95 protein-coding genes, 4 tRNA genes, 2 rRNA genes and 8 pseudogenes (1 of these 109 cut by a window edge) are annotated in these 115343 nt (G+C 57.8%); 54 read left to right on the top strand and 55 right to left on the bottom strand.

Annotation, left to right across the window (positions count from 1 at the left end):
* From AC4ANE_RS04080 to AC4ANE_RS04005, 16 genes are all read left to right on the top strand, one after another.
* A protein-coding gene (locus AC4ANE_RS04080; protein WP_002553202.1) for a chemotaxis protein CheW crosses the window boundary here: on the top strand, positions 1-118 show its final stretch. The gene continues 422 nt to the left of window position 1, outside the view; 118 of the gene's 540 nt are visible here — the last part of the coding sequence; its start codon lies off the left edge, out of view; it ends in the stop codon at positions 116-118.
* Between the two features lie 9 nt (positions 119-127).
* Positions 128-937, top strand: a complete 810-nt coding sequence (locus AC4ANE_RS04075) for a CheR family methyltransferase (RefSeq protein ID WP_031596285.1) — start codon at positions 128-130, stop codon at positions 935-937.
* Positions 934-1467 (top strand): chemoreceptor glutamine deamidase CheD, encoded by a 534-nt coding sequence (gene cheD, locus AC4ANE_RS04070; protein WP_002553200.1) that lies wholly within the window; start codon positions 934-936, stop codon positions 1465-1467. Before AC4ANE_RS04075 ends, cheD begins: the two co-directional genes overlap by 4 nt.
* The gene (locus AC4ANE_RS04065; protein ID WP_005732319.1) at positions 1430-2506 is read left to right on the top strand and encodes a protein-glutamate methylesterase/protein-glutamine glutaminase; all 1077 of its coding nucleotides are present in this window, start codon (positions 1430-1432) and stop codon (positions 2504-2506) included. Before cheD ends, AC4ANE_RS04065 begins: the two co-directional genes overlap by 38 nt.
* A 199-nt stretch (positions 2507-2705) precedes the next feature.
* The gene (locus tag AC4ANE_RS04060; RefSeq protein WP_002553198.1) at positions 2706-4439 is read left to right on the top strand and encodes a DEAD/DEAH box helicase; all 1734 of its coding nucleotides are present in this window, start codon (positions 2706-2708) and stop codon (positions 4437-4439) included.
* The gene (locus AC4ANE_RS04055) at positions 4436-6418 is read left to right on the top strand and encodes a 3'-5' exonuclease (RefSeq protein ID WP_002553197.1); all 1983 of its coding nucleotides are present in this window, start codon (positions 4436-4438) and stop codon (positions 6416-6418) included. The genes AC4ANE_RS04060 and AC4ANE_RS04055 overlap by 4 nt, the downstream gene beginning before the upstream one ends.
* Positions 6419-6475: 57 nt before the next feature.
* Entirely contained in the window at positions 6476-7489 is a 1014-nt protein-coding gene (locus AC4ANE_RS04050; RefSeq protein WP_002553196.1) for a LacI family DNA-binding transcriptional regulator, read from the top strand.
* A 258-nt stretch (positions 7490-7747) separates the two neighbouring features.
* The gene (locus AC4ANE_RS04045; protein ID WP_002553195.1) at positions 7748-8692 is read left to right on the top strand and encodes a substrate-binding domain-containing protein; all 945 of its coding nucleotides are present in this window, start codon (positions 7748-7750) and stop codon (positions 8690-8692) included.
* Positions 8693-8703: 11 nt separating this feature from the next.
* A complete protein-coding gene (locus AC4ANE_RS04040; RefSeq protein ID WP_460408714.1) occupies positions 8704-9480 on the top strand; it encodes an ATP-binding cassette domain-containing protein in 777 nt (258 codons plus the stop codon).
* Positions 9481-9494: 14 nt separating this feature from the next.
* Positions 9495-10514, top strand: coding sequence for an ABC transporter permease (locus tag AC4ANE_RS04035; protein ID WP_460408712.1), 1020 nt, complete (start codon positions 9495-9497; stop codon positions 10512-10514).
* Entirely contained in the window at positions 10511-11626 is a 1116-nt protein-coding gene (locus AC4ANE_RS04030; RefSeq protein ID WP_002553192.1) for a phosphotriesterase family protein, read from the top strand. The genes AC4ANE_RS04035 and AC4ANE_RS04030 overlap by 4 nt, the downstream gene beginning before the upstream one ends.
* On the top strand, positions 11623-12378 hold the full coding sequence (locus tag AC4ANE_RS04025; protein ID WP_460408711.1) for a glutamine amidotransferase: 756 nt from the start codon (positions 11623-11625) through the stop codon (positions 12376-12378). Before AC4ANE_RS04030 ends, AC4ANE_RS04025 begins: the two co-directional genes overlap by 4 nt.
* Positions 12379-12390: 12 nt before the next feature.
* Positions 12391-13554: a M20 family metallopeptidase gene (locus AC4ANE_RS04020; protein WP_002553190.1), complete on the top strand. Its 1164-nt coding sequence runs from the start codon at positions 12391-12393 to the stop codon at positions 13552-13554.
* Between the two features lie 178 nt (positions 13555-13732).
* On the top strand, positions 13733-13948 hold the full coding sequence (locus tag AC4ANE_RS04015; protein WP_002553189.1) for a hypothetical protein: 216 nt from the start codon (positions 13733-13735) through the stop codon (positions 13946-13948).
* A 64-nt stretch (positions 13949-14012) separates the two neighbouring features.
* Positions 14013-14189, top strand: coding sequence for a hypothetical protein (locus AC4ANE_RS04010; RefSeq protein WP_005732307.1), 177 nt, complete (start codon positions 14013-14015; stop codon positions 14187-14189).
* A 174-nt stretch (positions 14190-14363) separates the two neighbouring features.
* Positions 14364-14588 (top strand): hypothetical protein, encoded by a 225-nt coding sequence (locus AC4ANE_RS04005; protein WP_002553187.1) that lies wholly within the window; start codon positions 14364-14366, stop codon positions 14586-14588.
* A gap of 34 nt (positions 14589-14622) precedes the next feature.
* Here AC4ANE_RS04005 and AC4ANE_RS04000 read toward each other — a convergent pair whose 3' ends face one another.
* From AC4ANE_RS04000 to AC4ANE_RS03985, 4 genes are all read right to left on the bottom strand, one after another.
* Entirely contained in the window at positions 14623-16239 is a 1617-nt protein-coding gene (locus AC4ANE_RS04000) for an ATP-binding response regulator (protein ID WP_057425632.1), read from the bottom strand.
* Between the two features lie 76 nt (positions 16240-16315).
* Positions 16316-17680: a TolC family protein gene (locus tag AC4ANE_RS03995; RefSeq protein ID WP_031596274.1), complete on the bottom strand. Its 1365-nt coding sequence runs from the start codon at positions 17678-17680 to the stop codon at positions 16316-16318.
* 11 nt (positions 17681-17691) lie between these two features.
* Positions 17692-19830, bottom strand: a complete 2139-nt coding sequence (locus AC4ANE_RS03990; protein WP_031596273.1) for a peptidase domain-containing ABC transporter — start codon at positions 19828-19830, stop codon at positions 17692-17694.
* Entirely contained in the window at positions 19827-21083 is a 1257-nt protein-coding gene (locus AC4ANE_RS03985; protein WP_031596271.1) for an HlyD family secretion protein, read from the bottom strand. The genes AC4ANE_RS03990 and AC4ANE_RS03985 overlap by 4 nt, the downstream gene beginning before the upstream one ends.
* Before the next feature lie 249 nt (positions 21084-21332).
* Between AC4ANE_RS03985 and AC4ANE_RS03980 the strand changes: the two genes are divergently transcribed.
* On the top strand, positions 21333-21557 hold the full coding sequence (locus AC4ANE_RS03980; RefSeq protein ID WP_031596269.1) for a hypothetical protein: 225 nt from the start codon (positions 21333-21335) through the stop codon (positions 21555-21557).
* 62 nt (positions 21558-21619) lie between these two features.
* Here AC4ANE_RS03980 and AC4ANE_RS03975 read toward each other — a convergent pair whose 3' ends face one another.
* On the bottom strand, positions 21620-22120 hold the full coding sequence (locus AC4ANE_RS03975) for a hypothetical protein (RefSeq protein ID WP_010216932.1): 501 nt from the start codon (positions 22118-22120) through the stop codon (positions 21620-21622).
* A gap of 335 nt (positions 22121-22455) precedes the next feature.
* Between AC4ANE_RS03975 and AC4ANE_RS03970 the strand changes: the two genes are divergently transcribed.
* Positions 22456-25455, top strand: a complete 3000-nt coding sequence (locus AC4ANE_RS03970; RefSeq protein WP_460408709.1) for an autotransporter domain-containing protein — start codon at positions 22456-22458, stop codon at positions 25453-25455.
* A 160-nt stretch (positions 25456-25615) separates the two neighbouring features.
* Here AC4ANE_RS03970 and AC4ANE_RS03965 read toward each other — a convergent pair whose 3' ends face one another.
* On the bottom strand, positions 25616-25951 hold the full coding sequence (locus AC4ANE_RS03965) for a hypothetical protein (RefSeq protein WP_057425097.1): 336 nt from the start codon (positions 25949-25951) through the stop codon (positions 25616-25618).
* Between the two features lie 119 nt (positions 25952-26070).
* On the opposite strand from AC4ANE_RS03965, the gene AC4ANE_RS03960 reads away from it, so the two are divergent.
* A complete protein-coding gene (locus AC4ANE_RS03960; RefSeq protein WP_005732297.1) occupies positions 26071-26442 on the top strand; it encodes a type 1 periplasmic-binding domain-containing protein in 372 nt (123 codons plus the stop codon).
* Positions 26443-26524: 82 nt separating this feature from the next.
* Here the strand turns inward: AC4ANE_RS03960 and AC4ANE_RS03955 are convergent, their stop codons facing one another.
* Positions 26525-26683, bottom strand: coding sequence for a hypothetical protein (locus tag AC4ANE_RS03955; RefSeq protein WP_005732296.1), 159 nt, complete (start codon positions 26681-26683; stop codon positions 26525-26527).
* Between the two features lie 360 nt (positions 26684-27043).
* Here AC4ANE_RS03955 and AC4ANE_RS03950 point away from each other — a divergent pair.
* From AC4ANE_RS03950 to AC4ANE_RS03925, 6 genes and pseudogenes are all read left to right on the top strand, one after another.
* A pseudogene (locus AC4ANE_RS03950) lies at positions 27044-27490 on the top strand (calcium-binding protein); the annotation flags it as partial.
* 111 nt (positions 27491-27601) lie between these two features.
* Positions 27602-29101, top strand: coding sequence for an IS21-like element ISPsy20 family transposase (istA, locus tag AC4ANE_RS03945; protein WP_122302115.1), 1500 nt, complete (start codon positions 27602-27604; stop codon positions 29099-29101).
* A complete protein-coding gene (istB, locus tag AC4ANE_RS03940) occupies positions 29094-29897 on the top strand; it encodes an IS21-like element ISPsy20 family helper ATPase IstB (RefSeq protein WP_031598096.1) in 804 nt (267 codons plus the stop codon). Before istA ends, istB begins: the two co-directional genes overlap by 8 nt.
* Positions 29898-30059: 162 nt before the next feature.
* Positions 30060-30665: pseudogene (locus tag AC4ANE_RS03935) on the top strand (conjugative transfer ATPase); the annotation flags it as partial.
* Complete coding sequence (locus AC4ANE_RS03930; protein ID WP_002552015.1) at positions 30662-30961, top strand: hypothetical protein; 300 nt, start codon at positions 30662-30664, stop codon at positions 30959-30961. The pseudogene AC4ANE_RS03935 and the gene AC4ANE_RS03930, both read left to right, overlap by 4 nt.
* Positions 30958-31638, top strand: a complete 681-nt coding sequence (locus tag AC4ANE_RS03925; RefSeq protein ID WP_002552014.1) for a DsbA family protein — start codon at positions 30958-30960, stop codon at positions 31636-31638. Before AC4ANE_RS03930 ends, AC4ANE_RS03925 begins: the two co-directional genes overlap by 4 nt.
* Positions 31639-31683: 45 nt before the next feature.
* Here AC4ANE_RS03925 and AC4ANE_RS03920 read toward each other — a convergent pair whose 3' ends face one another.
* From AC4ANE_RS03920 to AC4ANE_RS03890, 7 genes and pseudogenes are all read right to left on the bottom strand, one after another.
* Positions 31684-32172: a hypothetical protein gene (locus AC4ANE_RS03920; protein ID WP_031598092.1), complete on the bottom strand. Its 489-nt coding sequence runs from the start codon at positions 32170-32172 to the stop codon at positions 31684-31686.
* A 157-nt stretch (positions 32173-32329) separates the two neighbouring features.
* Positions 32330-32482 (bottom strand): hypothetical protein, encoded by a 153-nt coding sequence (locus AC4ANE_RS03915; RefSeq protein WP_155489993.1) that lies wholly within the window; start codon positions 32480-32482, stop codon positions 32330-32332.
* Between the two features lie 87 nt (positions 32483-32569).
* A complete protein-coding gene (locus tag AC4ANE_RS03910) occupies positions 32570-32653 on the bottom strand; it encodes a DUF5397 family protein (protein ID WP_369008454.1) in 84 nt (27 codons plus the stop codon).
* Positions 32654-32757: 104 nt separating this feature from the next.
* Positions 32758-32946 (bottom strand): hypothetical protein, encoded by a 189-nt coding sequence (locus tag AC4ANE_RS03905; protein ID WP_031598090.1) that lies wholly within the window; start codon positions 32944-32946, stop codon positions 32758-32760.
* A 544-nt stretch (positions 32947-33490) separates the two neighbouring features.
* A complete protein-coding gene (locus tag AC4ANE_RS03900; RefSeq protein ID WP_002552013.1) occupies positions 33491-33712 on the bottom strand; it encodes a hypothetical protein in 222 nt (73 codons plus the stop codon).
* A gap of 34 nt (positions 33713-33746) precedes the next feature.
* Positions 33747-34171 (bottom strand): annotated as a pseudogene (locus tag AC4ANE_RS03895) (TraR/DksA family transcriptional regulator).
* Between the two features lie 35 nt (positions 34172-34206).
* Positions 34207-34431 (bottom strand): carbon storage regulator, encoded by a 225-nt coding sequence (locus AC4ANE_RS03890; protein ID WP_031598088.1) that lies wholly within the window; start codon positions 34429-34431, stop codon positions 34207-34209.
* Between the two features lie 1682 nt (positions 34432-36113).
* On the opposite strand from AC4ANE_RS03890, the gene AC4ANE_RS03885 reads away from it, so the two are divergent.
* The 7 genes and pseudogenes from AC4ANE_RS03885 to AC4ANE_RS03855 all read left to right on the top strand — a co-directional run bounded on the left by AC4ANE_RS03885 (position 36114) and on the right by AC4ANE_RS03855 (position 43307).
* Complete coding sequence (locus AC4ANE_RS03885) at positions 36114-37355, top strand: lytic murein transglycosylase (RefSeq protein ID WP_057442563.1); 1242 nt, start codon at positions 36114-36116, stop codon at positions 37353-37355.
* 253 nt (positions 37356-37608) lie between these two features.
* Positions 37609-38097 carry a YagU family protein gene (locus AC4ANE_RS03880; protein ID WP_032633520.1) on the top strand — a complete coding sequence of 163 codons (489 nt, stop codon included), beginning with the start codon at positions 37609-37611 and terminating at the stop codon, positions 38095-38097.
* Positions 38098-38595: 498 nt separating this feature from the next.
* Positions 38596-39072 (top strand): TIGR03757 family integrating conjugative element protein, encoded by a 477-nt coding sequence (locus AC4ANE_RS03875; protein ID WP_057442564.1) that lies wholly within the window; start codon positions 38596-38598, stop codon positions 39070-39072.
* On the top strand, positions 39069-40007 hold the full coding sequence (locus tag AC4ANE_RS03870) for a TIGR03756 family integrating conjugative element protein (RefSeq protein WP_057442565.1): 939 nt from the start codon (positions 39069-39071) through the stop codon (positions 40005-40007). Before AC4ANE_RS03875 ends, AC4ANE_RS03870 begins: the two co-directional genes overlap by 4 nt.
* A pseudogene (locus tag AC4ANE_RS03865) lies at positions 40004-41395 on the top strand (integrating conjugative element protein). Before AC4ANE_RS03870 ends, AC4ANE_RS03865 begins: the two are co-directional and overlap by 4 nt.
* A gap of 2 nt (positions 41396-41397) precedes the next feature.
* Positions 41398-41766 carry a hypothetical protein gene (locus AC4ANE_RS03860; protein ID WP_057425132.1) on the top strand — a complete coding sequence of 123 codons (369 nt, stop codon included), beginning with the start codon at positions 41398-41400 and terminating at the stop codon, positions 41764-41766.
* The gene (locus AC4ANE_RS03855) at positions 41763-43307 is read left to right on the top strand and encodes a conjugal transfer protein TraG N-terminal domain-containing protein (protein WP_031598719.1); all 1545 of its coding nucleotides are present in this window, start codon (positions 41763-41765) and stop codon (positions 43305-43307) included. Before AC4ANE_RS03860 ends, AC4ANE_RS03855 begins: the two co-directional genes overlap by 4 nt.
* A gap of 56 nt (positions 43308-43363) precedes the next feature.
* Here AC4ANE_RS03855 and AC4ANE_RS03850 read toward each other — a convergent pair whose 3' ends face one another.
* Positions 43364-43774: a DUF3742 family protein gene (locus tag AC4ANE_RS03850; RefSeq protein ID WP_031598717.1), complete on the bottom strand. Its 411-nt coding sequence runs from the start codon at positions 43772-43774 to the stop codon at positions 43364-43366.
* A 610-nt stretch (positions 43775-44384) separates the two neighbouring features.
* Here AC4ANE_RS03850 and mobH point away from each other — a divergent pair.
* Positions 44385-46316, top strand: coding sequence for a MobH family relaxase (gene mobH / locus AC4ANE_RS03845; RefSeq protein ID WP_080891926.1), 1932 nt, complete (start codon positions 44385-44387; stop codon positions 46314-46316).
* Positions 46313-47752 carry a site-specific integrase gene (locus AC4ANE_RS03840; protein WP_057442566.1) on the top strand — a complete coding sequence of 480 codons (1440 nt, stop codon included), beginning with the start codon at positions 46313-46315 and terminating at the stop codon, positions 47750-47752. Before mobH ends, AC4ANE_RS03840 begins: the two co-directional genes overlap by 4 nt.
* A 333-nt stretch (positions 47753-48085) precedes the next feature.
* Here the strand turns inward: AC4ANE_RS03840 and AC4ANE_RS03835 are convergent.
* The 7 genes from AC4ANE_RS03835 to rluD all read right to left on the bottom strand — a co-directional run bounded on the left by AC4ANE_RS03835 (position 48086) and on the right by rluD (position 53248).
* Positions 48086-48162 (bottom strand) — tRNA-Pro (locus AC4ANE_RS03835).
* 104 nt (positions 48163-48266) lie between these two features.
* A tRNA-Lys gene (locus AC4ANE_RS03830) sits at positions 48267-48342 on the bottom strand.
* A 5-nt stretch (positions 48343-48347) separates the two neighbouring features.
* Positions 48348-48424: transfer RNA gene (locus AC4ANE_RS03825), tRNA-Pro, on the bottom strand.
* Positions 48425-48453: 29 nt separating this feature from the next.
* Positions 48454-48529 (bottom strand) — tRNA-Asn (locus tag AC4ANE_RS03820).
* 295 nt (positions 48530-48824) lie between these two features.
* Positions 48825-51389: an ATP-dependent chaperone ClpB gene (gene clpB / locus AC4ANE_RS03815; RefSeq protein ID WP_031597993.1), complete on the bottom strand. Its 2565-nt coding sequence runs from the start codon at positions 51387-51389 to the stop codon at positions 48825-48827.
* 171 nt (positions 51390-51560) lie between these two features.
* Positions 51561-52289 carry a peptidoglycan editing factor PgeF gene (gene pgeF / locus AC4ANE_RS03810; RefSeq protein WP_031597995.1) on the bottom strand — a complete coding sequence of 243 codons (729 nt, stop codon included), beginning with the start codon at positions 52287-52289 and terminating at the stop codon, positions 51561-51563.
* Positions 52286-53248: a 23S rRNA pseudouridine(1911/1915/1917) synthase RluD gene (gene rluD / locus AC4ANE_RS03805; protein ID WP_002551999.1), complete on the bottom strand. Its 963-nt coding sequence runs from the start codon at positions 53246-53248 to the stop codon at positions 52286-52288. The genes pgeF and rluD overlap by 4 nt, the downstream gene beginning before the upstream one ends.
* Before the next feature lie 149 nt (positions 53249-53397).
* On the opposite strand from rluD, the gene AC4ANE_RS03800 reads away from it, so the two are divergent.
* The 6 genes and pseudogenes from AC4ANE_RS03800 (at position 53398) to AC4ANE_RS03775 (ending at position 60395) form a co-directional block, all read left to right on the top strand.
* On the top strand, positions 53398-54420 hold the full coding sequence (locus tag AC4ANE_RS03800) for an outer membrane protein assembly factor BamD (RefSeq protein ID WP_002551998.1): 1023 nt from the start codon (positions 53398-53400) through the stop codon (positions 54418-54420).
* A 129-nt stretch (positions 54421-54549) separates the two neighbouring features.
* Positions 54550-54789 (top strand): PP0621 family protein, encoded by a 240-nt coding sequence (locus AC4ANE_RS03795; RefSeq protein ID WP_002551997.1) that lies wholly within the window; start codon positions 54550-54552, stop codon positions 54787-54789.
* Positions 54779-56371 carry a two-component system sensor histidine kinase NtrB gene (locus tag AC4ANE_RS03790; protein WP_002551996.1) on the top strand — a complete coding sequence of 531 codons (1593 nt, stop codon included), beginning with the start codon at positions 54779-54781 and terminating at the stop codon, positions 56369-56371. The genes AC4ANE_RS03795 and AC4ANE_RS03790 overlap by 11 nt, the downstream gene beginning before the upstream one ends.
* Before the next feature lie 2 nt (positions 56372-56373).
* Positions 56374-57710, top strand: a pseudogene (locus tag AC4ANE_RS03785) (sigma-54-dependent transcriptional regulator).
* 196 nt (positions 57711-57906) lie between these two features.
* A protein-coding gene (locus AC4ANE_RS03780) for an IS3 family transposase (protein WP_095077641.1) occupies positions 57907-59258 on the top strand; the annotation gives its coding sequence in 2 pieces (ribosomal slippage) (positions 57907-58366 and positions 58366-59258; 1353 coding nt in all).
* Between the two features lie 519 nt (positions 59259-59777).
* Positions 59778-60395 (top strand): TetR/AcrR family transcriptional regulator, encoded by a 618-nt coding sequence (locus tag AC4ANE_RS03775; RefSeq protein WP_002551994.1) that lies wholly within the window; start codon positions 59778-59780, stop codon positions 60393-60395.
* Between the two features lie 60 nt (positions 60396-60455).
* On the opposite strand, the gene AC4ANE_RS03770 is transcribed toward AC4ANE_RS03775, so the two are convergent.
* Entirely contained in the window at positions 60456-60788 is a 333-nt protein-coding gene (locus AC4ANE_RS03770) for a hypothetical protein (protein ID WP_476655266.1), read from the bottom strand.
* Between AC4ANE_RS03770 and AC4ANE_RS03765 the strand changes: the two are divergent.
* The 3 genes and pseudogenes from AC4ANE_RS03765 to AC4ANE_RS03755 all read left to right on the top strand — a co-directional run.
* Positions 60678-60995 (top strand): annotated as a pseudogene (locus AC4ANE_RS03765) (efflux RND transporter periplasmic adaptor subunit); the annotation flags it as partial. The gene AC4ANE_RS03770 and the pseudogene AC4ANE_RS03765 overlap by 111 nt on opposite strands.
* A pseudogene (locus AC4ANE_RS03760) lies at positions 60983-61585 on the top strand (efflux RND transporter periplasmic adaptor subunit); the annotation flags it as partial. The pseudogenes AC4ANE_RS03765 and AC4ANE_RS03760, both read left to right, overlap by 13 nt.
* Entirely contained in the window at positions 61582-64671 is a 3090-nt protein-coding gene (locus AC4ANE_RS03755) for an efflux RND transporter permease subunit (protein WP_002551991.1), read from the top strand. The pseudogene AC4ANE_RS03760 and the gene AC4ANE_RS03755, both read left to right, overlap by 4 nt.
* A 2-nt stretch (positions 64672-64673) precedes the next feature.
* Here AC4ANE_RS03755 and thiO read toward each other — a convergent pair whose 3' ends face one another.
* The 7 genes from thiO to AC4ANE_RS03720 are packed head-to-tail and all read right to left on the bottom strand — an operon-like array spanning position 64674 to position 71609.
* Positions 64674-65786 carry a glycine oxidase ThiO gene (gene thiO / locus AC4ANE_RS03750; RefSeq protein WP_002551990.1) on the bottom strand — a complete coding sequence of 371 codons (1113 nt, stop codon included), beginning with the start codon at positions 65784-65786 and terminating at the stop codon, positions 64674-64676.
* 27 nt (positions 65787-65813) lie between these two features.
* Positions 65814-66215 (bottom strand): type IV pilin protein, encoded by a 402-nt coding sequence (locus AC4ANE_RS03745; RefSeq protein WP_002551989.1) that lies wholly within the window; start codon positions 66213-66215, stop codon positions 65814-65816.
* Positions 66216-66226: 11 nt separating this feature from the next.
* A complete protein-coding gene (locus tag AC4ANE_RS03740) occupies positions 66227-69424 on the bottom strand; it encodes a pilus assembly protein (protein WP_054082435.1) in 3198 nt (1065 codons plus the stop codon).
* Positions 69411-69905 carry a pilus assembly PilX family protein gene (locus AC4ANE_RS03735; RefSeq protein ID WP_031596953.1) on the bottom strand — a complete coding sequence of 165 codons (495 nt, stop codon included), beginning with the start codon at positions 69903-69905 and terminating at the stop codon, positions 69411-69413. The genes AC4ANE_RS03740 and AC4ANE_RS03735 overlap by 14 nt, the downstream gene beginning before the upstream one ends.
* An 11-nt stretch (positions 69906-69916) precedes the next feature.
* The gene (locus tag AC4ANE_RS03730; protein WP_031596956.1) at positions 69917-70624 is read right to left on the bottom strand and encodes a PilW family protein; all 708 of its coding nucleotides are present in this window, start codon (positions 70622-70624) and stop codon (positions 69917-69919) included.
* Complete coding sequence (gene pilV / locus AC4ANE_RS03725) at positions 70621-71136, bottom strand: type IV pilus modification protein PilV (RefSeq protein WP_002551985.1); 516 nt, start codon at positions 71134-71136, stop codon at positions 70621-70623. Before pilV ends, AC4ANE_RS03730 begins: the two co-directional genes overlap by 4 nt.
* Positions 71136-71609, bottom strand: a complete 474-nt coding sequence (locus tag AC4ANE_RS03720) for a GspH/FimT family pseudopilin (protein ID WP_460408706.1) — start codon at positions 71607-71609, stop codon at positions 71136-71138. The genes pilV and AC4ANE_RS03720 overlap by 1 nt, the downstream gene beginning before the upstream one ends.
* A 131-nt stretch (positions 71610-71740) precedes the next feature.
* Here AC4ANE_RS03720 and AC4ANE_RS03715 point away from each other — a divergent pair, with 131 nt between their 5' ends.
* Positions 71741-72241: a GspH/FimT family pseudopilin gene (locus AC4ANE_RS03715; RefSeq protein WP_002551983.1), complete on the top strand. Its 501-nt coding sequence runs from the start codon at positions 71741-71743 to the stop codon at positions 72239-72241.
* Between the two features lie 6 nt (positions 72242-72247).
* On the opposite strand, the gene ispH is transcribed toward AC4ANE_RS03715, so the two are convergent.
* From ispH to murJ, 6 genes are all read right to left on the bottom strand, one after another.
* Positions 72248-73195, bottom strand: a complete 948-nt coding sequence (ispH, locus tag AC4ANE_RS03710; RefSeq protein WP_031596958.1) for a 4-hydroxy-3-methylbut-2-enyl diphosphate reductase — start codon at positions 73193-73195, stop codon at positions 72248-72250.
* Positions 73196-73252: 57 nt separating this feature from the next.
* Positions 73253-73729 carry an FKBP-type peptidyl-prolyl cis-trans isomerase gene (locus AC4ANE_RS03705; RefSeq protein WP_002551981.1) on the bottom strand — a complete coding sequence of 159 codons (477 nt, stop codon included), beginning with the start codon at positions 73727-73729 and terminating at the stop codon, positions 73253-73255.
* Positions 73722-74228, bottom strand: coding sequence for a signal peptidase II (gene lspA, locus AC4ANE_RS03700; RefSeq protein ID WP_005733836.1), 507 nt, complete (start codon positions 74226-74228; stop codon positions 73722-73724). Before lspA ends, AC4ANE_RS03705 begins: the two co-directional genes overlap by 8 nt.
* Entirely contained in the window at positions 74221-77052 is a 2832-nt protein-coding gene (ileS, locus tag AC4ANE_RS03695) for an isoleucine--tRNA ligase (protein ID WP_002551979.1), read from the bottom strand. The genes lspA and ileS overlap by 8 nt, the downstream gene beginning before the upstream one ends.
* Positions 77053-77072: 20 nt before the next feature.
* On the bottom strand, positions 77073-77999 hold the full coding sequence (gene ribF, locus AC4ANE_RS03690) for a bifunctional riboflavin kinase/FAD synthetase (RefSeq protein ID WP_002551978.1): 927 nt from the start codon (positions 77997-77999) through the stop codon (positions 77073-77075).
* A gap of 122 nt (positions 78000-78121) precedes the next feature.
* Positions 78122-79660 carry a murein biosynthesis integral membrane protein MurJ gene (gene murJ, locus AC4ANE_RS03685; protein WP_002551977.1) on the bottom strand — a complete coding sequence of 513 codons (1539 nt, stop codon included), beginning with the start codon at positions 79658-79660 and terminating at the stop codon, positions 78122-78124.
* A 250-nt stretch (positions 79661-79910) separates the two neighbouring features.
* Between murJ and rpsT the strand changes: the two genes are divergently transcribed.
* Positions 79911-80189: a 30S ribosomal protein S20 gene (rpsT, locus tag AC4ANE_RS03680; RefSeq protein ID WP_003344603.1), complete on the top strand. Its 279-nt coding sequence runs from the start codon at positions 79911-79913 to the stop codon at positions 80187-80189.
* 201 nt (positions 80190-80390) lie between these two features.
* On the opposite strand, the gene AC4ANE_RS03675 is transcribed toward rpsT, so the two are convergent.
* The 5 genes from AC4ANE_RS03675 to rplU form a co-directional block, all read right to left on the bottom strand.
* Entirely contained in the window at positions 80391-80861 is a 471-nt protein-coding gene (locus AC4ANE_RS03675; protein ID WP_002551975.1) for a CreA family protein, read from the bottom strand.
* Between the two features lie 27 nt (positions 80862-80888).
* Positions 80889-82007 (bottom strand): glutamate 5-kinase, encoded by a 1119-nt coding sequence (proB, locus tag AC4ANE_RS03670; protein ID WP_002551974.1) that lies wholly within the window; start codon positions 82005-82007, stop codon positions 80889-80891.
* 89 nt (positions 82008-82096) lie between these two features.
* Entirely contained in the window at positions 82097-83320 is a 1224-nt protein-coding gene (gene cgtA, locus AC4ANE_RS03665) for an Obg family GTPase CgtA (RefSeq protein WP_002551973.1), read from the bottom strand.
* A 216-nt stretch (positions 83321-83536) separates the two neighbouring features.
* A complete protein-coding gene (gene rpmA, locus AC4ANE_RS03660; RefSeq protein WP_002551972.1) occupies positions 83537-83812 on the bottom strand; it encodes a 50S ribosomal protein L27 in 276 nt (91 codons plus the stop codon).
* A gap of 32 nt (positions 83813-83844) precedes the next feature.
* Positions 83845-84156 carry a 50S ribosomal protein L21 gene (gene rplU, locus AC4ANE_RS03655; RefSeq protein WP_002551971.1) on the bottom strand — a complete coding sequence of 104 codons (312 nt, stop codon included), beginning with the start codon at positions 84154-84156 and terminating at the stop codon, positions 83845-83847.
* A 239-nt stretch (positions 84157-84395) separates the two neighbouring features.
* Here rplU and AC4ANE_RS03650 point away from each other — a divergent pair, with 239 nt between their 5' ends.
* Positions 84396-85364, top strand: coding sequence for a polyprenyl synthetase family protein (locus tag AC4ANE_RS03650; protein ID WP_002551970.1), 969 nt, complete (start codon positions 84396-84398; stop codon positions 85362-85364).
* A gap of 81 nt (positions 85365-85445) precedes the next feature.
* Here AC4ANE_RS03650 and AC4ANE_RS03645 read toward each other — a convergent pair whose 3' ends face one another.
* From AC4ANE_RS03645 to selD, 5 genes are all read right to left on the bottom strand, one after another.
* The gene (locus tag AC4ANE_RS03645; protein WP_002551969.1) at positions 85446-86342 is read right to left on the bottom strand and encodes a LysR family transcriptional regulator; all 897 of its coding nucleotides are present in this window, start codon (positions 86340-86342) and stop codon (positions 85446-85448) included.
* Positions 86343-86400: 58 nt separating this feature from the next.
* Positions 86401-86988, bottom strand: coding sequence for an NADPH:quinone oxidoreductase MdaB (gene mdaB, locus AC4ANE_RS03640; protein ID WP_460408705.1), 588 nt, complete (start codon positions 86986-86988; stop codon positions 86401-86403).
* A 211-nt stretch (positions 86989-87199) separates the two neighbouring features.
* Entirely contained in the window at positions 87200-87964 is a 765-nt protein-coding gene (locus AC4ANE_RS03635; protein ID WP_002551967.1) for a sulfite exporter TauE/SafE family protein, read from the bottom strand.
* 33 nt (positions 87965-87997) lie between these two features.
* Positions 87998-89098: a tRNA 2-selenouridine(34) synthase MnmH gene (mnmH, locus tag AC4ANE_RS03630; protein WP_002551966.1), complete on the bottom strand. Its 1101-nt coding sequence runs from the start codon at positions 89096-89098 to the stop codon at positions 87998-88000.
* Positions 89098-90132 (bottom strand): selenide, water dikinase SelD, encoded by a 1035-nt coding sequence (selD, locus tag AC4ANE_RS03625; RefSeq protein ID WP_002551965.1) that lies wholly within the window; start codon positions 90130-90132, stop codon positions 89098-89100. Before selD ends, mnmH begins: the two co-directional genes overlap by 1 nt.
* Before the next feature lie 241 nt (positions 90133-90373).
* Between selD and AC4ANE_RS03620 the strand changes: the two genes are divergently transcribed.
* Genes AC4ANE_RS03620 through phnE form a run of 4 tightly spaced genes read left to right on the top strand, consistent with a single transcriptional unit; the run spans position 90374 to position 93604 of the window.
* On the top strand, positions 90374-91225 hold the full coding sequence (locus tag AC4ANE_RS03620) for a putative selenate ABC transporter substrate-binding protein (RefSeq protein WP_002551964.1): 852 nt from the start codon (positions 90374-90376) through the stop codon (positions 91223-91225).
* Positions 91222-92019 carry a phosphonate ABC transporter ATP-binding protein gene (locus tag AC4ANE_RS03615; RefSeq protein WP_002551963.1) on the top strand — a complete coding sequence of 266 codons (798 nt, stop codon included), beginning with the start codon at positions 91222-91224 and terminating at the stop codon, positions 92017-92019. The genes AC4ANE_RS03620 and AC4ANE_RS03615 overlap by 4 nt, the downstream gene beginning before the upstream one ends.
* A complete protein-coding gene (locus AC4ANE_RS03610) occupies positions 92013-92840 on the top strand; it encodes a PhnE/PtxC family ABC transporter permease (RefSeq protein ID WP_002551962.1) in 828 nt (275 codons plus the stop codon). Before AC4ANE_RS03615 ends, AC4ANE_RS03610 begins: the two co-directional genes overlap by 7 nt.
* The gene (gene phnE / locus AC4ANE_RS03605; protein ID WP_002551961.1) at positions 92837-93604 is read left to right on the top strand and encodes a phosphonate ABC transporter, permease protein PhnE; all 768 of its coding nucleotides are present in this window, start codon (positions 92837-92839) and stop codon (positions 93602-93604) included. The genes AC4ANE_RS03610 and phnE overlap by 4 nt, the downstream gene beginning before the upstream one ends.
* A 66-nt stretch (positions 93605-93670) precedes the next feature.
* Here phnE and ggt read toward each other — a convergent pair whose 3' ends face one another.
* The 3 genes from ggt to AC4ANE_RS03590 all read right to left on the bottom strand — a co-directional run bounded on the left by ggt (position 93671) and on the right by AC4ANE_RS03590 (position 98051).
* Positions 93671-95398, bottom strand: coding sequence for a gamma-glutamyltransferase (gene ggt, locus AC4ANE_RS03600; RefSeq protein ID WP_002551960.1), 1728 nt, complete (start codon positions 95396-95398; stop codon positions 93671-93673).
* A gap of 205 nt (positions 95399-95603) precedes the next feature.
* Positions 95604-96491 (bottom strand): 3-hydroxyisobutyrate dehydrogenase, encoded by an 888-nt coding sequence (mmsB, locus tag AC4ANE_RS03595; RefSeq protein ID WP_002551959.1) that lies wholly within the window; start codon positions 96489-96491, stop codon positions 95604-95606.
* Positions 96492-96524: 33 nt separating this feature from the next.
* Complete coding sequence (locus AC4ANE_RS03590; RefSeq protein WP_002551958.1) at positions 96525-98051, bottom strand: CoA-acylating methylmalonate-semialdehyde dehydrogenase; 1527 nt, start codon at positions 98049-98051, stop codon at positions 96525-96527.
* 158 nt (positions 98052-98209) lie between these two features.
* On the opposite strand from AC4ANE_RS03590, the gene AC4ANE_RS03585 reads away from it, so the two are divergent.
* The 4 genes and pseudogenes from AC4ANE_RS03585 (at position 98210) to AC4ANE_RS03570 (ending at position 102116) form a co-directional block, all read left to right on the top strand.
* A complete protein-coding gene (locus AC4ANE_RS03585) occupies positions 98210-99157 on the top strand; it encodes a LysR family transcriptional regulator (protein WP_002551957.1) in 948 nt (315 codons plus the stop codon).
* A gap of 238 nt (positions 99158-99395) precedes the next feature.
* A complete protein-coding gene (locus AC4ANE_RS03580; RefSeq protein WP_460408703.1) occupies positions 99396-100556 on the top strand; it encodes a polymorphic toxin type 44 domain-containing protein in 1161 nt (386 codons plus the stop codon).
* Positions 100557-100960: 404 nt separating this feature from the next.
* A pseudogene (locus tag AC4ANE_RS03575) lies at positions 100961-101713 on the top strand (polymorphic toxin type 44 domain-containing protein); the annotation flags it as partial.
* On the top strand, positions 101688-102116 hold the full coding sequence (locus AC4ANE_RS03570) for a hypothetical protein (RefSeq protein WP_031598106.1): 429 nt from the start codon (positions 101688-101690) through the stop codon (positions 102114-102116). The pseudogene AC4ANE_RS03575 and the gene AC4ANE_RS03570, both read left to right, overlap by 26 nt.
* A gap of 96 nt (positions 102117-102212) precedes the next feature.
* Here AC4ANE_RS03570 and AC4ANE_RS03565 read toward each other — a convergent pair whose 3' ends face one another.
* The 6 genes from AC4ANE_RS03565 to AC4ANE_RS03540 all read right to left on the bottom strand — a co-directional run bounded on the left by AC4ANE_RS03565 (position 102213) and on the right by AC4ANE_RS03540 (position 115343).
* Positions 102213-102617: an NUDIX hydrolase gene (locus AC4ANE_RS03565; protein WP_031598108.1), complete on the bottom strand. Its 405-nt coding sequence runs from the start codon at positions 102615-102617 to the stop codon at positions 102213-102215.
* A 107-nt stretch (positions 102618-102724) separates the two neighbouring features.
* Positions 102725-104818, bottom strand: a complete 2094-nt coding sequence (gene recD / locus AC4ANE_RS03560) for an exodeoxyribonuclease V subunit alpha (RefSeq protein ID WP_002555205.1) — start codon at positions 104816-104818, stop codon at positions 102725-102727.
* On the bottom strand, positions 104815-108507 hold the full coding sequence (gene recB, locus AC4ANE_RS03555) for an exodeoxyribonuclease V subunit beta (protein ID WP_002555206.1): 3693 nt from the start codon (positions 108505-108507) through the stop codon (positions 104815-104817). Before recB ends, recD begins: the two co-directional genes overlap by 4 nt.
* Positions 108504-111980 (bottom strand): exodeoxyribonuclease V subunit gamma, encoded by a 3477-nt coding sequence (recC, locus tag AC4ANE_RS03550; RefSeq protein WP_031598110.1) that lies wholly within the window; start codon positions 111978-111980, stop codon positions 108504-108506. Before recC ends, recB begins: the two co-directional genes overlap by 4 nt.
* 194 nt (positions 111981-112174) lie before the next feature.
* Positions 112175-112290, bottom strand: a 5S ribosomal RNA gene (gene rrf / locus AC4ANE_RS03545).
* 160 nt (positions 112291-112450) lie between these two features.
* Positions 112451-115343: ribosomal RNA gene (locus AC4ANE_RS03540) — 23S ribosomal RNA — on the bottom strand.

The following is a 115343-nucleotide window of genomic DNA, read 5'->3' as shown; positions in this document are numbered from 1 at the left end:
CAAGGTCGACGGCAAGTTCGTCATTGTCCTTGAGGTCGATCGGGTGTTGTCTATCGATGAAATGTCCAGCCTCGCCGAAGCAAGTCAGTCGCTGCCTTCCGACGCCGACGCGACGTGAGGCCTGCACATGCCTGATACAGCGTCGCTCACCGATCGCGAATTCGGCCAGTTCCAGAACTGGCTGTACAGCGCTGCGGGCATCAAACTGACGCTGGCCAAGAAAGCGCTGGTCGCCGGCCGTCTGTTCAAGCGTCTCAAGCATTACGAGCTGGACAACTATGGCGAGTATTTCAAGCTGATCATGAACGATCAGCGCAACGGCGAGCTGCAAGTGGCGCTGGACCTGCTGACCACCAACGAAACGTACTTCTTTCGCGAACCCAAGCATTTTGATTTTCTGCGCCAGCAGGTGCTGCCCAAGGTAGCGCCGGGCAAGGTATTCAGGGTCTGGAGCGCCGCCAGTTCATCTGGCGAAGAGCCTTACAGCCTGGCAATGACGCTGGCGGAACAACTGGGCACCACGCCCTGGGAAGTGATCGGCTCGGACATCAGCACCCGCGTGCTAAGCAAGGCGCGCAGTGGGCATTACCCCATGGAACGCACCGAAACCCTGCCCCAACCGTTGTTGTTCAAATATTGCCTGAAGGGCGTTGGCCGTCAGGAAGGCACGTTTCTGATCGACAAATCGCTGCGCAGCCGGGTCAGCTTCGTGCAGGTCAACCTCAACGAGACCCTGCCCGATCTGGGTGAGTTCGACGTGATCTTTCTGCGCAACGTGATGATCTATTTCGATCAGGAAACCAAGAGCAAAGTCGTGGCGCGTTTATTACCGCGCCTCAAGTCCGGGGGGTATTTCATCATCAGTCATTCGGAAAGCCTCAACGGCATAAACGACACGCTGAAACTTGTCTCCCCTTCGATATACCGCAAGCCATGATCAAGCCCGTCGGCGTGGCCGAAATAGTCCTGGCTCCCGGCGAAGTGGTCTTCGAGACCCGGCCTGCGCGCTTGCGCACATTGTTGGGCTCGTGCGTAGCAATCACGTTCTGGCACCCGTGGCGGCGTATCGGTGGTATGTGCCACTTCATGCTGCCAGGACGTATTCGCAAGGGTCAGCCACTGGACGGCAAATACGCTGATGAAGCGATGGAGATGCTGATTAGCCATGCGCTGGCCAGCGGGACGCTTCCGGAGGAATATCAGGTCAAGCTGTTTGGCGGCGGCGAGATGTTTCCGGCGCAGCGCCACGACCAGCAGATGCACAACGTCGCAGATCGCAACATCAATGCGGCGCTGAAGCTGGCCGACCGGCATCGCCTGAAGCTGATGGCTCAGGACCTGGGCAGCACCGGTCATCGCAACATCATCTTCGACCTGTGGAACGGAAACGTATGGGTCAGGCACCAACCAATGGAAGCAATCGAAAAAGATGCCAAACAAAAAAATCAGCGTATTGCTGGTCGATGATTCGGCCGTCGTTCGCCAGGTACTCGTGGCCATTCTCAACGACACCCCCGATATTCATGTCATGGGCGCGGCGTCGGACCCGATATTCGCCATGGCCAAGCTGGCTCAGGAATGGCCGGACGTCATCGTGCTGGACGTGGAAATGCCCCGCATGGACGGCATCACCTTTCTCAAGAAGATCATGAGCGAACGGCCGACGCCAGTGGTGATCTGCTCGTCGCTGACCCAGAAAGGCGCAGAAACTTCGTTGCAGGCGCTGTCTGCCGGGGCGGTGGAAATCATCACCAAACCTACCACCGGCCTGAAGAACTTCCTCATTGATTCAGCCGCCGAGCTGGTCGCGGCAGTCCGCGCAGCGGCGAACTCCAACGTTAAAAACCTTGGCAAGCGCACGGCTCCGCCCGTTCTGGCCCCGGCAAGCAAACTCACCGCAGACGCCATTTTGCCTGCTGCCAACGGCCATGCCATGGCGCATACCACTGAACGCATTGTGGCCATCGGCACCTCGACCGGTGGCACCCAGGCACTGGAAGCGGTGCTGACGGCCCTGCCCCGCGTCTGTCCCGGCATGGTCATCGTCCAGCACATGCCGGAAAAATTCACCGCATCGTTCGCCGAACGCCTGAACAGTCTGAGTCAGATCGAGGTGCGCGAGGCCAGAAACAACGACCGCATCCTGCCCGGCCTCGCGTTGATCGCCCCCGGCGGCAAACACATGATGGTCACGCGCAGCGGCGCCTACTACCACGTCCAGGTCATCGACGGCCCGCTGGTCAACCGCCATCGTCCTTCGGTGGACGTGCTGTTTCGTTCGGTGGCCAAATTCGCCGGCAAGAACGCCACCGGCATCATCATGACCGGCATGGGCGACGACGGCGCACGCGGTTTAAAGGAGATGCTTGATGCCGGAAGCTCGACAGTGGCTCAGGATGAAGCCAGTTGCGTCGTATTCGGCATGCCCAAGGAAGCCATCAAACTGAATGCTGCGCAGAGGATCATGCCGCTGCAGGAAATTCATCAGGCGATATTGCACCGATGAGATTGGAGGAGCGCCCTGGCTTGGGAACATATCAAGGTCAGGTTCGCCCGCATCATCGTGAAGACAGGCCGCGCTTCGCCGGCGCCTCTGCCAGGCGGTTCGATACCGGCAAGGGATGTGCAGCGCCTGACTCCCATCCGCCACACATATTATGTAACACTGCCTGCCCACGCCCCGGTCGATAAGGATTTTCACCGCCATGCCTGGACAGCATCCGCTGATTCAAAAACTGTATGAGTTCGTTTATGCAGAGCAGGCTGCCAACCTGCAGAAACTGAACGAGGTATGGGAGCGCCCGCTGCCAGAGAAACTGCTGCAAGGCTGGACACAGGGCTTCGCCCGGCTGGAGCGCAGCGAAAAACCCGGGCAAATATGGGCCTACCTGGGCGAAAACGAGTCACGCTTTCGTGCTGGGGACTTGCTGCGCGTGCATCTGGGTAATGCTCAGGGTCCGCTGTTGTGTCAGGGCATGAAGTTTGAGAAGGAAGAGGACGACCGCTGGCTGCTCAGCTCGGACAGGGCGATGCTCATCTGGGAGAGCTATCAGGAAGGTGTCTGTTACGCAGACCCTGATGGTATGGACCTGACTCCGAAATACATTCAGGCCTTGCAAGACATCGAGATCGACGCACAGGGACACAATACAATATTGCCTTTGCTCGGCGATGCGCCCGATATCGGTTTCAACGACCCGGACGTCGAGTACGGCGAACAGATCGCACGCCAGGAAGGCTGCAACGATAAACAGGCTGAAGCCGTTGGCCTTGCCTTGGGCGCGGAGCAGATTGCCTGTATTCAAGGGCCACCGGGTACCGGCAAGACCCGAGCGCTGGCATTGATCGCTCAGTTGCTGGTTGCCAGGGGCGAACGGGTGTTCGTCACTTCGCATACTCATATGGCGATCAACAATGCCTTGAGCAAGATAGCTGCGCGCAATGTGCCGACGCTCAAGGTGGGCGGCCGCCGTGAAGACCTCGACGAGCATGTAGACCTGAAAACCGACCCCGCCAACTGGGAGGGCTTTCCTGAATCGGGTCAGGGTTATGTGATAGGTGCCACGCCTTTCGCCACATGCAGCTCGTTGTCCAGGTACAGTTTCGATACGGTCATCTTCGATGAGGCCAGTCAGATCACCGTGCCTCTCGCCCTGATGGCAATGCGCAAGGGCAAACGATTCATTTTTATCGGCGACCAGAAACAGCTGCCTCCTGTACTGCTTTCACGCTCGATTCTGTCCAAGGAATCCATGTCGGTGTTCGCACGTCTGACAGCTCAAGACACTGATCATACGGTGATGCTGGAAGAAACTTACCGGATGAATCGCTGGCTGACCGAATGGCCCAGCCAGATGTACTACGACGGGCAATTACGGGCCGCAGGTCGAAATACAGACCGTCGATTGCGGGCCAGTCCTGATGGGGCGGTCAGCGAAGCGCTTGATCCGCAAGCCTGCGCTGTTTTTATCGCAACGCAGGACTCAAAGGCTCGAAACCGCAACCCGGCAGACGCACAGTGCGTCGTTCAACTGTGCATTGAAGCGCACAGGCTGGGTCTGCCGCTGCACGAAATCGGCATCGTGACGCCTTACCGCGCTCAGGGGCGGACGATTCGCCAGGCGCTCGCAAAGCAGTTCGGTCGTCCAGCCGCGGACACAATAGTTGCTGACACCGTCGAGCGCATGCAGGGCCAGGAGCGCGAGCTGGTCATCCTGTCCCTGGCCAGCGGCGACGAGACATTTATCAGTGCCATTGGAGAGTTCTTTTTCCAGCCCCAGCGGCTGAACGTTTCTATTACTCGCGCCATGACCAAGCTGATCATTATCGGCCCGCAGCTGAAGCACGGAATTGTCTGCGCAAGCGAAGCTGCGCAGGTGTGGGCCGAACAATACCGACAGCTGATCAGCCAATGCCACAAGGTCGAGTTTGCGCAATGACCCTGTTCATACCTGAATGGCAACGCAGCAGCGGCTCGCAGCTTCAGTGCAAACGGGTGCTCAAGAAACTCGACGGTGATTACGTCGTTCGCAAATGTATCGCACAAGACACTTGGTCCCCGGACTTCTTCCTGCAACGCGGCGAGCTGGAATGGCTGGCATTGATGATCTGCGAGCTCCCGTTCGACACACTGGATCCAGGCCAGCTATTTGTGACTGCAGAGCAGACAGTTTTCAGTCAGATGCTGGAAAAACTGTCAGCGTTTGAGGCTCGGGCGAATATCCCTGCCCTCCGTAAGCTGGTCGTAATGTGGGGGTGCGATTCGGATCAGAGCAAAGCCTTGTGGACACGGCATTGCGAAGGCCGTGGAATATGGCTGATGTCGAAGAAGACCTTCATCGAGTCCGGTGCAGAGCAGTTGCCGAAGCTGCTCAAAGCCCTTTCCCAGAACGACAGACAAGCCATTATGGGCTATTACTTTCCCGAGGCCGAAGTAGCCGGGATCCGCACCACGCGCCGGCAGTTCGTCCGCGACAATAGCGCCCGGACCTCACGCTATTTTCTGGACACTCAGCAGGAATGGGCGAGCAAGCTTGATCTGGAGCTTCCTGACGAGCAGACAGAACTGGCAGGTGATTTTTCTGTGCGGCTGATAAATGGCGTAGCGGGCAGTGGCAAAACACTTATCGCTGCAAACCGAGCTTTTATCCTCGCAAGAAAATACCCCGATCAACACGTGCTCATGCTTATTCATAACGTGCCCGTGGTCAAAGATCTCAAGCATCGCCTGCAACGCGTACATGGTGAGATCCCGGCGAATCTCACCATCATCACCGCACTGGGCTGGATCTCAAAGCAGTGGCGCACACTGTTCAAAACGAACCCGAAAATGCCTGATTACAACAAGGAAGTCACAGGCCTCATCCAGTATTTTAGAGCCCTTGAACACCCCGACCTGAAGCCGGATAACGCGTTATTGCTCGATGAGTTCAACTTCATCAATGACTCTGTGGTAGCCGATGAGGCTGATTACCTGAAGGTCGAACGCGCAGGTCAGGGCTTTGCGTTGCGCAAAGAGGAACGGCAACAGGTCTGGGCGCTGTACGAGCGTGTAACCGCTGCGTTGCTGAAACAGTCAGGCCTGCGGTTATGGAGCGCTCTGCCCCGTGATTTGTGCCTGGCCAATCGTCCAGACAAGCTCGCCCCTTATCAGCACATTCTGGTGGACGAGGCTCAGTTCTTCGCGCCGTCGTGGTTTCAGTTGATCAAACTCACACTGGAAAAAACCGAGGGCACACTGTTTCTGTGTGCCGACCCTAATCAGGGTTTTCTGAAGAGTCGTCTTAGCTGGAAACGGGTCGGTCTTGATGTGGCAGGCAAGACCAAAAAGCTGCGCAAGTCCTATCGTACGACTCAGGCCATTCTGAGCGCAGCCAATCAGATGCTGGCTGGCATTACCCAGACCGATCCGGACGATTATCTACAGCCCGATTTCGAAGGCATGGACGCAGGCACACCTCCGCTTTTTGTCTTGTCACCTTCATCCCAGGATGCGGTTGCACAGGCCAGCAATGAGATTGCGGATCATCAGCAACGCTTCGAATTGGCGCTGTCGGGAATGTTGCTCTTGTACGGCAAGGGAGCTGACAAAACATTATTGATAAAAACGCTGAAGGCGCGTTTTGGCACAGACCGGATCTGGGACATGAACGACAAGAACTCAATGCCCACCCATGATGAAAGCCTGCGCATTGCCACTGTGGAGAGTGCTACCGGGCTTGAAGCCAACGTCGTGTTTCTGGTCGGTCTGGAAAAGCTGCTGGGGCGTACCGTTCAAAGCGGCAGCATCACCGAAGACGAGATTGAGCAGAATGCGCGAAAGCTCTACATGGCCATGACCCGCGCAGGTCAGCGCCTGGTCTTGATTTCGTCGACCCCCCTACCGGAAAAAATCGCCGGGCTGTTCAAGCACGCGTGAGAAGATACCTGCCTGCCCATTCACTACTTCGTTTTTCAGGCCACAAATCCGATCGCCATGACCAGACCCGTAACGCTTCAGGACGTCGCCAACCATGCAGGCCTTTCCAAGGCTGCGGTGTCGCGCTATCTGAACCAGAGCATCAGCCTGCCGCCGGAAACCGCGAAACGTATCGACACGGCGATCAAGGCGCTGGACTACCGGGGCAACAGTCTGGCCCGACGCCTGAGCAAAGGCGGCAGTGAAACCATCGGTCTGGTGCTGCCGGACATTGCCAACCCGTTTTTTGCCGAGCTGGCAGACGCGGCCGAGGAAGAGGCGTCCGCCAACGGGTATAACCTGGTGCTGTGTGTCACCCGCAACCTGCTTGAACGTGAAAGCACCTTTGTGCGCTGGCTGGATTCACGTAACGTCGATGGCTTGCTACTGGTCAGCAACCGTCCGGACGACGGCACGCTGGCCAGTCAGTTGGCGAGCTACCGCAATATCATTCTGCTCGACGAAGACGTTCCCGGCACGTCGCAGCCCAAAGTGTTCGCCGACAACCATCAGGGTGGTCGCCTGGCGACTGAGTATCTGATCCGCCATGGCCATCGACGCATCGCTCATGTGTCCGGGCCGTCGGCCTTGATGAGTGCCCGCGAGCGCTATGCCGGCTACCGGGAAGCGCTGACGCTGGCGGGCATCGCAGAGGTGCCGGAATGCCTGTGCTTTGGAGATTACAGCCGTGAGTTCGGGCGTATCGCAACCGCTCAGTTGCTCACCCTGCCCCACCCTCCGGAGGCGATTTTCGCCGCCAGTGACTTCATCGCTCTGGGCGTGCTCGATGTCCTGCGTGAGCGCAATATCAGCGTGCCCGGCGCCATGTCGCTGGTGGGGTTCGACGACGCCGTGTATGCCAGTCTGCTGACCCCACCGCTGTGTACCATCCGCCAGTCCTCCAGGGAGCTTGGCCGTCTCGGCGTAGCGCAATTGCTGCAGCGCATGGCGGGCGGCGACTGTACACAGGACGTCGTGCGCGTACCCGTAGAGTTGGTCTGCCGGGGCACGGTAGCAACTCGCAGTGACTGATTGCGGGGCAACCAGTAACACCCGGCCTTAAATCGGTGCACTGCCATCGGCATCCTGAAAAGCCGATGATTGCGGAAAACTTTGGCGCATCAAGGACGTACGGTGACTGGCCGACATCGTGAAAAAAATGGCACACAATCTGCTTTCTCCAGTTCTCAAACCTGAAGACAAAGCTCATTTGTCTTTTTTTTGAAACGATTGGTAAACCGGTTTACCGATCTGATTTGCCGCACCGGCAAACAGACTAGGAGGATGGCAATGCTGCGTTTTAGCAAGCGTTTCACCCTGACCCTCGGCGCTGTTCTGGCCTTGGCGTTGTCACCCATCATTCAGGCCCAGACCGGCAAACGTCTGGCTCTGGTACAGGTCAACCAGCAGGCGCTGTATTTCACCCAGATTACCCAGGGCGCACAGGCTGCGGCGAAAGCTGCCGGAGCAGAGCTGGTGGTGTTCAACGCCAACGACAATCCGTCAGCCCAGAACGACGCCATCGAGGCCTATATTCAGGACAAGGTCGACGCCATTCTGGTCTGCGCCATCGACGTCAACGGTATCAAACCTGCGGTCACCGCAGCTGCGCAGGCGGGAATCCCGGTGGTGGCAATCGACGCTGTGATTAATGGCGACAATGCCGTACAGGTCGGCGTGGATAACCGCGAGGCAGCCCGACAGATCGGCCAGTACACCGGCGAATACATCAACCGCGAACTGGCGGGCAAGGCCAGTATCGGCGTGGTCGGAGCCCTCGGCTCTTATGTACAGAATCTGCGTCTGGACGGTTTCCGCGAAGGCCTGGCAAAGACCGCCAGCCAGGCGAAGATCGTCAACACCGTAGACGGCAACAACGTACAGGACACCGCCCAGGCTGCCGCGGAGAACCTGCTGACCGCCAACCCTGAATTACAGATCATTTATGCCACTGGCGAACCCGCCTTGATTGGCTCGGTAGCAGCCAGCATGTCGCAGGGTGCGGGCGAACGGGTGAAGATTTTCGGTTGGGACCTGTCGTCTCAAGCGGTGCAAGGGCTCGATGACGGCTCGGTTGCCGTGGTGGTGCAACAGAACACTCAAGCCATGGGCAAGACGGCGGTGGAGTCGGCACTGGCGCTGTTGTCCGGAAAAACCGTGGCTCGCGAACAGAGTATTCCCGTCACGCTGGTGACCAAAGCCAACCTGGCCGCTTATCGCGCCGAGTTCAAATAAGAGGGCTCAGTATGCAAACGCCTGGCGAAGTGCCTCGGGTACAGATGAGCGCGATCACCAAACACTATGGCTCGATAGCGTCGTTGCGCGGTGTGGACCTGCTGCTGCAGCCCGGTGAAGTGCTGGGGCTGGTGGGCGACAACGGCGCAGGCAAATCCACCCCGACCAAGATTCTGTCAGGTGCGGAGTTACCCACCAGCGGACGAATCGCCATCGATGGCGAGGAAGTCAGTTTCAGCGGTCCGGCAGATGCACAGCGCTGCCATATCCAGATGGTGTATCAGGACCTGTCGCTGTGTGACACCGTCGATGTGGCCGGAAACCTCTTCATGGGCCGCGAACCGATGCGCCGCGTGCTCGGCGTGCCGTTGCTCGATGAGACGCGCATGCACCGCGAAGCACGGCAGATTCTTGAAGCATTGGGCATCACCATTCCGGATACCCGCGCGCAGGTACGACACCTTTCCGGTGGCCAGCGCCAGGCCGTTGCGATTGCCCGCGCGGCTGCCTTCGGCCCCAAGGTTCTGATCATGGACGAACCCACCGCAGCGCTTGCGGTAGCCGAAGTCGAGGCGGTGCTGGAGCTGATTCGCACCATCAGCCGCAAAGGCGTCAGCGTGATTCTGATCACCCACAGGTTGCAGGACCTGTTTCTGGTCTGTGACCGCCTCATGGTGATGTATGACGGCGCCAATCTGGCCGAGCGAAGGATCGCCGACACCGACCTCAACGAGGTCGTCGAACTTATCGTCGGGCACAAATTCACTGCCCGCTCCGCTTGTGCCTGAGAGGACACGACTTCATGAACACTCTCGACCTGACACGCCAACGTATCCTGCCTCAGTCCCGGCTCAAGCGCGTGCTGCACGATTTCCCCGGCGTGGTCAGCATCGGCATGTTTTTCGCCCTGTGCCTGGTGCTGTTCACACTGGTGACCGACAACTTCCTGAGCAGTGCAAACCTGCTTAATGTCATTCGCCAGAACGCCCCGTTACTGATCGTCGCCGTGGCAATGACGCTTGTAGTCACCACCGGCGGCATTGACCTGTCCGTGGGCTCGACGCTGGCCCTGGTTGGGGCGCTGGCCGCCATGGCGCTCAATGCCTGGCACCTGCCATGGCCGCTGGTACTTGTCGGCGGGCTTGGTGTGGGGGCTATGATCGGCGCGTTGAACGGCTATTTCATTGCCTATGCGGGCATCCCGGCGTTTATCGTCACCCTCGCTACCCTGACCATCATTCGCGGCCTGGCAATGTTGCTGACACAAGGCTACTCAATTCCCGTACCACGCGAAGAGACCGTGTTTCTGGACCTCGGGCGCGGATGGTTTCTAGGTGTGCCGCTGGCCGCCTGGCTGGCCCTCCTGACGGCGCTCGGCGGGGCGTTGATGCTCGGCAAAATGCGTTTCGGACGCTACCTCACCGGCATTGGTGCCAACGCCGAAAGTGTACGCCGGGCGGGGGTAAACCACAGGGGCGTACTGCTGCGGGTGTACATGCTCAGCGGCATGGCAGCGGCGCTGGCGGGCATGATTGTCACGGCGCGTTTAGGCAGCGGCTCTTCGAATCAGGGTGAAGGTTTCGAACTGGAAGTGATCGCCGCCGTGGTGCTTGGCAGCACCAGTCTGTTTGGTGGTTTCGGCACGATCGTCGGCACGCTGCTGGGAGTCCTGACCATGGCCGCGATCAAGAACGGGCTGATTCTGGCCCACATTTCACCGTTCTACACGCAAATTGCCACCGGGCTGATCGTGCTGCTGGCAATCTGGCTTAACACACGCATTCTGCGCACCGGTCGTCCACTCGGGAGGGCTGGAGCATGAGCCTGTTCCGTCATCCCTCGCCCCTGCCCATCGGCGTCGACAGCGGTCATGCCATGAGTGTGCTGGGGCCTGTGCCCGTCGAGCGTCTGGGCGTGACCTTGATGCACGAACATATCCTGCTCGATGCCTCAGGCAAATGGGTACCACCCAGCTGCTGCGGCGAACGCCATCTGGCCGAGCGTCCGGTCAGCATGGAACTGCTGGGCGAGCTGTACATGAACCCATTGGTCAGCCGTGACAACTGCCAATTGTTCGATGTCGACCTCGCGTGCGAAGAACTGCTGAAGTACCGGGCGCTGGGCGGGGAAACGGTGGTCGATCCGACCAATCTGGGCATCGGCCGCGACCCGCAGGCCTTGCAGCGGATTTCCCGTCTGACCGGCCTGAATATCATCATGGGTGCCGGTTTCTATCTGGAACCCTCGCACCCGCATTACGTGCACGAACGCTCGGTTGAACAACTGGCGGAGCAGATCATTCATGACGTGGGCGGCGGTGAAGAGAAGCCCGAGGTGATTGCCGGCCTGATCGGCGAGATTGGTGTTTCTGCCGCGTTCACGGCTGACGAAGAGAAATCCCTGCGCGCCGCAGCCCGTGCAAGCGCCGCGACCGGCGTGCCGCTCTCGGTGCACCTGCCTGGCTGGGAGCGCCTCGGCCACCGGGTACTGGACATCGTTGAGGCTGAAGGTGCCGACCTGCGCCATACGGTGCTGTGCCACATGAACCCTAGCCACAGCGACCCTGCGTATCAGCATGCGCTGGCGGCACGCGGCGCGTTTCTGGAATACGACATGATCGGCATGGGTTACTACTTCGCCGACGAGCACGCACAGTCGCCCAGCGATGAAGAAAACGCGCGGGCCATCGTCGCCCTGATCGAGCACGGTTTCGGCTCGCAAGTGCTGTTGTCTCAGGACGTCTTTCTGAAAACCATGCTGACCGGTTACGGCGGGCATGGTTACGGCTATCTGTTGAAGCATTTCGTCCCGCGCCTGCGCCGTCATGGTGTCACCGGTGAACAACTTGAAACCCTTTTGATCGACAACCCACGCCGGGTCTTTCAGCGTGGTTTTAAAGTCCCTTCTTCACTGCAGAGGAAAGCAACGTCATGAAACAGTCCGTATTGCTGGCTGGCGAATCATGGGTCAGCACGTCAACCCATATCAAAGGCTTTGATCAGTTCGACAGCGTCACGGCGCACAACGGTGCCCGACGCCTGCTCGCGGCCATGACCGACAGCGATTACCAGATCACTCAGATGTGCGCCGATCAGGCCCAGACCGACTTTCCGGCTACGGTCGAAGCCCTGAGCCAGTATCAAGCGGTGATCCTCTCCGACATCGGAGCCAATACCCTGCTGCTGCACCCGGACACCTGGCTGCGTGGCAAGCGTACGCCCAACCGCCTCAAAGCCCTTCGCGAATACGTCTTGCAGGGCGGTGCATTGATGATGGTCGGCGGCTGCTTCAGCTTTCAAGGCATCAATGGCGGCGCGCGCTACCGCGGAACGCCTGTCGAGGAAGTCTTGCCTGTGCGCTGCCTGCCTTACGACGATCGTGTCGAAGTGCCGGAAGGCTTTCTGCCGCAGATCAACAGCGATCACCCGATACTGCAAGGCCTGGGCGGCGAATGGCCGTACCTGCTTGGCTACAACGAAGTTGAGTTGCATCCCGAAGCTCAATTGCTGGCCACCGTCGAAGGCTCTCGGCACCCGCTGCTTGCCGCGCGTGAAGTCGGTGCAGGTCGCACGCTGGCCTGGACCAGCGACCTTTCCGAACACTGGCTGCCGGAAGCTTTTCTCGACTGGGAAGGCTATCGCCGCTTCTGGATCAACAGCCTCGACTGGCTGACCCGCCGTACCTGACCGGAGGCTCCGATGCTCGATGACCCGATAGCCCTGACCCGCGCCCTGCTGGCGTTCCAGACCCTCAACCCACCGGGCGATGAAGAGGCCTGTGCTGCCTTTCTCGCTGAACAGCTGATCCGCCACGGATATCGCTGCGAGCTGCAGCGTTTCGGTGAGCGCCGTTTCAATCTGGTCGCCTGGCTTGAGGGCGACGGCCCCGGCAAACCGCTGGGGTTCACCGGCCACCTGGATACCGTACCGCTCGGCAATGCCACCTGGAGTCACTCGCCGTTTGCCGGTGAGATTGCCGACGGCCGGCTGTACGGGCGAGGATCCAGCGACATGAAAGCGGGCATTGCTGCCTTCATCGTGGCCTGCCAGCGCAGCCGTGCCGCCATTCAGCGCGGCCCGGGCGTTCGCTTGTTGCTCACCGGCGGAGAAGAAACCGGCTGTGATGGCGCCCGCGCACTGTGCACGGACGCTCCCCATTTGCTTGGCGAACTCGGCGCACTGCTGGTCGGCGAACCGACTGCCAACTATCCGATACTCGGGCACAAGGGCGCATTGTGGCTACGCTGCGCCAGCCACGGTCTTACGGCGCATGGAGCAATGCCGGAAGAAGGCGTGAATGCCATCTATCTGGCCGCCCGACATATCGACCGCGCACAGACCTTTGAGGTGGGCCCGGCCCATCACCTTATGCGCAAGCCCACCCTGAACGTCGGCACCATCAGTGGAGGCCTGAACATCAACTCGGTCCCGGACTACGCAGAGTTCACCCTCGACCTGCGTACAGCGCCGAATCTGGACCATGATGAGATCCGCACGCGATTAGCGGCGCATCTGGGCAACGGTGCAGAGTTGAGTACCCTGATTGATTTGCCTGGTGTTTGCGCCGATCCCGACGAGCCTTGGGTCCGACAGGTTTTTGCCCGCTGCCAGGCTTTGCATGACGCCCCTTTGCAGGCACAGACAGTGCCCTACTTTACCGATGCCGCTGTGCTGCTACCCGCCGTCGGTCACCCGCCCACTCTTATTCTCGGCCCGGGAGAGCCGAGCATGGCCCACAAGGTGGATGAGTATTGTGAGGTCAGCAAACTTCAACAGTGCGTCGAGCTGTATGCCGGTTTGATCGAAGACTGGGCAAACATTCAATCCACTGCAGCAGCGCAACACACTAACCCCTCACAATAATAGCCTTTTAATATTAAGCCACTGTCTTAGCACACCTGTACTATTTCTTTAGCCTGCGCACTGGTTAAGTATTGTAACGGCCACTAACACTTATCAGGCAATGACTGAAATGCCTGTAATGCGCTAATGGCTTACTGACCAGAAACTTTGAAATAACACGACAAACAGGTGATTTCAGATGAATAAGGAATTAATGATGCGCGAACTCGACAATGAAGAACTGGCACAGATCGGTGGCGGTATGACAGTAACAGAAGGCTTGACAGCCATCGGTGTAGTAGCCGCTGCTGTGGCGGTGGCTCCGGTGACTGCGGTCGGTGCTGGTGTCATATTGGCCGGCGTGGCAGGTGCCAGCGCGATTGACGCCTTTCAGACCTACCAGATGGCGCAGTAACACGCCTTGCCATTTCGGGTGGGCAGCGCAGTGCAGGCACCTACCGGGAAAACAGGAGAACATTATGATGCCCGATCGTCATAAGCTCTTTGGGAAAACCGTCAATTCGTCGAGACTGTTCTGGCTGGCAGCGCTCGCATTTCTTATTGCCGCCAGTCTTGATTTTCAATGGCATTACATTGGCCTTGCCGGCATGTTTACAGCGCTGGCCGCCACCGCTCGGCGTCGGCAGGAAACCTGACCAGCCCAGACTCATGATGAATGACTTGATCATCTAACCTCTTGCAACGGTTGATCCGGCTGCAAAACTCACAGGACGCCAACGCCTGGATACAACTGATTGCACACGAGGATCAAGCCACCCGACCGCCCACTTGGTTTATAGTATTTTTCAATAACGACCACGAGGTTTGACATGATTATCCGCAATCAGAAAACCACTGGAACCACCGTCGACAATTATTCGGTTCATGCTCATGTACTGACCGACGCCGAGATGTACAGCGTCTCCGGTGGTGCCGATTTCACCATCATGCCGGTGCCTGGCATTGGTGTGATCAAACCGGACCCGATCTGCGTGTATCCATTCCCTGACGTGCCCCCGCCGTCGGATATTCGCGGGCCATTCATTACTGCCTGATGCCCCGTTATTCCCTGGCCCGTGTGCACGCAGGTCAGGGAGTACTCATCCGCCGCTCGCGAATCGAGAGCAGGTTCAGACGCAGTTCCGAAGGCCGCAACGGCTTGGACAACACTGACACTTCCGCGCCCTGCATTGACTCAAGCACGACTTCCACTTCCCTCCCGGTAACAATCAGCGCAGGCACATCCCAGCCACGGGCAGCTCGTATACTCTCGATGCAGTCCAGACCATTGGCCACTGTGCCCAGATCGTAATCAGCGACGATAATGTCGCAATGAGTGGTGAGCCCCTCCGCCGATCGGGCGGTCTGCACTTCGCATCCCCACCTTTCAAGCAGCGCTGCGGTGGCCATCAGAACGTTCTGGTCGTCCTCCACCAGACACACCCTGACCCCTTTGAGCAGGCTCTCGCCCAATGCCTTCTTGGGTACCACCCGAACAGGCGCGCTCACCTCTTCAAGCCCATGAATGGTGACCGTAGTCCCGCGGTCTATTCGCGAGGCAATCGCGATTTGCACATTGAGAATCTGGCTGAGCCTTTTGACGATTGACAACCCCAACCCGACGCCCTCCACGTCTTTGTCGCGCACATGGCGGATGCGGTAGAACTCGTCACAGACCCTGGGCAGATGTTCGGCAGCAATACCCCGGCCCCGGTCATACACACTGATCGACAGACGCCCCGCATGGCTGCGCACACCGATCAGCACCGGGTGATCAGGGGCATATTTGGGCGCATTGGAAATGATGTTCTGCACCATCGTGGCGAGCAACGTGGCATCGACCCTGACCCAGCGTCGACAAGGTCGCACCCGAAGCTCTACACCGGCCCAGCGAGCAGCGGCAGTGTTCTGATGAGCGACTTCATTGAGCATGTCACTCAGATTGACCACATCCGACTTGGCTGAAACCTTGCCGCTGTCCAGCGTGTAAATATCCAGAATCGAGCGAAACAGCTGCGACACGTTGTGCAGGGAGCGATCGATATTATCGACCAGTTGACGCTCATAATCGCCCAGCGGGCTGGACCGCAGGCAAGCGGTAAACATGCCGATGGAGTGGATGGGCTGGCGCAGGTCATGGCTGGCCTGAGCCAGAAACCGCTCTTTCTCGCGATTGGCCACGGTCGCCTGCTCTGACGCCTCGCGAGCCCTCACCAACAGAATGTGCGCATAGCCAGGCACCAGAATAGTGACGGCGACGAGCATCAGGACCATAAATGGCTGCGCCTGCCAGTACGGCGTCAATTGATAGATGACCAGTATCGCCAACAAGGCCAGGGACGCCGCAATTGCAAGATATCGCGAACCAAAGCGCATGCCGTTGCCTAGAGTGACCCAGACCATCACGCTGAAAACCGGCAGTGTTGCCTCCCCGCCAACGATCAGTCCGACGGAAATGGCAGTGTAGTCATGCACCATCCCGAATACACGGCGCAACGCAAATACACCTGGATAGCTGATGATGTGCTGGCGCAAGACCAGAGAAACCACCAGAAAGCCCGCATAATAGAAAATGATGGGCTGATAGGTGGCAACCTTGAGCCCCGGCAGAAGGCCAATCAACGATACATAGCTGATGGCGAACGTCGCCACGATCAACCGCAAGGTAGCCTGATCCAGTTCAGCGTTTTTCTTTCGGTCTTTCATGGATGCACCTCGTTGTGCAGCGAGCGCAGTACATTCTTGTGTCCATGCAGTCGATCACCCGGGGCCTGTGACGGCATCAGTCGCCGATGTTCAGGCTGCCAAGGTCAGATGCCAATTGCAGCTTGGCGTTATGCCAGTTGACCAGAGACTCCACGCGTTTCTGGGTCGCCGCGCTCAGATCATTTTGCGAGCGCAGAAGCTCAAGAATACTGCCAACGCCTGCTTTGTAACGACCCTGGGCAATTTCGTAAGACTTGCTGGCACTCTCGACAAAAAGACGACTGATTGCCAGCGCCCTTGTTCTGGACTCCAGGGTCTGTCGACTCTTCCAGACACTGAGCGCAATACTGTTTTCAACCTCGTGCAGGGCCTGTTCGCGGGCGGCGCTTTCGTAACGGGCGGCCCGCGCTCTGCGCCGATTGAGAAAGCCATCGAAAATCGGCACGGTGATTTGCACACCGATAGTCCAGGTGTTCACCTCCTGACGGGTTGAAACCTGCTCGATAGGCGTGTCCTGACGGCTGTAATTGCTGAACAGCGACACCGTCGGCAGCCCCTGGGCTTTTGCCGCATCGGCCTTGGCCTGGCTTGCCGCCCAGTCGGCGCGGGCCTTTTCGATAGCCGGATGGGACGCTCTGGCCTGCTCCATCAAACTATTGACGTTGCCCAGAAACACCCCTTCATCAGCCCCGGGTTCATCCAGTTCAACCAGCTTGAGCGGTGCTGATGGCGACAGCCCCAGTTGGCTGGCCAACTCGCCTTGTACCGCCGCCAGATCGCCCTCCGCCATGACCCTGTTCAATTGTGCTTCGGCATAACTGGATTGAGCCTGGAGACGATCCGTCTGCTCGCCGGCACCCTCGCGATACTTTGCGTCAGCGGCTTTCAGACTGTTGGCCGCCAGACGCTCGGCGCTGATTCTGGCGTGTAACAACGCCATGTTCGCCTGTACTTGATAGAACACCCGGGCGGTGGCAAGCATCGACTTCTGCACCTCTTCGATCCGGCTGCTACTGGCGACATTCAATAACTGCCGGGCGCTTTCTACTTTGGCGGCGCGCAGGCCAAAGTCGAACAATACCCAGCTCAGGTTGAGGCCGTAGACGCTGGTGTTGGAGTTCAGCCTGGAGTCAGCTTCGGGAAAACCCGGGTAGCGCGTGGTCTTGCCAGCCCGCCCCTTTTGAAACTGCCCCTGCACGGTCGGATAGTAAGCCGAATGCTCGGCATCCAGGTCAGCCTGCCGTGCCAGCTCGGTCAGCCAAACCTCACGCAATTTCGGGTCGGCACACAGCGCAACAGACACGGCCGTTGCCAGACTCAATGCGTCTGGCAGACGACTGGAGCCGGGGCACGCGTCCACACGAGCATCGGCCAGGCACAACGACGCCATTAACAGGCCGAACGCGCTCAACAGGCACCGCCAGCCAGCGCAACGAATCATGCCCCGCCGCCTCACGCTGAAGGAGCCTCATTGAGCACCGGGCCATCGTAGGCAACCCGGCCTTGCGCAAGTGCCACGACCCGATCCGCCGTGCGGATGGTTTCCGGGCGGTGGGCAACGATGATGCGGGTGATGTTCAACGTTTGCAGCGCCTGATTGACTGCGGCTTCCCTGTTGATGTCCAGGTGGCTGGTCGCTTCATCGAGAAACAGGAGTTGAGGGCGCTTGTAGAGGGCGCGGGCCAGTAGCACCCTTTGCTTCTGCCCACCGGACAGTACCGTGCCCATGTCGCCCACCAGCGTGTTATAGCCCATCGGCATCTGCGCTATATCATCGTGGACTGCAGCGAGATGCGCGCATTGCTCGATCCATTTCTGATCGGCACCGGTCTCGAAAAAACTGATGTTGTCGCCGATGGAACCGGCGAACAGCACATCGTCCTGAAGCACCGTACCGGTGATACGGCGCAGCCTGCCGATGTTTTCCGGCCCGACCGGCAAGCCATCCAGCAGGACACTGCCTGCGCAGGGCGCCAGAATGCCCAGCATGACATTGAGCAAGGTACTTTTACCGCCACCCGAGGGACCGACGATGGCTACCGATTCGCCTGCGCGGATATGAATCGACACGTCGTCCAGCACATACGGTTCATGCTCGGAATAGCGAAAGCGCAATTGCCGTACTTCAAGGCTGGGCACCCTGTCGTTGCACGCGTCATCGAACGTATCCGGACCGGCAATCGGCTCGGCATCGTGCAGCACGATGTCGGCGAGCCGCTCACCGTGCAGGCGCAACATGATCACGTCGACAATCTTGTCGATCAGACCAGCCACCCGACCGTTGAACTGCTCCTTGTACGCGTTGAACGCAATCAGCATACCGGCGCTGAATTGCCCTTCCAGAACCAGTCTGGCACCCATCCAGATAACAATGATCGTGACCAGCCCGAACAGCACGCCGTTGAAGGCCCGATAGGCCAGTTGCAGTTTTTGCGGGTGCAGACCGGCATTGATTTCCTCGACCAGTAAAGCGCTCCAGGCACTGCAACGCTGCTCATGCCGATTGAACAGCTTGATGGTGCGCACGCCGCGCGCGCTTTCCAGAAAGTGCGACTGCTGACGAGCAGCATGGACCAGCTGGTTCTCGCTGGCACGCCGCAACGGCCCGAACCAGATCCAGCGCGCCAGGCCGTAGATAATCATCGCCACCACTGCAACAAGCGCCAGCTTCGGGCTATAGGCAATCATCAGCCCCAGCGTGACGACCGTCATCAGCCCATCCAGCAGGGCCTCAATGAACGATGTGGTAACGGTCTGCTGGATGGCCTTCAGAGAACCGAAGCGCGAGACGATATCGCCCAGATGACGACGCTCGAAAAATGCCACCGGCAGGCGCAGCAGATGGGTAAAGACATTGATCTGCCACTGTGACCCGAGCATCGTGCCCAGGTACATCAGCGCCCATGCACGGGCCAGCGCGACGGTGTGCTGAATGATCAGCAGTAGGCCAAAGCCGACCGCCAGCACCGTCAGCAGGTCCAGGTCTGCGCTGACCAGCACCTTGTCGATAACGGTCTGCATGAAAAACGGACTGAGGATGGTACACAGCTCCAGCGCCAGGGCCAGAAGCAGCACCTGCGTCAGCACCCGGCCAAAGCCCTGTACTCGCCCCAGCAGTTTGCGCAGCGGGATCGGCGGCTGTGCAGCGGCGGGCTGAAAATCACTTTCCGGCCACAACTCCAGTGCCACGCCGGTAAATGCTGCCGACACCTCGTCAAGCGTCAGCTTGCACACGCCACGCCCCGGATCATGCACCACCACACCGCGTGCGTTGACCTCCTTGAGCACTACGAAATGGTTGAAGTTCCAGTGCAGCACGCAGGGCAACTGCAACTGACCGAGCGCATTCAGCTCGACCCGCAACGCACGGCTGCCCAACCCGAGCCGCGCAGCCATGTGGGTCAGTTGCTTGAGGTTGACCCCTTTCATTGAGGGCGAGAGACGTTGCCGCAACGACAAGAGGTCACTGTGCTGGCCGTGATAACTGGTGATCATGGCCATGCACGCCAGGCCACATTCAGTGGCTTCGGCCTGGAGCACAACCGGCAGCTTTCTCCCCACACCAAAAGCGAAGGTATTTCTCAGGTTCAAAGCCGCTTTCCTATTCCGCGCAAAGGCTCCAGCATCCATTCATAGAGCGGCAGCCTTTCCTGCATGATGTCGGCGTCCAGTTGCATGCCGGAACGCAAGCGCTCGTGCATGCCCTGGCCATCGATGGTTTGAGACGCCAGGGCAACCGTGACCCGGTAGAAAGGTCCCTGCTCACGCATCGGCTCAGAGACGTTGCCCAGGGTCATGACTTCATCGGCCGGCAACGCGGTACGCGAGATCGATGACACGGTGCCCGGCTGCAATCCGAAGCGTTGATAGGGATAGGCCTGGTAACGCAACATCACCGTGTCACCAGTGCGCACGAACCCCACGGAGCGGCTGGGCAGATACAGTTCGGCGTGCAGTTTTGCGTCGGCAGGCACAATGCTCAGTAACGGTCGCGTACTGTCGACTCGTGATCCATTGGAGACCGCGATCGCCGTGGCCTCACCCAGCGTCGGTGCGGTGATGAAAATCTCTCGTTTGGTTTCACTTTCGATCAAGCGGTCCTGATTCTCGGCCAGCCTGCGTCGCAGATCGGCAAGCTGCTTGCTCTGGTTGAACGGCAGCTCGACCAGTTCCGCCCGCAGCCTGGCGCTTTCGGCACGCACCGTGAGCAGCGAGCGATTCAGCTCTTCGCCCCGCAAGCGCATGTCCAGAACTGCATCCTGCTTTTCCTGAAGCTGGTCACGGGACACGTAGTCCTGACGTTGCAGGTTGGCGTAGCGCTCGGCAAGGCCCTTGGTCAAAGCCAGCCGCTGACGCGTCAGGTCGATTTGCGCGAGTATTTTCTGCTGCTCGGTTTCAAGCGCCGCGACCTGACGTTTCTTGCCCTCCAGCTCCTGAAGATGCAGAGCGAGCGTCTCGTCGATTTCCTGAGAGAGGCTTTCCTGACGACGTTTGATCGACAGGCTGATCGCCCGTTGCGCGCCACCCGCCTCACCGCTTTGTGTGTCGCTGGACAAGGCCATCAGCACGGCGCCGTATGTAACGTGTTGCCCCTCGACGATGTCGAGCCGGGTGATCACGCCAGCTTGTGGTGAGTAGATCCTGATCAGGCCGGTTTCAGGCAGCAGTACGCCGCTTGCGGCTGTACGTTTGGTGTAGGTGGCGAAGGTCAGGAACAGGCCCATGCTGATGCAAAACAGCAACGCCATCGCAGCGGCCAGCCTCATCGACAATGGACTGACCAGCAAAACCGTCCCCAACGTACTGCGCTTTTGCGCATCAAGCGCTTCAGGTCGAAAGAGCATGAATGACCATCGCTTCAATCATCAGGAATGTTCCATAAAACAGGCACCGCAAACGGACCACGCATTACAGTCCTGACGACAATTAACCTCAATAGCACACATGAACTAATAGCCAAAAGACACACTAGCAAGTAGCTCATTTGTGCTATTGAGGTGTTTGTAAGCGGTGACTTTAATGGTGTTGTCTTCCGTCGTTCAACGGTACGGAAGCCCTGATTTATCAATGACACTTTCAGAGGAAACAACGCCATGACTCAAGCAGTGAACCCACTACAGGCACATAATGCGCTTCCTGCCGGACCAGCACTTCGAGTGCTGAACGAGACCGAGTTGAGCCAGGTCGGCGGTGGTATTGAATTCAGCGCATTTGGTTACACCTTCGCAGGCGGAGAGTCGTTTGCGCCAGGTTTCAATTATGCATCCATCACCAACTCGCGGGGTATTCCGGTTTATTACACAACCTGGCAGAACTGACAGCGTTATCAATGCGCAACTTACAGAACCCGGACATTTTCCGGGTTTTATGCTGACGGCTTCTATTTCTGAAGTGTGAATTCGGCTTTGTCAAAAGACAGCCAGCAAGCATCATTGTCGGTCCACTTTGATTCACTGGTGCCCAACACACCTTTCACAAGAACCCTGTCGCCCTTCTTGAAGCTGCTTATTTTTTTCTTGTTGACCAACAGGTCATCGCGGGTCAAGCCCTGGCCCGTGCATTTGGGATTGGACGGATCGCTGAAGATGACCGCAATCTGATTCTGACCGACCGCCGTCCCTGTTTTAGTAATGCGCTGTACGACGCCAGGAATGATCAGTGTTTGAGCGTCCCATTTTTCTTTCGCGGTAACCTCATTGGTCTGCCAATCGCGCCATATTTCTGTCAAGGTTGTTTCTCTGGCCTCAGCCAGCCCTCTGAAATCCCCGCTCAGTACATCACCCGTTTGATCAAGAACGCCATTGGTCATTGACATGGCATGATCAAGACCCGCACACCCCGACAATGCCAGAATCAACGGAAACAAGGCTACACTTTTCATTCATACACTCCACTGACTGGCACACCAGGCACCTAACGCTGCCACTCATTATTTAAATAATTAACGTCGAATAACTTCGCACGCAACCGTAGTCACGGCGTAACAGAATATCAATAGCACAGATGCACTACGTCATCCCTGACTAACTGATTAACCCAGGCATTAATATGTGCCACTAGTACATACGCGTACGTGCCACTAGTACATGCGTGCTATTTCCATTCAACCTTCGCCTCTCAATACTCCCGTTGTTGGCACCCCGCCGAACGGAAACGCCTAAGCCCTCAGGGCTGGCAGCCACCCCTTGTGGTCTTTATGGAGTATCTGGAGTCGCTATGAACCCCTTATTCAAACTATCCCCGCTTGCTTTTGCGGTTACTCTTGCACTGCTTCCAGATGCTCAGGCAGCGGATTATGTTCTTACCAATGGTCAGGAAACCTTTAACAGCGACCGCGTCATTGATGGCTCGATCGAGGTGCGGTCAACTGACGGCAACTCTTCCAGCCTCACCATCAACAGTGGCGCAACCGTGACCAGCGAAGGCGGCAACATTGTTGGCCAAGCCAGCAGTACGGGCGTCAACCCGGCCCAGGCCAGCGTCATAGTCGAAGGGGCCGGTTCGCGCTGGGTAGTACCGCGTACCTCATTTGTACTGGGTAACACGATCGTTGTCGGTGGGGTCGGTCAAGGCGACCTGAACGTGCGCAACGGGGGTCAGGTGTCGGTGCGGGATCTGGATCTGGATCTGGGTGAAGTCAACGGCTATCGCTCCAACGAATTTTCAAACGCGCAGTTGCTGGTCAGTGGCCAGAACTCCCTGGTCGACGCGGTCAATATCGAAGCCGGTGGGGTGTTTGTCTACAGGTCGAGCATAACGGCCAATGATGGCGGCAAGATCAACAGCCAGCAGGTAGACATCGACTCCGTCGTCAATCTTTCCGGCGCCGGAACCCGCTGGGACAACAGTGGCGCGTTCAGAAACAGAAACAACCTTACTCTCGATAACGGCGCAGTACTGACCACCGACTCGCTCTTACTGGGTTCGGCCATCATCGGCCGCAGCAATCAGGTGAGTATTTCCGGACAAGGCACCCGCCTGGCAGCGCAAAGCATGACGCTCGGCACCAGTGACTCTCGCACTTACCTGACGCTGTCCGACGGTGCCGAGCTGAGTTCTACCAACGGTATTCTCATCAGCACCATCAGCAGCATCAACAATCCGACACGCGGCACGCTTGCTGTGGGCGGTCCGGTCGTGACCGACCCCAACCGTACCGATATCGATTCGACGACTGCCGGAACAGCTCAGGCGGCCGGCCGACTGGACCCGCAAACCGCCATTAATTTCGGCACCGGCAACGGGGGGCATTTGGCGTTCAACCATACCGATACTGATCTGCAGGTTGCCAACACGCTGAACGGAACGGGCCGAGTGTATGCGTTCAACGGCAATACCACATTGAGCGGCGACCTTACCGGGCTGGCTGGCAGCGTCGTTGTGCGCGGCGGGCGACTGGTGCTGTCGGGGAACGTCGACCAGGTCAATCAGCGCGGCAATACAGCCACCACCCAAAGCCTTTCGCGGTTTAACGTAGGCAACGGCACCCTGGTGGTCAACGGTATTGCCGGGCGCACCGAGTTCGGGACGTATACCAACAGCGCACAGGTACTGGACGGCGGCGTTCTGGCCGGCGTCGGTCAGGTGGGTACGACGCAGGTAGCTTCCGGCGGTACTCTGTCGCCCGGAGAAAACGCCATAGGTGCGCTGGCCATACAAGGCGACCTCGACATGGCCGCAGGCTCACGTTACGCCGCGGACATCGCAGGCGACGGTAGAGCAGACAAGATCAACGTAAGCGGCACAGCCACACTGCGCGGTACGCAGGTCAACGTGACTGCGCTGGATCCTGCGCAGAGCTATCAGAGCGGCAGGACTTACACCCTGCTCTCTGCTCAGGGCGGTGTGGTCGACGGTGCCGCCGCAGGCACCGCCTATGCCCAGGCGCTGACCAACTCGGCGTTCCTGAATGTCGGACTGCAGCGTACCGCCAATGATCTGAACCTCACCATCGAGCAAAAAAGCGTAGAGCCGACACCTACGCCAACCCCGACTCCAACTCCAACACCGGAGCCAACTCCAACTCCTGAGCCGACACCAACACCAACACCAGAGCCTACACCTACGCCCACTCCAGAACCCGCACCAGGCATCTTTCAGACGGTCATGCTGACTCAAAACCAGTTCAATACCGCTGGCGCGCTGAGCGTACTCGAGCAAAGCGGTGAGCCGCTGCGCCTCTACAACAACCTGCTGGTTCTGGATGCCGAAAGCGCTCGCAACGCAGCCGATCAACTGTCTGGCGACTACCTCGGCAGTACCTCGACGGCCCTGATCGCCAATAGTCAGGTGGTATCGGGAGTGCTGGGCACTCGTATGCGTAATCTTCTGGATACGGGAACATTGCGCATGCCAGCCATGGCACTCAATCTGATGCCAAGCACACCGACCACGCAAAACGGTGCCTGGGTGCAGCCATTCGGCAACTGGACCAAGACAAGCGGCAATAACGGTGCCGGTGGTCTGCACCAAAGCACTGGCGGCCTGCTGTTCGGGGCCGATGGTAGCTTCACACCGGATTGGCGCGGTGGCGTCTACGCTGGCTACAGCCGTTCGAAGTTCGACGCCGATGACAGCGATGCTGACGGTCACAGCGACAACTATCATCTGGGCCTCTACACCGGTGGTCAGATCGATGCCCTGCGCCTCAGTGCTGACGTCGGTTACACCTGGCACAAGCTGGAAAGTGAGCGGAACGTGGCGTTTGCCGGATTCAGTGATCACTTGACCGGCAAACGCAATGCCCAGTCGCTGCAGGCAAGTGGTGAAGCGGCCTACCGCATACCGGTCGGCAGCATGGCTCTGGAGCCTTTCGCCGGTCTTTCCTACGTGCGCTACGACGCCAAAGACCTGCACGAAAAAGGCGGACCAGCCGCACTGGACGTGTCCAGCGATAAACAGGACACCTTCTTCTCGACACTGGGTCTGCGCGCGTCGTCGAGCATCAATGTGGCGAACGTCAATACGCAGGTTTACGGCTCAGTCGGCTGGCGACGTGCCTACGGTGACCTGGACCCGCGCAACGTCCAGTCTTTCGCTGGCGGGCCAAACTTCGAAGTGCAGGGCGTCGCTCAAACGCGCGACACCGCCTTGACTGAAGTGGGCGCGAAACTGCGCTTGAACAGGCAGACCGATCTGGACCTGTCCTACCAGGGGCAGTTCGGCACCGACACGCGCTTCCATTCGGTTAATGCAGGCGTGACGGTTCGTTTCTGACCGTAGTTGTAGCGCTCGGCGCTATACACAAGTCTGTTCTCGATTCTGGCCGCAGGCCGTGGGAGCAAGCTTGATCGCCAAGGGTCCAGTACAGCACCGAAAACGGGGCGTCTGGACCCTTTTTTGTTGAGCAGGCTCATCACGGACTTCAGGGTCGAACTCACTCTCGAATGAAGATAGATCGCACTTCTCGTTCAGCTGCCTGAAGAACCTTGAACGCAGCGTAGCGCCTGCGATGCTGGTCTGCGAGCGCTCCCTGTACCGGTGTAAATACGCGGTCCAGGCTCGCCATGCGTTCCATGACATCAAGCAGACGCAGACCCGCTTCAGCAGCAACGGAAATTCGGGCACCACGTGCAGACCGTCGGCCAGGCTCAGCGCCGCGCCGCGCCGCGCTGCCGAGGGAGCCGCCCCAGCCCGCATGGGCGTCGATCAGTGCGGTGCTCAACGGCTCCTGGCGAAAACGACGGATCAAGGAGGCGACGGCGTAGCTCATCCAGTCTCTCTCTGACGAACACGGCTACAGCACCAATCTGCAGGCCCGTGGCCTGCGACAGTCTCGTTCCGGCCTGGTCGGGCTGATGCTGCCGCGATCCGCAGTTGGAGCTTAGTACCGTGGAGTCGCTGCTGGCCTACTCCATCGACGAGCTACTCATCGTCGACGCTACCGATCCGGACAGCATCCACAGCGCCTGCGCGCGTGCCGGCGTGCGGCATCTCAATCTCGACCTGCCGGGTACCCTCGCGCCATCGATCACCAGTGACAACTACCCCGGCGCCTTCGAGCTGACGCAGGCAATCCTCAGCGAACTGGCGCCCATCAGCGACCTGTCATCGACGGATCTCTGCCTGTTCGGCGGCTACTCCGACTATGCCAGCCGGAAACGGATCGGCGGATTTCTGGCCGCCAAGCGAGCGCATTTCGGCGAAGCTACCAGCGACGACGTCTTCAGCGAGGTGCCCTATGTTCAAAGCGGTCTCGACTGAAAATTTATCCTTGAACAAAAAAAGCGTCCCTGGGGACGCCTTTTCTGTTGAGCTCAATCTTCAAGTCGGGCTGATACCTGGCTCAAGCTTGCTCGTCTTGTTTGTCATCGTCGTCGTGCTTGAGTGCTGGCTTCATGCCTGGCTGAGGCGCGTGTTCAGCGTTGGGCGCGATTTCTTCGCCGTGGTTCTTTTTCTCTTGCTGAACTTTTTTGTCGTGGGCGACGTTACGTGGGTCGGTCATGGGAATTCCTTGATTGGGCAGAGGATTCAAGCACCCATCGACGTGATACGTTGGCTTTGAGCGCCGGGGCAAGATTTGGAGTCAGACTGGGCGGAGGCGTTCAGTGTATTTCGACCGGCGAGCACGCGACCACTCACGCTCATCTCTGATGAATGGAGGCAAGGACGACCGACCCCGGTCAACTAACGCTTTTGGCCGTTTGTTCAATACCGGAGTACTAACGCGAGGGCCAGTTGACCCGGTGTGCTGTCGGCGGAACACAAAACGTTCGCATTTATCCATCCTGCCAAGGTCAGATCCAGAGGATCCGTGCAAGCCCCTTCCCAATCCGTTCGGGTTCCATGCCTAAAGGACAATGTCATGGCGTCAATCGATAGCAAGGCCACCATCAACTACACCGTGCGAACAGGCCCGGGGACAGTGCAGGTCGACCCTTCCACGGGTAGCGATTCAAACTGGAGCATCATCCTTCAGCCTGACGGCAAAATCCTTGTCGGTGGCGAAAGCTTCCAGACTGCCATTGGCTATCCTGGCTCGCCGGGCGATGAAAGCTATGGTACGCGCGGCAGCTACACGGCGGTGCGCCTCAACGCTGACGGCAGCCTGGACAACAGCTTCGGCCAAGAGGGAATTGCCCTCGTGCCCGGCAACCTGGACCCGGAAGATTATGCTTACTACGTAATGGCGGTGCAGGCCGACGGTAAAGTGCTATCAGCACAGCCAGGGCTTGGCGGTTTGAAGGTAGAACGTTTCAACGTGGATGGCACTCTGGACACCACATTCGGCAATGGCGGTGCCGCGGGTGTTGCCGCTGACCGAAAACTGACCCAGTAGAGGCTGTTCTGCCGACTGAAAACTGACCCAGGTGCTCAACTGCTTCTGCTCACTTTTTGAGCAGGAGAACACAGGGTGATCAGCATGGAAATGTTGGGAAAAATCCGGCGGATGTACTTCCGCGACAAGCTCTCGCTGCATCAGATAGCCAAGCGTACCGGGCTGTCGAGAAACACCATCCGAAAATGGGTCAGAGCGCCCGAAGCCAATCAACCAGCGTACCAACGGTGCGCATCCTTCAATAAGCTCAACCCTTTTCACGAGACCTTAGAGCAGGCGCTCAAGGCTGATTCGTTCCGGCCAAAACACAACCGTAGGAGCGCCAAGGCACTTTTTGAGCAGATCAAGGCCGAGGGTTATGACGGCGGTTACAGCCAGCTCACGGCGTTTGTCCGCTCTTGGCGGTGCGAGCAAGGCAAGTCTGTACGCGCTTTTGTACCGCTGACTTTTGCCCTCGGTGAGGCCTTTCAGTTTGACTGGAGCGAAGAAGGCCTGCTGATCGGTGGCCTGTTTCGACGTATCCAGGTCTCCCATATGAAGCTGTGCGCAAGTCGCGCGTTCTGGTTGGTTGCGTACCCCAGTCAAGGCCACGAGATGCTGTTTGATGCCCATACACGTTCGTTTGGAGCGTTGGGTGGCGTGCCACGTCGCGGCATCTACGACAACATGAAAACGGCTGTCGACAAGGTTAACAAAGGCAAAGGCCGCACGGTCAATGCCCGGTTTTCCGTGATGTGCGCGCACTATCTGTTCGATCCGGACTTCTGCAACGTGGCCTCTGGCTGGGAGAAAGGCATCGTCGAAAAGAACGTGCAAGACAGCCGGAGGCGAATCTGGCTCGATGCTCAAAATTGCATGTTCCATACCTTCGAGGAGCTGAACGTCTGGCTCGGCCAACGCTGTCGTACGCTCTGGGCTGAACTTGTACATCCGCAGTACAACGGTTTGACGGTGGCAGAAGTCCTGGAGCTGGAGCAGGCTGAAATGATGCCGATGCCGACGGCCTTTGATGGCTACGTGGAACGCACCGTCCGTGTCTCTAGCACCTGCCTGATCAGCGTGGCGCGCAATCGTTATTCGGTGCCTTGCGAGCGTGTGGGTCAATGGGTCAGCAGCCGTTTGTACCCTTCGCGAATCGTGGTCATTGCCGACGAAACGGTGATCGCCAGTCACGAGCGCCTCTTTGATCGAGATCAGATCGGTTTTGACTGGCAGCACTACATCCCACTCATCGAACGCAAGCCTGGTGCACTGCGCAATGGCGCTCCATTTGCTGATCTGCCAAAACCGTTACAGCTTCTTAAACGCGGACTGAGGCGTCACACCAACGGTGATCGAATCATGATGCAGGTACTGGCTGCTGTGCCCATCGCCGGTCTCGAACCAGTGCTGGTGGCGGTGGAGCTGGTACTTGAATCGGGAAGTCTGAGCGCCGATCACATCCTCAATGTCGTTGCCCGCCTGACCTCCACCGCACCACCTCCCTGTGTAGAAACCAGCCTGCAACTCAAAGTGGCGCCGGTTGCCAATACAGCACGCTACGACCGGCTCCGTACGACCGATGAGGAGAATCGCAATGCGTGACCTAATGACTGAACTCAAAGAACTGCGCCTGCACGGCATGGCCAGTGCTTGGGAAGAACTGGTCTCTCAAGGAACAGCGTCGACGGCTTCATCGAAATGGCTGCTGGAACATCTGCTTCAGCAGGAACATGCGGATCGCGCGGTGCGCTCGGTGAATCATCAGATGAACATGGCAAAACTCCCCATGCACCGTGACTTAGCTGGCTTTGACTTCAGCGCTTCCAGCGCTGATGCCCGGCTGGTCAGCGATCTATCCAGCTTGGCGTTCACTGAAACCGCGCAGAATGTCGTGTTCATCGGCGGCCCTGGCACCGGGAAAACACACCTGGCCAGTGCCTTGGCTGTATCCGGAATCACGGCCTACAACAAACGCGTGCGCTTCTTTTCCACGGTGGATCTGGTGAATCTGCTGGAGCGTGAGAAGTACGATGGCAAGGCAGGGCGAATCGCCCAGGCACTGCTGCGCACAGACCTGGTGATACTGGATGAACTCGGATATTTGCCCTTCAGCCAAAGCGGTGGCGCCCTGTTATTTCACCTGCTGTCCAAACTGTACGAACACACCAGCGTGGTCATCACCACCAACCTGAGCTTCTCGGAATGGTCGAGTGTGTTTGGCGACGCCAAGATGACCACCGCGTTGCTGGATCGGCTGACACACCACTGCCACATCGTCGAAACGGGCAACGAGTCCTACCGCCTACAACACAGCACATTGGCTGCCCAGACAAAGATCAAAACACGCGAACGAAAGCGAAAGGACGGAAATGATATCGAGGACGATGAGCCATTTTGATCCGCACCATAAATGCCCTGCTGCATGCGGTGGGGCTTGATGCGTCTTCAATCGGAACACTGCTGCTAAGCTTATCCACAATTGCTGGGGCAAAAATCAGCAATCCGTCCTGGGTCAATTTTCAATCGGCAGGGTGGGTCAGTTTTCAATCAGCGCCAACACCTGTCGGTCGCCTACATCTCGCTGATCAACACCGTGAACAACATTGCAGAACGGGACCAATTCAAGGGGCGTCCGATCGTCAACTTCACTGACGAGGGTCACATCATTACGAAAAACCCCCTTCTCTCGCCCTACGTCATCAAGATCACCAAGATGTGGCGAAAACTCGGTGCCTGGTTCTGGCTTGCCACTCAGAACATCGACGACCTTCCGTCAGCAGCAGCACCGATGCTTAACATGATCGAGTGGTGGATCTGCCTGAACATGCCACCGGATGAAGTGGAGAAAATCACCACGTTCCGTAAGCTGACGCCCGCGCAAAAGTCACTGATGCTGTCAGCCCGTAAAGAAAGCGGAAAATATACTGAAGGGGTTGTGCTTTCCAAATCTATGGAGGTTTTGTTTCGAGCCGTGCCCCCAAGCCTGCTCCTGGCATTGGCCATGACTGAGCCGGAGGAAAAAAAACAGCGGTACGATCTAATGCAGTCGTTAGGGGTAGACGAGCTGGGAGCCGCAATGGCGATCGCACACGACCTCGACCGCATTCGCGGGATTGAACCGACAACCATTACATTCCCCTCTTCACCCTTGGAGAACCTGGCATGAGAGCCATGGATGCCCTGACTCAAAATCTGATCGACAGCCTGACTCAACTGCTCAAAAACCCACAGGAAGATGCTCTGCTGGCCTTGAAAATTTGCGCACCGGTCCTAATCGAACACCTGGAAGTCGTGAAACATGTAGCGGTTGATCGTCGAGAGATCCAGTCCCAACTGCACAAAGCGCTGGACCAGTGGCTTGAGCATCACCCACAGCCTGAAAGCGCGCAGAAGGCTCTTCTGACGTTGCTGGATCAGGAGTTGCTGGCCAAACAATTTCTCGATAAAGAGGCCTCCGCATGAAGCGCCCCACACATCGCCAGATGCTGTACGGCATCGGTGCGGTCGCCTTGGCAATCCTGGCTTTTCTGCTGACAGAACTGAGGCAGAACACGCTTGGAGTCACAGGTGGCACCCAGGCGTCAGCAGAGAGTCAACAGAGGCCAAGTGGCGGATGGATTTACGGCAGCCGTGGTGCCCGTTTCACCATTGTCGAATATGCAGATCTGGAATGCCCGTACTGCAAGGATTACTTCCCACAGCTCAAAGCATGGGTTGATCAGCATCCAGACGTGAATCTTCAGTGGCACCATTTGCCCCTGCCGATGCATGAGCCTGCAGCCAGCTATGAAGCTCGCTGGGCTGAGTGCGCAGGGATCGAGCGAGGCAATGACGTGTTCTGGCTCGCCGTCGAGCTCATTTATCAACGTACTCGGTCAAACGGTGCTGGAACTGATGGCAACCCGCAGATCCCGGGGCTTGAGGATCGCCAGCACTTCATCGATAACTGCGCGTCGAGCAACCCGACTGCCCGACAGGCTGTTGTTAGCCAGGCACACAAGGCCAGCCTAGGCGGCATCACCGCCACACCGACGTTGGTCATCAAGGACAAGCACTCCGGGCGCTCGATCAAACTGCAGGGAGCACCTGACGGTAACGTGCTGCTTTCCGCAATCGACTGGCTGGCCGAGAATCCTTAACCTGCTGAACCTTGAAGTCGGCAAGGTCCAGGAACTTCGTTGGCATTAATAACGTTTCTTTCTGATCAGTCCATAAAGCGTAACAAAAAGCTCTTTAAAGAGATTATACGTTGGCAGGAGCATGCTCTTCAGACCATCAGTCGAAACCTTCACCGCAAACATCAGAAAGGCGCCACACCCCACGAACGCAACGTAAAAGAGGAAGACGACATTAACTACCATGTTAGCAGCATCATCAACTGATACCTGGTCGCTGCCCCAACTTTGACAGTCCTTAATTTCTTTAGGGCTCGTACCTTGGAAATCTGGCGCGTCAAGGCATTTTTTGAAGCTCAAATATCCATCTGCTGAGTCTTTGTGCTTCTGCCCTTCAGTCCAGCCATACACCGCAAGGGGGATAGTTTTGATGCCATGGTTGTTATCCGGCACAAAGCTGTAAATCGTTGCGGCGAGTACCAAGCAGATGATTGGATAAGTAACAAGCAGAGAGACAATAAAAGTTAAAAACTTGTCTAAAATTTGAACTTTAATCATTTTAAGTATCCACATTTCGCAGTATTTGAAGGTTCACTACCGTTCGAGCCTAATGAGCCTAATGAGCCTAATGAGCCTAATGAGCCTAATGAGCCTAATGAGCCTAATGAGCCTAATAGCACATGGCAGAGCTTGGGCGGTACAGCGAAATTTCTACTTAGGCACAAGCTATTTCAGCTTGGCCAGCTTTCATCTTAAATATCCCGTCTTTCAAAGGCATCCAGAAGGTTTTGAATGAGCGCGGCCTGTAGGTCGTGGTATCGAAGATTCCCGAGGGACCGAACATCGGCGGCTTACTTTCGTTTTTCATGATGACTCACTCCTATTGCTACGACTTCACCACCAGGGTGAAGTCAGACCATTGCTCGATGCGCAAGGCGCGCATGTCGCAGACTAATCAGTGCGCCTCAGTGTCGTCAAACAGATGCGCCAAGCGGTACTCAGTCTTTTCACATGTCTCCACCATGGCGACATCAATCAACTATGGTGGCAAGACCTCGACCTACTCAGCTCTGAAGATGCTCTGATGTTGCATTCTACACAGTCAAGAACGGCCCAGACACGCTAAATAGGCATCTCTGCCTATCAGGTCAGAGTCTTTTCACGTAGCCATTCAAATATCTCGAGTCCAAAGATTGGCATCATCAGAACCACTCCAAATAGAAGAGCAAACATACCGGCCTCGGTGTACGCCAGATCTGCTGTGCACTGCCCTGCCGCCTCAAGACCTATTGAAATTAAAACCGCAAATATTTGAGCCAATGCTAATTTCATACGACGTTCCCAGTGCCTTTTCGGTGCAAAAGAGGTGTTTTTCTACTGACCCGGCGCCGGCGACGGTATTCCGCTTTGAACTCTACCGATGTCAACCGCTGAACCTACACTAAACAACTCTGCAAACCATGTTGCCCAACAACGCAGGACTGTTTGCACAGCGCTTTCCATCGAACCGCCGCAGGATGCGTGTTCGGGGTTGGGGAGCAATAGTCGGTTAAGGCCAATAGACACTGACCTACTCATCGTCGCGAAGCACCCAGCCCGCTTTTGAAAAAGCCCACCGGCTCAGGACGATGCCATCAAGGGGGCCATACGGGCGGTTGTCCGGCTCGTTGTTTGAGATGTTCACCCTTCTAGCATTTGTGATCAAGGGTTCCTGTGTGCCCTCCACGGGAAACAATTGGACTGAATCATCTGACTGTCGCTGAATTCGATCCGAACCAGGATAGGATAGTCATACCCATCGCCTTTGGCCTTAAGCGGCACGGTAAACGCTATGAACCCCATGACAGGGGTAGAAATCGCGTTCATAGAATGTCCCTTAGCACTTTGGCTGTGCAGCGGCCCATTGGATATAAGCACTTTCGATCAACCACGTTGCATCAGCTGCTGTGGTTACAGGATTGAGCGCTATTTGAGCAAGATTTTTTTCTATCCACGTCAACAGTGCGGTACGTCCTGCTGGACAAGGCATCAGATCGCTCTCCAAATGGTCGGCAAGCTCTGAGATAGCCACATCGCGCTCGACACTTTTTGTAGTCATCGCAATTTTCCCGGATCACTTCGCTGCGGCGACTTTACTGGGCCACTTGGCGCTGGTGCATCCCCTTGGCCTCCAGCGCCCGCATCGATTCGACCGAGTACAACGACTCGGGGACCAGTAGCAGGCGTTTTATGCCTATGGCCTCGCCAGTTTCCTGGCAAAAACCGTAGTCACCCAGAGCGAGAATTTCCAGGGCCTTAAGCACATGGCTCAACGTCTGTCTGTCCCTTTCTATCATGTCTATCATGCTTGCTGCCACCGCTCTGTTTTCCTCATCGGAAGCGAAGTCGGCTTCGTCCGGGTGACGCTGATTTCGCAACTGGCCTGACCGCTGAGCAAGCGATCACGAAGCTCTGCGGCTTTGACCTCCAACCTATCTTTGAAAAAGACCAGCTGGTCTACGCTCATGTACTCGTCCTCTGCTTGATTCAGCAGTTGCTCGACACTCATCAATGCCATCTTGTGCTCCTGGTCTGGTTGGTCATCCAAACTTCCTACTGAGTGACCAACGAACGCCACCGCCGCTTATGAGTAATAACAGGGCCAGGCTTGTGATCGGTCACTTCGTTCCCAACGGTTCTGCGCTGCGCCTCGACGACATCTGGGGCTTCAATCTGGATACGTACATCCCCACTATCCTCTGAAACGCTTAGGACTTGGATCTGAATTCCATCGCCAATTATAATATTTTCACCTTCGCGGCGAGTCAGAAGGAGCATACGATTTTCCTCTTTACCTAGAAAACTGGATCAGCGCTCTGCCTCTGGCATACACCAACGCTGTATCGAGCAACCAAAGGACAGCCACCACCGCTGCCAGGATGTTCAAGTCAGACGATAGACCTCGCCCAACTGACGAACAAAATCATGGCAGCTGTACCAAGGCACCGACCTGACAAAGGGTGCCGGTCGATACGCTGGGCGTAAACCTAATACCAAAATGCATGAACGGGTCATCGCCCTCAACAGCGGTGGATGTAGCATTCCGATTAAAGCACGCAGCAAAACACGATGCAGCAACAGTGCGACTTTACGTTCGGTCGTTATCGCTGATAAGCAATGTCATTGGTACCCTCGAGCCTCAAATTTCATGTTTTTTTTGATCCAGATCAATAAAGACCCTCTGGACCTATTGCTGATGGAACCAAATCGCTGGCTACGCTAACCAAGGCCTGTGTTACGGAAAAATTGCGAAAAAGAGACGATTTGTAGATGGTGGGTTTACAGAAGACCGTAATCCAGTTACAGTGCTTTGTGATCCTCAATGGAATGCAATGACTTAACCTTAGCGGATCACTAACACTTTTTATTTAAGGAGAAGATCAATTAAAAGGGCTAATAATTGGAACGGCAATCTGGATGCCTACAGGATACTCCAAGAAACGCAAAACTTTACTGCGGTGCTTCCTCACTTTGTTACGACTTTCCCAGTTCAGACATGAAAACATGGCGCCACCGGAGCATCACAACCATCGCTACTTTATTACACAAGAGGAACGCCTTGGCCGAGATCTTGCTGCAAACAGGAATACGGGCCCCACCCACAGCACGTGCGTTCGGAAACGCCAGAGATAACAGTTCGCGAAAACTGAAACAAACAGGCTTATGCTTAAACGCTTCTGGATCTTCGGTGCGGAATTTGAATAGAAATCACCTTCCTCTCAGCGTCAACTACTCAGTTTTCAAACTCTATCAGCAATCACGGAAGAAGCACATGACCAATTTTTTTTACCTCGTAAACCCCAATGATATTCGGATTGATCGGAAGTCGAGTCCCCGTACTGCTACAGTGCGAGGTACGGGTGGCGAACCGGTACTGACAGTTCCCGCCAGCCTGCCTGACCAAGAAATAATGAATTTGGTAGACACGTTCAACCTTGTTTATGCGCAGGGATTTGAACTTAACAAACGGCAAGAAGGATAAGACGGCAAAGGTTCGCGTGTAGGAATTCAAAATCCTACACATCGAGATTGAGACGGCGGCTAGAAAAAACAGATGCTCCGTCACCGGCTCAGCCGGCAGACATGACGGAGTGACTACCAAGCAGTGGAGACAGAGGAGTAAGAGGGCCTGTTTCCTACAGGAAGTGCTGACCGTAAGGTTTGTCCCCGAATGCTGCGGGCTCCGCGTTGTCGACATAGCGTGATAGTGCAGGACTTGCATTGCTGATAGAAATTTCCGATGGAACCTCACGCTTAGTGATGACCACGCATAGCCCCGCGACATGAACAAATGGCCCAGCACACAGGATATGTAGATTATGCAAATCAGGAATGTCCACACTTCTTCATTGATAAGGCTGGCGCAGAATACCTCGACACCTCGCCAAGTTAGAAGCACCACATAGGCCACTTTCACTTCACAAGCACCGTATTGGAATCTTTACAGGAGAGTAAAAGCTATGCGTTCCAGGGTTATAACTCCATCGCTGGTAGTCATTATGCTTGCATGTGCATCAGCCGCGCCAGCTTGCTTCGCCACAGACATGACTCCCGGCGTGCAGAACGAGAGCACGTCAGAGGCGGATTTTCAGCAATGGCTGGCTACTTTCCGCAGCAATGCAACTACTAAGGGCATCGACACAGCCACACTCGATCTTGCCTTCCAAAACATCACTCTTGACCCGACTGTGCACCAGTTGGACATGGCGCAACCAGAGTTCACGACAGCCATCTGGGATTATTTGTCTGAGCGTCTGACTCCGAAGAATACCCAGCAAGGGCAGGAGCTTCTGCAAAAAGAGCCAGTTCTGAACGAGGTAGAGCGTCACTACGGTGTGAATGCGAAGATTATCGCGGCCATCTGGTGTATTGAGAGCGGCTACGGGAAGGATATTGGTAGTCGCGATGTGATTCGTTCCTTGGCCACGCTTGCTTACAAGGGCCGGCGGATGGATTACGGGGCTACACAGTTGATGGCCGCCCTTCATATCCTGCAAAACAAAGACATTGCTCGCGCGCAATTGATTGGCTCGTGGGCTGGCGCGATGGGGCAGACGCAATTCATCCCGACAACCTATCTTGACTATGCAGTTGATTTTAACCACGACAATCGGCGCGACGTTTGGAGTTCCCGTGCCGATGCGCTGGCCTCCACTGCCTCTTATTTAAAACGCAGTGCTTGGAACTCGCGCATCTCTTGGGGACAGGAGGTGCAGTTGCCCGAGAATTTCGATTACGCTCAGGCTGACATGTCGATCAAGAAACCCGTTGCAGAATGGCAACGGCTCGGGGTGATGGGAACGACGCACGCGATTCCGGGCGAGCTCGCACAGGAGCAAGCATCGGTCCTGCTGCCTGCTGGTTATCGCGGGCCAGCATTTATGGTCCTAAGTAATTTCCGTAGCATCCTGCGCTATAACAACTCCACTGCCTATGCGCTAACGATCGGGCTACTAGCCGACAGTTATGCTGGCGGGACAGGCGTGTCTCACCCGTGGCCGACTGATAATCCTCCCTTGGGCAGCATTGCGCAGGTAACCGATTTGCAGAAACTGCTGACTGCTAAGGGCTACTCCCTGGGTGCTGCTGACGGTGTGATAGGGGCGATGACCCGGGCGGCCATCCGGGCTTACCAGAAGGATCAGCATTTGCCACCCGACGGTTACGCTAGCACTGTACTACTGGAGAGTCTGCGCCGATAGGTGTACTCACTTCATAGGTTTAGCTCGCTATATTTTTTTTGGGGGGGGTCGCCGGGTTACACCCCCCAGAAAGAAAGCGAAAAAATTTGTATGATCGTGTGCAGCCCCAGAATAAGATCGCTTCGATATTTATAATTTACCTATTAAAATCATAGTGATACGAATAGCCGTCGGGCACTTCTATTTTTAGGAAGCGCTCTGGGCGCGGATCTGGATCTCTCAAGCCTGGTCTATCGAAAGAAAGGATGTTGACTTGAAAACTCGTGAATATTGTGTAGCGGCAGCGGCCGGTTTAATTGGAGGTAACGTTTCTAGCTTTGTCAAGTGGGGGACGGAAATCCCATTTCCGCCTCGCACACCAGATCGTCCAATCCCGCCTTTAGAGATGCTTGATTCGCTCGGTATCAACGCTAATCAGCTTACCTACGTGTACTCCGAGCACATGGTGAATTATGGCAGCGCCTTGATTCACCAAAGCTTTTCCATTTTTTTCGCCATCTTCTATTGCCTGACTGCCCTTAGATATCCGCGTGTTGCCGTATGGCAAGGTTTTGGCTTTGGCATGCTTGTCACCCTGGCTTTTCACGGGGTAATTTTACCGATGTTTAACTGGGCTCCTCCGCTCTGGGAGCTTCCTCCAGCGGAATGGGCATCTGAAACCTTTGGACACTTGCTATGGATATGGGTGATCGAAGTCATACGTCGCGATCTGCAGCAACGTTGGTCGCCCGGCCCTGGTTAGCTGTAACGGCCTGCAATCGAAATGGCCTCAACCTGCGACCATCGCGTTTTCCGACCGGGATTGATTGCTTGGCGGTAAAGGCGACGTTTCAAGCTGGGCCAGCTCTGTGACGCGCAGGCAAGCTGTGTGAGTGAGCCAAAGCAGCAGCACGCCCGCTCTGGCATGCGGCCCGTCATCGAAGCCACTCTTATGAGGTGTTTGATTTGACCACGTCGAAGATATGTTGCACGACGGATCTTGGCTGTAGTGGAACTCTCTATCAGGATTGGCGGAAATTCGCTGTCGTTCCAAAGAGAGTCAGCAGCAGGCCTCCGGGAAAGCCTACCACCAGTGTTTATGCGCCGTTATAAGAAAATGCTACCGCGCCTGCTGCTCAATGGCAGGCGCACGGCCCAGACAGGCGCCACCAAACCCCAACCGTCCCGATAACGGTTTCCTACTGACGGCTCTTCATCAATCGCGTTTCCTGTACCTGACACCACCTGCAGGTACTGCCACATGCTTCCCTCCAGAACCTATCGCTTCAGATCCAAACGTAGCCTTTTAGGCTTCCTGAGCCTGGTCATGGCCGCCCAGATCACCCTCGCACACGCGGAGACGTGGGTCATTACGGACCGTAACCATCCCGTTCAGACACCGGCACATGTCCGGCTGATTCTCCTGGACGAGCAAGAGCGGCTTGAGACCAAGCTTTCGGAAGGGCTACCAGCGAATCAGCAACAAGCCATCACCATCATGCAGCAGCGCCTCAAGAGCGCCGATGCACAGCGCTTGCAACGCGACCTGGCCTTAGCTCAACAAAACCTCGTAGACGCCTGGAGCATCGGGGTCACGAAGGTGCCTGCTGTGGTGGTCGACCGCACGTTTGTTGTGTATGGCGAAACCAATGTCCTGGCGGCGGAACATCGCATTGCCCAGTGGCGTACTGCAGCCCAACATCAAAACGACGCTGGTCAGGGAGATAGGCCGCAATGAACCTACGCAAGCCTTCGGCGTGGGCGACATTGGCGCTGTCGATCTCAACCTGGCCAGCCGCCGCCGCTACAGTGACATCGGCCACCCTCGCCGCCTCAACCCTGTCGCCCGACTGCCTGGAATACAAGGTGGTCGGAATCTGCTACTGGCTGCTTTGCACCCCGTTTGGCTGCAAGGTGAAGACATCGACCAAGGTTCGTCACTTCGTTCCAGACGCCGTGGTCTCAAGCTACTCGAATACCGGTGAAAACCCGTGGATGGAGGTCTCTTCGTTGAGCTCATCAACTTCATTCGCCCAGGATGGCGGCGACGGGACCACCAATCACAATAACGAAGATAGCCTGGCTAAATTCAAAAATGCTGACGTCATTGGCCACCCCGGGGGAGCGACGTTCAGCCGGTTTGCGAGTGCTTCTGGCTACGCCTGCCCAGGTGCTGCTACTCCATACATGCCTTACCTTTTGAGCACACTGGATACGGTTGCCTGGCGCCACGGCGTTCCTGAATCGGTGTACCCGGAGGCGCTCATCCCTGGCCGCAGAGAAGTGGGTGGCCTTTTGTCTGGAGACATGTGGGGAAGCGTCTACCCCCGGAGCGGCTTTATCCATCAAGCCGACGATTACAAGGCAGCGGCCGTGATGGCGCAGCGTGCAGGTGACGTGGTCACTCGCCGCGGTCAGGTTCACGTCTATCAACCCCTTCTGGCAAAGCCTCAGCCAGGCTACTGGCCTGCCGGAGAATTGATCGAGACCGATGCCACCACTGGCAAATGGCAAGAGCTCAAGCCGACCCTCAGTCAAAGCTGTGCGGTATTCCCGAACTCGCAGCCCCGTGTGCAGGCGACCGATGGCGCGTACGCCTGGGCGCTATGGCGACCCTACTCCTGCTGCAAGCGGGCAGGTCAAACCTTTCTTGGCAGTACGGACTTTCAATGATGATCAAGAGGACTTCAATTATGCGCCACGCTGCCATATTGACTATCGCAATCATGAGCGCCCTGACGGTACACAGCGCCCTTGCCGAGACGCCAGGGATCAGTGCCAGCTCGTCCGGCAGCGTCATCGGTGACGATGTCTTGTACAGCGTCGGTGGCGGCAACGCCGTGACCATGGGAAGCGCCGGGAACATGGACAGCATCAGCATTGGCGGTGGCTGGAACAGCAACCTGGTCTGCGGAAACATGAGCCTGAACAATACACTGGAGAATCAGTTGAACGGTGCCACTTCCGGCTTTCAGACGATCATGGGCTCGATGATCTCCAACGCCACCAGCGCAGTGGCCTCATTGCCAGGGCTGATTATCCAGCGCGCCAATCCAGCGCTTTACAACCTGCTCACCAACGGCATCCTGCAAGGCCGTCTTGATTTCGACCGCTCCAAAGGCACGTGCCGCGCCATAGCGGACAAGATGCTCGATGTCGCGGGCGGACAAATGGGCTGGGACAAGATCGCCGAAGGCCAGGCCATGAGTCAGGCAGTGAAAACCGGAAACACAGACGCGGTCTCAGCCGTTGCTCAGGTCGAAAAGCAAGGTGGGAATGACGGTATCACCTGGGTGGGTGGAAGCAAGGCCGGCGGATCGGGCCAGCAACCGATCAAGGTCGTAGGCGATGTCACTCGGGCAGGATACAACCTGCTGAACGGACGTAATGCCGCTGATACAGCGTCTATCAGCCCATCGAGCTGCAACAACGGCATGGTGTGCTCCACTTGGTCTTCGCCGCAGGAAGCAACCACATTCGCCAACCGTGTTCTGGGAGAGCAGCAACAGCGCACGTGTGAGGGTTGCACCAAAACCACCTCCACTGCTGGCGTTGGACTCACGCCCCTCATTCAAGAGTCCTACGACTCAAAACTCAAGGCGCTGCAGGAGCTCATTTCAGGCAACAAATCCCTCACGCAGGAGAACCTGTCGCAAGCCAGCAGTAGCTCTCTGCCTGTGACGCGTGGCGTGGTCGAGGCCCTTCGTTCCGAACACGACCAAGACATATTGGCCAAACGCCTTGCTTCAGAGCTCGCTTTATCAGATGTGCTGGGTAAAGCGTTGCTGCTTCAACGCACCCTGTTTACCGGGAGCAAGGAACCGAACATCGCCGCCAATGATGTGGCCCAGCAGGCGGTCAGTCAGTAGAACAACAACCTGCAACAGGAAATTGACAACCTGAAGACCGAGCTGGACATGCGGCGCAATCTGGCCAGCAACTCTCCGACAGCCATTCTGCAACGGGCTCAAATCAGGAGGGACGGTTCAAAAGGCATCTTCCAAGGCGACCCGACGCCTGATCGTCTTGACCAATTGCAAAGCCCCAAGAAGGAGGACTGACGATGACGTCAACCACAACAAAAACTGGACGATGGAGAAAAGCGGGTAAAGCTGCGCTGACTTTTCTATTGATGTCATTACTGATGGCGCTACTGGTCGTGACGTTTCTGACGTTCGTCGACAAGGTGTTTGGGGATCTGGAGCAATTCAGCGAATGGCAGAGGACGCACTACGGGTACATGCTGGCCTGGCGGCTGTTGGTCTACGCAACGCTGGCCTTCGGATGGTTCAAGATCAGGAAGCAACTGGCTCAACAGGCATCCTCCGATATTCCCGCAGGTCTAATGCGATGTGAGGTGATCGCCCTGCTGTTGATGGCATTGATGGAGCTACGGCGTGCCGGCCTACTCGAGGGAGTCAGTACACTATGATGTTACACACCAATGATTACCTGGAGTATTACCTCACGCTGGTGGGCTGGATCATCAACAGCGGCGTCTGGAACATGATTGAGGACAGCGGCTTGGTGGCCGCGCCGTTTGCCGCCATCATCATCAGCGAATGGCTCAAAGCACGTGCTGAGGGTGCCGACGAAGGTAACAAAGGCGTACTCTCGCTGGCTCGAGTGGAGAACCGCTTCTACACCGCGATTCTGGTCATCATTGTCTGCTGTATGCCTTTGGTGACGGTCAGCATCGACACGTTGCAGTTTGATCGGAGCCGCTCGGAACAGTGTCAGTACTCGGTCCCCAACCCTGCCGATACGGGTTGGAATACCTCATTCAGTACGTTGAATGGAAAAAGCGCCGTTGTTCCTGTGTGGTGGCTATTCGTGCATGCGATGTCAAAAGCCGCAACCGCAGCCTCCATCGCGGCGATCCCTTGTGGTGTAGACCTGCAACAAGTTCGAATGGATGTGAACAGGGCACGTATCAACGACCCACTACTGGCACAGGAAGTCGCCGACTTTACCAACGACTGCTACGCACTGGCACGGTCGCGACTATTCATGACTCAACCAACGCTCACCAAAGAGCAATTGAACGACGTCAACTGGATCGGCTCGCGGTTCTTCCTGCAGACGCCAGGCTATTATGATGATGGTTTCTCTGGATTTAGGTCACACACGCCTCGAACCAAATGGCCTTATGACGCAACTCGCGATGCAGGCCTGCCCCAAACCACCGGAGGCGGTGGCTTCCCTACCTGCACGCAGTGGTGGTCGGACGCAAACATCGGCCTGAGAGCCAGGCTGCTGGAACAAGTTAGCCCAGATCTGTTGAGCAAACTTGCTCAATGGGCAAAATTTATGACTCAGACCGAGGTGAATGATTCAGTCATACGCGATCTCGTTTCTCCGCGGAAGCAGCAACTGACCCAAGGACAGGTGTACGCCGACTACGGTGGCCAAGTGGGTGGCTCAGTGGCGAACGATGTGACGCGCTTGACTGCTACCGTCGGTCAGGCTGCTGGGGCTCTCATGATGTACCCCGCCATGGACAGCGTCCGGCAGGCTGCACCAATGGCAATGGCCTTCCTAAAGATGGCCCTGATCATCTGCATCCCGTTTGTGCTAGTCGTAGGAATGTTTGATCTGAAGGTCGTTATGACGATCACTTTTGCTGCGTTCGCATTGATCTTTGTCGACTTCTGGTTCCAACTGGCACGCTGGGTCGACAGCACGATTTTAGATGCACTTTACGGTAACGGGATAGGAAGCAATGTTCCCCACTCCAATTTTGACCCCGTGTTTGGAGCCAGCAATGCTCAAGGAGACTTGCTGCTAGACTTCGTAATTGGCGCGATGTTCATTGTGCTACCAAGTTTCTGGGTGCTCGCCTTGGGATGGGGCGGCGCAACGATTGGCGGTTTAATGCAAGGATTGACTGACGGTACGAGAGATGCCAAATCAGCGGGAGGAGGCGGCGCAAATATAATCATGTCAGAGGTAAAAGGAAACATGAAAAAATAGGCTATACGCTGCAGGTGCCGAGACAAATGCATCTCGGCACCCACAAACCAATACCCTTACGACTGTTTCAAACCATTTTGGTAATAGCCATAGCCTTGATTACCAGTCATCCACCCTGAATCACCACCAATGTGTTCATCTTCCAAAGCGTCACCGAAGATATCCAGTTGCGGTGTGTATAGACCATTTTCAACAGAAGGACTATTCACGATACCGAGCCCAATAGCCAAAAGGACAGTGAAGGACAGTACGTACAACAGCCCCCAAGCGGCGAAGAATGCACACGTGCCGATCACTGCCACACGGGCAGCCCACTTAACTGGTGTCACGATCAGGCCAGGCACGCCAGCTCGGCTGAGCAACAACCAGAACGCGCGCTCAACATTGAGTATTCGACGCAGACCACGACCGAGCACGTGACCAAAACGCGCTGCACCGCTTAAATCCGTATTGGCATCTGGGGTCATGTGTCACCTCGCCGGTCGATTAGAGCATGTCGTATTGATATCAATTGATAACCCATTAGTGGGTATCTTCAGCTCAATCCCCCTTGAAAATCAAGCCCTCGACGAGCAGTTGCGCAACAGATACCGACCGTTGAGAGGCCCGAGTCGACAGTGCTTCGACTGAAAAGCTGTCCCAGCCATCGTGCGCTTCACCTGGAGACATGAAGCGCTGCCATGGGCCTTTCACTGGATTTCAATCTTTGCCTGCCCCGGATTGTCGGCACCAAAGGGGAAAATGGGCTGAAGCAAAAGGGCAAAGCGAAGGGTTTGAATGGAATGGGGAATAAGGGTAAGTGCCTTACCTGAAAAGGCCGGCGATTCCGCCGGAAATGGACGCCGAAAGGGTTCGAAAGGCGGTCCTCCATGAAAATTGGATTTACAAAAAAACTAACCTAAACAAGCAGTTGGAGACTACACTTTCTTCGGCAAGCATGGCAACATCGGTTCGCTGACACTGTTTGGATCCCAACCATTCAGGTGGCGGCTCATGTAATAACCTTTCCAGGATGGATATGGGTTTCGACTTGTCACGCTGAGCCCTTTAGAGCAAAAGGCCCACCATGACTTCATCATGGGTGCCTCAATGCTTAGTTTCTTTCAGCGAAGAAAAACATCGCCAACCACGCCCTCTAATGCTGCTGCAGGGTTTATCAAACCCGAGTCTTCCGACACGTTACTGTCTACTCCCCGACGGCGTCAGCTCATTGAAAACATATGGCAGAGAACGTCCCTGCCCCGCGCGCAGTTCGATACGCTATACGTGCAGGCATTCAAGAGCTACGCAGCCTTGGTGCAGCATCTCCCTGCCTCGGAGAATCATCACCATGCCTATCATGGTGGCATGCTGGATCACGGTCTTGAAATCGTCGCCTACGCACTGAAGATTCGGCAAATGTATCTGCTGCCAATCGGAGCTCCGCCCGAGTCACAGGCTGCCCAGTCCGAAGCGTGGTCTGCCGCATCGGCTTATGGTGCGCTCGTCCATGACCTGGGCAAGATTGCTGTAGACGTCAAGGTGGAACTGGCAGACGGCACGACTTGGCATCCATGGCATGGGCCACTGGATCAGCCATACCGATTCAAGTACGTGAAAGGTCGGGACTACCGGTTGCATGGAGCTGCTTCGTCGCTGATCTACGCGAATGTCATTCCGGCGAAGGCACTGGACTGGCTCAGCGGGTTTCCCGAGCTCTGGACCCAACTGGTGTTCGCGTTCGCAGGGCAATATGAGCATGCCGACATCCTGGGAGAAATTGTCTCACAGGCGGATCAGGCATCGGTGGCGCAAGAGCTCGGCGGCAATCCGGGTCGGGCAATGTCAGCGCCTAAACAATCCATTCAGCGGCAGCTGGCCGAAGGCTTGAGGATGCTCATCTCTGAGAAATTCAAGCTGAACCAGCCCGATGGTCCTTCAGACGGCTGGCTGACGCAGGACGGCTTGTGGCTTGTCAGCAAGCCTGCGGTAGACCAGCTCAGGGCTCATCTGCTGTCACAGGGCATTGAGCACATTCCGACGTCCAATGCCCCCATGTTCAATCTGCTCCAGGATCAGGCAATCATTCAGCCTAATGGAGAGGGAAAAGCCATTTGGAAGGCCAGCATCGACAATGGTCGAGGCTGGAAGAACACGCTCACGGTACTGAAAATCGCGCCGGCATTGATCTGGCCGAACGCTACCGAAAGACCAGAGGCGTATACCGGCACCCTTACGGTGGAAGCCGCAGGACCGGTGGAAGAAGTCGAGCAAGCGCTTGTGGGAGCCGCCGAACCACTATCGGTAGATAACAACAAGAAGATAACTGCCGCGGTCAATCAGACGGCGCAGCAATCCTCGCAGAAACAAGCACCGGCACCAGTAAAAGATTTTGATGCGCTGGATGAGCTACTCGATCTATTTCCCGATCCAGTACCTGCTGCTCCAACTGCACCAGTGCAAAGTAGCCCGGAGAGCACTGACGACGACCAGATCCCCTTTTCTCTTCCAACCAAACCACCTGCACGGCTCAGTCAGCCCAAGCAGGCTGAGGCTGACATCCCCGTTTTTGAGACAACTCCAGCAACAGACACTGCCAAGAACTCGACTGACTCGGCCCCGAATCATGGCACCAACTTCCTCACCTGGCTGAAGGGCGGTGTGATCTCTCACCGGATCATCATCAATGACGCCAAAGCGCGTGTACATACCGTGGACAGCACGGCGTTTCTGGTCAGTCCGGATATCTTCAAACGTTACGCGCTTGAGCATCCGGCGATTGAGCACGAGGCGAAAGAGCGCGATCTCGAAGCCTGGCAATTGGTCCAGCGATCTTTTGAGAAGCTGAAAAAACATCGGAAGACGCCCGCAGGCCTGAACATCTGGACATGCCTGGTCAAAGGACCGCGCAAAAGCAAGCAACTGCGGGGCTACCTGCTCACTGAGCCCACCGACGTTTTCAGCGAAGTGCCCTATGACAACCCGGTCATCAGCTTGGCGGACTTGGCAGATAAGGAAGCATCTGAATGAACACAATGACACTGCCTGAGCTGACCCAGGAATACATTCTCACCCATGATTTACGGCCGGACACGGTCAAGATCTACTGGGCTGCCACAAAGTCCTATGTCAGATTCTTCGGTGACCGTCTGGCAAGCGAGACGACGCACCGGGACATGCTCGACTGGCGCAGATCCGAACTGGAGAGAATCTCAAAGCGCAGTTGGAATACGTACTCCAGCCATTTGCGCACCATCTACGGCTACGCAATCGAACACGGTCTGGTAGACATGGTTGCTAACCCATTTAAAAACACGAGTGTGGTGCCACCCAAGCGCCCAAAAAAGACAGTTGCTAACGACGCTAGCGTCCGCGCTCGTAACTGGCTCAAGGTGTTGGCAGCAGAAGAACGTGCCACTGGAAAACGGACAGAAATTACTCCGGCCTGGTTCTGGCTCACCGTGTTCGAAACCTTCTACTACACGGGGCTAAGGCTCAACGCGCTGCTGTGCCTGCGTTATGCGGATGTGTACCTGGGCGACCGGCTGATCCGAGTCAGAGGTGAAACAGAGAAAACTCACCGTGAGTTCCTGATTCCGATCCCGGATGGGCTCATGGCACAGTTGGAAACCATCATGAACGCTGCTAAAGCAGTGGGTTTTCAGCCCGAAGAGCAACTGTTCAACGTAAACAGATTTTCTGGTCACTACCGTCGTCAAGAGATGAACTCTAATCAGGTGGAGGCTATGTACAAAAAGCTCACCGCGATGACCGGGGTACGCATGACTCCTCACCGGTTTCGTCACACGATCGCCAGCGAGCTGATGACGCTGCCAGAGCGCAATATCTATTTGACCAAGAAACTGCTGAACCACTCGAATATCGCAACGACGATGGATTACATAGAGCCTGACTACGAGATGATGCGAGCGGTGATGAATGAGCGAGGCAAGCGACCGGCCAAGATCAGCTACCTGGCAAAAGCAGATGCGGCGCAGCGAGCTGAAAAACATTACTCTGTAGCTGCTCCAGTGAGGGACTTGACTTCGGGATCGTCGATACACGAAAGGACAGCAGTTGCCGACAGAGCATCGGGGCACGTCTTGGGCAAAACGCCCGCCCAGACCGTGCAGTTAAAGCGCAAAAAACAAAGTGCCCCTTTGAATTCGCACTCGGGTACGACAATACAGGCTGCACCAGATATCACGTCAGGAAGTCACGAGTACATACCGTCCCCCTTGAATGAAGGCGACCCTGCTGTTAGGCAACTACCGTTAGGCTGCTCCAGCCCGGAAGATCTGTTGAGAAGCTTGGGCGAACTTACCAAGTGGGTACAACACAACATTGCCGGCGGAGGAACTGGTACTGAACCAGTGATTGAGGACAGACCTGTACCAAGCCAGGATGCTCGGCATCTACGCCCTGAAATGCTGGAAATGACCGGAAGGATAGGCAGGTCATGGTGATCCAGCTGCCATAGAGACAGTTGTAAAAATACTCAATCTGCCATTATCAGCAGATGCTTCGCACTGCAGATTATTTAGTTATGAGGCCTAATGACTGCCTCAGGCGGGCCTACGCCAGCACAGCACAGCACAGCAATTTTTTCCAAAAAAAATGCCCCGATCACAAGCTTTCGCTTGGAACGGGGCGCTCTAATTTGACATCACCAGATGCTGGCGCTATCTTTCGCTCCAGACGGCTGCTTGCCTGGTTAAACGCACCAAGACGCTTGTCCGCTTTTTTGCAATGACCGACTACCTAAAAATCTAAAGATCGAGCTCTGTAGCAACAGTATTTGGTCGGGGTAAGGGGATTCGAACTCCTGACATCCTGCTCCCAAAGCAGGCGCGCTACCGGACTGCGCTATACCCCGGTAAATCAAGGCACCTCAACCAGCTGCCTGCGACCTGATACGAGTGGCATCAGATCCATCAGATCTTTAAGATTCGGCTCCAAGGTGAACCTTGGAACCAAAAATGGTGGGTCGTGTGGGATTCGAACCTACGACCAATTGGTTAAAAGCCAACTGCTCTACCAACTGAGCTAACGACCCAAATATGGTCGGGGTAAGGGGATTCGAACTCCTGACATCCTGCTCCCAAAGCAGGCGCGCTACCGGACTGCGCTATACCCCGACTGAAACTTCATTGAACCTTGCGAAATCTGGCTCCACGACCTGGACTCGAACCAGGGACCCAGTGATTAACAGTCACTTGCTCTACCAACTGAGCTATCGCGGAACTATCGATTTCAGATTCAACTTTACAACCTGTTGCCTTGAAACCAGCGTGCTGTTAACTCGTTGATTTCAATCTCATCGACCTTTGCGCTTCGTTTGTATCGTTGCGTTCACGTCTCTGAGGCGCGCTATTCTACAATTTTAAAAACACCTGTCAACCCTATAAATTGCTTTTTAAGACAATGATTTGCGATTTTTTCCCAGAGCCCCTTTCAGGCCCGATTTTACTGCTGGCAGCATCCTCAGAAAAAAGGCCCTCGGCGAGAGGGCCCTCTATATAGAGCTGGCGAGCGCTATCAGGCAAACACGATCTCGTCGTCGACGACCTTGCCAGTGATGGTGCTGCCGGGCATGAAGCTGCCCGAGAGGATCATCTGAGCCAGCGGGTTCTCGATCCAGCGCTGGATCGCCCGCTTCAGCGGCCGTGCTCCATAGACCGGGTCGTAACCGACGGCAATCAGCTTGTCCAGCGCCTCGGGGCTCAGGGTCAGCGCCAGCTCGCGCTCGGCCAGACGCTTGCGTAGGCGGCCCAGCTGGATATCAGTGATACCGGCGATCTGGTCACGCGCCAGCGGTTCGAAGATCACCACTTCGTCAATCCGGTTCACAAATTCCGGACGGAAGTGCGTACCCACCGCATCCATCACCGCAGCACGTTGCGCCTCACGATCACCGACCAGTTCCTGGATCTGGGCCGAGCCCAGGTTGGAGGTCATGACGATCACGGTATTGCGGAAGTCCACCGTCCGCCCGTGGCTGTCAGTCAGGCGCCCGTCTTCAAGCACCTGCAACAGGATGTTGAACACGTCGGAATGTGCCTTCTCGACCTCATCGAGCAGGATCAGCGAGTACGGCTTGCGACGCACAGCTTCGGTCAGGTAGCCGCCCTCTTCGTAACCGACATAGCCCGGTGGTGCGCCGATCAGACGAGCCACGGAATGTTTCTCCATGAACTCGGACATATCGATACGCACCATCGCCTCTTCGGTATCGAACAGGAATTCGGCAAGCGCCTTGCAGAGTTCGGTCTTACCCACACCGGTCGGACCGAGGAACATGAACGAACCGCTTGGACGATTCGGGTCGGAAAGCCCTGCACGCGAACGACGTACGGCATTGGAGACCGCGACCACCGCTTCTTCCTGACCGATTACCCGGTTGTGCAGCAGGGTTTCCATGCGCAACAGCTTCTCGCGCTCGCCTTCCAGCATTTTCGACACGGGAATACCGGTCCACTTTGACACGACTTCGGCAATTTCTTCCTCGGTCACTTTGCTGCGCAGCAATTGGTTCTCGGGTTTGCCGTGCTGATCGACCATTTGCAGGCTGCGTTCCAGGTCCGGAATGATCCCGTACTGCAACTCGGCCATGCGGTTCAGGTCGCCACGACGACGCGCCGCTTCCAGTTCCTGACGGGACTGCTCTATTTTCTGCTGGATCTGTGCAGAACCCGTTACTTCAGCTTTTTCCGAGGTCCAGATTTCTTCGAGGTCGGCATATTCCTTCTCAAGGCGCACCACTTCTTCCTGGAGTTTTTCCAGACGCTTGATAGCCGCTTCATCCTTTTCCTTCTTGAGCGCCTGAGCTTCCACTTTCAGCTGGATCAGGCGACGCTCAAGACGATCAAGCACTTCAGGCTTGGAATCGATCTCCATACGAATGCGGCTGGCGGCTTCGTCGATCAGGTCGATGGCCTTGTCGGGCAACTGGCGATCGGTGATATAGCGATGGCTCAGCTTGGCCGCGGCGATGATCGCACCGTCAGTAATGGCGACCTTATGGTGCACTTCATAGCGCTCTTTCAGGCCGCGCAGGATTGCGATGGTGTCTTCTTCACTTGGCTCGTCCACCAGCACTTTCTGGAAGCGACGCTCAAGTGCAGCGTCCTTCTCTATATATTGGCGGTACTCGTTGAGCGTGGTGGCACCGACACAATGCAGCTCGCCGCGAGCCAACGCAGGCTTGAGCATATTGCCAGCGTCCATCGAGCCTTCGCCTTTGCCGGCGCCGACCATGGTGTGCAGTTCGTCGATGAACAGGATGATCTGGCCTTCCTGCTTGGACAGTTCGTTGAGCAGCGATTTCAGGCGCTCTTCGAACTCACCACGGTACTTGGCACCGGCAATCAATGCGCCCATGTCCAGCGACAGCAAGCGTTTGCCGCGCAGGCCATCCGGCACTTCGCCGTTGATGATGCGTTGCGCCAGGCCTTCGGCGATAGCGGTTTTACCCACGCCAGGCTCACCGATCAGCACCGGGTTATTCTTGGTACGGCGTTGCAGGACCTGAATGGTGCGACGAATCTCGTCATCACGACCGATCACCGGGTCGAGCTTGCCCTCTTCGGCGCGCTTGGTCAGGTCGACGGTGTACTTGTCCAGCGCCTGACGCGACTCTTCGACGTTAGGGTCATTCACGGCACCTTCGCCGCGCAGGTTGTTGATGGCGTTTTCCAGGGCTTTCTTGCTGACGCCCTGCCCCAGCAACAATTTGCCGAGCTTGCTGTTCTCGTCCATTGCCGCGAGCAGCACCAGCTCGCTGGAAATGAATTGATCGCCTTTCTGCTGTGCCAGACGGTCGGCCTGGTTAAGCAGGCGCGCAAGATCCTGCGACATGTTGACGTCGCCAGTGGGGTTCTGGATTTTTGGCAGGCGGTCCAGCTCTGCACTCAGTTCCTTGCGCAGGCTGTTGATGTCGAAGCCTACCTGCAACAGCAGAGGCTTGATGGAACCGCCCTGCTGCTCAAGCAGCGCCTGCATCAAGTGCGCAGGTTCGATGGCGGGATGGTCGAGGCCAACGGCCAGCGACTGGGAATCGGATAACGCTAACTGTAATTTACTGGTCAATCTGTCGATACGCATTAGTCACCTTCCTTTAATGCAGGCCGGAGCAATGAACACACCTATAAAGAAAACCTGCTGAATAGCCAGTTAGATGCGGACGATTCTGCGCGTTTCAAGCGGGCCGGGGTTGATACAGATCAGACGAGTGTTCAGGCAAGTCTAGCTGGAATGTGCAAAACAGCCCGGCAATCAGGCGTGTTCGGTCCATATCAGCGAAGCGAAGCGGCCAGTGCGCGTGGCACGCCTGTAGGAAAAGAAGCGCGGGTCGGTGAAGGTATCCAGCCCGCCGCCGTACACGGCAGAGATACCTTGGGCTGCCAGTCGTAACCGGGCGAGCGCATAGATGTCGGCCATGAAACGATCAGGATTCGAACTTGGGACAAACGCAGCGGCTATCTGCGGGTGGCTGGCGGTAAAGGCCTCGCGCACCTCGGGGCCGACTTCGAACGACGGCTGGCCGATGGCCGGCCCCAGCCAGACCATAATGTCTTCGGGAGCACTCTGCAGGCTGTCGGCCGTCGCTTCCAGCACCCCGGCCGCCAGCCCGCGCCAGCCGGCATGCGCGGCAGCCACACGCGTACCGTCACGACGACAGAACAGCGCGGGCAGGCAGTCGGCGGTCATGATGGTGCAGGCCACGCCTGGCGTGCTCGTCCAGCTGGCATCGGCCTCGACGACACGGGATGGATCGGCAGGTACAACGTCTACGCCATGCACCTGCTTCAACCAGGCGGGCTGAGCCTTGAGACTGGCGGTCAGGCGCTGGCGATTGCTCGCCACGGCCTGCGGGCTGTCATCGACGTGATCGCCCAGATTGAAGCTGTCGAACGGGGCCAGGCTGACCCCACCCGAGCGAGTGGTAACGCAGGACTTGATCTGTGCTGGCGCAGGCCAGTCAGGTATCAGCCAGTCATTCACCCGATGAACGCCTCGCGATCCTGCTTGAGCAGGGACAGCAACCAGACGAAATCGTCCGGCAATGGCGATTCCCAGCTCATGCGTTTACCGGTGGTCGGATGATCCAGCTCCAGGAAGCGGGCATGCAACGCCTGCCGCGGGAAGGTCTTGAGCGAATCGACCATGGTCAGGCTGGCCGCTGGCGGAATACGGAAACGACCGCCGTAGGCAGGGTCGCCGACCAACGGATAGTTGATATGCGCCATGTGCACGCGAATCTGGTGGGTACGCCCGGTTTCCAGCTTGACCCGTACATGGGTGTGCGAACGGAAGCGCTCCAGCACGCGGTAATGACTGACCGCCTGCTTGCCGCCCTCCATCACCGCCATGCGCTGGCGCTGCTGGCCGTGACGGCCGATCGGTGCGTCGATCTTGCCGCCTGCGGTCACCACGCCAATCACGATGCACTCGTAGATACGGCTGACACTGCGACTCTGCAACTGGGTAACCAGTTGGGTCTGTGCCTGAATGGTCTTGGCGACAACCATCAGACCAGTGGTGTCCTTGTCCAGACGATGCACGATGCCGGCGCGCGGAACATTGATGATGTCCGGCACATGGTGCAGCAAGGCATTGAGCAGCGTGCCGTCGGCATGACCGGCAGCCGGATGCACCACCAGACCCGCCGGCTTGTTGATGACGAGGATCTGGTCGTCTTCATAGATGATGTCGAGCTCGATGTCCTGAGCAACCCATTCACCCTGGGCCTCCTGCTCGGCAATCAGCTCGAGAACAGCGCCACCATGCACGATGTCGCGGGGGCGCAATACGCCTCCGTCCACAGTCAGGCGGCCGTCCTTGATCCAGGCGGAAAGGCGCGAGCGCGAGTGCTCAGCGAATAATTGTGCGGCGACTTGATCGAGGCGTTGACCGCCCAATTCGGACGGCACCTCTGCGCGGAGTTCTATATTTTCGGACATGACCAGACTAGGTGGCGGCTAGCCTTTGGTTTCGGCAGCGCGCTTGTGGTTAAATACGGCGTCTTTTGTCCCGCCGGTATCGCGGGGCGCTCATCATAACAGGACGGCCCCGCCCAAGACAGCAGGCCGTTATAGGGACGCAAGCCGCCATGCAAGTGAAACACCTGCTGCTGATCGCCATCCTCGCATTGACTGCGGCCTGTTCGTCGAAGGAAGTCATCGACGAAAACCTCAGCGAAGTCGAGCTGTACCAGCAGGCGCAGGCCGACCTGGGAAATAACAGCTATAACAGTGCCACTGAGAAACTCAAGGCGCTGGAATCACGCTATCCGTTCGGTCGCTACGCTGATCAGGCCCAGCTCGAGTTGATCTACTCGAACTACAAGAACGGTGAACCCGAAGCAGCCAAATCCGCTGCCGAGCGTTTCATCCGTCTGCATCCGCAACACCCGAACGTCGATTACGCGTATTACATGAAGGGCCTGACCTCCTTCGATCAGGACGTCGGCCTGCTGGCGCGCTTCCTGCCGCTGGACCAGACCAAACGTGACCCGGGCGCTGCCCGCGACTCGTTCAACGAGTTCGCTCAGCTGACCAGCCGCTTCCCGAACAGCCGCTATTCGCCGGATGCCAAGCAGCGCATGATCTACCTGCGCAACCTGCTGGCCTCCTACGAAATTCACGTAGCCGACTACTACCTGACCCGTCAGGCCTATGTCGCCGCCGCCAACCGTGGCCGCTATGTCGTGGAAAACTTCCAGGAGACGCCATCGGTAGGTGACGGTCTGGCCGTGATGGTCGAGTCCTATCAGCGTCTGCACCTCGACGATCTGGCAGCCACCAGCCTTGAAGTGCTCAAAACCAACTACCCGAACCACCCGCAATTGGCTGACGGCAAGTTCACCCCGCGTCAGGCCGAAGCCGACAACCGCTCGTGGCTGTCGAAAGCGACCCTTGGTCTGATCGACGGTAGCGCACCGCTGCCACCGGGCCAGACACGTGCCGATCAGGACATCAAGAAGCAGTATCAGGACGCCAAGGACGCCATTCCGAAAGAGCTGTTGCCGGAAAATCAGGCAGAGCTGGACGAGCAGGCGGAAAAAGATGCCGAAGCGAACGGCACCAAGAGCCGTTCGTGGTTCAGCTACATGACCCTGGGTCTGTTCGACTGATCTTCACGGCATTAAGAAAGAGGCCTTCGGGCCTCTTTTTTTATGCAGCACATTTATGCGCCGCAGCCACTGTGCGCCTGACTGTACCTTGGCTACACTGCGCCATCGTCAATCACTAAGCTGGTAGTCATGGTTCGCTTACTCATGTGGGCCGCGTTGATCGCGGCGGTGATCTGGTTCGTCAAGCGCCTGATCAATCCCCCCAAGCCGAAGTCCCGTGCCGAGCCGCCTGAAATAGCGGCCACCCCGATGGTGCGCTGCGCACACTGTGGCGTTCATCTCCCTCAGGATCGCGCGCTGAGCCAGGCACAGCAATGGTATTGCAGCGAGGCACACCGCCTGGAAGGCCCTGCGGCACGTGACCGCTGACACGCCCTCGCTTGCCAGCCCACAGGCGCAAAGGATTCTGCGGCTTTACCACCTTTATCGACTGACCATCGGCGTGGTACTGGTCCTGCTGATTTCCAGCAGTCTGGAAACCGAACTGTTGCAACTGGCCAATCCAAACCTGTTCCGCTCGGGTTGCTGGCTGTATCTGGTGTTCAACATTCTGGTCGTCGTGCTGCTGGAGCGTCCCAGCCGTCAGGCGCAGCTGTTCAGTCTGGCAATGACTGACGCAATCATGCTCTCTGCGCTGTTCTACGCGGCGGGTGGCCCTTCCAGCGGCATCGGCAATCTGTTGATTGCTTCCGTAGCAATCAGCAATGTATTGCTGCGGGGCCGTATCGGTTTGCTGATCGCCGCCGTTTCTGCCATCGGCATCATCTACCTGACGTTCTATATCAGCTTCGGTACACCGTCGGTTTCCAACGACTACGTGCAGGCTGGCTCTCTGGGTGCCCTGTGCTTCGCCGCCGCAATGCTGGTGCAGGCGCTGACAGCGCGCATGCAGGTCAGCGAAGTGCTGGCCGAACAGCGTGCAGCGGATGTCGACAGCCTTGAAGAACTCAACGCGCTGATCCTGCAACGCATGCGTACCGGCATTCTGGTACTGGATGCCAACCGTCAGGTGCTGCTGGCCAATCAAGGTGCCCTTACCCTACTGGGCCACGAGCGACTGGTCGGCCAGGTTATCGACGCTTACTCGCCGCAGTTGGTGGAACGCCTGCGCCAGTGGCTCGTCAACCCGATCATGGTGCCGCGCAGCGTCACGACTTCACCCATCGGGCCGGTGCTGCAACCGAGCTTTGCCGCACTCAATCGTGGCGATCAGCGCCAGACGCTGATCTTTCTTGAAGACCTGTCGCAGATTACCCATCAGGCGCAGCAGCTCAAGCTCGCCGCGCTGGGACGCCTGACCGCCGGGATTGCCCACGAGATACGCAACCCGCTGGGCGCAGTCAGCCATGCCGCACAGTTACTCAACGAATCTGAAGAACTCAGCGCAGCGGACCGACGCCTGGGGCAGATCATTCATGACCAGTCGGGGCGTATTGATCGGGTCATCGAAAATGTTCTGCAATTGTCGCGCAGACGCGAAGCGCAGCCCGAACTGCTCGATCTGAAAACCTGGCTGGAACACTTTGTCACTGAATTTCGCAGTTCCTCTGCGCCCAATCAGTCGATTCATGTCGACATAAGCCCCGGCACGCTGACAACCCGCATGGATTCCGGGCAACTGACCCAGATCATGACCAACCTGCTACAGAACGGCCTGCGCTACAGCGGCAGAAATCATTCGTCAGCGCAGGTCTGGCTGAAGCTGCATCACGACCGACAAAGCGATTTGCCCATTCTGGAAGTACAGGACGACGGGCCAGGGGTCAGCGAGCAACATTTGGCCAAGCTGTTCGAGCCGTTTTTCACCACGGAAAGCAAAGGCACCGGTCTTGGTCTATATCTGTCACGCGAGCTTTGCGAAAGCAATCAGGCGCACCTGGAATACGTCCCGCGGCAAGGTGGCGGGAGTTGCCTGCGCATAACCTTCGCCCACCCGTTCAAAACGAGCTGAGCATGAGCCAACGGCAAAAAATCCTGATAGTCGATGACGAGCCGGATATCCGCGAACTGCTGGAGATCACTCTGGGGCGCATGAAACTCGACACCCGATGCGCCCGCAATGTTGCCGAGGCCCACGACTGGCTGGCCCGCGAGCCGTTCGATATGTGCCTGACCGACATGCGTCTGCCCGACGGCAATGGCCTTGAGCTGGTGCAGCATATCCAGCACGGCTACCCTCATGTGCCGGTGGCGATGATCACTGCCCACGGCAACCTGGACACCGCGATTAATGCGCTCAAGCCGGGGCTTTCGATTTTGTGACCAAGCCGGTCGACCTCGGCAGGCTGCGCGAACTGGTCAATAGTGCGCTGAGCCTGCCTTGCGCCCAGCCAGCCCGCAGCATCGACAGCCGCCTGCTGGGCGACTCGCTGGCGATGCGTACCTTGCGCAACCAGATCGGCAAGCTGGCCCGCAGCCAGGCGCCGATCTACATCAGCGGCGAATCGGGCAGCGGCAAGGAGCTTGTAGCGCGGCTGATCCACGAGCAGGGTCCGCGCATCGATAAACCGTTCATACCGGTGAATTGCGGGGCCATTCCTTCCGAGCTGATGGAGAGTGAATTCTTTGGCCATCGCAAGGGCAGTTTCAGCGGTGCCCACGAAGACAAGCTTGGTCTGTTTCAGGCGGCACATACCGGAACGCTGTTTCTCGACGAAGTGGCCGACCTGCCGCTGGCCATGCAGGTAAAACTGTTGCGAGCCATCCAGGAAAAATCAATCCGCAGTGTAGGCAGCCAGCAAGAGCAGATTGTGGACGTACGCATTCTGTGCGCCACGCACAAGAACCTTAATGCAGAGGTTGCGGCAGGCCGTTTCCGTCAGGATCTGTATTACCGGTTGAACGTGATCGAAGTGCGCGTCCCCTCATTGCGCGAGCGGCGCGAGGACATCGATCAACTGGCAGCCAGTGTTCTAAAGCGACTTGCTGGCAATGGCACGCAACCGGTGGCGCGCCTGAATGCGCAGGCGCTGGACACGCTGAAGAGCTACCGATTCCCCGGTAACGTGCGCGAACTGGAAAACATGCTGGAGCGCGCCTACACGCTCTGTGAAAACGATGAAATCCATGCCAGCGACCTGCGCCTTGCAGAGTCCGCCAGCCCCCAGGAGCACAGCGGTCCTAGCCTGGCCGACATCGACAACCTTGAAGACTACCTCGAAAGCATCGAGCGCAAGCTGATTCTGCAGGCCCTGGAAGAAACCCGCTGGAACCGTACCGCAGCGGCAGAAAGGCTCAGCTTGTCCTTCAGATCGCTGCGTTACCGGCTGAAGAAACTGGGCCTGGATTGAGCGCTCCGTACGGCACAGCCTGACCGACTATCGTGCGACGCTCCGCGTCGGCTTGCGTTTCTGGACGCTCTGCGTCCTATCCTGAATAGGCGGCGCGGCGCAGATTTGTGACGCAGAGCGTCACGCAAGGCATTCCCACGCTGGTGAACTGCCCCCAAGAAGTTGGACACCAATCCGACCTCACGGGGGTGTTCAAATGGGTAAGTATTCAGAGCAGTTCAAGCTCACTGTCGTCAAAGCGTATCTTGAAGACAACATGGGCTTTCGTATGGTAGCCCGCCAGTTCTCGATCGATTTCAGCCTGCTTCGACGCTGGGTCGCTAACTACAAGAGTCATGGTCACACCGGCCATCGCAAGCCTGGTCTTCGATACAGCGAAGCTTTCAAGCGCTCAGTGCTTGAGCACAGGCGTGAACACAAGCTATCGCTCCGTCAGGCCGCTGCGCATTTTGGTATCGGGGATCCCGGCCAAATAGTCATTTGGGAAAAGCGGCATTACAGTAGCGGTACAGCCCCGTATGTTCCTGCCAGAAGAAAGCCTGTCGCCATGCCAAAGAAGCCTTATCCCGCCAAACCAGTAACCGCCGACGATACGCAGAAGACGCGCGACCAGTTGATGAGCGAGCTTGAATATCTGCGCATGGAGAACGCTTACCTAAAAAAGTTGGAAGAGCTGAAGGAGCAGAAACGACGGCAACCGAAAAAGCCCTGAGCATCAAGCAACTGAGGGGCCGGTTCCCGCTTTGCGCTCTGCTGAGGCTGGCGGGCTTGGCACGCAGCACGTTTTACTATCAGGTTCAGGTGCAATCCAGACCCGATCCCTATGCTGCTTTGAAACAGTTAGTCGAAAGCATTTACCACGAGGAGAAAGGCCTTTATGGCGCTCGGCGTATCACGGCGGTCATTCGCACTGCAGGTATTTTGGTCAACAAGAAGGTTGTAGAACGACTGATGGCAGAACTGGGCCTGCGATCAGTGGTGCGCCCCAAAAAATACCGCTCCTATAAGGGCGTAATCGGAACCATTGCGCCGAATTTGCTGGAGCGCAATTTCAGCGCGCAACGCCCGAACCAGAAGTGGGTGACCGATGTGACTGAGTTCAAGGTAGGCAATCGAAAGCTGTATCTCTCACCCGTGATGGACTTGTACAACGGTGAAATCGTGGCGTATGAAGTGTCGACAAGGCCGAGCTTTGAGCTGGTCACCAGCATGCTGGACAAGGCGCTTCAGCAGTTGCAGGACGAGCCGAAGCTTGTGATGCACTCGGACCAGGGCTGGCAGTATCAACACGCGCAGTATCGCCATAAGCTATCGGTACGAGGCGTCAAACAAAGCATGTCCCGTAAGGGCAACTGCCTGGACAATGCGGCAATGGAAAGCTTTTTCGGTACACTGAAATCCGAGTTTTTCTACCTGAAACAGTTTGAAAGCATCGATGAGTTGAAAGCAGGTCTGGATGAGTACATCCACTACTACAACCATGACCGCATCAAGCTGAAGCTCAACGGCCAAAGCCCCGTAAAATACAGGGCTCAGGCGGCAAGCTAAAACCGTCCAACTTTTGGGGGGCAGTTCACATCGTGGCGATGCGCAACATCCCTCAACCCTGCCTTGCCGGCACAATATTCTTTCACGGCTGCGAGTTTTGCCTGCACTGTATATTTACCCATGACGCCTCCAAAGGTTGCGTCCAACCTTCGGGGGTCATACCAGAGCGTGAGGAACGATAAGTGTCTGGGCAACGATGATCTCCACTATCGTGCGACGCTCCGCGTCGGCATGCATTTCTGGACGCTCTGCGTCCTATCCTGAATAGGCGGCGCAGCGCAGATTTGTGACGCGGAGCGTGACCCCAGGCATTCCCACGCTGGAGCGTGAGGAACGATAAGTGTCTGGGCAACGATAATCTCCACTATCGTGCGACGCTCCGCGTCGGCATGCCATTTCTGGACGCTCTGCGTCCGGCCCCGGTTGGATGTCGCGTGCGTTGAGACCGTAATGTTCGTGACCAACCCCCAACAATGTCACTTATTGTCCACTTACTCCAATGTCAGTAAGCTCCGCCCCATGAGCAAAAACATCAGCAATCCCGCAGCAGGTCGTGGTCCGGTGGACCATGAGATTCGTGATCAGATCGTGATTGCGGCCACCGAACATTTCAGCCAGTACGGTTACGGCAAGACCACCGTGTCCGATCTCGCCAGGGCGATCGGCTTTTCCAAGGCGTACATTTACAAGTTCTTCGAGTCCAAACAGGCCATCGGCGAGATGATCTGCGCCCACTGCCTGAGTGAAATCGAGGCCGAAGTCAGCGCCGCAATCAGCCAAACGGACCAGCCACCGGAAAAGCTGCGACGCATGTTCAAATCAGTCGTTGAGGCCAGCATTCGCCTGTTTTCGCAGGACCGTAAGCTGTACGAAATAGCCACATCGGCAGCTACCGAACGCTGGCAGGCAACATTGGTTTACGAGGAACACCTCAAGGCAACTCTCCGGGACATTCTGCAGGAAGGCCGACAGACCGGCGACTTTGAGCGCAAGACGCCTCTTGATGAAACGGTCATGGCGATCTATTTGGTCATGCGCCCCTACATCAACCCGCTGCTGCTGCAATACAGCTTCGAGCACACCGACGAAGGGCCGAGTCAGTTATCCAGCCTGGTGCTGCGCAGTCTGTCGCCTTAACAAAACAACACTTGTGACTATTGACTAAATTGGTCACTGGAATCAAAGTGCAGACACTGATCACTGCACATTGAGATTCCCATGCTCCGGCACCGATTCGTTTTGCTTGCTCTCGCCAGTGTTCTGCCGGCTGTCCTGACCGGCTGCAACGAAAAAACGCCAGCGGACCCGCGCACAGACGCGCCACTGGTGCGCGTTGCGAGCCTCCAGGAGGCCGGCCTGGAGCCCCGTTCCTTCACCGGAACCGTGGCGGCGCGGGTGCAAAGCGATCTTGGTTTTCGGGTGTCCGGCAAGGTGCTGGAGCGGTTTGTCGATACCGGACAGGCCGTCAAGCGCGGTCAACCGTTGATGCGTATCGACCCAGCCGACCTGAAGCTCGCTGCCAACGCCCAACGCGAAGCAGTGAATGCGGCCAGAGCCCAGGCAAAGCAGGCCGCAGACGAAGAGATACGTTACCGAAGCCTGCGCAGCAGTGGCGCCATTTCAGCGTCAAGCTACGACCAGATCAAGTCGACGGCGGATTCGGCAAGGCTCGACTCAGTGCAGCCGAAGCGCAGGCAGAAGTTGCTCTCAATGCAACTCGCTACGCAGACCTTGTGGCGGATGCCGACGGCATTGTCATGGAAACCCTCGTTGAGCCCGGACAGGTCGTCAGTGCAGGGCAAGCCGTGGTACGGGTGGCACACGCCGGACCGCGTGAAGCGGTTATTCAACTTCCGGAAAACCTGCGCCCCCGTATCGGTTCTACCGCCCAGGCCACGCTGTTCGGCAATCAGGACCTCAACGCCACAACACGGTTGCGACAGCTGTCGGACGTTGCGGACCGTCAGACCCGCACCTTTGAAGCTCGCTGGATACTCGAGGGCGAGATGGCAAATGCCCCACTGGGCACCACCATCACCGTGAAAATCCCCAGCGCAGATAGCGCCGGGCAAAGCACGTTGCGGGTGCCAATCGGCGCGCTGTATGACGCAGGCAAGGGACCGGGCATCTGGGTCATTCAAGGGGAGCCAGCACAGGTTTACTGGACGCCAGTAGTGGTTCAGCAGCTTGATGACGAGCAAGCCCGCATCAGTACGCAGCTCAAGCCAGGCACACGAATAGTCGCACTTGGCGCGCACCTTCTGCACGAAGGCCAGCAAGTAAGAGTGACCGCTCAAGCGGCCTTGGCACAGAGCGCGCGCCCATGAGTAATGATCGTTTCAATCTGTCAGCGCTGGCCGTCCGCGAGCGCTCGATTACCCTGTTCCTTGTTTGCCTGATTTCGCTGGCCGGGATCATTGCCTTTTTCAAACTGGGCCGGGCCGAAGACCCGGCATTTACAGTCAAGGTAATGACCGTGGTGTCCGTCTGGCCGGGAGCAACCGCCCAGGAGATGCAGGATCAGGTGGCGGAGAAGATCGAAAAACGCCTTCAGGAGCTGCGCTGGTACGACCGCGCTGAAACCTACACCAGACCGGGCATGGCATTCACAACCCTGACTCTGCTCGACAGCACGCCGCCGTCGCAAGTGCCGGATGAGTTTTACCAGGCGCGCAAGAAAATCGGTGACGAGGCCATGACCCTTCCGTCCGGGGTTATCGGGCCGATGGTCAACGACGAGTATTCGGACGTCACCTTCGCGCTGTTCGCGCTGAAGGCCAAAGGCGAGCCGCAACGCGTACTGGCGCGTGACGCCGAATCGCTGCGCCAGCGCTTGCTGCATGTGCCGGGAGTGAAGAAGGTCAATATAGTGGGCGAGCAGCCCGAGCGAGTCTACGTCGAGTTCTCTCACGAGCGACTGGCAACGCTGGGTATCAGCCCTCAAACGGTATTTGCCGCGCTGAACGACCAGAACGCGCTGACCGCCGCGGGTTCGGTCGAAACCCGAGGACCGCAGGTATTTATCAGGCTCGACGGCGCTTTCGATGAGCTGCAGAAAATTCGCGATACGCCTGTTGTGGCACAGGGCCGGACATTGAAGCTGGCGGACATTGCCACAGTAAAACGCGGTTACGAAGATCCGGCGACGTTCATGATTCGCAACGGCGGCGAGCCTGCGCTGCTGCTGGGGATTGTCATGCGCGATGGCTGGAACGGGCTGGACCTGGGAAAGGCACTGGACCAGGAAGTGGGCGCGATCAACGCCGAACTGCCACTGGGCATGAGCCTGAGCAAGGTCACGGATCAGGCCGTCAATATCAGTTCGGCGGTCGATGAGTTCATGATCAAGTTCTTCGTCGCACTGCTGGTGGTCATGCTGGTCTGTTTTATCAGCATGGGCTGGCGTGTGGGTGTGGTGGTTGCTGCCGCCGTCCCGCTGACCCTGGCGGTGGTCTTCGTGATCATGGCCATGAGCGGCAAGAATTTCGACCGGATCACGCTGGGCTCGCTGATCCTGGCACTCGGGCTGCTGGTAGATGATGCGATCATCGCCATCGAAATGATGGTGGTGAAGATGGAAGAAGGATACGACCGCGTCGCTGCCTCTGCGTATGCCTGGAGCCACACCGCCGCGCCGATGTTATCCGGCACGCTGGTCACCGCCGTCGGCTTCATGCCCAACGGCTTCGCGCGCTCCACGGCAGGCGAATACACCAGCAACATGTTCTGGATCGTCGGTATCGCGCTGATTGCCTCGTGGGTGGTCGCTGTGTTTTTCACCCCGTATCTGGGCGTCAAATTGTTGCCTGATGTGAAGCAGATCGAAGGTGGACATCAGGCGCTTTACAACACGCCGCGCTACAACCGCTTCCGTCGGATTCTGGCGCGCGTCATTGCAGGCAAATGGCTGGTAGCAGGCTCGGTCATCGGGCTCTTTGTGCTGGCCGTGCTGGGCATGGGACTGGTCAAGAAACAGTTCTTTCCAGTGTCCGATCGTCCTGAAGTATTGATCGAACTGCAGATGCCTTATGGCACCTCGATTTCTCAAACCAGTGCAGCCGCTGCAAAAGTGGAAAGCTGGCTGGCTGAACAGGCGGAAGCCGGGATCGTCACCGCCTACATTGGTCAGGGTGCGCCACGCTTCTACATGGCGATGGGGCCGGAATTGCCTGACCCGTCATTCGCCAAGATCGTAGTGCGCACCGACAGCCAGGAACAGCGTGAAACGCTGAAACACCGATTGCGCCAGGCTATTTCCGAGGGACTGGCTGCAGAAGCGCGGGTAAGGGTCACGCAACTGGTCTTCGGCCCCTATTCGCCCTACCCCGTCGCTTACCGTATTGCCGGACGCGACCCGGAAACACTGCGCAGCATTGCGGCGCAGGTGCAACAGGTTCTGAACGCCAGCCCGATGATGCGCACCGTCAATACCGACTGGGGCACACGTACTCCGGCGCTGCATTTCACTTTGCAACAGGACCGTATGCAGGCCATGGGGCTGAGTTCCAGTCAGGTGGCTCAGCAACTGCAGTTTCTCCTGACAGGTCTGCCCGTTACGGCAGTGCGCGAGGATATTCGCACCGTGCAGGTGGTTGTACGCTCCGCTGGCGACACCCGACTTGATCCGGCAAGGATAATGGACTTCACCCTCACCGGCGTCGACGGGCAACGTGTTCCGCTGTCGCAGATTGGTACCGTTGATGTGCGTATGGAGGAACCGGTGATGCGACGGCGCGACCGCACGCCGACCATCACTGTGCGGGGCGACATAGCCGACGGCCTGCAACCACCGGATGTGTCGGCAGCCATAACCCGACAGTTACAGCCAATTATCGACAAGCTGCCCAGCGGTTACCGGATCGAGCAGGCAGGTTCAATCGAGGAGTCCGGCAAGGCCATGACAGCGATGTTGCCATTGTTTCCGATCATGCTGGCGGTCACGCTGATCATTCTGATTCTTCAGGTGCGTTCGATATCCGCCATGGTCATGGTCTTCCTGACCAGTCCGCTGGGGCTGATCGGTGTGGTGCCTACGTTGATTCTCTTTCAGCAGCCATTCGGCATCAATGCACTGGTCGGGCTGATCGCACTGTCCGGCATTCTGATGCGCAATACGCTGATTCTGATTGGCCAGATACACCACAACGAGCAGGCGGGGCTCGACCCGTTTCAAGCGGTGGTCGAGGCTACCGTACAACGTGCGCGCCCCGTGATACTGACGGCGCTGGCCGCCATTCTGGCCTTTATCCCGCTCACCCATTCGGTATTCTGGGGCACGCTGGCCTACACGCTGATCGGCGGCACCTTTGCGGGCACGGTGCTGACCCTGGTGTTTCTGCCAGCCATGTACTCGATCTGGTTCAGGATCAGGCAGGATGGCAGCGAGCGACGACTGGAGACACAGCCTGCCTGAATTCAGTCAGTCGGAAAATGCAGACGCCCTAAAGGTGTATAAGGCGCAGGATCAATAATGGGCTCGCGGTTCAGCAGCAGGTCAGTGATCAACTGGCAGGAAGCCGGGGCCAGCACCAGGCCGTTGCGGTAATGACCGCAGTTGAGCCACAGGCCATCAAACCCGGCCAAGGGCCCGATGAACGGAATGCCCTCGGGCGAGCCGGGACGCAGGCCTGCCCATTGGGCGACAGGCTCAGCGTTGGCCAGCTCCGGAAGCAATTCGATGGCCGACGCTTTGAGGCTTTCCAGCGCGGCATGCGTGGCGGTCTTGTCGAAACCTTCATGCTCCAGGGTGCTACCGATGAGTATGTGGCCGTCACGGCGCGGGATCGCGTAGCGCCCTTTGGCCAGCACCATGCTCGACAGAAAGTCCGACGCACACTTGTAGAGAATCATCTGGCCTTTTACCGGCTCGACTGGCAGGTCCAGACCAAGGGTCTTGAGCAGTTCACCGCTCCACGCGCCCGCTGCCAGAATCACCCGATCCCCGGTTACATCGCCTGAAGGCGTGCTCACGCCCGAAACCCTGCTGCCCTCGCGCACAAAACCGCTGACTTCGCACTGCTCGCGAATCTCGACATTGGGCATCGCCAGCAAGGCAGCCTTGAGCGACTTGACCAGCCGGGGATTGCGCACGTTGGCCACATCGGCCATGTGGATGGCCCGCGAATAGCCCTCCCCCAGAACCGGTACGGCATCATTCACCGCCGAGATATCGACACTGGTCAACGAGCGTTTCTCGCGCACCGCCCATTCAAGCGCGGCCTGTTCGTCGTCAAGGTCGAGCCAGTACAGGCCTGTCTTGTGAACCTCGGGATCGATGCCGGTCTGTGCGAGCAACCGCTCGGCGAGATGCGGGTAGAAGTCCTGCGACCAGTGCGCCAGCGCGGTGACTGCCGGGCTGTAGCGCCACGGGTAAAGCGGCGAAACAATCCCGCCGCCCGCCCAGGAAGACTCTTGCCCGACACCCGAGCGATCAAGCAAAACGACGCTGACCTGCTCGGAGGCGAGATTGAAGGCGGTCAGCAGACCTATGACGCCACCGCCGACAATGACTGTTTTTTGCTTGGACATCTTGGTCTCGGGACAAGAAAAACGGTTTTAGCGGCCCCAGCAGTCTTTGGTGGTCACGCCCGAGGTAGCGCCAGTGTTGCTGCGCGCACCGGTGTTGGTGATCACGAAACTGCCGCACTTGTCACCGGCCATCAGCGTGCCGGCTATGGGTGTAGCCGTCAGGGTGAAGTCGGTGGCGTTGAGGACCGGATTAATCGTGTAGTACGCATTGCTGGCAACCACACCCTTGTAATCAGCATAAGTTCCCTTTTGCGAATAGAAGCGCTCCAGCGCCTGGGTCTGCTCGGACAGCAGGCTGGCAATCGCCGACCGCTGGGTACGCTTCACGTACTCGGTGTAGCTGGGATACGCGATGGCCGCCAGAATACCGACAATCGCCACGACGATCATGAGTTCGATCAACGTAAAGCCCCTGGATGTCGCTCGCATGTCTAGTTTCCCTATTGGATTTGTCGCCACATGATGCGTTGGAAGACGTTGGCACTGCCGCCCTTCTCATTAAGCTTGGTGGGCTCGCCGCCGCTGGAGTCAATCACGTACTTGTTATCGTTGGCCCCATTGGTACCGGCAACGATAGAAGCCACTACCGGGATACCGGTACCGATACCGAGACCGCCAATGATCAAATCCGAAGAGTTGATATCGCCGTCATTGTTGGTATCCAGTACCTGGTAATTAAGCATGCTGCCAGTCGCGGCATTCAGCTCGAACAGGCGCCCGGTCCCGGTACTTTCGCAGGGATCGGTAGAGTTGACTGCCGCCGTGGTGAAGATGATACGACCGCGTGAGGTTTGTGCCGGATAGATAATCCGTTCGCCGACATAAGGAGCCGTGGTTGCCAACGGCAGGTACCAGCCTTTCTTAGTGCCCCAATCCACATCATTGGAAGTCGTGGTGTAATACGTATTGCCACTTCCGACCACCGTCCCATTGATGGCCTGGGGCTGCAGATTGGCCTCAACGATGTTGCCTGATCCATTATCGCCATCCCAGATGGCATAGAAATCTTGCAACGCGCTGGTTTGCTTGTCCGTGGTTTCGCTGAATTTACCGGTGCCGAAATACACAATCTTGCCGTTGAGGGGATGGTCCAGCAACAACGGCTGAACGGTAATCGACTGACTGGCCCCTTGAGGCGCAGTGAACAGCGGTGAGCCATTGAACGCGACTTTCCAGCTGGAAGCTGCGGCCCCGCTCATGTCGAACTTCCATAGGCGGCCTTTGAGATCGCCAGCGTAAGCCGCTTGAACGACGTTCTGCGAATTGACCCGAAGTTTCACCGAAGACAGCCCGTTATCCGTTTCACTGCCAATGACTGGAGTAGGGATTTCGGCAATGAACTGTCCGGTGTTGGCGTTCAGTACAAACAGAGACGCCCTGCCGGTAAAGCTGCCATAACCGTTGCCAACAACAACGATCCCCGTGCCGTCGGCCATACGTGCTACATCCGGCTTGGAGTAGGTGTATCCAAGGTTGTTGAACTTGTTGTTGGTGTCTGAAGTGTCGGGAGCCTTGACTTCCCACAATGCCCCGATGCTGTCTGCCGAACCTTCGAAAAGCTTGATCGCAAAAAAAGCCTTGCCGCCAGCGCCCAGCCCGGAATACGCCACCGTGCGCCATACACTCCCTGCGGATGCCTGCGTATCGAAGACTGCAATCTGACCATCCACCGTGAAACGGTGAACGCCGGAACCGTAGGAAGAGGATGAAATGGTCGCCAATGAACTCAGAGACGTGGACGGCATATACGCGTATTTACGCGCACCGGAGCTGGCGTCGATCACATTGAAGAAGCCATCGTTGGCGTTGGCCAGCAGACTGGAACTCATGTTGCTGGACTTGCCAGACAGGTAAGTGGTGTACGTGGTGTCTCCGAGCAGGTCAGAAGCCGTTTTCTCTGTCGGCAGCCCTGCGCCCAGTGATGAATTGACGATATCGCCCAGGAGCATGGTACGGGTACGAAGCTTGGCATTGGCCGTGCCCTTGGCCCAGGCAATAACTTCCGCGCCGGTCACTCCGGTCGGCAATGTTGCCGTGAAAGCATCACGCTGAGCCTGCGTGAAATTCAGAAAATCCAGAGTGATTTTCGTCGGTGTCGCCGCTGTGCTCCATGACTCGAACACAGGCGCCTTGGTGCTGCTGGTGATCGTGGTATCGGTGGACCAGACAGGGGCGCTCAGCGCTCCTGTCGTAGCGTCCAGATTGTAAGCCTTGATCGTGCCATGCCAGTCCGTCGGGTCATAAAGCGTCTGGTAGAAGCGGCTGCCCGCCTGAAGGGTGGACGAGTTTGCCACGCCACCGCCGCCCGAACCGGCCTTGGCATAGATATCGCTCAATGCGAGGTTCAAGGCGTTGTTCAAACCGGCGCTGTCATTGGTCTGGAAATACTTGCCGTGCCCATGGTTATTGTCAGCAGCGTCTATCAGCATCTGGTTGGCGGCTGTGAAACCAATGGTGTAGGTAGTCATGTTCTGTTGAGAGAAGCCGTCTGTGTCCCAACTTTTCTTGGTCAGGTCAGTGGCAGGTGTACTGCTCGCTCTTCGCATGTCGATGTCATAGGCGAACTTGGCGAGGTCGTCCAGATAAAGCGTATCGCCCTCACCATCACCATTAAGATTGGCCCCGTCATTGGCCGCATTCAAGTCCCAATTGGGCAGTGAGCGTGAGGTATTGAGTACATCCTCCGGATCGTTGGTCGGGAACGTCCGATCGTATGTCGGCAAGCCGTCAGTGATCACCACGCCAAAGTTTTTCTGGCACCGGTACTGTATAGGGCTGGTGTAGATCGTCGGTGCCCCGCTATAACCGTAATACGGGGTCATGCCCCGAAAGTAGCGGGTTATCTCATAATACGTTTCGGCCAACGGCGTATTGGAGTCGCCTCGCAGTGCATTGATGGCCGCATTGAGGGCAGTGACATTATCGTTTGCATCAGCCTGGCTGACACCGCCGTTGTTGTAAGCGTTACTGGCGACAGGGGACAGGTCTGCAACAGGTCTGGAAATCTTCCCTCCACGCCCGGGATCAGCGTTGGTCGGCGGGTTGAACCCGGCCAGACCGATTCTCAGGGATTTGTTGTTGGCAACAAGGTTCAATGAAACGTTGCGCGCGACATTGATACGGTAATCGTTGGGAATGATGTTATTGACGGTGAAGTCTTTGGTAGTTGTGTTGGCGGCCCGCGTCAAGTCAACCAGATAAGAGAGGTAATCTGCAGTGTAGCGAGTGGTGCTCTCGTTGCCGGCCGGATCGGGCAATTTCAGGCAGTAACCCACGTTGTCACGCGCAACGTAGGTGTAGTCGCTTCTGCACGTGTAAGGCCCGGCAGAGTCCAGCGAGAGCGTGTCGTCGCCCTGAATGGAGACGCCTCTGCAGTTAAAAACACCGCATGACCCTGGCTGCGCATAGATAATCGACGGACGATTGGTCACCGTCGGATCAAAGCCGGCGGCCCAGATGATGTTGTACATACTCCCGGAGTTATCCACCAGCAGCATCAGGTTAGGCGGCACGGCCGACGCACTGAGCAACGGTACTTGTGCTGGCGTAAACGCATACACGGGCGTAAGGGCATAAAAAGCCAAAAGCGCACCGCCGAGATACTTCAGGCTGCGACGGAGTTTCTCAGCAATTGGCATAAATACTCTCCAGCACCGTGCGCGACGTGCCTTGAATAGCGACTGATGTCACGCGATAGAGCGTTACTGTCCCGGTACAGATCGGTGGCCGATTCACAGGTGTCGCAGTGGTCCCCAGATTCTGTACACCGTAAAAGCCACCACCTGCTGCTGCCAGCCAGCTCACCCCGGACGCCCCCACTCCCGCGGCGGTCAGCGTGGTTGATTCAGCGGGTGGGGCGCAGTTTGTACACTTGGCCAGCGTGTATCCGGCCACCTTGATCGAAGACTCACCCAGCCTTAATGCCGCTTCGGCCTTCTGGAAGGATTGATTGCGCAGGGTGACGCTTCCCGCCATCTTTTCCTGCAGCGTGGCGTTCTGCATGGAAGAGATACCCAGCAGAGTGAGCAGCAGCAGAAACACCAGACTGACCAGCAACACCATACCGCCCTGCCGTGCAGGGAAAGCCTGTATCGATTTGAATCGCACGATCCTGTTCATGCCCGGCCCGTTCAAAAGCGATTACGCAAGTAAGCGACAACGTTGTACTGCTGAGGCTTGACGATGCCGTTCTGCCCATCCTGCAGCGTCAGGCTGATACGCACACTGCGCACAGCGTCGGCGTTGGCCTTGGTAACAGCCGTGGTATAGGACATCGGGTTACCCGTCATGCCGAAAGAAACACTGAAGTCCGCGACGTTCTGCAACAGCGGCTGCGGAGTGCCATCCGTGCCATATTTTATGGTCAAGTCTGTTCCGCTGAGCGTGTAGACCAACTGCCGCAACGGAAAGGCCGTCTGCCCCGTATCTGGCGCACGAGTACTGGCGTAAAGCTGCGTCTTGGACTGACAGTCTGAAACGATGGTCCAGGTGGGCGTACTGCCTGTGGTCCCCACGTCGGCAGTCACCAGCGTCAGCGTCCTGCTCGGATTATCCCAGAGAATTGGAGTATCCAGTGCGATCGGCCACTGGATAGCAGGAGATACAGGCGTGTAGTTTTTGAAGCTCAGGCAGCCATACATGCCGGTCATCCTGATTTCCTGAATCAGTTTGCTCAGCAGGAAACGCGCATCCTCCTGCATCCGCGCTGCGGCATTCTGGCTCTGGTAAGTGCCTCTGGCAGCCGTGAATATCTGCACGATACCCAGGCTGACCACCAGCCCCAGGACCAGCGCCACCATGATTTCGACCAGACCGAAGCCTCTGGAAAGCTTTCTCATGGGTTGACCCCGATCCGCGAGGTCAGCGTAAAACTCCGGTTGCTCGGGCTGCCGGTCGTGTTCCCGGTTGCCTGATTGCTCGATCCCGCAGCCCTTGTGTCGCTCCAGCCGATGTTAATGGTCACTTCAGGAGCTCCGGTGATATCAATGCTGCCAGTACCGCTCGAGCCTGCAAAGTTGATGATGTTGCCTCTGAAATCAGAGAGATCCTGCGCTCTGGCATCGTTCGGATTGGCCGCTGGCGCCGCATCCAGATTCGCCAAGGCATAAGTCGCCAGTACATTGGTCGACCCATTGGCACTGGCATTACCATCAACATTGGCGCGGATGCGGTCCATCATGTCGTAAGCAATGAAGCTCGCCTGACTGCTCATGGTCGCGCTGTCGGTGTACTTGAGCGCGTTGAGCTGAATGGCCGCGGCGCCCAGCAGGCCGATGGCCAGAATCAATACCGAGACCAGTACCTCGATCAAGGTCATACCGGTCTGGCGATATCGGGTTTCACCAGCCATTAGCAGCCTCCACCCAAGGTGATACGACCGGTCAGACAGACCTTTATGGTTTTGCTAATGGTGCCTCGGGTGTAAGTCATGGTCACCGCCGCAGCCGGGGCAATGAGCACGCCCAGGTTGTTGAAATCAATTGCTGTGGCATTGTTATCGGCCACCAGCGTGGCGCCGCTGCTCATGGCCGCTATTTTTCGCAGCGCAGTGGGCGTCGTCTGAGTATCGGAAACCAGATACACCTGCAATTCGTTGGTCCACGCCGTCCCGCTGGTCGGCGCTATACGCACCGCCACTCCCCTGTTTATCGCCTCGAGTCGCGCATAGTTGAGCGCCCGCTGCAAATCGCTGAGTTCGGTATCGGCCTTGTTGCTCTGGATGGAGCTGGTGAAATTCGGGATAGCGATAGCCGCCAGGATGCCCACCAGGGACACAGTGACTAACAATTCGATGAGGCTGAATCCCTTGGCTATATGACGCATTGAGTGTCTCCTAGACGTTACGACTATAAGGCAGCAATGCCGCAGGAAAATCCATAGCGGGACGTACGGTTGTTTTGTGACGACGAACGCCCGCAAGGTTCTGAAACCGCGGTTTCCAGGGAGGAAAGCATATGAGGCATGCAGGGTTCACACTGATCGAATTATTGATCGTCGTTGCACTGGTGGCCATCCTGGCCAACGTCGCAACCCCCTCTTTCAAGGAACTCATCGATTCCAGCCGAGGCCTTGCGACCGCCCGGGAGCTGGCCAGCGGCATTCGTTCGGCGAGAGCGGCCGCAATCACACGCAACCAGATCGTTACGCTTCATGCCATCGAGAACGACTGGAGCAACGGCTGGCGGATCATACTCGACGCAGATGGCAAAGGTCCCGACGAAAACGATCCGGTGCTGATCGAACGCGCCAATGGCGGCACAACGCGAGTGGTCGATAACCGCAAGCGTGTAGAGGAAATCAGTTTCAACGGGTTGGGGACGTTACGGCGCAGAACCGCCAGGACGCTGCACATTTGCTCTGCAGACCAGCCGGTGAGCAACTATCGAGTGATAGTCGCACCGGCCGGCCGCGTGAGGGTCGAGGACACGAAAATCGATGCAGCGCTATGTGGCTGAATAGCCTCAGAGCAGCGACTTGACGCGCAATTCCTTGGGCATGGAGAAGGTGATGTTCTCCTCGCGGCCGGCAAGCTCATCCGCACCGGTCGCGCCCCAGGCCTGCAATTGCTGGATCACGCCGCGCACCAGCACTTCGGGGGCCGAAGCGCCCGCAGTAATGCCGATACGCTCTACACCGTTGAACCAGCCCTGTTGCATGTCCTCGGCACCGTCGATGAGGTACGCCGGAGTCGCCATGCGCTCGGCCAGTTCGCGCAGGCGGTTGGAATTGGAGCTGTTCGGACTGCCCACTACCAACACCACATCACACTCGTCGGCCAGTTGCTTTACCGCGTCCTGACGGTTTTGCGTGGCGTAGCAGATGTCGTCCTTGCGCGGCCCGCCAATGGCCGGGAAGCGCTTGCGCAACGCGTCGATCACCCGGCTGGTGTCTTCCATCGACAAGGTGGTCTGGGTCACGAACGCCAGGGAATGGGGGTTGCGCACCTGCAGGCTGGCGACGTCCTCTTCGTCTTCGACCAGATAGATCGCGCCGCCATTGCTGGCGTCGTACTGGCCCATGGTGCCTTCGACTTCCGGGTGACCGGCGTGGCCGATCAGGATGCACTCGCGGCCGTCACGGCTGTAACGGGCGACCTCGATATGCACCTTGGTCACCAGCGGACAGGTGGCATCGAATACTTTCAGGCCACGGCCAGCTGCTTCGGTACGCACCGCCTGGGAAACACCGTGGGCGCTGAAGATGACAATGACATCATCCGGCACCTGGTCCAGCTCTTCGACGAAAATCGCACCACGAGAGCGCAGGTCTTCGACGACAAATTTGTTGTGAACGACTTCATGGCGCACATAAATCGGCGGACCAAACACTTCCAGAGCGCGATTGACGATTTCGATCGCGCGGTCCACTCCGGCACAAAAGCCGCGGGGGTTGGCGAGTTTGATTTGCATGCTGTGCCTCATGGTTGGTACGGGCAGCCCGGCCTGGGCCGGGCTTGATGGCGAAGGTCAGGAAGCCAGAATCGCCTTCACTTCGAAGATTTCCACTTCAAAGCTCAGTGTCTTGCCTGCCAGCGGGTGATTGAAGTCGATGGTGACCTGATCATCATCGAAAGCCTTCACCACGCCGGGCAATTCGGTATTGGCGGCGTCGTTGAAGATCACCAGCAACCCTTCGGACAGTTCCATTCCCACAAACTGCGAGCGTGGCATGATCTGCACGTTTTGTGGGTTGGGCTGACCAAAGGCGTTTTCCGGCGGAATTTCCACGGTCTTACGATCGCCCGCCTTGAAGCCGAAAATCGCCATTTCGAAACCGGGCAACAGGTTGCCGTCACCAACCTTGAACGTGGCCGGAGCCTTTTCGAAGGTGCTATCGACGGTATCGCCGTTTTCCAGACGCAGGGCGAAGTGCAAGGTGACCTGCGTATTCTGACCGATGCGCAGCTCACCAGACGAGCCTTGAGTCGAAGACTGCTCAGTCATTGACGGTTTCTCCGGTTTTCTTGCTCTTGAACATATCCAGCGCCAGCATGATTGCGCCGACAGTGATCGCGCTGTCAGCGACATTGAACGCCGGGAAGTACCAGCGGTTCTGCCAATGGACCAGAATGAAGTCGATCACATGGCCCAGCACAATACGGTCGTATAGGTTGCCCAGTGCGCCGCCAAGTACCAACGCCAGTGCAACAGCCAACCATGTATCGTCGCGCCCCAGACGCTTGAGCCAGACGACCAGCACGGCACTGACCACAATGGCGATCAGGGCAAACAACCAGCGCTGCCAGCCGGCACCGTCTGCCAGAAAACTGAAGGCAGCACCGGTGTTATAGGCCAGGGTCCAGCTGAAGAAGTCCGGAATCACAATGATCTGTTGGTACAGGCTCAAGGCGTTCTCGAAGTAATACTTGCTGGCCTGGTCAATGACCAGAACCAGCACGCTCAACCACAGCCAGGCCAGACGGCCAAACGAGGCGTTAGGCATAGTGACGGACCTCGCCTGCACCGCTGATGTTGTCTACACAACGGCCGCAGATTTCCGGATGCTCAGGGTTTACCCCCACATCCTCGCGATGGTGCCAGCAACGGGCACACTTGGCGTGGCTGGACTTGAGCACTTTGAGTTTCAGGCCCGCGACCTCGGTAACCACCGCATCAGCCGGAGCAGACACCAATGGAGCAACGCTGGCAGTCGAAGTGATCAGCACGAAGCGTAGTTCGTTGCTCAGCTTCGACAGATCGGCGACCAGCGAATCTTCAGCGTACAGGGTCACTTCGGCCTGCAGGTTGCCACCAATGGCCTTGGCCGCGCGCAGGTTTTCCATTTCCTTGTTGACCGACGTCTTCACCGCCATGATCCGTTCCCAGTAGGCGCGGTCCATTTCGAAGTCGGCAGGCATTTCAGTCAGGCCTTCATACCAGGTGTTGAGCATCACCGATTCGTTGCGCTCGCCTGGCAGGAACTGCCACAGCTCGTCGGCGGTGAACGCCAGGATCGGCGCGATCCAGCGCACCAGCGCTTCGGAGATGTGGAACAGTGCGGTCTGGCAGGAACGACGCGCGGTGCTGTCGGCAGCCGTGGTGTACTGGCGATCCTTGATGATGTCCAGATAGAACCCACCCAGCTCCTGCACGCAGAAGTTGTGGATCTTCGAGTACACGTTCCAGAAGCGGTATTCGCCGTAATGCTCTTGCAGCTCGCGTTGCAGCAGCAGCGTGCGATCCACGGCCCAACGGTCCAGCGCGAGCATTTCTTCAGCCGGCAGGATGTCGGTTGCCGGGTTGAAGCCCGACAGGTTGGAGAGCAGGAAGCGCGCAGTGTTGCGGATACGACGGTAAGCATCGGCGCTGCGCTGCAGGATCTGGTCGGAAACGGCCATTTCGCCCGAATAGTCAGTCGCCGATACCCACAGGCGCATGATGTCCGCACCCAGCGAGTCGTTGACCTTCTGCGGTGCTACCACGTTGTTTAGCGACTTGGACATCTTGCGGCCGTTCTCGTCGACCACAAAGCCGTGGGTCAGCAGCTCGCGATACGGTGCGTGATCGTCCAGCATGCAACCGGTCAGCAGCGACGAGTGGAACCAGCCACGGTGCTGGTCGGAACCTTCCAGGTACAGATCGGCACGTGGACCGCTTTCATGGCCCATCGGATGCGAACCGCGCAATACGTGCCAGTGCGTGGTGCCCGAGTCGAACCAGACGTCCAGGGTGTCGGAGATCTTGTCGTACTTGGCAGCCTCGTCACCCAGCAGCTCGCTGGCGTCCAGCTTGAACCAGGCTTCGATGCCCTCTTTCTCGACACGCTGCGCCACTTCTTCCATCAGCTCGACGGTGCGTGGGTGCAGGTCGCCGCTTTCCTTGTGCAGGAAGAACGGAATCGGCACGCCCCAGTTGCGCTGACGCGAGATGCACCAGTCAGGACGGTTGGCGATCATTGAATGCAGACGCGCCTGGCCCCATGCCGGAACGAACTCAGTGTCTTCGATGGCCTTGACCGCACGCTTGCGCAGGGTCTCGCCGCTCTCAGGCTGTTTGTCCATGCCTACGAACCACTGCGCGGTGGCGCGGTAGATCAATGGCGATTTGTGGCGCCAGCAGTGCATGTAGCTGTGGCTGATGGTTTCGGTGTCCATCAGGCTGCCGACTTCGACCAGCTTGTCGATGATGTTCTGGTTGGCCTTGAAGATGAACTGGCCACCGAAGAACTCCAGCGATTCGACATACACGCCGTTGCTCTGCACCGGGCTGATGATGTCGTCGTTGCTCAGGCCGTACTGCTTGCAGATATTGAAGTCGTCTACGCCATAGGCAGGCGAGGAGTGAACGATACCGGTGCCGGCACCCAGCTCGACATAGTCAGCCAGATAGACTGGCGACAGGCGGTCGTAGAACGGGTGGCGGAAGTTGATCAGCTCCAGCGCCTGACCGGTGGTGGTCGCGATGACCGTGCCTTCCAGCTTGTAACGGGCCAGACAGCTTTCGACCAGTTCGGCGGCCAGTACCAGCAGTTTGTCGCCGACATCGACCAGCGCGTATTCGAACTCGGGATGAACGTTCAGCGCCTGGTTGGCAGGGATCGTCCACGGTGTGGTGGTCCAGATCACGATGGAGGCAGGCTTGCCCAGCGCGGGCAAGCCGAACGCCGCCGCAAGTTTTGCCTCATCGGCGATCGGGAACGCGACGTCGATGGTCGAGGACTTCTTGTCCTGATACTCGACTTCGGCTTCAGCCAGTGCCGAGCCGCAATCGAAACACCAGTTGACCGGCTTGAGGCCCTTGAAGACGAACCCGCCCTTGACCATCTCGGCCAGCGCGCGGATTTCCCCGGCTTCGTTGGCGAAGTTCATGGTCAGGTATGGATTGCTCCAGTCGCCCAGCACACCCAGGCGGATGAATTCTGACTTCTGGCCTTCGATCTGCTCGGACGCATAGGCGCGGCACAGCTCACGCGTACGGTCTGCGGAGAGGTTCTTGCCGTGGGTCACTTCAACCTTGTGCTCGATCGGCAGACCGTGACAGTCCCAACCCGGCACGTACGGGGCATCGAAGCCCGCCAGGGTCTTGGAACGCAGGATCATGTCCTTGAGAATCTTGTTGACCGCATGACCGATGTGAATATTGCCGTTGGCGTACGGAGGACCGTCGTGCAGGACGAACTTGGGACGATCCTTGCCAATCTCGCGCAGCTTCTGGTACAGGCCAATGCTGTCCCAGCGCTGCAGAGTTTGCGGCTCGCGCTGGGGCAGGCCGGCCTTCATAGGGAAGGCGGTGTCCGGAAGATTTAGCGTGGCTTTATAGTCAGTCATTTCAGGCTCTTGTTTAGCGGTTAACCATGCCAATGGGCACGGGCGGCGGCGACGTCCGCATTGATCGCCGTCTTGAGCGCCTCCAGTGAGGCGAAAAGCTGCTCATCACGCAGCTTGTGGTGGAAAGCCACCGTCAAACGCCGGTCGTAAAGGTCGCCGGCAAAATCCAGAAGGTGCACTTCAAGGTGGGCACTGCCATCACCCGCTACCGTCGGGCGCACACCGATGTTGGCGACCCCCGGCCAGGTTTTGCCATCGATTTCCGTGCTGACCAGGTAAACCCCGCTCAACGGCACACGACGACGCTTGAGTTGCACATTGGCGGTGGGCGTACCCAATTGACGCGCCAGCTTCTGACCATGCAATACCCGTCCAGTGATCTGGAACGGACGACCAAGCATGCGTTCGGCCAGGGCAAAATCCGACGCAGCCAAGGCCTTGCGTACCTTAGTACTGCTGACCCGGATGCCATCTATTTCAACGGTCTGCGCCGCTTCTACAGTAAATCCATACGTCGTGCCGGCCTGTTGCAGGAAGTCAAAATCGCCGACCCGGTCAAAACCGAAGCGAAAATCGTCGCCCACTTCGAGGTGCTGAACGCCGAGGCCGTCGATCAGCACGGTTTCGACGAAACTCGCGGCACTCAGCTTGCACAGTCGCTGATTGAAGGACAGGCAAAGTACCCGGTCAACGCCTTCGGCACTCAGCAGCTCGAGTTTGTCACGCAGTCGGGCCAGACGTGCCGGAGCGATCCCGGGAGCGAAGAACTCACGCGGCTGCGGCTCGAAAATCACCACACAGCTGAGCACACCCAATTCGACGGCACGCTCGCGCAGACGCGCCAGGATAGCCTGGTGGCCGCGGTGAACGCCGTCGAAATTGCCAATCGTGGCGACGCAGCCCCGATGTTCGGGGCGCAGGTTGTGAAGGCCTCTAACCAGCTGCATAACGCACTTCTTGCTCATAAAGTGGCCGATTATAACCACACACGGCCGTGGGCGACAGGCAACACTCCAAGACCGGATGAAGGTTCTTGGCGTGGCCCCAGAAAACAACGATCAAACCGGGCCTACATAATGGCCTTGCGGGCGAAATCCCTCAGGCGAAAGCCCAGCAACAGAAGCATGGCGAAGTAAGTCACGACACCCGTCGCAACCAGCGCACCCAGACGCAGAAAGCGCTCCAGCATATGACCTTCGTCCCACGCCGGCATGACGTGCATGAGCCCGAGCAGCACAGCCGACATCACCGCAACAGCGACTAACAGCTTCAACAGAAACACAGTCCAGCCAGGTTGCGGCTGAAACAGGTCCTGTTTGCGCAGCTGCCAGAACAGCAACCCGGCGTTGATACACGCCCCCACACTAATGGCCAGCGCCAGACCGGCATGCTGCAAGGGCACGATGAAGGCCAGGTTGAGCAACTGAGTCACTATGAGGGTGAAGATCGCGATTTTCACCGGGGTGCGGATATTTTGTTGGGCATAAAAGCCGGGAGCCAGCACCTTGATCAGGATGATCCCCAGCAACCCGACTGAATAGGCAACCAGAGCACGCTGGGTCATGGCTGAATCAAGCGCATCGAATCTACCATACTGGAACAACGAAACGGTCAACGGCTCGGCGAGCAACCCCAGCGCCAATGTGCAAGGCAGGACCAGCACGAAACACAGTCGCAGCCCCCAGTCGAGAATCCGCGAATATTCCTGACGATCGCGCTGCGCGTAGGTTTTCGACAGGATCGGCAGCAGGATCGTACCCAGCGCAACACCCAGTACGCCGGAGGGTAATTCCATCAGACGGTCGGCGTAGTACATCCATGACACCGAACCGGCGACAAGGAACGAGGCAAATATCGTATTGATGATCAGAGAAATCTGACTGACAGAAACGCCAAGGATGGCGGGCAGCATCTGTTTCATTACGCGCCAGACGCCGGTATCACGCAGATTCAGGCGCGGCAGTACCAGCATGCCGATCTTTTTCAGGTGTGGCAGTTGGTAGAGCAGCTGTAGCAGGCCGCCGACCAGCACCGCCCAGCCCAGCGCCATGACAGGGGGATCGAAGTACGGGGTCAGAAAAAGCGCGAAGAAGATCATGCTGACATTGAGCAGCGTCGGCACGAACGCAGGCACCGAGAAACGGTTCCAGGTATTGAGGATCGCCCCGGCCATCGATGACAGGGAGATCAGCAATATATAAGGAAAGGTCACCCGCAGCAGGTCCGAGGTCAGCGCAAACTTCTCCGGGGTGTCGACAAAGCCGGGCGCGGTGGCCCAGATCACCCAGGGTGCAAAGATCACTCCGAGCAGCGTCACCAGCGCCAGCGCCAGGGTCAGCAACCCCGTGACGTAAGCGACAAAGGTGCGGGTCGCCTCCTCCCCTTGCTGGCTCTTGTATTCCGCCAGGATAGGCACGAACGCCTGGGAAAAAGCGCCCTCTGCGAAAATCCGGCGCAGCAGGTTGGGCAGTTTGAAGGCGATGAAGAACGCATCGGTGGCCATTCCGGCTCCGAAAGTGCGCGCGATGATGGTGTCGCGAACAAAGCCCAGAACCCGGGAAACCATGGTTATAGAGCTTACGGCGGCGAGTGACTTGAGTAGATTCATTGAAAGAGTTGTGCGCCTTGGCAAAGGATGGGCGATTAAGCCCGCCATTTATGCGATACTTCGCGCCGCAAAAACGCCCGAAGCAAAGGCCGCGAGTTTACAGGTCACAGGCCGGAAATAAATCCTCCGGTCAAATGTAGCAACCACTCAGCGGAACACCTTAACTGCCCTTGACAAGACTTCAACTCATCGGCATGATTCGCGGCCTATTTTGTTTGCTATTTCACAAAGTCTTTCGAGGAGCTCGACGGTGGCCAACACACCTTCCGCCAAAAAACGTGCAAAACAGGCTGAGAAGCGTCGCAGCCACAACGCCAGCCTGCGTTCCATGGTTCGTACCTACATCAAGAATGTAGTTAAAGCCATCGACGCAAAAGACGCAGAAAAAGCGCAAGCCGCTTATGTTCTGGCTGTTCCTGTTATCGACCGTATGGCCGATAAAGGCATCATCCACAAGAACAAGGCTGCTCGCCATAAAGGTCGTCTGAACGGTCACATCAAGGCTCTGAGCCTTGCTGCTGCAGCCTAAGCGACCCGCTTGTTAAAAAACCGACCTCAGGGTCGGTTTTTTATTGCCTGCTGGAAAGTAGCCGGTGCAACGGAACTTGTGACGCAGAGCGTCACGACAGACATTCCCACGCTGGAGCGTGAGGAACGGTAATTCAACTATCGTGCGACGCTCCGCGTCGGCATGCCGTTCTGGACGCTCTGCGTCCACCCCTGAGCCACATCAAGGCGCGGGCGCGGCTGTCCATGGCAGGATAGGAATGGCGGTCACGGCATTCTGCGGGCTGCCTTCGATGACACGGTCGCTATAGACCAGGTACACCAGCGCATTGCGCTTCTTGTCGAAGAAGCGCACCACCTGCATGGTCTTGAAGACCAGCGACGTACGCTCCTTGAAGACCTCATCGCCATCCTTGAGGGTTTCCTTGAAGCGGATAGGCCCGACCTGACGACAGGCAATGGACGCCTCGGCACGGTCTTCGGCCAACCCCAGACCACCCCTCACGCCACCGGTCTTGGCGCGCGACAGATAGCACGTCACACCGTCGACCTTGGGATCGTCAAACGCCTCGACCACGATGCGGTCGTTTGGCCCGACCATCTTGAACACCGTCGACACCTGACCGATCTCTTCAGCCGAGACCAACACCGGCATCAGCAACGCGGCCGCCAACAAACCTTTCATAAAGCGCATCAAATAGTCCTTTTTTGCAGCCTCGAGTCAGACGAGGATCAGATTGTCCCGATGAATCAGCTCAGGCTCGGCCATATAGCCCAGCTCACGCACGATGGCTTCGGAAGAGTGACCAATGATTTTCTGGGCTTCGATGGCACTGTAGTTGCTCAGCCCACGAGCGATCTCGCGACCGTCCGGGGCGACGCATACCACCATCTCGCCACGCCGGAAGCTGCCCTGCACCAGCTTGACACCCACCGGTAGCAGGCTTTTCTGATCCTTGGCCAGCGCCGCAACAGCGCCATCATCCAGCACCAGCGTGCCGCGAGTTTGCAGGTGCCCTGCCAGCCACTGCTTGCGCGCCGCGAGCATGCCGCGCTCGGGAGACAGCAATGTCCCCAAACGTTCGCCACCCTTGAGCCGCGCCAGCACGCGCTCTATACGCCCGCCGACAATGACGGTATGCGCACCGGAACGCGCCGCCAGTCGCGCAGCACGCAACTTGGTCTGCATACCGCCGCGCCCCAGTGCGCCGCCTGTACCACCAGCAACAGCATCAAGCGCCGGATCATCGGCGCGCGCTTCGTAAATGAGTTGCGCATCCGGGTTGTTGCGCGGATCAGCGTCGAACATGCCGTCGCGGTCAGTCAGGATGACCAGCAGATCGGCCTCGACCAGATTGGCAACCAGCGCCGCCAGCGTGTCGTTATCGCCAAAACGGATTTCGTCGGTGACCACTGTGTCGTTTTCGTTGATGACCGGCACAACCCCAAGCTCGACCAGCGTGCGCAGGGTACTGCGGGCATTGAGGTAGCGCTTGCGGTCCGACAGGTCGTCATGGGTCAGCAGAATTTGCGCGGTATGCCGGCCATGCTCGGCAAAACTTGATTCCCACGCCTGTACCAAGCCCATCTGACCGATGGCCGCAGCAGCCTGGAGCTCATGCATGGCGCTGGGTCGAGCCGTCCAGCCAAGACGGCTCATACCGGCAGCCACTGCCCCGGAAGACACCAGCACCAGCTCGACACCCGCCTCATGCAGCGCCACCATCTGCTCCACCCAAACACCCATGGCGTTGCGATCCAGCCCCTTGCCATCCGCGGTCAGCAAGGCACTGCCAATCTTCACAACCCAGCGCTGGGCGCCCGTCACTTTGCTGCGCATCTTCTTCCAACCTTAGCCAGAGATTTTCAAATTCGGGATACAAAAACGCCGCTGACAATCGTAGCGGCGTTCAAGTTTACTTCAAGCGATCAGTCACGGACGTAAATGATTTCCGGACCGTCTTCATCGTCCACATCTTCTTCGTCCCAGTCATCGTCACCGATGTCATGCACGCTCTTCACGCCGCTGCGACGCAGTGCACGCTGATCATCCAGCGCCTGCAACTGAGCACGGGCTTCGTCTTCGATGCGCTGATCCAGCTCGGCCAGCTCTTCAGCATAACCAGGCTCCTCGGCGATACGCTGGCTGCGCTCTTCGAGGTAACGCATGATGTCGCGGGTCAACTGCTCGGTGCCTTCTTTGGCAATCGCAGAGATCACGTAAACAGGGCCGGTCCACTCCAGACGATCAACGATCTCCTGCTTGCGCGCTTCCTGCTCCTCTTCGAGGATCTGGTCACACTTGTTCAGCACCAGCCAGCGATCACGCTCGGCCAGCGACGGGCTGAATTTTTCCAGCTCGTTGACGATCACTTCGGCGGCATCCGGAGCACTGCTTTCATCCAGCGGCGCCATATCGACGAGGTGCAACAGCAGGCGGGTACGCGCCAGATGCTTGAGGAAGCGAATCCCCAGACCGGCACCATCGGATGCACCTTCGATCAGACCTGGAATGTCGGCCACCACAAAGCTCTTCCAGCGATCGACACTGACAACGCCCAGGTTTGGCACCAGCGTGGTAAATGGATAGTCGGCGACTTTTGGCTTGGCAGCGGATACCGAGCGAATGAAGGTGCTCTTGCCAGCGTTTGGCAAGCCCAGCAAACCAACATCGGCCAGCACTTTCAGCTCAAGCTTGAGATCACGCTGATCACCCGGCTTGCCCGGCGTGGTCTGACGCGGAGCACGGTTGGTACTGGATTTGAACCGAGTGTTACCCAGGCCGTGCCAGCCGCCCTGGGCGACCATCAGGCGCTGACCATCTTTAGTCAGGTCACCGATGATTTCCTGGGTAGTGGCGTCGATGATGGTGGTCCCGACCGGCACACGCAGTACCAGCTCCTCACCCTTGCGACCCGTGCAGTCTGCGCTGCCGCCATTGGAGCCGCGCTCGGCATCGAAGTGACGGGTGTAACGGTAGTCGACCAGCGTATTCAGGTTGACGTCGGCGACCATGAAGATCGAACCACCATCACCACCATCACCACCATTCGGACCACCGTTTTCAATGAATTTTTCGCGACGGAAGCTCATGCAACCGTTGCCACCGTCACCGGCTTTTACTCGAATGGATACTTCATCTACAAATTTCATAACGCACGCCTCCCGCCACAGGGACGAGCAGAACCACATAAATTACATAAGACTCTTGCAAAAATGAGCGTTGCGATACCGATCAGAAACCAGCGACCCCAGGGGTCAACATCACAACAGCCCGCACAAACAGTTTTGCAAGAGACTCACCTGCCTCTCTACCTCTACAAACAAAAAAGCCCCGTCGCAAGACAGGGCTTTTAAGCAACTGCGTGATTACGCTGCGGAGACTTCAGTCTTCGGAACGATGCTCACGTAGCGGCGACCGAAGGCGCCCTTGACCTGAAACTTGATCACGCCTTCCACTTTCGCGAACAGGGTGTGATCCTTACCCATGCCAACGCCGTAGCCAGCGTGGAATTGGGTACCGCGCTGACGCACGATGATGTTGCCAGGAATGATAGCCTGGCCGCCATACATCTTCACGCCAAGGCGTTTGGCTTCTGAGTCGCGCCCGTTACGGGTACTACCACCAGCTTTTTTGTGTGCCATGAGTCAATTCTCCAAATGAGGATTAGGCTGAATTAAGCCTGAATACCTGTGATTTTGATCTCGGTGTACCACTGGCGGTGGCCCATACGCTTCATGTGGTGCTTACGACGACGGAACTTGATGATACGAACCTTATCGTGACGACCTTGCGAAACCACTTCAGCCACAACGGTAGCGCCAGCAACAACTGGAGCACCGATGTTGACGTCGTCGCCATTGCCAACCAGCAGAACGCGGTCGAAAGTGACGGATTCGCCAGTAGCGATTTCCAGTTTTTCAATTTTCAGGTATTCACCTGGGGCGACTTTGTACTGCTTGCCACCGGTAACAATTACTGCGTACATGGTATTTCTCCGAAAATCCTGCTCACCCAGCTCTTTATAAGAAGAGTATCGGCTGGCATGGCTGCATGGGGCTGGAACGGCCCGTTTGCATTGCGTAAGGCAGGTGCTGCCCAGGAAAGTTAGGGTGCGCGATTGTACGCAAGGCATTCGTGTGTTGCAAGAGGCGGGTCGTCATACCTTGACACGCTCTACCCCGCGACCTAGCATGCGGCGCAACCTATCCGGAGCACGTGTCGCTGATGCAACCCCAAGCCTTCTATCGCGCGGTGGCGGACGACTTTAGTGCCGTTGACCTTATCATCAAAAAGCAACTGACGTCGCGCGTACCGCTGGTCTCGAAAATCGGTGATTACATTACGTCGGCAGGCGGCAAGCGTCTGCGTCCGTTGCTGGTACTGCTGTGTGGCAAGGCGCTGGGCCGCGAAGGCGATGACCTTCGCCTGCTGGCCGCCACCATCGAATTCCTCCACACCGCAACCCTGCTGCATGACGACGTCGTCGACATGTCCGGCATGCGTCGTGGTCGATCCACCGCCAACGCGCTGTGGGGCAATGCGCCCAGCGTGCTGGTCGGCGACTTCCTGTATTCGCGCTCGTTCGAAATGATGGTCGAACTGGGCTCGATGGAAGTCATGAGAATCCTGTCCAAGGCGACCCGTATCATTGCCGAAGGCGAAGTGCTGCAGTTGTCGAAGATTCGCGACGCCAGCACCACTGAAGAAACCTACATGGAAGTGATTCGCGGCAAGACAGCCATGCTGTTCGAAGCCTCGACTCACAGTGCCGCAGCCCTGTGCAACGCACCAGAGGTACAGAGCGAAGCGCTACGCACCTTCGGCGACCATCTGGGCGTAGCTTTCCAGCTGGTCGATGACTTGCTGGACTACCGTGGCGATGCCGAAACCCTGGGCAAGAACGTCGGCGACGACCTTGCCGAAGGCAAGCCTACCCTGCCGCTGATCTACACCATGCGTGAAGGCAGCCCGGAGCAGGCCGCGCTGGTTCGTCAGGCGATCCAGAAAGGTGGTCTGGAAGATCTGGAAAGCATCCGCAATGCTGTGGAAAGCGCTGGAGCGCTGGACTACACCGCACAACTGGCCCGTGACTATGCCGCCCGCGCGATTGCCTGTCTGGACACCCTGCCGCCCAGCGAGTACCGGGATGCACTGGTCGAGCTGAGCGAGTTTGCGGTCGCCCGCACACACTGACAGCCATCGCAACCGAAAAGCCCGTGCAGCGTGACGGGCTTTTTATTACCTGCGCACAACGCCCATCGCGCTCAAGCACCTTCAGTGTGTGTAGCCAGCAAGTTTCTCCTGCATGAAATCCAGAAAACACTGAATCCTCAACGCCAGTCGCGAATTGCGGTAGTACACGGCATGAATCGGCTGACGATAGCCACTGTTGGCGCCCTTCAACAGACAGACCAGCCGCCCCTCGCGCAGGTCATCATTAGTCATGAAGTCGGAAAGACAGGCGATTCCCACGCCCTCCAGCACCAGATAGCGCAAGGTGTCACCGCTGGATGCCGAGATGGCAGGCTTGATGGACAGGCGATCGCCCTCAGCGTGGCGCAAGGGCCATTGATTGAGAGATTCCACGTGTGTGAAACCCACCAATACGTGTTGCGCCAGGTCTTCTGCGGTTTTCGGGGTGCCGTGGCGTTGCAGGTAGGCCGGGCTGGCGACGATATTCAGCGGGCAACTGCCCAGAGAGCGGGCATGCAGGGTCGAGTCAGGCAGCGCGCCGATTCGAATGGCGATATCGGTGCTCTGCTCAAGCAGGTCGATGAACCAGTCATCACTGTTGAGTTCCAGTTCGATGTCCGGGTAACGCTGACGAAACTCCGCCACATGCGGCACGATGCAATGCAGCATGAACGGTGACGCGGCATTGATACGCAAGCGGCCGGCGGGCGTCTGCCGGGAGGAAGAGAGCCTTTCTTCCAGGCTTTCCATCTGCTCGAGAATATGGCGGGCCCGTTCCAGAAAGAACTTGCCCTCCTCGGTCAGGTCCATGCGCCGCGTCGTGCGGTTGATCAGCGTGGTTTCAAGCTTGGCTTCCAGACGTGACAGGGTACGGCTGACACCGGAGGGCGTCTGGCCCATTTTCTCTGCCGCCGCGGAAATCGAACCGCTTTCGATGACCGAGACAAACACCTGCAATTCATCAGATCTGGCTTTCACTGTTGTCCCCTGCTCAACACTCAGAGGATATTAGCGCTGTTCAGTGCAAAGGTTGTGCTTACTGCACACCAAACACTTTGCCCAGGTGAGCCTCGTAACGCTGCACATCCGCTTCGATATTCGGCATTTTCATCACGTCCACTGCCAGAAACGTCGGCAGCCCGGTCATACCCAGAAACTCGTTGGCCTTGTGAAACGGGAAGTACACCGCGTCGACGCCCTTGGCCTCGAAGAAATCAGAAGCGTCATCGAAGGCTTTCTGTGGCGCATTCCAGGTCGCGGAAATCATGTATTGCTTGCCCTGCAGCAAGCCACCGCTGCCATACGTCTGCGACGCATCCGAACGGGTGCGGCCGTCATTGGCGTACAGGCTGCCGTGCCCTTCGGTGAACACTTCATCAATGTATTTTTTCACTGTCCATGGCGCACCCATCCACCAGCCAGGCATTTGCCAGACGATGACATCGGCCCAGAGAAACTTCTGCACTTCCTCGGCCACGTTGTAACCGCCGTCGATGAAGGTTTCCTTCACATCAAAACCGGCGCGGTCCATGAACACTACGCCCGCCTCGTGCAGGGTCGCGTTGTAGCGACCATCGGAGTGCGCGAACTGCTTGCCGCCGTTGAGGAACAATACTTTTTTCATGGCTGATCTCTCGCTACCCAACCCCGGCCAGTCTTGAGGCTGAGGCTGAGGCTGAGGTGGAGGTGATTAATGGATGAGCCGAGAGTAAAGAGATGTGCGCCCATGAGTAAGACAGCGAAGGGCAAAATACTCTTGCTTCACAGTCACGAATGGCGTTAAGACTATTGAGCGAAATGCCTGAGCGGATGAAGACAGGTTTACCCCATCAGGCTCAACCCTTTATCAGCAGTTGCAGCCCCAACAGCCCCATGCCGATGAAGAACACGCGCTTGAACAGCGCCGCGCTGATTCGCTGACGCAGCCACTGCCCCAGCAGCATGCCCAACAGGGCTGGCATCAGCGCAAACGTGGATGCGCCCAGTTCCGCGCCGCCCAGCGCACCGTTCCACGACAAGCCCGCTGCCAACGCCAGCGTGGAAACAGTGAAGGACAACCCCAGCGCCTGCACCAGTTGATTGCGTTCAAGCCCCAAAGCCTGCAAATAAGGCACCACGGGAATCACGAACACGCCGGTGGCCGAAGCGATAACCCCGGTAATAAGGCCGCACAACGGCCCCAGCCAGCGCTCTTTGGCGGCCGCGACCCTGAAGGTCGGCAGCAACAGCCCGCTCAATGCATAAAGAAACAGCGCACCGCCCAATGCTCGCGTCATCGAATGACTGCCGCTCATGCCAAGCCAGAAAGCCCCGGCCAGAGTGCCGATGAAAATCATGCTCAGCATCGGCCATAGCCGCTTCAGCAAAGGCCGCAGATTGCCACCCGTCGCCAGTTGCCAGACATTGGTGAACGTCGACGGGATGATCAGTAACGCGGCAGCCTGCGCCGGCAGCATGGCCAGCCCCAGCAACCCCATTGCCACCGTAGGCAAGCCCAGGCCGATGACACCCTTGACCGTTCCGGCCAGCAGAAAGGTGCCGATCACCAGAGCCGAAAGGCCCCAGCCCAGCGTTTGATAGAAATCGAGAATCGAGTGCATGGCGTCCCTTGCCAGATGGATAGAGGTCGAGGCTTAACCTTTTACTGAGCGCTCGCGCAGGTAGGCCAGCACTTGCGCTTGATCACCTGCGAATTCGATACGCGCCGCCTTGTGTTCGCGCTGGTAAGCGTACATAGGGTCGTAATATTCGCCGAGCAGCCCTTCGATCCAGCCTCGGTGCAGATCGACCTTACCGCTGCGCTGTTGCTCTTCCAGCGCTGCCTGCATAAGGCTGGACAAGCGTTGATGACGCTCGCCGCCGAGGCGCTTGTGAATGTTGTTCAGGCTTTGCAACAGACGCTCGGCGAACAGGCCAAAGCCCTGCGATTCGCCTTTGACGCTGATGAACTCTGCGCAGAGGTTGACCACATAATCCGCCAGAATGCGCTCGACGCGGTTCTCGAAGCTGTCTTCCAGCCAGACCATCGGGCAGCCTTGCATTGCTTGATGAAGCTCCAGCGGCACGTTGCAACTGCCGACCAGACGGCTTTCATCTTCCACGACGAATTGTTCGATACCGGCTGCGCGCTTCTTGAGCAAATCGATGGCCAGACGGTTCTCGAAGTCGATCTGCGCCGGTTGTCCGGTGGCTCGCTTGCCGAAGCTGGAGCCGCGGTGATTGGCGATGCGCTCGAGGTCCAGACTGTTGCGCAGTTGCGTCAATACTTCGGTCTTGCCCGTGCCGGTCATTCCGCCGAGCACGACGATATCGCACTCGCTCACTGCCTCGTGCAGGGTATCCAGCAGGAACGTGCGCATCGCCTTGTAGCCGCCAAGAACCCGTGGGTAGTCGACCCCGGCATCCTTCAGCCAGCGCTGTACCGTCTGCGAGCGCAGCCCGCCGCGAAAGCAATACAGGTAGCCATCCGGATTGGCCCTGGCGAACTCGACCCACGCATTGACGCGTTCATCCTTGACCTGACCACAGACCAATTGATGCCCAAGCTGGATAGCGGCGTCCTGGCCGTGTTGCTTGTAGCAGGTGCCGACCTTCTGCCGCTCGATGTCGTTCATCAGCGGCAGGTTGATCACGCCCGGAAACGCGCCCTTGGAGAACTCGACCGGAGCGCGCGCGTCCATCATCGGCACGTCATTGAGAAAAAGTGTGCGGTAGTCGCTGCTGTTGTCGGCCATCAGAACACCTCGACGGCGTGGGTCTGTCGCTCACGCAGGGTGCCGATAGGGTTGAGCAGCAGGCCCAGTTCGGCAGCCACCGTCAGAAACTCCGCCTCCCCTTCAGGGCTGACCGCGACCAGCAGACCGCCGCTGGTCTGTGGGTCGCACAGCAGGTCGCGCTGGGCCTCGCTCAGCGCAGCGATCCTGTCGCCATAGCTTTCAAAATTGCGCAACGTGCCGCCCGGCACACAGCCCTCGGCAATGTAATGCTCGACGCCGGGCAGGCGCGGGACCGCGGCGTAATCCAGACGAGCGGTCAGGCCTGCACCATCAGCCATTTCAACCAGATGCCCGAGCAGACCGAAGCCGGTGACATCGGTCATTGCCAGCACCCCGGCCAGCTTGCCGAAGCGACTGCCCGGCTTGTTCAAGGTGCACATCCAGTCGCGCGCCAGACCGATGTCTTCATCGCGCAATTTCGACTTTTTCTCGGCAGTAGTGAGAATGCCAATGCCCAACGGCTTGGTCAGGTACAGCGTGCACCCCGCCTGGGCGGTGTCGTTGCGTTTCATGTGCTTTTTCTGCACCACGCCAGTTACAGCCAGACCGAAGATCGGCTCAGGCGCGTCGATGGAGTGCCCGCCCGCCAGCGGAATACCGGCAGCGTCGCAGACGGCACGACCACCGCGAATGACTTCACGAGCAACCTCGGGCGGCAGCACGTTGACCGGCCAGCCGAGAATGGCGATGGCCATCAGCGGGTCGCCGCCCATCGCGTAGATATCGCTGATGGCATTGGTCGCGGCGATACGGCCGAAGTCGAACGGGTCATCGACGATGGGCATAAAGAAGTCAGTGGTCGAGACCACGCCGCGCTCGTCATCCAGTGCATAGACCGCCGCGTCATCGCGCGAGGCATTGCCGACCCAGAGCTTGGGGTCGAGGTTCTGCGCGCCGCTGCCCGCGAGGATCACGTCCAGCACCCTGGGGGAAATCTTGCAGCCACACCCTGCTCCGTGACTGTACTGGGTCAGGCGGATTGGCTCGTTCATCGCGACACTCTCGGTTACCGGGAAACAGGCTGCGGAGTCTAGGGGCTGTTCCCTTATCAGCATCAGCGCAAACCGCATCGCCCATCGGTTGTGCCTCAGGGCCGAGAACCTGCTGAACTGGCCTTTCTCGCCATGCCTCTTATAATCCCCGCGCATCACCACCGAATTCTGTGAAGCGCCGCCTGCTGATGCACGCGGGCTTTGCCTTATCCTTCTTCCGCTATTGAACCGGAGAACCTCCATGCTCAAGCGTACCCTGGCGCTCGCCGCCGGCCTTGCCCTGTCCTTCTCCGCCCTGACCAGCCACGCTGCCGACACCCTTCGCGTCTCGGCCATTCCTGATGAAGCGCCCACCGAACTGCTACGCAAGTTCAAGCCGCTGGGTGCCTATCTGGAACAACGCCTGGGCATGAAAGTCGAGTTCGTTCCGGTCGCCGATTACCCGGCAGTGGTCGAAGCACTGACCACTGACCGGCTCGACATGGCCTGGCTGGGCGGCTTCACCTTCGTTCAGGTCAACCTCAAGACCGGTAATGCGGTGCCGCTGGTACAACGCGAGCAGGATGCGAAATTCACCAGCAAATTCATCACCTCCGACCCGAACGTGAAAACCCTGGCGGACCTCAAGGGCAAGACGTTTGCCTTCGGCTCGGTGTCGTCGACATCCGGCAGCCTGATGCCGCGTTATTTCATGCTCAAGGAAAACATCAAGCCGGAAACGTTCTTCAGCCGCGTCGCCTATTCCGGAGCGCATGACGCAACCGCTGCCTGGGTTCAGGCGGGCAAGGTCGATGCGGGCGTGCTCAACGCCAGCGTGTGGGACAAACTGGTCGCCAGCGTTAAGGTCGACACCAGCAAGGTTCACGTCTTCGAAACCACGCCAACGTATTTCGACTACAACTGGACTGTACGCGGCAGCCTCGACCCGGCGCTGGCGGCGAAGATCAAACAGGCCTTCCTTGACCTTGACCCGGCCAACCCGGAGCAGAAGGCAATCCTTGATCTTCAGGCTGCCAGCCGCTTCATCGAGACCAAGCCCGAGAACTACAAAGGCATCGAAGAAGCCGCACGCGCTGCCGACCTGCTGAAATGACCTTGCGTCTGTCCGGCATCGAGCTGCGCCACAGCGACGGCACACTGGCGTTGCGCGGTCTTGATCTGAACATCGCTGGTGGCGAGCGGGTCGCGATCATCGGGCCGTCGGGTGCGGGCAAGACAACGCTGCTCAATCTGCTGGCCAGCGCGTTGCCGCCCAGTGCCGGACAACTGGAAGTGCTGGGGGCTGATCCCTGGCAGCTTTCCAGCAAACGCCGCCAGCGCCTGCGTAGCCGCATTGCGCTGATCCATCAGGCACCGCCGTTACCCGCGCGCCAGCGGGTCATCACTGCGGTGTCGGCGGGCAAACTTGGTCAATGGGGGCTGGGCAAAAGTCTGCTGAACCTGCTGCACCCACTGGACGTTTCTGGCACCCGCGAAGTGCTGGCACGTCTGGACCTCGCGGACAAACTGTTCGAGCGCTGCCAGCAGTTGTCTGGCGGGCAGCTGCAACGCGTTGGCATCGCCCGCGCCTTGTATCAGGCACCTGAACTGCTGCTGGCCGACGAGCCGGTTTCGGCGATGGACCCGCGTCTGGCCGATCACACCCTTGCGCTGTTATGCCAGCACGCCATCGAGCACCACGTGACGCTGGTCGCCAGCCTGCATGCGGTGGAGCTGGCGCTGGCGCACTTTCCGCGAATCATCGGGGTGCGCGACGGGCAAATTCACTTCGACCTCGCCGCAAACGAGGTCGACCGGCAGCATCTCGACACCCTGTATGCCAATGAACAACTGAGCCCTCAGCCTGCCCCGGATGTGTCTGAAACACCCTGGACGCCGCGATGCTGACTCAGGATCAGCGCGACCCGGCGGCAACGCCACGCCTGTTGCTGACGCTGCTGGCGGTCGCCCTGCTCTGGCCGGGCATTCGTCTGGCCGAACTGAATCCGCTGGTACTGCTGCAAGCCGATAATGCGCGGACGATGGGCAGCTTTCTCGCTGGGTTCTGGCCTGTGGCGCACTCTGCAGAATTCCTCGGGCTGTTGCTGGAGGCGACATTGCAAACGCTGGCTATCGCCACGGCTGGCATCGCCCTTGCTCTGCTGCTGGCTGTACCGGCAAGCCTGCTCGCCAGCAAGGCGCTGTCCCTGTCGGCCGCCTCACACGGCGGGCGTCCCGGCTGGCTCGGCCAATGCCTGCGCTGGCAGGTACGCGGCGTGTTGATCTTCCTGCGCAGCGTGCCGGAAATCGTCTGGGCGCTGTTGTTCGTGCGCGCGGTCGGCCTGGGTCCGACCGCGGGCGTACTTGCAATCGCCATCACTTACGCAGGCATGCTCGGTAAGGTATACGCCGAGATTTTCGAATCGGTGGACCAACGCCCGGCCCACGCCCTGCTTCAATCGGGCAGCGGACGCCTCGCCGCGCTGGCTTACGGCATCCTGCCCAACGCGGCAGCCGAATTGACGTCCTACACTGTGTACCGCTGGGAGTGCGCCGTGCGCGCTTCGGTGGTCATGGGTTTCGTCGGCGCAGGCGGACTGGGTCAGCAGATCGACCTGTCGATGCGCATGTTCGCCGGTGACGAAGTGGCGAGCATGCTGCTGACGTTCCTGCTGCTGGTGCTGCTCGCCGACCAGCTCAGCCGCCTGCTGCGCAGGCAGTTCACATGAAGCGCGCAGGCAATCTGCTGCTGGTGCTGGCGATGATTACGGCAGTGATCGCATCGTTTATGTACCTCGGCCTCGACCTCTTCACCCTGGGCAGTCATGACAACCTGACGCAGATGGGCCGTTATGCATTGCGCTTCATGAGCCCGGACCTCAGCAGTGAGCATTTGCAGGCAATCGGCCAGGGCGCTCTGGAAACGCTGGCCATGTCGGCACTTGGCACCTTGCTGGCTGCCATCGCAGGTTTGCTGCTGGCATTGCCCGCTGCCGGTCGCCTGGGCTGGCCGTTGCGCAGCGTGAGTCGTCTGCTGCTCAATGCACTGCGTGCCATTCCGGAACTGGTGTGGGCCGTGTTGATGGTGCTGGCTGCCGGGCTCGGCCCCAATGCAGGCACGCTGGCGCTGGCACTGCACACCACGGGCGTTCTGGGCCGACTGTTTGCCGAGGCGCTGGAAAATACCGCGCAGCAACCCGCTGCAGCGATTCGTCTGCAGGGCGGCAGCGCCTGGCAGGCGTTCAGCTACGGCACCCTGCCCAACCTCTGGCCACAGCTGCTGGCGTATACGCTGTATCGCTGGGAGAACAACATTCGCATGGCCAGCGTGCTGGGTTTTGTTGGCGCGGGTGGGTTGGGCCAGATGCTTTACATAAGTCTCAGCCTGTTTCAGGAAGCGCAGGCCAGCACCGTGATTCTGGCGATGCTGATCCTGGTGTTCGCCGTTGACGCATTGAGCGGCTGGAGCAGACAGCGTTGGGTAAGCAACTGACCCAGCACCAGAAACGAAAACGCCACGGTCCTGAAGCTCGGAACCGTGGCGTGATCACAGAGTGACTCAGTAGCCCAGTGACAACCCGGTGTTGCGACGCGGGTCGTTGGCACCGTAGAAGCGGTTGTTACCGACCGGTTTGCCGCCCAGCGAAGGCGCGCCTACCAGAATCGCTGCCACATGATTGAGTGGCTGCGGACCGGCAAACTTGTGGCCCCAGCTCTCAAGAATCTTCAGCGTGTCGGGGCTGACCGCGAAGGTATCGATGTTGGTCGCCTCAGGCTGCCATTGCTGGTGGAAACGCGGCGCGTCCACGGCTTCCTGAATGTTCATGCCATAGTCGATGACGTTGAGCATGGTCAACAAGGTCGCGGTAATGATGCGACTGCCGCCCGGCGTGCCGACAACCATTACGGCCTTGCCATCCTTGGTGACGATGGTCGGGCTCATCGAAGACAGCGGCGTCTTGCCCGGCGCGATGGCGTTGGCTTCGCCCTGCACCAGACCATACATGTTGGGCACGCCGACCTTGACGGTGAAGTCATCCATTTCGTCGTTGAGAATCACACCGGTCTTGCTGGCCATGACGCCCGCGCCGAACCAGTTGTTCAGGGTGTAGGTCACCGAGACCGCATTGCCCCATTTGTCGACGATCGAATAATGGGTGGTGTTGCTGCCTTCGTGCGGCGCGACGCCCGGTTTGATCTTGTTCGAGTCGCCAGCCTTTTGCGGCTCGATGGCCTCACGCAGCTTGGCCGCGTACTTCACGTCCAGCAGGTGCTCGACCGGGTTCTTGACGAAATCGGGGTCGCCCAGATAGCTGTTGCGGTCTACGTATGCATGACGCATGGCTTCGATCTGATAATGCATACCCTGCGCCGAGCGGAAGCCCAGCTCTTTCATCGGGTAGCCCTCGAGGATGTTCAGAATCTGGCAGATGACCACGCCACCGGAACTTGGAGGTGGCGCTGACACGACGTGGTAGCCACGGTAGTCGCATTCGACTGGAGCCAACTCGCGGGTCTTGTAATGGTCAAGGTCGGCCTGGGTGATGATGCCCTTGCCAGCCTGGCTTGAATCGACCAGCGCCTTGGCGACCCAGCCCTTGTAGAAACCATCGCTGCCCTTATCGGAGATTTCTTTAAGGGTCTTGGCCAGGTCTTTCTGCACCAGCTTCTGACCGACCTGCATCGGCTCGCCCTTGTCGAGGAAGATCGACCCGGAATCAGCCATGTCTGCCTTGAACACATCCGTGGCGCTCGACAGCATGTCGACGTCGCCCTGGCCCAGCACAAAACCTTCCTCGGCCAGCTTGATCGCCGGGGCGATGACTTCTTCGCGTTTGCGGGTGCCGTACTTGCTCAGAGCCATTTCCATGCCGGACACGGTGCCCGGCACGCCAACGGCCAGATGACCTTTGGCACTCAGATCAGGAATGACCTTGCCGTCCTTGTCCAGGTACATGTTGGCCGTCGCGGCCAGAGGTGCCTTTTCGCGGAAGTCGAGGAAAGTCTTGCGCCCGTCGGCCAGCTGAATGGTCATGAAGCCGCCGCCACCGAGGTTACCGGCCGCAGGGTAGACCACCGCCAGCGCGTAACCGACCGCTACAGCCGCATCGACAGCGTTGCCGCCAGCCTTGAGCACATCGACACCCACATGGGTAGCCAGGTGCTGAGCCGTCACGACCATGCCGTTTTCGGCGGCAACCGGGGCTTGTGATGCAGCAAATGAGGGGGAATAAGCGACGATCAATGCCGTCGCTATCAGCGATCTGGCGAGGGGTTCGAACTTCATGGTCGATCTCTTCTTTTTCTGAGTCAGGGACGTTTGATGAGTGGAGCGCCAGCCTCCAGGCGAGGATGCGGCGCTTCTCGTCGAAGCGTACCGAGCATCCCTGCGCTGATCTGACGAGGTCCAAAGTAGCCGGTTCTGCCACGTTTTCCTAATGTAAAAACCGGATACAAAGCTACGCCCCACTGATTCCCGATACGGGTGACGCCTAGGCTTTCGGGCGATACCCCTCAATGATCGCCGAGAAGTCCTTGCCGCCATCACCGCGCAGGCTCATGGCCTGGTACAGCTGTTGCGCCACTGCGCCGAGGATGACCGGTTGATGCGCAGCGCGCGCAGCCTCGGTTGCCAAGCCCAGGTCCTTGAGCATCAACTCAGCGCCAAAGCCGCCGCTGTAACCGCGTGACGCTGGAGCGGTTTCGACAATGCCAAGCCACGGGTTGTACGCCTCGGAACTCCAGCAACGGCCAGTCGAGGTATTGATGATGCCGGCCAGCACATGAGTATCGATGCCCAGCGCATTGCCCAATGCCATGGACTCGGACACGCCGATCATGGAAATCGCCAGCAGCATGTTGTTGCAGATCTTGGCAATCTGGCCGGTGCCCACGTCGCCACAATGCACGATGTTACGGCCCATCTGCTCCAGCACCGGTTTGAGCACGGCAAAATGCTCGGCAGATCCGCCGACCATGAACGTCAACGTCCCGGCCTGCGCGCCACCGGTGCCGCCTGACACCGGCGCGTCGCCCAACACCACGCCTTGCTGTGCGGCGACAGCGGCGATGTCACGGATGGTCTGCGGGTCGATGGTGCTGCAATCAACCGCCGGAACGCCGGGTGAGATGCCTTTCAGCACGCCGTCGTCGTTCAGGTACACACTACGCACATGCGCCGCAGCAGGCAGCATGGTGATGACCAGCTCGCTGCCTTCGGCGGCCTGCCGGGGTGAGTCGCTGACCTGTGCGCCCAGCCCGGCGAATTCAGCCAGCACGCTCTTGTTGAGGTCGAACACCTGCAAGGTGTGTCCGGCCTTGATCAGGTTGCGGGCCATGGGCGCGCCCATGTTGCCCAGACCGATAAATGCGATGTTCATTATTGTTCTCCCGGCCTGACTGACAGGCTGTGCTCAACGCAAATTGATCGTGGTGTTCACGCCGTCGTTCACGCTGTCGTCATCGAACCAGCGGCTGGTAACGGTCTTGGTCTGAGTGTAGAACTGCACCACCTGTTTGCCATACGGTCCCAGATCGCCCAGCTTGGAACCCCGCGAGCCAGTGAAGCTGAAAAACGGTACCGGTACAGGAATCGGAATGTTGATCCCGACCTGCCCGACATCGATCTCGCTTTGAAACTTGCGCGCCGCCGCGCCGCTCTGGGTGAACAAGCCAGTGCCGTTGCCGAACGGGTTGGCGTTGACCAGCGCGATAGCCTCATCGAGGGTATCGACCTCCAGAACAACCAGAACCGGACCGAAAATCTCCTGGGTGTAGATCTGCATGTCGGTGGTGACACCCGAGAACAGCGTCGGCCCTACGAAGTTGCCGCCCTCGTAACCCGGCACCGAAACCTCCCGACCATCCAGTTCAAGCGTCGCGCCTTCACGCACACCGCTCTCGATGAGGTCCAGAATGCGCTGCTTTGCCTTTCTGGAAATCACCGGCCCGATGTCCGTCCCTGCCTCCTGGCCGGCATTGACCTTGAGTTTCTGCGCCCGCGCCTTGAGGTCCGGCAGCCACTGTTTCGACGCACCGACCAGCACCACCACGGAGGTCGCCATGCAACGCTGGCCCGCGGCACCGAAACCTGCGCCCACCAGTGCATTCAGCGTTTGCTCACGGTTGGCATCCGGCAGCACGACCGCATGATTCTTCGCGCCCATCATCGCCTGCACACGCTTGCCGTGCCGACCGGCCAGATCGTAAACATGCGTGCCAACGGCGGTCGAACCGACAAAGGAAACAGCCTTGATGTCCTTGTGCGTGCAGATCGCGTCCACCACGTCCTTGCCGCCATGCACCACATTCAGCACGCCGGCCGGCACTCCGGCCTCAATCGCCAGTTCAACCAGCAACAGCGTCGACAGCGGGTCCTGCTCAGAAGGTTTGAGGACAAAGGTATTGCCACAGGCAATCGCCATCGGAAACATCCACAGCGGAATCATCGCCGGGAAGTTGAACGGAGTGATGCCCGCGCAGACGCCGATGGGCTGGCGCAAGGTGTAGGTATCCACGCCATTGGCAACGTTTTCGGCAAACTCGCCCATTTGCAGCGTGCCGATCGAACACGCGTGCTCGACCACCTCAAGGCCGCGAAAAATATCGCCCTCGGCATCGGCCAGGGTCTTGCCTTGCTCGGCACTCAATACTGCCGCAATGCGTTTGGAGTGTTCGCGGATCAGCGCCTGCAATTTGAGCATGATGCGCATACGCACACCGACAGGCGTTTCGCGCCAGGTGCGATAGGCCGCGTGAGCCGCAGCGACAGCAGCGTCCACTTCACTGGCCGTGGCAAATGGCACCCGGGCGAGGACTTCCTGAGTCGCAGGGTTGACGATGTCTTGCCATTCACTGCTTTGCGAGTCTATCCACTCGCCGTTGATCAGCAGTTTTACGCGAGCAATGGTGGTTGTGGTGTCGTTCAACGAGACGTTCATTTCAGCGGTTCTCCCTTCAGCAAACCACGCATCCAGCGCATGTGCAGATGGATCGCCGTGGTCTCCCGGCAGTCTTGTTTTTGAGTTGGTCAGGGGGCGTGCTTTGGAGTATAGATGTGCAAACTTCTAACAAGAATGCAGATAAAAGCAGGGTCAACATGCAAAAAAACATCACCTCCCTGGGGCTGTTGAACTGGGATGACCTGAAGTTTTTCCTCGAAGTGGCACGCACCCGTAAAGTCAGCAGCGCAGCCCGGCGCCTGGCCGTTGACTACACCACCGTGTCACGACGCATCAACTCGCTGGAAACCTCGCTCGGCACATTGCTGTTCGAAAAGTCGCGCAACAACGGCTTCATCATGACCGCCGAAGGTCAGCGCCTGCTGGGTTACGCCGAGTCCATCGAAAGCACGCTGCACATGGCCTGCGAACAGGTTTCCGGGTCCAGCGTCGCGTTATCCGGGCATATCCGCATGGGCTGCACCGAAGGCTTCGGTAGCTTTTTCATCACCCCGCAACTGAGCCACTTTCTCGACAGCTACCCGAGCATTTCGCTGGATATCCTGCCGCTGCCGCACTTCATCAGCCTCTCGAAACGCGAGGCTGACATCGTCATCGCCCTGGAGCGCCCGGAACACGGCCCCTACGTGTGTTGCAAACTCTGCGACTACAGCCTGCGCCTGTATGCGACCCAGGCGTATCTGGATAGCCACACGGCCATCGAGCAAAAAGCCGACCTGAGCGGACACGTCTTCATCAGCTACGTCGACGATCTGGCGTTCAGCTCCGAGCTGCTGTACCTGAGCAACCTGCTGCCCAACGCCCAGGCACAACTGCGCAGCACCAGCGTCATCGCCCAATACACCGCCGCGCTACAAGGCCGCGCACTGGCGATCCTGCCGTGCTTTCTGGCCGCCCAGGACCCGCGACTGCTGCCGGTGCTGGCGGAAGAAGTGAACATTACTCGACAATTCTGGATGTATTGCCGCGAGGACCTGCGCAAGTTGAAGCGGATCACGTTGCTGTGGGATTACATTCGGGAAGTGACGGAGTTGAACAAGGGGTTTTTGTTGGGGGAAAATTGCGCTGTCCGCTTCCTTCAGTGACAGATTTTCAAGGGATCAGGTGGCCTTTAGTAGCGGGGCAGACCGGAATTGGCGGTTTGTCACACGGATGCTGGTCCGCTCCCATTGAGGTGACCCCGACTTTTAGATCAGGTTCTCAAGGTCCTTCGCAAAACTAAGATTTCCCCTACATACCGCCTTTTGCACTTCCGGTAGCCTCCCACGCGTCAACTAAACGCTGGTTGTTGTCTACGGATCAAAAACGCAGGGACGGCATGCAATGATTTCTTCAGCCCGATTGGGCGACAAGCACGCCTGCCCATTACCGGGTCACGGTACAACACCTATCGCTTCGGCGTCCGGTGACGTCAACATCAACGGCAGGGGTGCGGCACGTGTGGGTGATACCTGCGGGTGTGGTGCGGTCATCACTACAGGCTTTCCTTCCATTCTGGTGAATGGCCGCCCCATGGCCCACTTGGGAAGCCTCACCAGTCACGGCGGGACAATCATCACGAGCTCAAGTGATGTTGGTGGCGGCTTCGTCATGGGCGGCGCTGCTGGCGCGGCCATTATCAACTTCATGGCGCTGGGAGCCTTCCGGCCAGACGGTTCCGTGGACAATGAGAAGATGGCGACCTTGCTGGCTGATCCGAAGCTCACGGAGAAAGCCTTGGCGGCGAACGCTTTGGTAGGCCCTGAGGCCGCTGGTGAGAAGTCAGATGCGGAGCCTGAGCCAAGGGCGGAATCTGTTGTTTGCAAATACCCTGACAGGATGGAAGAGCTGGCGACATACATTGCGGACGAGATGAATCGCAATATTCATCACCCTTCTGTTTTGAAAATGAAAAAACTGCTCAGTTATGACGTTGCCGAAGAGACTCGCAAGCAAATGGACCTGCCTTGGTATGCTCAAGTTGGCGCGACGAGCCCCCAAACTGTTGGCGCAGCAAATGGCGCTGCTGCGTTGGTGATTTGGACTGAGCGTGTAGGGCAGTATAGGGATTGGGACCACAAGCCGAAAATCCATAAGAAGTTCGGTGGGTATTACCACAAGCAAGGAGAGTACGAGTATTTTTATGATATTTGGTCTAACATCCACTACGGTTATGTTGGCCGCGCAGGCGGCCTTTCAGAAAGCGTGCTTGCCGACGGTGCGGGGTTAGAGCAGATAGTCTCAGACTCTGTCGGGGCGATCAGTGACATAACAAAACCACAGGTAAGCAGAAAACACCGGGGGCCTCAACGTGCCGAGAACGTAGAGGGACTCCGCGCTTGGGACGACGATCCCGACCGAATATCTGTCGGGATCGGGATTAAACTCTTTAACCTGCGCCCTCATGGTGGCATAACAGCGAAAATGATAATGAAAGAGGTTCTTTCGGTTGCACCACAAGCATGGGGAGCAGGTGTCATTGATCATCAATGTGAGAAAACTTAAGTTGCGTCATGCAGTTTTGTTCGCGCTTATAGTTCTGCTAACGGCTTGGTATGCTGCTACCCCCAGCGTAGTTATTCATTACCCCAAAGAAGCTACGGATGAACTTCGTTTAGTATGGGATACGCAACACCAAATTCATAGAGAGAGGATGCTTCCGGGAGAAGCGTCATCTGATGTTGGTCATCTATTCCCCGATGAAGATTTTTTTATGGTTTTCTTTTGGGGCCCCATCAAGGGCCATATGAGATGTATCGACATAACGCCCAAGCGCTGGGCTACGTTAGATATATACCTAACGGAGTCGGGTAGAGTCGACATTAACAAAACATCTCCCGCCATTATTGAACGCTTGAAAAAATGTGAGGGCGAACCTGATCCTTTCCGGCACTAAGGTGCCCTTAGAACCTAAGGCTGCCGCTAGGGAGTCAGAGGCGAAGCCTTAGCCAAAAGCGGAACCTGTTGTTAGCAAACACCCTGACAGGATGGAAGAGCTGGCGACTTATATTGCTGGAGAGATGAACGCCAACATCAATAGTCCAGAAGTTCGTCAGATGAGAGACCTCAATAGCTTCGATGCGGCGGCAAAGATGAAGGAGTATGAGGCGCTTCCATTTTACCTGCGCCTTGGTCCCGGCCCGGATTTCTACAGCATGGCGGCCGGTATGCAAGCAAAGGCTTTTGCTATCTGGGCAGAACGTGTTGGTCAGAATCGCCCGTGGGACCACAAACCGATACTCGCCGCGAAATACGATGGCGTCGTCTACCACAAACAGGGCGATTACGATTACTTCTATGACATCTGGTCGAACATTCACTATGGATACGTCGGGCGAGTTGGTGGGCTTTCCGAAAGCATCCTTTTGGATGGCGCAGGTGCTGAGCAGATCGTTTCAGACACACTCAGGAAAGCAGTCGAGGTCCTACAGAAACCGAAAGAGGAAAGAAAACTTCCGGGGCCTAATCGCTCGGCCGACATTGATGGACTCCATGCATGGGACGACGCCCCAGACCGGATTTCGATTAGCATTGGGATCAAGCTGTTCAGCCAAAACCCCACCGGTGGAATTACGGCACAAATGGTAATGAAGGAAGTTCTTGCAGTAGCACCTGGAGCATGGGGAAAAGGCATCCGTGAACACAAATGCAAGCAAAACTAAAACCGGGTATGGCCGTTGGCTGCTTGTTGGCCTATTGGTCGGCCCTATCGCTTTTTGGTACTTAGCTTCTCCAGTCGTGGCAGTAAATTTTTCTCATGAAGGAAAGGAAGAGTTTCGATACATCTGGAACACTCAGCATCAAATCTATAAGGGTGACATGCCCGCAGGTGGCGGCTCAGCGGTCGAGTGGGGCCAAATCTTCCCTGATAAAGATTTCTTCATGAGGTTCGATTGGTGGACCGATAAGGGTTTCAAGCAGTGCATCGACATCACGCCTAAATGGGGAAGTACGATAGACATCTATCTTGATGATATCGGCAGGATCGACACGGCGAAAACGGCGCCTGAGGTCATTGCTCGTCTGAAACAGTGTCCTGGGCGAGCAGACCCCTTCCAGCCCTGAGGCGTGCTACCCGCGCCACGTCAAACTCGGCACAGCCAATGAGTAAACACAGAAGACACTCCCGGCACCTAAAGAAGAGCTGACCCATACCCAGATTCAAGTAACGGTCTCCCTGAGAAAGCTCAAGGCATCCTTGAAAATATGGTGCCATCTGTCAGACGGCTCACTCATCAGCGGATGCCAGAAGAATCTGAAATCGTGTCCTCCATCATCCTCTGCAAAATGCACCCAGCTATCGGGAAGGTCTTGAGCCACCTCACATTCATGAAATGCCCAGATATGTCCCGTTATGGTGGAGTGCCACTCACCCAGGTTTCGCTTTGCTGTCGCTTGAATCCCGGCCTCCTCCATTAACTCCCGCACAGCAGCCGCGCAAGTTGACTCGCCTGGTTCCACACTGCCCTTCACCAATTGCAGGCCCGCCAACGGATGCTCAAATGCCAGAATCTCCAGCACTCCCCGGTCTCGCAGAACCACAGCACACGCTTTATCCGCCGTCATGCAGTTACACCCTGGCCTTTTCAATTGCCCCTTGAACCCGGTTGAAGAGCATAGGGATTATGAAGCTCGACTTCGTACCTGCAAATCGCCAGACAGCACGGACATGATCAAAGCCCCAACATCAAACCACTCAGACGTTTGACCTTGCGGCGCAGAGCCTCCTCGAAGATGCCCTGGCGCGGTTCGATCAGGCTGAACCAGTGCTTGGCGCGGGTGATGCCGGTGTAGATGAGCTCCTTGGTCAGTACAGGGTTGAGCGCTTCGGGCAGGATCAGGGCGGTGTGGGCGAATTCCGAGCCTTGGGATTTGTGTACGGTCATGGCGTACACGGTCTCGACCTCGTTGAGGCGGCTGGGCAGGACGAAGCGTACGCCATCGCTGCCGTCGTTGCGCGGGAACGCGACACGTAGCACTTGCTTGCCGTCGCCGTCGCGCTCGGGCAGGCGTAAGGTGATGCCAATGTCGCCGTTCATCAAGCCCAGGCCATAGTCGTTATGGGTCATCAACACCGGGCGGCCTTCGTACCATTGCTGTTCGCTTTCAATCAGCTTCGCGTTGAACAGCGCATGAGTGATGCGCTGGTTCAGGCCTTCCACGCCCCACGGGCCTTTGCGTACAGCGCACAGCAGTTGGAAGGCGTCGAAGGCGCTGAGCACCAAGCGCGCCCATCGAGTCCAGCAATGGTCGTCGAGGGCCGAATCATCGGCGGGCCGCCCGGCGGCAAGTACGTTGAGGTAATGGCGGTAACCCTGCGGACCTTGCTCGCCTCTGCCAAGCCCGTCGAGCACAAGGCGTTCGAACTTCAGATCCTGTTCGCCCTTCAACGCCAGGGCAAACAGGTCGTCGTGACTGCCCGCCGCAAGCAGCGCGCGGGCCTGTTGGTCCTGCTGCTGGTTGACCAGTCGGGCCAACTGGCCGATACCGCTGCCTTGGCCAAAACGACGCGAATGGCGCAGCATCACCACTTGCTGGGCCAATGGATGGTGCTGCGCATCGCCTTGGCGCAAGGCACCTTTGCTGAGGTCTTCGCCGCTGACAGCTTCAAGCCAGGCCTGAGTTTCAGGGCTGTAAAAACCTTCTTCGGCGTCGCGACACAAATCGCCCAGAACGGCACCCGCCTCAACGGAGGCCAACTGGTCCTTGTCGCCGAGCAGCACCATGCGCGCATGCGGCGGTAATGCGTCGAGCAGATTGGCCATCATTTCCAGGTCGATCATGGATGCTTCATCAACCACCAGCACGTCCAGTGGCAGTAAGTTGCCTGCGTGATGGCGGAAGTGCCGGGTACCGGGGCGACTGCCAAGCAGGCGGTGGACGGTGGTGACTTCGCTGGGGATTTTCTGCCGTACGTCGTCGCTGACGTCCAGGCTCTGCACCTGCTGGCTGATGGACTCGGTCAGTCGGGCCGCCGCCTTGCCGGTAGGTGCCGCCAGACGGATACGCAGCGGTTGGCCATTCTGTACCGCCGGGGCCTGCAACAAGGCCAGCAGGCGCACCACCGTGGTGGTTTTGCCGGTGCCGGGGCCGCCGGTGATGATGCTGAAGCCCTTGCGGGTCGCCAGTGCGCAGGCAAGTTTCTGCCAGTCGATGACAGCTTGTGACGAAGAATTGGCCGGGCCGAACAATGCGTCGAGCTGCTGCGGCAGATCCTCCGGCGACGTTTCACGCTGTGCCAGGCGCTGACGCAAGGCTGCAGCGATACGTCGTTCGTAAGTCCAGTAGCGACGCAGGTACAGACGCCGCTCGGCCAGCACCAGCGGTTTTTGTCGCGCTTCGGCACTTGAATCGCCCACCTCGGCAACCAGCATGCTGCCGGCCAGCGCCTGGCACCAGGCGGCGCCATCCAGTGCTGCCAGCAGTTGTGAGGGCAGCAGCATCGGCGCGCTCTGCTGATCGCCTTCGGGTGGCAGTGACAGGGCGAAGTCCGGTTCTTTGAGGGTCTCGTAGAGGTCAAGGCAGACGTGACCGTGGCCGAGCTGATGGCTGGTAAGCGCCGCAGCCACCAGCACCAACGGATCGGCGTGCGGATCGAGGTCACTGAGGAACGCGACGAACGCTTTGTCCAGAGCACGCAACCAGCCGCGCTCGACCCAACGTTCGAGCAGGATCAGCAGATCGCTGACACGCGTCAGCGGGCTCAACTCAGCGAGGCTGATGTCGTCCAGCGCGGTAGGCAACAGATCATCGAACGAGCGGCTCATGCCAATGCTCCCGGCAGGTCATGCGCTATCGGTTTGCCCTGAAACAGCAGGTCCAGACTCTCGATCAGTTCACGTGGCGGACGTGTAAAATACGCTCCCTGAGAGGCCGAACGACTGCCGCGCAGAAACAGGTAAAGCGCGCCGCCCATGTGCTGGTCGTAATCATAGTCGGCCATCCGTGCCTTGAGCTGACGATGCAACGCCAGCAGGTACAGGACGTATTGCAGGTCGTAGCGGTTGTCGAGAATGGCGGTTTCCATCGCCAGTTCGGTGTACGCAGTGTCGTCGGTGCCCAGCCAGTTGGACTTGTAGTCAGCCACGTAATACCGGCCTTCGTGTTCGAACGTCAGGTCGATAAAGCCTTTGAACATGCCGTTGAGCGAGACCGTCTCGGTCGCAGCACGCGGCGCGTTGTTGTGGGTGAAGCGGCGTACCAGGGCATCCATCTGCGCCACATTGACGTTGTTGCTGGCGAACCAGAACTCCATCTCTATGCGGTACTGATTGGGCTGATTCAGCTCACCCAGCGCGACCGGCGTGGCATCCGGCGACAGACGCAACGGTATGTTCAGCATCTGCTGTAGCCAATCGCTCAGCGTGTCGATCCAGCCCGCCCAGCCGCGACGGCTGCAGCGACGTGCAACGGCGTCTCTCAGCAGTTCAGGCGTGTGCGCCGTTAGCGCAAAACCTTCGTTGCCAGCCCATTCGAGCAGTCCATGCAGAAAGGTGCCGGGATTGGGGCCACGCGGAAAGCGGTGGATATCGCCGCCGCTGGTCAAAATGTCACGCGGCGCTTCAGGGTCCAGGCGCTCGTCGTCGAACAGCTTCTGTGCCTGCGGGCTGTCAGGCGATTCATCGGCACCGGTGGTTACGGTGTCGCCGATACGCAGGGCGCTGTAGGAGGCGATCCACCAGTTCTCGGCAGCGCGACGTTTGGGTACCAGCAGTTGGACCAGCGCGGCTTCGTTGCGCGGCGCACTGAAGCGTTCGTCAGTGGGCTCGGGAACAGGCTGCAAGGCAATCGCATCACAGCCTTGCGCGAGATCACGCAGCCAGACTTTCAGCTCTACCGACTCGGCCAGCGCAACACCGCCACCCAGCAAATAACCCAACGCCGAACGGTGCAGCATCGAGTTGCTGGCATTGCCGCGTTTGAGGTCGGCAACGCCCAGCCAGCAAGCGTGTTCGGAACGGGTCAGCGCCACGTAGAGCAAGCGCAGGTCTTCGGCCAGACGTTCGTCATCGGCTTGCTGAATCAGCGCTTCGGTGGGTTGCAGGCTGATCTGCGAGTTGCCGTCGGCGTCATGAAACTGCAGTGGCAGGCGACTGCCGTCCACGGGTTTCGAGGAGCAAATGAATGGCAGGAACACCAGCGGATATTGCAGGCCCTTGGACTTGTGGATGGTCACCACCTTGACCAGTTGCTCGTCGCTTTCCAGACGCAGGATCTGTTCTTCGCCAGCCTGACCGGACAGTGCCAGGTGGTCGCCCAGATGCCGAACCAAGGCCTGTTCGCCGTCCAGTTCGGCGGCGGCCTGCTGCAGCAGTTCAGACAAGTGCAACAGGTTGGTCAGTACTCGCTCACCGTCGGTGCGCGTCATCAATGTCTGCGGCAGGGCGAAGTCGTGCAGCAGGCGGCGCAGCATTGGCAGGACGCCCTGGCTGCGCCACACGGCACGATAGCCACGGAACTGCATGACGCGCCGTTCCCACGCCAGCTCGTCCTGATTCAGACGCTCCAACTCGGCCAGTGGCAGGTCAAGCGTGATACATGCCAGTGCGGCACGCAGCGTACGTTCTGAATCGGGCTCGGCACAGGCTTTGAGCCAGGACAGAAGGTCGTGGGCCTCCTGAGCGGCGAACACTGAGTCCTTGTCCGACAGATAAACACTGCGCACGCCACGCGCGCTGAGTTGCTGACGCACCGCCTGCGCTTCCTTTCCATCGCGGACCAGAATCGCAATGTCGGCCGGACGCAGCCCGCGCAGCGGTTTATCAAGCATGGCGAAACCGGCACGGCCCTGTTGACCGGCGTTGAGCAGGCGCACGATCTCGCTGGCGCAACTGGCCGCCAACTGTTGGCGATAAATAACCCCGGACACCGGCTGTTCGCTTTCAAGATGCCAGACCGTGAGTGCAGTCAGTGGCGCGCCGTCGACTTCCAGGGTCTCTTTGCGCCCTTGGGCCAGCGCATCGGAGAACGGCACCTGATTGCCTTGATCATCACGAAACAGAAACGCTCCGCGACCTTGCGGACGTTGCTCTGCGCGCGTGAAGACATGGTTGACCGACGCGACCATTGCATGGCTGGAGCGGTAGTTGGTGTCCAGCGTGTGCCAACGGCCATCGGTGGCCTGCCGGGCGCGCAGGTACGTATAGATATCGGCACCGCGAAACGCATAGATCGCCTGCTTCGGGTCGCCAATCAGGAACAGCCCGGTCTGCTCATCGTTGGCCTCAAGACGATAGATGCTGTCGAAGATCCGGTACTGGACAGGGTCGGTGTCCTGGAATTCGTCGATCAACGCCACCGGAAACTGCTCGCGAATCAGGGTGGCCAGACGCTCGCCGCCCGCGCCATGCAGGGCCGCGTCGAGCCTGAGCAGCATGTCGTCAAACCCCATCTCGGCGCGACGCCGCCTCTCTTCCTCAAAGCGGGCACTTACCCACTGCGCCGCATGCTGCAACACCGCGGCATCCGGCTTGGGCAGGCTGTCCAGCGCAGCTTTCAGCTGTGCCATGGCCTCGAAAGCAGGATGTGAAGGCGGATCACTTTTCCAGGCTTCGGCAACACCTTCCGGAGTCAGGCGAGTGAAACCGGTTCCCAGGTCCAGCGTTTCCTGTGTGTCGTCAGCGGCCCATGCGGCAAGCTTTTCAAACCAGGGCTTGAAGTAGCGCTCCTGCATCTTGCGGCCATCGACCACTTTGCGGGCTACGGCGTCCTGACAGAGCGCATACAGCTCTTCAGCCCAGGCGGCCCAAGGTGCTTTCAGGGCAGCGAGCGCTGCTCGGCGCTCCTGCAATGACGCCTCGATCAGTTCGGCGGGCTCTTGAGTGGGCGGGCTGCGATCACGACCAAACAAACCTCGCACACGCGGCAACAACGCCGCCGGACCGCTCAGATTTTCCCGCACCCAAGTCAACGCGTCGCCGCTCATGGGGTAGCAGAAGCGGCGCCAGTAGTCGCGCAGCACTTCACCGAGCAAATCGCTGTGGTCGGTTTCCAGGGTTTGGGTGAACAGGCTGCCGCTGTCGAATGCGTGTTCGCGCAACATGCGCTGGCACCAGCTGTGGATCGTCGAGACGGCGGCTTCGTCCATCCATTGTGCGGCGATGTCCAGACGGCTGGCACAGGCCGGCCACTGCTCGGCCTCGAACTGCTCGCGCAGCTCGGCAATCAAACCGTCAGGTGCGGCAATCTCGTCACGAAAGAACCGCGCAGCTTCCGCCAATCGGGTACGAATTCTGTCACGCAGCTCCTTGGTAGCGGCGTCGGTAAAGGTCACCACGAGGATCTGCGGCGGCAGCAATTCACGACCAAAGCCTGACCGTTCGGTGCCGTGCCCAAGCACCAGGCGCAAGTACAGGGCGGAGATGGTGAAGGTCTTGCCCGTCCCGGCGCTGGCCTCGATCAGTTGACTGCCGCGTAGTGGAAAGAGCAGCGCCAGAGGAAGGGACTTTTCGTTCATGCGCCACCCTCCCCGCCAGACAACGACTGCCAGGGCGCATCGTAAACCGGTTTGTAGAGCGTCTCGCACCAGCCTGCAAACTCTTCACTGTCGACCAGCGCGTCAAAGTCCGGAAACTGTCGGGCCAGCGCGGTGCTTTCGCGGCGCTCACCATCAGTGGTCTGCCCGTCACCCTCGTAGGCCTTGCGGGCTGCTGCTTCGGCTTTGTCGGCGGGCTGGCCCAGCCAGGCAAATGCGGTTTTGACGGCGACTGGTAAAGGCTCTTGCATGCCGCGTAGCCAAGCCATAAGCAAGTGATTCAGCGTGGTAATGGCCGCGTCCTTGTCCAACGGTTCGAGCATGAGGGTTTCGTCACTGGCGACCAGTGCCGTGTGCAACGGCAGCTCGCAGGCGCAGGCAACCAGGTGATTGAACCACGGCCGAATCAGCCGGTGCCATTTGCGAGTCTTTTTCAAGCCGATGCTGTTGGGAATCGCCGTGACCAGCAACAGCTCACCACGAGCGTTACGGTGCAGCCCGCCAAACCAGCCATCGATACTCACACTGCCATGGCTGAAACTGATCGGTAATGCGCTGCTCAACGTTTCGGGCCAGAGGGTCAACAGGTCGTGGTAACGCTTGAGGACGTCTGGCAACGGCTCGATCAGCTCGCTCTGCATCAAGGTGCCGAACCCCGCGAGCGGCAGCAGGCCACTGGCTTGCAGTTTCAGTGCCTGGGCTTTCAGGGCGACATCCATATCGTCAGGGGAAGCCATCGCTGCGCTGAGCAGGCTTTCACTGAGGCCGTAACGCTCAAGCGCGTCGAGCACGAACGGTTCCTCATCGGCGAGCGGCGCTTCGGCGACTTCGAAATAGATCTTCAGGCGCTGGCTGAAGAAATGCTTCACCGGGTTTCTCAGGAAGTCCTGTAACTGTGCAATGGACAGGGGTTCTTCCTGCTCATGGGGGGGAAGCGCTTGAGGTACGGGCACCTGAAGGTCGGTTTCATGCAGCAGGCGCCACTCGCGGGCGAAGCTGAAATACCCCGTGCCTGCATGGAAGTAACTGGCACTGAAAGGCTGCAGCGGGTGATCCACAGTCAGCGCGTTCAGCAAACGCTCACCATCGTCCTGCTTGCCGTCCGGTTCGGTCTCGCCAGCCAGCTTCCAGCCACTGGCCAGGTGATCGCGCAATTGGCCAATCAGCACCGATGCAGGACGCTCGCTGTTGTCCCGAATGCTGTGGCCAACCCAGCTGATATAGAGCTGGTCTCTGGCCGAGAGCAGCGCTTCCAGCAACAGGTAGCGATCGTCTTCACGCCGCGAACGGTCGCCGGGACGGTAGTCGCTGCCCATCAGGTCGAAATCCAGCGGCGGTTGCGCGCGCGGGTAATCGCCGTCGTTCATGCCCAGCAGGCAGACCACTTTGAATGGAATGGCGCGCATGGGCATCAGGGTGCAGAAGTTGACCGAGCCCGCCAGAAAGCGTTGGGACAGGCGCCCCTGATCAAGCCCGGCCAGCCAGGCCTCACGCACAACGGTCAACGGCAGCTCATCGGTCAGCCTTACCGCTTCACAGGTTTCCAGCCAGTTTTCGCGCAGTGTTTCAAGCTGAGCGAGCAGGTAGTCATCGTGTTCGCTGTCGGCGAGGAAGAACAACTGCAACAGCGATTGCAGGCGCGTTCCCCACGTGTACGGAGTTGCGGGTGTCGATAATTCCGTATGGGCCACCTGAAGCGCGTCAATCAGCGCTACCAGTGGGCCGATCAATGCGGCATCAAGCCCGCCAATCTCATCGTACGGCTCAATGCCGTCGTAAGCGTCACCTGCACCCACGGCGTAACCAAGCAGCATGCGCCGCAGACCAAAATGCCAGCTGTTCTGCTCCAGCGCATCCGGCAACCCCAGACCGGCACGCTGCTGTGCGTTGAGGCCCCAGCGAATGCCGGCGCCTTCTATCCAGCGGTGCAGCGTTGGCAGATCGCGCTCCTGAATCCTGAAGCGCGCGCGCAAGGCAGGAACATCGAGCAGGTCAAGGATTTCGCTGACCGGGAAGCGGCTGTCCGGGAGTTTGAGGAGGTGTTCAACGGCAATCAGCAAGGGTTCGCGGCCACGTTGCCCTTGGTCGGCCAGCGTAAAGGGAATGAAGCGACGATCTTCGCGTTCGATTTGCCCGAATACCGCTCGTATGTGTGGGGCGTAGCTGTCGATATCCGGGACCATGACAATCACGTCACGCGGGCGCAGGCCCGGGTCTTTGCTGAACCGTGCCAATAGCTGGTCATGCAGCACTTCCACTTCGCGCTGCGCACTGTGCGCAACATGGAAACGGACCGAGCGATCTTCCAGCGGATCGACTGCCGGCCAGAGCTCACGGGTTTCATCCAGCGGGCGTAGCTCGAGAATATCGTCCTGCAACTGATTCAGTAGATTGGTGGGCTCGACTTCACTGAACAGGTCAATCCGCTCATCCTTGAACGAAGAGCGGTAGCTGCGCGGATCATCATGGCTGTCCAGCAAATTGATGTAATCGCGACCCTGCTTGCCCCAGGCAGCGAGCAGCGGGTGAGCATGCTGATGCAGCGCTTGCGGATCGAGGACCATCGGCATTCCGGTCTTGCGCGCCTGGCGTTTGTACTGGTGACGCAACAGGTCTTTGTCGGCGACGATATCAGCCCAGTGATGGCGACACGGGTTGTGAACGCAGAGCAGAACCTGGCTGAACTTCGCCAGGCCCGCCAATGCCTCGAGCGCTTGTGCGGGCAGCGAGGAAATGCCAAAAACGATGACACGTGCCGGCAAACCCGGAGGCGCTTCGGTCATGCTGCCGATGCGCTCGATGAAGCGCTGATGTACACCCGCTCGACTCTGCGACATACCTTTGGCACCGACATCATCCAGCAGCGCGCGCCACAGCTCGGCTTGCCAGCAATTAGCGGCTGACAGCGGTCTGGCCTGACCTCGCCCATCGCGCAATTGATGACGGCCAGCGGCCCAGTCTTCCAGCCAGTCGGCGCGGTAAACCTGATATTGGTCGAACAGATCTGACAGGCGCTCGGACAATTGATAGCGCTTGCGTAGATCAGTGTCGTCGGTCAGGAAACGCTGCAGGGGCTCGAAGTGTGGCTGATTGATGAGTTCAGGGAGCAAGCGCATCAAGCGCCAGGTCAGCGGGGTCTTGTCGAGCAAGGAAGTCGACGGTATTTCATCGCTTCCGAGAACCATGCGGTACAGCGTCCACATGAAACTACCGGGCAATTGGACGTCTATGGCTGCGGCAATGCCACAGCCACCGCTATCTTCATCCTGAGCGTCCTCGGCCAACGCCAGTTTCAACCACTGCGCAATGCCGTTGCTCTGGACCAGCGCAATCTCGTTTTCCAGGGGGGCCAATGGATAACGTCGCATCCACGACACAACCAGACTGCGCAGCTCATCCGGGCGGTTGCCTTGAACCACCATGAAACCTGCACTCAGAGAGGTTGTAACGGACATGCTTGTTTCCTTGACCGGTGCGTAGAACCTGATGCCGAACCATAAGGGCAAGCGCGCTGGATTGCCATAAGCATGTTGGTCTGAATGACTGCCGGAGAGGTATGGTTATGAGTTCAGGAGAATGCAGAGGTTTGTGGAACCCCAGACAAACAAAAACCCTCAACGCATAAGCGATGAGGGTTTCTGGAATTTAATCTTGACGATGACCTACTCTCACATGGGGAAACCCCACACTACCATCGGCGATACATCGTTTCACTGCTGAGTTCGGGATGGGATCAGGTGGTTCCAATGTTCTATGGTCGTCAAGAAATTCGGGTACCGAATCGTGCCATGCGGCGCGCTTCAGCAAATCGGGTATGTGATAGCTCGGTGCGGTTGTGACGCAAACCTTCGGTTCATGTCATCTTCACAGTCACCGCAATCTGATGCTCCTGTCAGGAAGTCCACTCAAATTGCTTGGGTGTTATATGGTCAAGCCTCACGGGCAATTAGTATTGGTTAGCTCAACGCCTCACAGCGCTTACACACCCAACCTATCAACGTCGTAGTCTTCGACGGCCCTTTAGGGAACTCAAGGTTCCAGTGAGATCTCATCTTGAGGCAAGTTTCCCGCTTAGATGCTTTCAGCGGTTATCTTTTCCGAACATAGCTACCCGGCAATGCCACTGGCGTGACAACCGGAACACCAGAGGTTCGTCCACTCCGGTCCTCTCGTACTAGGAGCAGCCCCTCTCAAATCTCAAACGTCCACGGCAGATAGGGACCGAACTGTCTCACGACGTTCTAAACCCAGCTCGCGTACCACTTTAAATGGCGAACAGCCATACCCTTGGGACCGGCTTCAGCCCCAGGATGTGATGAGCCGACATCGAGGTGCCAAACACCGCCGTCGATATGAACTCTTGGGCGGTATCAGCCTGTTATCCCCGGAGTACCTTTTATCCGTTGAGCGATGGCCCTTCCATACAGAACCACCGGATCACTAAGACCTACTTTCGTACCTGCTCGACGTGTCTGTCTCGCAGTCAAGCGCGCTTTTGCCTTTATACTCTACGACCGATTTCCGACCGGTCTGAGCGCACCTTCGTACTCCTCCGTTACTCTTTAGGAGGAGACCGCCCCAGTCAAACTACCCACCATACACTGTCCTCGATCCGGATAACGGACCTGAGTTAGAACCTCAAAGTTGCCAGGGTGGTATTTCAAGGTTGGCTCCACGCAGACTGGCGTCCACGCTTCAAAGCCTCCCACCTATCCTACACAAGCAAATTCAAAGTCCAGTGCAAAGCTATAGTAAAGGTTCACGGGGTCTTTCCGTCTAGCCGCGGATACACTGCATCTTCACAGCGATTTCAATTTCACTGAGTCTCGGGTGGAGACAGCGCCGCCATCGTTACGCCATTCGTGCAGGTCGGAACTTACCCGACAAGGAATTTCGCTACCTTAGGACCGTTATAGTTACGGCCGCCGTTTACCGGGGCTTCGATCAAGAGCTTCGCTTGCGCTAACCCCATCAATTAACCTTCCGGCACCGGGCAGGCGTCACACCCTATACGTCCACTTTCGTGTTTGCAGAGTGCTGTGTTTTTAATAAACAGTCGCAGCGGCCTGGTATCTTCGACCGGCGTGGGCTTACGCAGTAAATGCTTCACCCTCACCGGCGCACCTTCTCCCGAAGTTACGGTGCCATTTTGCCTAGTTCCTTCACCCGAGTTCTCTCAAGCGCCTTGGTATTCTCTACCCAACCACCTGTGTCGGTTTGGGGTACGGTTCCTGGTTACCTGAAGCTTAGAAGCTTTTCTTGGAAGCATGGCATCAACCACTTCGTGTTCTAAAGAACACTCGTCATCAGCTCTCGGCCTTGAGATCCCGGATTTACCTAAGATCTCAGCCTACCACCTTAAACCTGGACAACCAACGCCAGGCTGGCCTAGCCTTCTCCGTCCCTCCATCGCAATAACCAGAAGTACAGGAATATTAACCTGTTTTCCATCGACTACGCTTTTCAGCCTCGCCTTAGGGACCGACTAACCCTGCGTCGATTAACGTTGCGCAGGAAACCTTGGTCTTTCGGCGTGGGTGTTTTTCACACCCATTGTCGTTACTCATGTCAGCATTCGCACTTCTGATACCTCCAGCAAGCTTCTCAACTCACCTTCACAGGCTTACAGAACGCTCCTCTACCGCATCATCAAAAGATGATACCCGTAGCTTCGGTGCATGGTTTGAGCCCCGTTACATCTTCCGCGCAGGCCGACTCGACTAGTGAGCTATTACGCTTTCTTTAAAGGGTGGCTGCTTCTAAGCCAACCTCCTAGCTGTCTAAGCCTTCCCACATCGTTTCCCACTTAACCATGACTTTGGGACCTTAGCTGACGGTCTGGGTTGTTTCCCTTTTCACGACGGACGTTAGCACCCGCCGTGTGTCTCCCATGCTCGGCACTTGTAGGTATTCGGAGTTTGCATCGGTTTGGTAAGTCGGGATGACCCCCTAGCCGAAACAGTGCTCTACCCCCTACAGTGATACATGAGGCGCTACCTAAATAGCTTTCGAGGAGAACCAGCTATCTCCGAGCTTGATTAGCCTTTCACTCCGATCCACAGGTCATCCGCTAACTTTTCAACGGTAGTCGGTTCGGTCCTCCAGTTAGTGTTACCCAACCTTCAACCTGCCCATGGATAGATCGCCCGGTTTCGGGTCTATTCCCAGCGACTAGACGCCCTATTAAGACTCGCTTTCGCTACGCCTCCCCTATTCGGTTAAGCTCGCCACTGAAAATAAGTCGCTGACCCATTATACAAAAGGTACGCAGTCACCCAACAAAGTGGGCTCCCACTGCTTGTACGCATACGGTTTCAGGATCTATTTCACTCCGCTCTCCGCGGTTCTTTTCGCCTTTCCCTCACGGTACTGGTTCACTATCGGTCAGTCAGTAGTATTTAGCCTTGGAGGATGGTCCCCCCATATTCAGACAAGGTTTCTCGTGCCCCGTCCTACTCGATTTCATTGCAAAGGGATTTTCGCGTACAGGGCTATCACCCACTATGGCCGTCCTTTCCAGAACGTTCCGCTAATCTCAATACAACTTAAGGGCTGGTCCCCGTTCGCTCGCCACTACTAAGGGAATCTCGGTTGATTTCTTTTCCTCAGGGTACTTAGATGTTTCAGTTCCCCTGGTTCGCTTCTTGCACCTATGTATTCAGTACAAGATAACCATCTTATGATGGCTGGGTTCCCCCATTCAGACATCTCCGGATCACAGTCTGTTTGCCGACTCCCCGAAGCTTTTCGCAGGCTACCACGTCTTTCATCGCCTCTGACTGCCAAGGCATCCACCGTATGCGCTTCTTCACTTGACC

This window comes from Pseudomonas sp. Pme6b (genome assembly GCF_058129925.1).
The sequence above is the reverse complement of the archived record's forward strand: the minus strand, read 5'-3'. Positions and strand labels throughout refer to the sequence as shown.

Bases quoted from the DNA above. Each gene is read 5' to 3' on its own strand.
- AC4ANE_RS03580 (WP_460408703.1), top strand. From the start codon at position 99,396: ATGATTTCTTCAGCCCGATTGGGCGACAAGCACGCCTGCCCATTACCG.
- AC4ANE_RS03720 (WP_460408706.1), bottom strand. From the start codon at position 71,609: ATGCGTCATATAGCCAAGGGATTCAGCCTCATCGAATTGTTAGTCACT.
- rluD (WP_002551999.1), bottom strand. From the start codon at position 53,248: ATGTCCGAAAATATAGAACTCCGCGCAGAGGTGCCGTCCGAATTGGGC.
- mdaB (WP_460408705.1), bottom strand. From the start codon at position 86,988: ATGAAAAAAGTATTGTTCCTCAACGGCGGCAAGCAGTTCGCGCACTCC.
- AC4ANE_RS03715 (WP_002551983.1), top strand. From the start codon at position 71,741: ATGAGGCATGCAGGGTTCACACTGATCGAATTATTGATCGTCGTTGCA.
- AC4ANE_RS03565 (WP_031598108.1), bottom strand. From the start codon at position 102,617: ATGACGGCGGATAAAGCGTGTGCTGTGGTTCTGCGAGACCGGGGAGTG.
- AC4ANE_RS03955 (WP_005732296.1), bottom strand. From the start codon at position 26,683: ATGACCGACCCACGTAACGTCGCCCACGACAAAAAAGTTCAGCAAGAG.
- AC4ANE_RS03590 (WP_002551958.1), bottom strand. From the start codon at position 98,051: ATGAACGTCTCGTTGAACGACACCACAACCACCATTGCTCGCGTAAAA.
- AC4ANE_RS03740 (WP_054082435.1), bottom strand. From the start codon at position 69,424: ATGCCAATTGCTGAGAAACTCCGTCGCAGCCTGAAGTATCTCGGCGGT.
- AC4ANE_RS03870 (WP_057442565.1), top strand. From the start codon at position 39,069: ATGAACCTACGCAAGCCTTCGGCGTGGGCGACATTGGCGCTGTCGATC.
- AC4ANE_RS03860 (WP_057425132.1), top strand. From the start codon at position 41,398: ATGACGTCAACCACAACAAAAACTGGACGATGGAGAAAAGCGGGTAAA.
- istA (WP_122302115.1), top strand. From the start codon at position 27,602: ATGGAAATGTTGGGAAAAATCCGGCGGATGTACTTCCGCGACAAGCTC.
- ggt (WP_002551960.1), bottom strand. From the start codon at position 95,398: ATGAAGTTCGAACCCCTCGCCAGATCGCTGATAGCGACGGCATTGATC.
- AC4ANE_RS03985 (WP_031596271.1), bottom strand. From the start codon at position 21,083: ATGCTCTTTCGACCTGAAGCGCTTGATGCGCAAAAGCGCAGTACGTTG.
- AC4ANE_RS03875 (WP_057442564.1), top strand. From the start codon at position 38,596: ATGCTTCCCTCCAGAACCTATCGCTTCAGATCCAAACGTAGCCTTTTA.
- AC4ANE_RS03705 (WP_002551981.1), bottom strand. From the start codon at position 73,729: ATGACTGAGCAGTCTTCGACTCAAGGCTCGTCTGGTGAGCTGCGCATC.
- murJ (WP_002551977.1), bottom strand. From the start codon at position 79,660: ATGAATCTACTCAAGTCACTCGCCGCCGTAAGCTCTATAACCATGGTT.
- ileS (WP_002551979.1), bottom strand. From the start codon at position 77,052: ATGACTGACTATAAAGCCACGCTAAATCTTCCGGACACCGCCTTCCCT.
- AC4ANE_RS03975 (WP_010216932.1), bottom strand. From the start codon at position 22,120: ATGAAAAGTGTAGCCTTGTTTCCGTTGATTCTGGCATTGTCGGGGTGT.
- ribF (WP_002551978.1), bottom strand. From the start codon at position 77,999: ATGCAGCTGGTTAGAGGCCTTCACAACCTGCGCCCCGAACATCGGGGC.
- AC4ANE_RS03840 (WP_057442566.1), top strand. From the start codon at position 46,313: ATGAACACAATGACACTGCCTGAGCTGACCCAGGAATACATTCTCACC.
- rpmA (WP_002551972.1), bottom strand. From the start codon at position 83,812: ATGGCACACAAAAAAGCTGGTGGTAGTACCCGTAACGGGCGCGACTCA.
- AC4ANE_RS03735 (WP_031596953.1), bottom strand. From the start codon at position 69,905: ATGAACAGGATCGTGCGATTCAAATCGATACAGGCTTTCCCTGCACGG.
- AC4ANE_RS03635 (WP_002551967.1), bottom strand. From the start codon at position 87,964: ATGCACTCGATTCTCGATTTCTATCAAACGCTGGGCTGGGGCCTTTCG.
- cgtA (WP_002551973.1), bottom strand. From the start codon at position 83,320: ATGAAATTTGTAGATGAAGTATCCATTCGAGTAAAAGCCGGTGACGGT.
- AC4ANE_RS03855 (WP_031598719.1), top strand. From the start codon at position 41,763: ATGATGTTACACACCAATGATTACCTGGAGTATTACCTCACGCTGGTG.
- mobH (WP_080891926.1), top strand. From the start codon at position 44,385: ATGGGTGCCTCAATGCTTAGTTTCTTTCAGCGAAGAAAAACATCGCCA.
- AC4ANE_RS03795 (WP_002551997.1), top strand. From the start codon at position 54,550: ATGGTTCGCTTACTCATGTGGGCCGCGTTGATCGCGGCGGTGATCTGG.
- AC4ANE_RS04060 (WP_002553198.1), top strand. From the start codon at position 2,706: ATGCCTGGACAGCATCCGCTGATTCAAAAACTGTATGAGTTCGTTTAT.
- AC4ANE_RS03980 (WP_031596269.1), top strand. From the start codon at position 21,333: ATGACTCAAGCAGTGAACCCACTACAGGCACATAATGCGCTTCCTGCC.
- recC (WP_031598110.1), bottom strand. From the start codon at position 111,980: ATGTCCGTTACAACCTCTCTGAGTGCAGGTTTCATGGTGGTTCAAGGC.
- AC4ANE_RS03585 (WP_002551957.1), top strand. From the start codon at position 98,210: ATGCAAAAAAACATCACCTCCCTGGGGCTGTTGAACTGGGATGACCTG.
- AC4ANE_RS03620 (WP_002551964.1), top strand. From the start codon at position 90,374: ATGCTCAAGCGTACCCTGGCGCTCGCCGCCGGCCTTGCCCTGTCCTTC.
- mnmH (WP_002551966.1), bottom strand. From the start codon at position 89,098: ATGGCCGACAACAGCAGCGACTACCGCACACTTTTTCTCAATGACGTG.
- rplU (WP_002551971.1), bottom strand. From the start codon at position 84,156: ATGTACGCAGTAATTGTTACCGGTGGCAAGCAGTACAAAGTCGCCCCA.
- ispH (WP_031596958.1), bottom strand. From the start codon at position 73,195: ATGCAAATCAAACTCGCCAACCCCCGCGGCTTTTGTGCCGGAGTGGAC.
- AC4ANE_RS03920 (WP_031598092.1), bottom strand. From the start codon at position 32,172: ATGATTAAAGTTCAAATTTTAGACAAGTTTTTAACTTTTATTGTCTCT.
- proB (WP_002551974.1), bottom strand. From the start codon at position 82,007: ATGCGCAGCAAAGTGACGGGCGCCCAGCGCTGGGTTGTGAAGATTGGC.
- lspA (WP_005733836.1), bottom strand. From the start codon at position 74,228: ATGCCTAACGCCTCGTTTGGCCGTCTGGCCTGGCTGTGGTTGAGCGTG.
- selD (WP_002551965.1), bottom strand. From the start codon at position 90,132: ATGAACGAGCCAATCCGCCTGACCCAGTACAGTCACGGAGCAGGGTGT.
- AC4ANE_RS03730 (WP_031596956.1), bottom strand. From the start codon at position 70,624: ATGAGAAAGCTTTCCAGAGGCTTCGGTCTGGTCGAAATCATGGTGGCG.
- AC4ANE_RS04050 (WP_002553196.1), top strand. From the start codon at position 6,476: ATGACCAGACCCGTAACGCTTCAGGACGTCGCCAACCATGCAGGCCTT.
- AC4ANE_RS03970 (WP_460408709.1), top strand. From the start codon at position 22,456: ATGAACCCCTTATTCAAACTATCCCCGCTTGCTTTTGCGGTTACTCTT.
- AC4ANE_RS04000 (WP_057425632.1), bottom strand. From the start codon at position 16,239: ATGAAAGACCGAAAGAAAAACGCTGAACTGGATCAGGCTACCTTGCGG.
- AC4ANE_RS04020 (WP_002553190.1), top strand. From the start codon at position 12,391: ATGCTCGATGACCCGATAGCCCTGACCCGCGCCCTGCTGGCGTTCCAG.
- recD (WP_002555205.1), bottom strand. From the start codon at position 104,818: ATGAGCCGCTCGTTCGATGATCTGTTGCCTACCGCGCTGGACGACATC.
- AC4ANE_RS04065 (WP_005732319.1), top strand. From the start codon at position 1,430: ATGCCAAACAAAAAAATCAGCGTATTGCTGGTCGATGATTCGGCCGTC.
- AC4ANE_RS03915 (WP_155489993.1), bottom strand. From the start codon at position 32,482: ATGAAAAACGAAAGTAAGCCGCCGATGTTCGGTCCCTCGGGAATCTTC.
- AC4ANE_RS03755 (WP_002551991.1), top strand. From the start codon at position 61,582: ATGAGTAATGATCGTTTCAATCTGTCAGCGCTGGCCGTCCGCGAGCGC.
- AC4ANE_RS03905 (WP_031598090.1), bottom strand. From the start codon at position 32,946: ATGAAATTAGCATTGGCTCAAATATTTGCGGTTTTAATTTCAATAGGT.
- AC4ANE_RS03610 (WP_002551962.1), top strand. From the start codon at position 92,013: ATGCTGACTCAGGATCAGCGCGACCCGGCGGCAACGCCACGCCTGTTG.
- AC4ANE_RS03885 (WP_057442563.1), top strand. From the start codon at position 36,114: ATGCGTTCCAGGGTTATAACTCCATCGCTGGTAGTCATTATGCTTGCA.
- mmsB (WP_002551959.1), bottom strand. From the start codon at position 96,491: ATGAACATCGCATTTATCGGTCTGGGCAACATGGGCGCGCCCATGGCC.
- AC4ANE_RS04025 (WP_460408711.1), top strand. From the start codon at position 11,623: ATGAAACAGTCCGTATTGCTGGCTGGCGAATCATGGGTCAGCACGTCA.
- AC4ANE_RS04030 (WP_002553192.1), top strand. From the start codon at position 10,511: ATGAGCCTGTTCCGTCATCCCTCGCCCCTGCCCATCGGCGTCGACAGC.
- phnE (WP_002551961.1), top strand. From the start codon at position 92,837: ATGAAGCGCGCAGGCAATCTGCTGCTGGTGCTGGCGATGATTACGGCA.
- thiO (WP_002551990.1), bottom strand. From the start codon at position 65,786: ATGTCCAAGCAAAAAACAGTCATTGTCGGCGGTGGCGTCATAGGTCTG.
- AC4ANE_RS03900 (WP_002552013.1), bottom strand. From the start codon at position 33,712: ATGACTACAAAAAGTGTCGAGCGCGATGTGGCTATCTCAGAGCTTGCC.
- AC4ANE_RS04015 (WP_002553189.1), top strand. From the start codon at position 13,733: ATGAATAAGGAATTAATGATGCGCGAACTCGACAATGAAGAACTGGCA.
- AC4ANE_RS04040 (WP_460408714.1), top strand. From the start codon at position 8,704: ATGCAAACGCCTGGCGAAGTGCCTCGGGTACAGATGAGCGCGATCACC.
- AC4ANE_RS04035 (WP_460408712.1), top strand. From the start codon at position 9,495: ATGAACACTCTCGACCTGACACGCCAACGTATCCTGCCTCAGTCCCGG.
- AC4ANE_RS03890 (WP_031598088.1), bottom strand. From the start codon at position 34,431: ATGCTCCTTCTGACTCGCCGCGAAGGTGAAAATATTATAATTGGCGAT.
- recB (WP_002555206.1), bottom strand. From the start codon at position 108,507: ATGAACGAAAAGTCCCTTCCTCTGGCGCTGCTCTTTCCACTACGCGGC.
- cheD (WP_002553200.1), top strand. From the start codon at position 934: ATGATCAAGCCCGTCGGCGTGGCCGAAATAGTCCTGGCTCCCGGCGAA.
- AC4ANE_RS03615 (WP_002551963.1), top strand. From the start codon at position 91,222: ATGACCTTGCGTCTGTCCGGCATCGAGCTGCGCCACAGCGACGGCACA.
- AC4ANE_RS04075 (WP_031596285.1), top strand. From the start codon at position 128: ATGCCTGATACAGCGTCGCTCACCGATCGCGAATTCGGCCAGTTCCAG.
- AC4ANE_RS03650 (WP_002551970.1), top strand. From the start codon at position 84,396: ATGCAACCCCAAGCCTTCTATCGCGCGGTGGCGGACGACTTTAGTGCC.
- AC4ANE_RS04005 (WP_002553187.1), top strand. From the start codon at position 14,364: ATGATTATCCGCAATCAGAAAACCACTGGAACCACCGTCGACAATTAT.
- AC4ANE_RS03965 (WP_057425097.1), bottom strand. From the start codon at position 25,951: ATGAGCTACGCCGTCGCCTCCTTGATCCGTCGTTTTCGCCAGGAGCCG.
- istB (WP_031598096.1), top strand. From the start codon at position 29,094: ATGCGTGACCTAATGACTGAACTCAAAGAACTGCGCCTGCACGGCATG.
- AC4ANE_RS03745 (WP_002551989.1), bottom strand. From the start codon at position 66,215: ATGCGAGCGACATCCAGGGGCTTTACGTTGATCGAACTCATGATCGTC.
- AC4ANE_RS03850 (WP_031598717.1), bottom strand. From the start codon at position 43,774: ATGACCCCAGATGCCAATACGGATTTAAGCGGTGCAGCGCGTTTTGGT.
- AC4ANE_RS04045 (WP_002553195.1), top strand. From the start codon at position 7,748: ATGCTGCGTTTTAGCAAGCGTTTCACCCTGACCCTCGGCGCTGTTCTG.
- AC4ANE_RS03775 (WP_002551994.1), top strand. From the start codon at position 59,778: ATGAGCAAAAACATCAGCAATCCCGCAGCAGGTCGTGGTCCGGTGGAC.
- AC4ANE_RS04055 (WP_002553197.1), top strand. From the start codon at position 4,436: ATGACCCTGTTCATACCTGAATGGCAACGCAGCAGCGGCTCGCAGCTT.
- AC4ANE_RS03930 (WP_002552015.1), top strand. From the start codon at position 30,662: ATGAGAGCCATGGATGCCCTGACTCAAAATCTGATCGACAGCCTGACT.
- AC4ANE_RS03675 (WP_002551975.1), bottom strand. From the start codon at position 80,861: ATGCGCTTTATGAAAGGTTTGTTGGCGGCCGCGTTGCTGATGCCGGTG.
- AC4ANE_RS03995 (WP_031596274.1), bottom strand. From the start codon at position 17,680: ATGATTCGTTGCGCTGGCTGGCGGTGCCTGTTGAGCGCGTTCGGCCTG.
- AC4ANE_RS04010 (WP_005732307.1), top strand. From the start codon at position 14,013: ATGATGCCCGATCGTCATAAGCTCTTTGGGAAAACCGTCAATTCGTCG.
- clpB (WP_031597993.1), bottom strand. From the start codon at position 51,389: ATGCGTATCGACAGATTGACCAGTAAATTACAGTTAGCGTTATCCGAT.
- AC4ANE_RS03800 (WP_002551998.1), top strand. From the start codon at position 53,398: ATGCAAGTGAAACACCTGCTGCTGATCGCCATCCTCGCATTGACTGCG.
- AC4ANE_RS03925 (WP_002552014.1), top strand. From the start codon at position 30,958: ATGAAGCGCCCCACACATCGCCAGATGCTGTACGGCATCGGTGCGGTC.
- pilV (WP_002551985.1), bottom strand. From the start codon at position 71,136: ATGGCTGGTGAAACCCGATATCGCCAGACCGGTATGACCTTGATCGAG.